The 115343-nt window shown below is 43.0% G+C and carries 113 protein-coding genes, 1 tRNA gene and 3 pseudogenes (2 of these 117 only partly in view); 30 read left to right on the top strand and 87 right to left on the bottom strand.

Translation table 11 applies throughout. The annotated features are described in order from the left end of the window. The 7 genes from MHB64_RS12355 to aroA all read right to left on the bottom strand — a co-directional run. Window positions 1–852 carry the 5' portion of a DUF4179 domain-containing protein gene (locus MHB64_RS12355; protein ID WP_341134525.1) on the bottom strand. 549 nt of this gene lie to the left of the window's left edge, so only the first 852 of its 1401 coding nucleotides appear in the window; the start codon lies at window positions 850–852; its stop codon lies off the left edge, out of view. Further along, window positions 845–1375 (bottom strand): sigma-70 family RNA polymerase sigma factor, encoded by a 531-nt coding sequence (locus tag MHB64_RS12350; RefSeq protein WP_341134524.1) that lies wholly within the window; start codon window positions 1373–1375, stop codon window positions 845–847. The genes MHB64_RS12355 and MHB64_RS12350 overlap by 8 nt, the downstream gene beginning before the upstream one ends. A gap of 181 nt (window positions 1376–1556) precedes the next feature. Continuing rightward, window positions 1557–3326 (bottom strand): phosphoenolpyruvate--protein phosphotransferase, encoded by a 1770-nt coding sequence (gene ptsP, locus MHB64_RS12345; RefSeq protein WP_094868510.1) that lies wholly within the window; start codon window positions 3324–3326, stop codon window positions 1557–1559. Further along, window positions 3323–5209, bottom strand: a complete 1887-nt coding sequence (locus MHB64_RS12340) for a glucose PTS transporter subunit IIA (RefSeq protein ID WP_094868509.1) — start codon at window positions 5207–5209, stop codon at window positions 3323–3325. The genes ptsP and MHB64_RS12340 overlap by 4 nt, the downstream gene beginning before the upstream one ends. 519 nt (window positions 5210–5728) lie before the next feature. Beyond that, window positions 5729–6397, bottom strand: a complete 669-nt coding sequence (locus MHB64_RS12335) for a hypothetical protein (RefSeq protein WP_341134523.1) — start codon at window positions 6395–6397, stop codon at window positions 5729–5731. Between the two features lie 153 nt (window positions 6398–6550). Beyond that, complete coding sequence (locus MHB64_RS12330; RefSeq protein WP_094868507.1) at window positions 6551–6979, bottom strand: CoA-binding protein; 429 nt, start codon at window positions 6977–6979, stop codon at window positions 6551–6553. Between the two features lie 75 nt (window positions 6980–7054). Further along, entirely contained in the window at window positions 7055–8347 is a 1293-nt protein-coding gene (gene aroA / locus MHB64_RS12325; protein ID WP_341134522.1) for a 3-phosphoshikimate 1-carboxyvinyltransferase, read from the bottom strand. Window positions 8348–8456: 109 nt separating this feature from the next. Here aroA and MHB64_RS12320 point away from each other — a divergent pair, with 109 nt between their 5' ends. Next, window positions 8457–8762 (top strand): rhodanese-like domain-containing protein, encoded by a 306-nt coding sequence (locus MHB64_RS12320; RefSeq protein ID WP_094868505.1) that lies wholly within the window; start codon window positions 8457–8459, stop codon window positions 8760–8762. Window positions 8763–8766: 4 nt separating this feature from the next. Here the strand turns inward: MHB64_RS12320 and MHB64_RS12315 are convergent, their stop codons facing one another. The 4 genes from MHB64_RS12315 to MHB64_RS12300 form a co-directional block, all read right to left on the bottom strand. Continuing rightward, window positions 8767–9315: a shikimate kinase gene (locus MHB64_RS12315; RefSeq protein WP_341134521.1), complete on the bottom strand. Its 549-nt coding sequence runs from the start codon at window positions 9313–9315 to the stop codon at window positions 8767–8769. 269 nt (window positions 9316–9584) lie between these two features. Further along, a complete protein-coding gene (gene gndA / locus MHB64_RS12310) occupies window positions 9585–11000 on the bottom strand; it encodes an NADP-dependent phosphogluconate dehydrogenase (protein ID WP_341134520.1) in 1416 nt (471 codons plus the stop codon). A gap of 266 nt (window positions 11001–11266) precedes the next feature. Next, complete coding sequence (locus MHB64_RS12305; RefSeq protein WP_094871404.1) at window positions 11267–11863, bottom strand: hypothetical protein; 597 nt, start codon at window positions 11861–11863, stop codon at window positions 11267–11269. A 299-nt stretch (window positions 11864–12162) separates the two neighbouring features. Next, window positions 12163–13452 carry an MFS transporter gene (locus tag MHB64_RS12300; RefSeq protein WP_094871403.1) on the bottom strand — a complete coding sequence of 430 codons (1290 nt, stop codon included), beginning with the start codon at window positions 13450–13452 and terminating at the stop codon, window positions 12163–12165. 96 nt (window positions 13453–13548) lie between these two features. Between MHB64_RS12300 and MHB64_RS12295 the strand changes: the two genes are divergently transcribed. Then, on the top strand, window positions 13549–15024 hold the full coding sequence (locus tag MHB64_RS12295; RefSeq protein WP_094871400.1) for an aminotransferase class I/II-fold pyridoxal phosphate-dependent enzyme: 1476 nt from the start codon (window positions 13549–13551) through the stop codon (window positions 15022–15024). Between the two features lie 130 nt (window positions 15025–15154). On the opposite strand, the gene MHB64_RS12290 is transcribed toward MHB64_RS12295, so the two are convergent. Beyond that, entirely contained in the window at window positions 15155–15466 is a 312-nt protein-coding gene (locus MHB64_RS12290) for a DUF1292 domain-containing protein (RefSeq protein ID WP_042187300.1), read from the bottom strand. 80 nt (window positions 15467–15546) lie between these two features. Then, window positions 15547–16101, bottom strand: coding sequence for a copper amine oxidase (locus MHB64_RS12285; RefSeq protein WP_042187298.1), 555 nt, complete (start codon window positions 16099–16101; stop codon window positions 15547–15549). Between the two features lie 163 nt (window positions 16102–16264). Here MHB64_RS12285 and MHB64_RS12280 point away from each other — a divergent pair, with 163 nt between their 5' ends. Beyond that, window positions 16265–17002, top strand: a complete 738-nt coding sequence (locus MHB64_RS12280) for an MBL fold metallo-hydrolase (protein ID WP_341134519.1) — start codon at window positions 16265–16267, stop codon at window positions 17000–17002. Window positions 17003–17066: 64 nt separating this feature from the next. Here MHB64_RS12280 and MHB64_RS12275 read toward each other — a convergent pair whose 3' ends face one another. From MHB64_RS12275 to MHB64_RS12260, 4 genes are all read right to left on the bottom strand, one after another. Further along, window positions 17067–17306, bottom strand: a complete 240-nt coding sequence (locus tag MHB64_RS12275) for a DUF3892 domain-containing protein (protein WP_042187294.1) — start codon at window positions 17304–17306, stop codon at window positions 17067–17069. Window positions 17307–17391: 85 nt separating this feature from the next. Further along, window positions 17392–17835 (bottom strand): GNAT family N-acetyltransferase, encoded by a 444-nt coding sequence (locus MHB64_RS12270; protein ID WP_094871397.1) that lies wholly within the window; start codon window positions 17833–17835, stop codon window positions 17392–17394. Window positions 17836–17944: 109 nt separating this feature from the next. Next, window positions 17945–18157: a hypothetical protein gene (locus MHB64_RS12265; protein ID WP_094878151.1), complete on the bottom strand. Its 213-nt coding sequence runs from the start codon at window positions 18155–18157 to the stop codon at window positions 17945–17947. Window positions 18158–18261: 104 nt separating this feature from the next. Beyond that, window positions 18262–19338 (bottom strand): site-2 protease family protein, encoded by a 1077-nt coding sequence (locus MHB64_RS12260; RefSeq protein WP_341134518.1) that lies wholly within the window; start codon window positions 19336–19338, stop codon window positions 18262–18264. 307 nt (window positions 19339–19645) lie between these two features. On the opposite strand from MHB64_RS12260, the gene MHB64_RS12255 reads away from it, so the two are divergent. Continuing rightward, window positions 19646–19948, top strand: coding sequence for a phosphatidylinositol kinase (locus tag MHB64_RS12255; protein WP_094871392.1), 303 nt, complete (start codon window positions 19646–19648; stop codon window positions 19946–19948). Between the two features lie 133 nt (window positions 19949–20081). Then, window positions 20082–20153, top strand: a tRNA-Val gene (locus MHB64_RS12250). A 106-nt stretch (window positions 20154–20259) separates the two neighbouring features. Here the strand turns inward: MHB64_RS12250 and MHB64_RS12245 are convergent. After that, window positions 20260–20490 (bottom strand): hypothetical protein, encoded by a 231-nt coding sequence (locus MHB64_RS12245; RefSeq protein ID WP_094871390.1) that lies wholly within the window; start codon window positions 20488–20490, stop codon window positions 20260–20262. 657 nt (window positions 20491–21147) lie between these two features. Here MHB64_RS12245 and MHB64_RS12240 point away from each other — a divergent pair. Further along, the gene (locus MHB64_RS12240; RefSeq protein ID WP_094871388.1) at window positions 21148–21603 is read left to right on the top strand and encodes a GNAT family N-acetyltransferase; all 456 of its coding nucleotides are present in this window, start codon (window positions 21148–21150) and stop codon (window positions 21601–21603) included. Between the two features lie 318 nt (window positions 21604–21921). Continuing rightward, window positions 21922–22587: a cyanophycinase gene (locus MHB64_RS12235; RefSeq protein WP_094878154.1), complete on the top strand. Its 666-nt coding sequence runs from the start codon at window positions 21922–21924 to the stop codon at window positions 22585–22587. A 271-nt stretch (window positions 22588–22858) separates the two neighbouring features. On the opposite strand, the gene MHB64_RS12230 is transcribed toward MHB64_RS12235, so the two are convergent. Genes MHB64_RS12230 through MHB64_RS12220 form a run of 3 tightly spaced genes read right to left on the bottom strand, consistent with a single transcriptional unit; the run spans window position 22859 to window position 26884 of the window. After that, a complete protein-coding gene (locus tag MHB64_RS12230) occupies window positions 22859–23866 on the bottom strand; it encodes a FecCD family ABC transporter permease (protein ID WP_094878155.1) in 1008 nt (335 codons plus the stop codon). Continuing rightward, a complete protein-coding gene (locus tag MHB64_RS12225) occupies window positions 23863–24912 on the bottom strand; it encodes a FecCD family ABC transporter permease (protein WP_341134517.1) in 1050 nt (349 codons plus the stop codon). Before MHB64_RS12225 ends, MHB64_RS12230 begins: the two co-directional genes overlap by 4 nt. Further along, window positions 24899–26884, bottom strand: coding sequence for an AraC family transcriptional regulator (locus tag MHB64_RS12220; RefSeq protein WP_341134516.1), 1986 nt, complete (start codon window positions 26882–26884; stop codon window positions 24899–24901). Before MHB64_RS12220 ends, MHB64_RS12225 begins: the two co-directional genes overlap by 14 nt. 311 nt (window positions 26885–27195) lie before the next feature. Between MHB64_RS12220 and MHB64_RS12215 the strand changes: the two genes are divergently transcribed. Next, window positions 27196–27336 (top strand): hypothetical protein, encoded by a 141-nt coding sequence (locus MHB64_RS12215; RefSeq protein ID WP_156113100.1) that lies wholly within the window; start codon window positions 27196–27198, stop codon window positions 27334–27336. Window positions 27337–27428: 92 nt separating this feature from the next. Here the strand turns inward: MHB64_RS12215 and MHB64_RS12210 are convergent, their stop codons facing one another. After that, window positions 27429–27668 (bottom strand): hypothetical protein, encoded by a 240-nt coding sequence (locus MHB64_RS12210; RefSeq protein ID WP_341134515.1) that lies wholly within the window; start codon window positions 27666–27668, stop codon window positions 27429–27431. A gap of 442 nt (window positions 27669–28110) precedes the next feature. On the opposite strand from MHB64_RS12210, the gene MHB64_RS12205 reads away from it, so the two are divergent. Then, on the top strand, window positions 28111–28554 hold the full coding sequence (locus tag MHB64_RS12205; RefSeq protein ID WP_341134514.1) for a hypothetical protein: 444 nt from the start codon (window positions 28111–28113) through the stop codon (window positions 28552–28554). A 338-nt stretch (window positions 28555–28892) separates the two neighbouring features. Here the strand turns inward: MHB64_RS12205 and MHB64_RS12200 are convergent, their stop codons facing one another. The 3 genes from MHB64_RS12200 to MHB64_RS12190 all read right to left on the bottom strand — a co-directional run bounded on the left by MHB64_RS12200 (window position 28893) and on the right by MHB64_RS12190 (window position 30032). Continuing rightward, entirely contained in the window at window positions 28893–29171 is a 279-nt protein-coding gene (locus MHB64_RS12200) for a hypothetical protein (RefSeq protein ID WP_341134513.1), read from the bottom strand. Between the two features lie 77 nt (window positions 29172–29248). Next, complete coding sequence (locus tag MHB64_RS12195) at window positions 29249–29524, bottom strand: hypothetical protein (protein ID WP_341134512.1); 276 nt, start codon at window positions 29522–29524, stop codon at window positions 29249–29251. Window positions 29525–29573: 49 nt separating this feature from the next. After that, window positions 29574–30032 (bottom strand): NUDIX domain-containing protein, encoded by a 459-nt coding sequence (locus tag MHB64_RS12190; protein ID WP_341134511.1) that lies wholly within the window; start codon window positions 30030–30032, stop codon window positions 29574–29576. 307 nt (window positions 30033–30339) lie between these two features. Here MHB64_RS12190 and MHB64_RS12185 point away from each other — a divergent pair, with 307 nt between their 5' ends. Further along, window positions 30340–30588: a hypothetical protein gene (locus MHB64_RS12185; protein ID WP_094871366.1), complete on the top strand. Its 249-nt coding sequence runs from the start codon at window positions 30340–30342 to the stop codon at window positions 30586–30588. Between the two features lie 80 nt (window positions 30589–30668). After that, a complete protein-coding gene (locus MHB64_RS12180; protein ID WP_094871364.1) occupies window positions 30669–31346 on the top strand; it encodes a DUF1796 family putative cysteine peptidase in 678 nt (225 codons plus the stop codon). Between the two features lie 37 nt (window positions 31347–31383). On the opposite strand, the gene MHB64_RS12175 is transcribed toward MHB64_RS12180, so the two are convergent. Beyond that, on the bottom strand, window positions 31384–31698 hold the full coding sequence (locus MHB64_RS12175) for a hypothetical protein (protein ID WP_341134510.1): 315 nt from the start codon (window positions 31696–31698) through the stop codon (window positions 31384–31386). Between the two features lie 276 nt (window positions 31699–31974). Beyond that, a complete protein-coding gene (locus tag MHB64_RS12170) occupies window positions 31975–32871 on the bottom strand; it encodes an SDR family oxidoreductase (RefSeq protein ID WP_094871361.1) in 897 nt (298 codons plus the stop codon). A 547-nt stretch (window positions 32872–33418) separates the two neighbouring features. Between MHB64_RS12170 and MHB64_RS12165 the strand changes: the two genes are divergently transcribed. Further along, the gene (locus MHB64_RS12165) at window positions 33419–33610 is read left to right on the top strand and encodes a DUF6199 family natural product biosynthesis protein (RefSeq protein ID WP_341134509.1); all 192 of its coding nucleotides are present in this window, start codon (window positions 33419–33421) and stop codon (window positions 33608–33610) included. A 1-nt stretch (window position 33611) separates the two neighbouring features. Here MHB64_RS12165 and MHB64_RS12160 read toward each other — a convergent pair whose 3' ends face one another. Further along, complete coding sequence (locus MHB64_RS12160) at window positions 33612–35207, bottom strand: helix-turn-helix domain-containing protein (protein WP_341134508.1); 1596 nt, start codon at window positions 35205–35207, stop codon at window positions 33612–33614. A gap of 115 nt (window positions 35208–35322) precedes the next feature. Further along, the gene (locus MHB64_RS12155; protein WP_341134507.1) at window positions 35323–36342 is read right to left on the bottom strand and encodes an ABC transporter substrate-binding protein; all 1020 of its coding nucleotides are present in this window, start codon (window positions 36340–36342) and stop codon (window positions 35323–35325) included. Between the two features lie 232 nt (window positions 36343–36574). On the opposite strand from MHB64_RS12155, the gene MHB64_RS12150 reads away from it, so the two are divergent. Beyond that, on the top strand, window positions 36575–37630 hold the full coding sequence (locus MHB64_RS12150; RefSeq protein ID WP_341134506.1) for a LacI family DNA-binding transcriptional regulator: 1056 nt from the start codon (window positions 36575–36577) through the stop codon (window positions 37628–37630). A 188-nt stretch (window positions 37631–37818) separates the two neighbouring features. Further along, window positions 37819–40254 carry a GH36-type glycosyl hydrolase domain-containing protein gene (locus MHB64_RS12145; protein WP_341134505.1) on the top strand — a complete coding sequence of 812 codons (2436 nt, stop codon included), beginning with the start codon at window positions 37819–37821 and terminating at the stop codon, window positions 40252–40254. Between the two features lie 101 nt (window positions 40255–40355). Here the strand turns inward: MHB64_RS12145 and MHB64_RS12140 are convergent, their stop codons facing one another. Then, window positions 40356–40664, bottom strand: a complete 309-nt coding sequence (locus MHB64_RS12140) for a hypothetical protein (protein ID WP_094871350.1) — start codon at window positions 40662–40664, stop codon at window positions 40356–40358. 286 nt (window positions 40665–40950) lie between these two features. Beyond that, on the bottom strand, window positions 40951–42915 hold the full coding sequence (locus MHB64_RS12135) for a glycoside hydrolase family 127 protein (RefSeq protein ID WP_341134504.1): 1965 nt from the start codon (window positions 42913–42915) through the stop codon (window positions 40951–40953). Between the two features lie 133 nt (window positions 42916–43048). On the opposite strand from MHB64_RS12135, the gene MHB64_RS12130 reads away from it, so the two are divergent. The 5 genes from MHB64_RS12130 (at window position 43049) to MHB64_RS12110 (ending at window position 47559) form a co-directional block, all read left to right on the top strand. Beyond that, window positions 43049–43915 (top strand): helix-turn-helix transcriptional regulator, encoded by an 867-nt coding sequence (locus MHB64_RS12130; protein WP_341134503.1) that lies wholly within the window; start codon window positions 43049–43051, stop codon window positions 43913–43915. A 347-nt stretch (window positions 43916–44262) separates the two neighbouring features. Then, entirely contained in the window at window positions 44263–44871 is a 609-nt protein-coding gene (locus tag MHB64_RS12125; RefSeq protein WP_094871412.1) for a YitT family protein, read from the top strand. 80 nt (window positions 44872–44951) lie between these two features. Continuing rightward, window positions 44952–46214 carry a DNA polymerase IV gene (locus MHB64_RS12120; RefSeq protein WP_341134502.1) on the top strand — a complete coding sequence of 421 codons (1263 nt, stop codon included), beginning with the start codon at window positions 44952–44954 and terminating at the stop codon, window positions 46212–46214. Window positions 46215–46341: 127 nt separating this feature from the next. Continuing rightward, window positions 46342–47106, top strand: coding sequence for a threonine/serine exporter family protein (locus tag MHB64_RS12115; protein WP_042187254.1), 765 nt, complete (start codon window positions 46342–46344; stop codon window positions 47104–47106). A gap of 27 nt (window positions 47107–47133) precedes the next feature. Next, window positions 47134–47559, top strand: coding sequence for a threonine/serine exporter family protein (locus MHB64_RS12110; RefSeq protein ID WP_094871344.1), 426 nt, complete (start codon window positions 47134–47136; stop codon window positions 47557–47559). Window positions 47560–47648: 89 nt separating this feature from the next. On the opposite strand, the gene MHB64_RS12105 is transcribed toward MHB64_RS12110, so the two are convergent. The 4 genes from MHB64_RS12105 to MHB64_RS12090 form a co-directional block, all read right to left on the bottom strand. Beyond that, entirely contained in the window at window positions 47649–48542 is an 894-nt protein-coding gene (locus tag MHB64_RS12105) for a DegV family protein (RefSeq protein ID WP_094871411.1), read from the bottom strand. Between the two features lie 521 nt (window positions 48543–49063). Further along, entirely contained in the window at window positions 49064–49525 is a 462-nt protein-coding gene (locus MHB64_RS12100; RefSeq protein ID WP_341134501.1) for a DIP1984 family protein, read from the bottom strand. Next, entirely contained in the window at window positions 49522–50052 is a 531-nt protein-coding gene (locus MHB64_RS12095; RefSeq protein ID WP_256989874.1) for a GNAT family N-acetyltransferase, read from the bottom strand. The genes MHB64_RS12100 and MHB64_RS12095 overlap by 4 nt, the downstream gene beginning before the upstream one ends. Before the next feature lie 2 nt (window positions 50053–50054). Beyond that, window positions 50055–52073 (bottom strand): Na+/H+ antiporter, encoded by a 2019-nt coding sequence (locus tag MHB64_RS12090; RefSeq protein ID WP_094871340.1) that lies wholly within the window; start codon window positions 52071–52073, stop codon window positions 50055–50057. A gap of 250 nt (window positions 52074–52323) precedes the next feature. Here MHB64_RS12090 and MHB64_RS12085 point away from each other — a divergent pair, with 250 nt between their 5' ends. Then, window positions 52324–53079 (top strand): MBL fold metallo-hydrolase, encoded by a 756-nt coding sequence (locus MHB64_RS12085; protein WP_341134500.1) that lies wholly within the window; start codon window positions 52324–52326, stop codon window positions 53077–53079. Window positions 53080–53153: 74 nt separating this feature from the next. Here MHB64_RS12085 and MHB64_RS12080 read toward each other — a convergent pair whose 3' ends face one another. The 19 genes from MHB64_RS12080 to MHB64_RS11985 all read right to left on the bottom strand — a co-directional run bounded on the left by MHB64_RS12080 (window position 53154) and on the right by MHB64_RS11985 (window position 70584). After that, window positions 53154–53789, bottom strand: a complete 636-nt coding sequence (locus MHB64_RS12080; RefSeq protein ID WP_341134499.1) for an NAD(P)-dependent oxidoreductase — start codon at window positions 53787–53789, stop codon at window positions 53154–53156. 230 nt (window positions 53790–54019) lie between these two features. Next, window positions 54020–54895, bottom strand: a complete 876-nt coding sequence (locus MHB64_RS12075) for a VOC family protein (protein ID WP_094871335.1) — start codon at window positions 54893–54895, stop codon at window positions 54020–54022. A gap of 432 nt (window positions 54896–55327) precedes the next feature. Then, a complete protein-coding gene (locus MHB64_RS12065; RefSeq protein ID WP_094871333.1) occupies window positions 55328–55702 on the bottom strand; it encodes a hypothetical protein in 375 nt (124 codons plus the stop codon). Further along, a complete protein-coding gene (locus MHB64_RS12060; RefSeq protein WP_341134498.1) occupies window positions 55699–56445 on the bottom strand; it encodes a Type 1 glutamine amidotransferase-like domain-containing protein in 747 nt (248 codons plus the stop codon). The genes MHB64_RS12065 and MHB64_RS12060 overlap by 4 nt, the downstream gene beginning before the upstream one ends. 17 nt (window positions 56446–56462) lie before the next feature. Beyond that, window positions 56463–57047 (bottom strand): GNAT family N-acetyltransferase, encoded by a 585-nt coding sequence (locus MHB64_RS12055; protein ID WP_094878304.1) that lies wholly within the window; start codon window positions 57045–57047, stop codon window positions 56463–56465. Window positions 57048–57096: 49 nt separating this feature from the next. Beyond that, window positions 57097–57831 carry a metallophosphoesterase family protein gene (locus tag MHB64_RS12050; protein WP_094878303.1) on the bottom strand — a complete coding sequence of 245 codons (735 nt, stop codon included), beginning with the start codon at window positions 57829–57831 and terminating at the stop codon, window positions 57097–57099. A gap of 232 nt (window positions 57832–58063) precedes the next feature. Then, window positions 58064–58486 carry an Rrf2 family transcriptional regulator gene (locus MHB64_RS12045; RefSeq protein ID WP_094871326.1) on the bottom strand — a complete coding sequence of 141 codons (423 nt, stop codon included), beginning with the start codon at window positions 58484–58486 and terminating at the stop codon, window positions 58064–58066. 122 nt (window positions 58487–58608) lie between these two features. Continuing rightward, window positions 58609–59484: a YitT family protein gene (locus MHB64_RS12040; RefSeq protein ID WP_179283763.1), complete on the bottom strand. Its 876-nt coding sequence runs from the start codon at window positions 59482–59484 to the stop codon at window positions 58609–58611. Window positions 59485–59719: 235 nt separating this feature from the next. Beyond that, on the bottom strand, window positions 59720–60802 hold the full coding sequence (locus MHB64_RS12035; protein ID WP_341134497.1) for a nucleotidyltransferase domain-containing protein: 1083 nt from the start codon (window positions 60800–60802) through the stop codon (window positions 59720–59722). A gap of 84 nt (window positions 60803–60886) precedes the next feature. Then, complete coding sequence (locus MHB64_RS12030; RefSeq protein ID WP_094871322.1) at window positions 60887–62191, bottom strand: alkaline phosphatase family protein; 1305 nt, start codon at window positions 62189–62191, stop codon at window positions 60887–60889. Beyond that, on the bottom strand, window positions 62188–63447 hold the full coding sequence (locus MHB64_RS12025) for an MFS transporter (protein ID WP_094871320.1): 1260 nt from the start codon (window positions 63445–63447) through the stop codon (window positions 62188–62190). Before MHB64_RS12025 ends, MHB64_RS12030 begins: the two co-directional genes overlap by 4 nt. A gap of 108 nt (window positions 63448–63555) precedes the next feature. Beyond that, window positions 63556–64380 carry a hypothetical protein gene (locus MHB64_RS12020; protein ID WP_094871318.1) on the bottom strand — a complete coding sequence of 275 codons (825 nt, stop codon included), beginning with the start codon at window positions 64378–64380 and terminating at the stop codon, window positions 63556–63558. A gap of 24 nt (window positions 64381–64404) precedes the next feature. Further along, complete coding sequence (locus MHB64_RS12015; protein WP_094871317.1) at window positions 64405–64986, bottom strand: DJ-1/PfpI family protein; 582 nt, start codon at window positions 64984–64986, stop codon at window positions 64405–64407. Window positions 64987–65002: 16 nt separating this feature from the next. Further along, window positions 65003–65749: a type I methionyl aminopeptidase gene (gene map / locus MHB64_RS12010; protein ID WP_094871315.1), complete on the bottom strand. Its 747-nt coding sequence runs from the start codon at window positions 65747–65749 to the stop codon at window positions 65003–65005. A gap of 32 nt (window positions 65750–65781) precedes the next feature. Continuing rightward, window positions 65782–66702: a hypothetical protein gene (locus MHB64_RS12005; RefSeq protein WP_341134496.1), complete on the bottom strand. Its 921-nt coding sequence runs from the start codon at window positions 66700–66702 to the stop codon at window positions 65782–65784. Between the two features lie 365 nt (window positions 66703–67067). After that, a complete protein-coding gene (locus MHB64_RS12000; RefSeq protein WP_094878295.1) occupies window positions 67068–67700 on the bottom strand; it encodes an SGNH/GDSL hydrolase family protein in 633 nt (210 codons plus the stop codon). 159 nt (window positions 67701–67859) lie between these two features. Beyond that, a complete protein-coding gene (locus MHB64_RS11995) occupies window positions 67860–69038 on the bottom strand; it encodes an NAD(P)/FAD-dependent oxidoreductase (protein WP_042126690.1) in 1179 nt (392 codons plus the stop codon). A 39-nt stretch (window positions 69039–69077) separates the two neighbouring features. After that, window positions 69078–69521: a DUF1641 domain-containing protein gene (locus MHB64_RS11990; RefSeq protein WP_094871310.1), complete on the bottom strand. Its 444-nt coding sequence runs from the start codon at window positions 69519–69521 to the stop codon at window positions 69078–69080. Between the two features lie 223 nt (window positions 69522–69744). Beyond that, window positions 69745–70584 carry a DUF2785 domain-containing protein gene (locus MHB64_RS11985; protein WP_341134495.1) on the bottom strand — a complete coding sequence of 280 codons (840 nt, stop codon included), beginning with the start codon at window positions 70582–70584 and terminating at the stop codon, window positions 69745–69747. A gap of 263 nt (window positions 70585–70847) precedes the next feature. On the opposite strand from MHB64_RS11985, the gene MHB64_RS11980 reads away from it, so the two are divergent. Beyond that, the gene (locus MHB64_RS11980; protein ID WP_094878781.1) at window positions 70848–71465 is read left to right on the top strand and encodes a nitroreductase family protein; all 618 of its coding nucleotides are present in this window, start codon (window positions 70848–70850) and stop codon (window positions 71463–71465) included. A 108-nt stretch (window positions 71466–71573) separates the two neighbouring features. Here the strand turns inward: MHB64_RS11980 and MHB64_RS11975 are convergent, their stop codons facing one another. From MHB64_RS11975 to MHB64_RS11950, 6 genes are all read right to left on the bottom strand, one after another. After that, window positions 71574–72194, bottom strand: coding sequence for a hypothetical protein (locus MHB64_RS11975; RefSeq protein ID WP_094871307.1), 621 nt, complete (start codon window positions 72192–72194; stop codon window positions 71574–71576). A gap of 171 nt (window positions 72195–72365) precedes the next feature. After that, on the bottom strand, window positions 72366–73412 hold the full coding sequence (gene dnaN, locus MHB64_RS11970; protein WP_341134494.1) for a DNA polymerase III subunit beta: 1047 nt from the start codon (window positions 73410–73412) through the stop codon (window positions 72366–72368). Beyond that, complete coding sequence (locus MHB64_RS11965; RefSeq protein ID WP_341134493.1) at window positions 73413–73748, bottom strand: hypothetical protein; 336 nt, start codon at window positions 73746–73748, stop codon at window positions 73413–73415. Window positions 73749–73924: 176 nt separating this feature from the next. Beyond that, window positions 73925–74410: a DUF3888 domain-containing protein gene (locus MHB64_RS11960; RefSeq protein ID WP_341134492.1), complete on the bottom strand. Its 486-nt coding sequence runs from the start codon at window positions 74408–74410 to the stop codon at window positions 73925–73927. Window positions 74411–74470: 60 nt separating this feature from the next. Then, window positions 74471–75433, bottom strand: coding sequence for a phosphotransferase enzyme family protein (locus MHB64_RS11955; RefSeq protein WP_341134491.1), 963 nt, complete (start codon window positions 75431–75433; stop codon window positions 74471–74473). Further along, entirely contained in the window at window positions 75430–75714 is a 285-nt protein-coding gene (locus tag MHB64_RS11950; protein WP_341134490.1) for a hypothetical protein, read from the bottom strand. The genes MHB64_RS11955 and MHB64_RS11950 overlap by 4 nt, the downstream gene beginning before the upstream one ends. 173 nt (window positions 75715–75887) lie before the next feature. Between MHB64_RS11950 and MHB64_RS11945 the strand changes: the two genes are divergently transcribed. Next, window positions 75888–77102 carry an MFS transporter gene (locus MHB64_RS11945; RefSeq protein WP_094871297.1) on the top strand — a complete coding sequence of 405 codons (1215 nt, stop codon included), beginning with the start codon at window positions 75888–75890 and terminating at the stop codon, window positions 77100–77102. Window positions 77103–77204: 102 nt separating this feature from the next. On the opposite strand, the gene MHB64_RS11940 is transcribed toward MHB64_RS11945, so the two are convergent. The 3 genes from MHB64_RS11940 to MHB64_RS11930 are packed head-to-tail and all read right to left on the bottom strand — an operon-like array spanning window position 77205 to window position 79194. After that, on the bottom strand, window positions 77205–77909 hold the full coding sequence (locus MHB64_RS11940; protein ID WP_341134489.1) for an SAM-dependent methyltransferase: 705 nt from the start codon (window positions 77907–77909) through the stop codon (window positions 77205–77207). 41 nt (window positions 77910–77950) lie between these two features. After that, window positions 77951–78250: a hypothetical protein gene (locus tag MHB64_RS11935; RefSeq protein ID WP_341134488.1), complete on the bottom strand. Its 300-nt coding sequence runs from the start codon at window positions 78248–78250 to the stop codon at window positions 77951–77953. Between the two features lie 50 nt (window positions 78251–78300). Then, window positions 78301–79194 (bottom strand): LysR family transcriptional regulator, encoded by an 894-nt coding sequence (locus tag MHB64_RS11930; RefSeq protein ID WP_341134487.1) that lies wholly within the window; start codon window positions 79192–79194, stop codon window positions 78301–78303. Between the two features lie 131 nt (window positions 79195–79325). Between MHB64_RS11930 and MHB64_RS11925 the strand changes: the two genes are divergently transcribed. Next, entirely contained in the window at window positions 79326–80066 is a 741-nt protein-coding gene (locus MHB64_RS11925) for an SDR family NAD(P)-dependent oxidoreductase (RefSeq protein WP_094878776.1), read from the top strand. Between the two features lie 346 nt (window positions 80067–80412). Here the strand turns inward: MHB64_RS11925 and MHB64_RS11920 are convergent, their stop codons facing one another. The 4 genes and pseudogenes from MHB64_RS11920 to MHB64_RS11905 form a co-directional block, all read right to left on the bottom strand. Continuing rightward, window positions 80413–80850 carry a cellulose binding domain-containing protein gene (locus MHB64_RS11920; RefSeq protein ID WP_341136070.1) on the bottom strand — a complete coding sequence of 146 codons (438 nt, stop codon included), beginning with the start codon at window positions 80848–80850 and terminating at the stop codon, window positions 80413–80415. 60 nt (window positions 80851–80910) lie between these two features. Beyond that, window positions 80911–81135, bottom strand: a pseudogene (locus MHB64_RS33900) (X2-like carbohydrate binding domain-containing protein); the annotation flags it as partial. A 63-nt stretch (window positions 81136–81198) separates the two neighbouring features. Further along, a pseudogene (locus MHB64_RS11910) lies at window positions 81199–84321 on the bottom strand (X2-like carbohydrate binding domain-containing protein); the annotation flags it as partial. A 351-nt stretch (window positions 84322–84672) separates the two neighbouring features. After that, the gene (locus MHB64_RS11905) at window positions 84673–85914 is read right to left on the bottom strand and encodes a purple acid phosphatase family protein (RefSeq protein ID WP_341134486.1); all 1242 of its coding nucleotides are present in this window, start codon (window positions 85912–85914) and stop codon (window positions 84673–84675) included. 219 nt (window positions 85915–86133) lie between these two features. Here MHB64_RS11905 and MHB64_RS11900 point away from each other — a divergent pair, with 219 nt between their 5' ends. The 3 genes from MHB64_RS11900 to MHB64_RS11890 are packed head-to-tail and all read left to right on the top strand — an operon-like array spanning window position 86134 to window position 89494. Beyond that, the gene (locus MHB64_RS11900; RefSeq protein WP_341134485.1) at window positions 86134–86847 is read left to right on the top strand and encodes a polyphosphate polymerase domain-containing protein; all 714 of its coding nucleotides are present in this window, start codon (window positions 86134–86136) and stop codon (window positions 86845–86847) included. Window positions 86848–86849: 2 nt separating this feature from the next. Beyond that, window positions 86850–87578, top strand: coding sequence for a DUF4956 domain-containing protein (locus tag MHB64_RS11895; RefSeq protein WP_094874550.1), 729 nt, complete (start codon window positions 86850–86852; stop codon window positions 87576–87578). Between the two features lie 32 nt (window positions 87579–87610). Beyond that, window positions 87611–89494, top strand: coding sequence for a CotH kinase family protein (locus MHB64_RS11890; protein WP_341134484.1), 1884 nt, complete (start codon window positions 87611–87613; stop codon window positions 89492–89494). 209 nt (window positions 89495–89703) lie between these two features. On the opposite strand, the gene MHB64_RS11885 is transcribed toward MHB64_RS11890, so the two are convergent. From MHB64_RS11885 to MHB64_RS11840, 10 genes are all read right to left on the bottom strand, one after another. After that, window positions 89704–90345, bottom strand: coding sequence for a DUF1775 domain-containing protein (locus MHB64_RS11885; RefSeq protein ID WP_094874552.1), 642 nt, complete (start codon window positions 90343–90345; stop codon window positions 89704–89706). Window positions 90346–90395: 50 nt separating this feature from the next. Further along, on the bottom strand, window positions 90396–91061 hold the full coding sequence (locus MHB64_RS11880) for a response regulator (protein WP_094874553.1): 666 nt from the start codon (window positions 91059–91061) through the stop codon (window positions 90396–90398). Then, window positions 91058–91876, bottom strand: coding sequence for a sensor histidine kinase (locus MHB64_RS11875; protein ID WP_094874554.1), 819 nt, complete (start codon window positions 91874–91876; stop codon window positions 91058–91060). The genes MHB64_RS11880 and MHB64_RS11875 overlap by 4 nt, the downstream gene beginning before the upstream one ends. 245 nt (window positions 91877–92121) lie before the next feature. Beyond that, entirely contained in the window at window positions 92122–93075 is a 954-nt protein-coding gene (locus tag MHB64_RS11870) for a hypothetical protein (RefSeq protein ID WP_341134483.1), read from the bottom strand. A 20-nt stretch (window positions 93076–93095) separates the two neighbouring features. Next, complete coding sequence (gene cysK / locus MHB64_RS11865; protein WP_341134482.1) at window positions 93096–94016, bottom strand: cysteine synthase A; 921 nt, start codon at window positions 94014–94016, stop codon at window positions 93096–93098. 153 nt (window positions 94017–94169) lie between these two features. After that, window positions 94170–98066, bottom strand: a complete 3897-nt coding sequence (locus MHB64_RS11860) for a discoidin domain-containing protein (protein ID WP_341134481.1) — start codon at window positions 98064–98066, stop codon at window positions 94170–94172. Between the two features lie 366 nt (window positions 98067–98432). Next, window positions 98433–100127 carry a methyl-accepting chemotaxis protein gene (locus MHB64_RS11855; RefSeq protein WP_341134480.1) on the bottom strand — a complete coding sequence of 565 codons (1695 nt, stop codon included), beginning with the start codon at window positions 100125–100127 and terminating at the stop codon, window positions 98433–98435. A 161-nt stretch (window positions 100128–100288) separates the two neighbouring features. Next, a complete protein-coding gene (locus MHB64_RS11850) occupies window positions 100289–100987 on the bottom strand; it encodes a Crp/Fnr family transcriptional regulator (protein ID WP_094874559.1) in 699 nt (232 codons plus the stop codon). A gap of 97 nt (window positions 100988–101084) precedes the next feature. Further along, on the bottom strand, window positions 101085–101609 hold the full coding sequence (locus MHB64_RS11845) for a hypothetical protein (RefSeq protein ID WP_341134479.1): 525 nt from the start codon (window positions 101607–101609) through the stop codon (window positions 101085–101087). Window positions 101610–101633: 24 nt separating this feature from the next. Further along, entirely contained in the window at window positions 101634–103145 is a 1512-nt protein-coding gene (locus MHB64_RS11840) for a DUF4153 domain-containing protein (RefSeq protein WP_341134478.1), read from the bottom strand. Between the two features lie 111 nt (window positions 103146–103256). Between MHB64_RS11840 and MHB64_RS11835 the strand changes: the two genes are divergently transcribed. Further along, window positions 103257–104951 carry an ABC transporter substrate-binding protein gene (locus MHB64_RS11835; protein WP_341134477.1) on the top strand — a complete coding sequence of 565 codons (1695 nt, stop codon included), beginning with the start codon at window positions 103257–103259 and terminating at the stop codon, window positions 104949–104951. Window positions 104952–104979: 28 nt separating this feature from the next. Here the strand turns inward: MHB64_RS11835 and MHB64_RS11830 are convergent, their stop codons facing one another. The 6 genes from MHB64_RS11830 to MHB64_RS11805 form a co-directional block, all read right to left on the bottom strand. Further along, entirely contained in the window at window positions 104980–105450 is a 471-nt protein-coding gene (locus MHB64_RS11830) for a DinB family protein (RefSeq protein WP_341134476.1), read from the bottom strand. Window positions 105451–105464: 14 nt separating this feature from the next. Further along, window positions 105465–105908: a GNAT family N-acetyltransferase gene (locus MHB64_RS11825; RefSeq protein WP_094874564.1), complete on the bottom strand. Its 444-nt coding sequence runs from the start codon at window positions 105906–105908 to the stop codon at window positions 105465–105467. A 51-nt stretch (window positions 105909–105959) separates the two neighbouring features. Continuing rightward, complete coding sequence (locus MHB64_RS11820) at window positions 105960–106406, bottom strand: hypothetical protein (protein ID WP_094874565.1); 447 nt, start codon at window positions 106404–106406, stop codon at window positions 105960–105962. Next, window positions 106399–107628, bottom strand: coding sequence for a sensor histidine kinase (locus tag MHB64_RS11815; protein ID WP_094874566.1), 1230 nt, complete (start codon window positions 107626–107628; stop codon window positions 106399–106401). The genes MHB64_RS11820 and MHB64_RS11815 overlap by 8 nt, the downstream gene beginning before the upstream one ends. A 255-nt stretch (window positions 107629–107883) precedes the next feature. Further along, window positions 107884–109302 (bottom strand): NAD-dependent malic enzyme, encoded by a 1419-nt coding sequence (locus tag MHB64_RS11810; RefSeq protein ID WP_076298432.1) that lies wholly within the window; start codon window positions 109300–109302, stop codon window positions 107884–107886. An 84-nt stretch (window positions 109303–109386) separates the two neighbouring features. Beyond that, window positions 109387–109887 carry a GNAT family N-acetyltransferase gene (locus MHB64_RS11805; protein WP_341134475.1) on the bottom strand — a complete coding sequence of 167 codons (501 nt, stop codon included), beginning with the start codon at window positions 109885–109887 and terminating at the stop codon, window positions 109387–109389. Between the two features lie 224 nt (window positions 109888–110111). On the opposite strand from MHB64_RS11805, the gene MHB64_RS11800 reads away from it, so the two are divergent. Next, a complete protein-coding gene (locus tag MHB64_RS11800; protein ID WP_341134474.1) occupies window positions 110112–111107 on the top strand; it encodes an acrylyl-CoA reductase family protein in 996 nt (331 codons plus the stop codon). 318 nt (window positions 111108–111425) lie between these two features. Here the strand turns inward: MHB64_RS11800 and MHB64_RS11795 are convergent. Next, window positions 111426–112013, bottom strand: a pseudogene (locus MHB64_RS11795) (cupin domain-containing protein); the annotation flags it as partial. A 172-nt stretch (window positions 112014–112185) separates the two neighbouring features. Between MHB64_RS11795 and MHB64_RS11790 the strand changes: the two are divergent. Beyond that, the gene (locus MHB64_RS11790) at window positions 112186–113043 is read left to right on the top strand and encodes an alpha/beta hydrolase (protein ID WP_280788987.1); all 858 of its coding nucleotides are present in this window, start codon (window positions 112186–112188) and stop codon (window positions 113041–113043) included. Window positions 113044–113323: 280 nt separating this feature from the next. Here MHB64_RS11790 and MHB64_RS11785 read toward each other — a convergent pair whose 3' ends face one another. Beyond that, window positions 113324–113821 carry a hypothetical protein gene (locus MHB64_RS11785; RefSeq protein ID WP_094875136.1) on the bottom strand — a complete coding sequence of 166 codons (498 nt, stop codon included), beginning with the start codon at window positions 113819–113821 and terminating at the stop codon, window positions 113324–113326. A 180-nt stretch (window positions 113822–114001) separates the two neighbouring features. On the opposite strand from MHB64_RS11785, the gene MHB64_RS11780 reads away from it, so the two are divergent. Next, on the top strand, window positions 114002–114271 hold the full coding sequence (locus tag MHB64_RS11780; RefSeq protein WP_341134473.1) for an excalibur calcium-binding domain-containing protein: 270 nt from the start codon (window positions 114002–114004) through the stop codon (window positions 114269–114271). A 25-nt stretch (window positions 114272–114296) separates the two neighbouring features. On the opposite strand, the gene MHB64_RS11775 is transcribed toward MHB64_RS11780, so the two are convergent. Next, complete coding sequence (locus MHB64_RS11775) at window positions 114297–115043, bottom strand: ABC transporter permease (protein WP_094870119.1); 747 nt, start codon at window positions 115041–115043, stop codon at window positions 114297–114299. Then, window positions 115040–115343, bottom strand: the final stretch of a protein-coding gene (locus tag MHB64_RS11770; RefSeq protein WP_094870120.1) for an ABC transporter ATP-binding protein. It continues 446 nt past the right edge of the window; only the last 304 of its 750 coding nucleotides appear in the window; its start codon lies beyond the right edge, outside the window; its stop codon occupies window positions 115040–115042. Before MHB64_RS11770 ends, MHB64_RS11775 begins: the two co-directional genes overlap by 4 nt.

The following is a 115343-nucleotide window of genomic DNA, read 5'->3' as shown; positions in this document are numbered from 1 at the left end:
TGTATTCTTTTGGTCATATCTTTCCCGCATATAAATACCCGTAGGTCCAATATAGATATTCTCCATGTTAATTTGCTGTCCGGCGATGGACAGATTATCCTTTAGATCAACTCTTTTTCCTTGAATATAAACCTTGTTGGTATCCATTGGAATCTGAATGTTTAAAGATTTAAGCTCACCGCTTGATAAAGCTGGATCATCAGGTGCTGGAAGCAACCTTAGAGAAATATTCAACGGGTCTTCCAACTCATCCTGATATTCATCCCATACGATTTGCTCGTACATACGAGTTGTCCCAGGAGATCCAACCTCTTGTGCGTTAATAGTGCTAAACCCGCTGTATCCTGTGCGATAAATATTACTTTCAGGAGTCTTTTTCAAGGATAGTCCAAACAGTTGCATTTTCCGATCTGTATTGTTTTCAATTGTATACAGAACCGCAATTCCTCTTCGATCGGCCATAATTCCGTTAACCGTCCACTTTATTCCGTCCACCTCAGCTGAAGAAATATTTACTTCCTTCATTATTCCCGCATCAAGTGCTGATGTTATAGTCAGATTATTAGCGATAATGGGTCTAAATACCTCAAGCTTCCCCCAGCTTTTTGGTGGTAACTGCGCACGAACAGGATTGGCCATCTGATGTACCCATGGGACAATAATCAATAAGGCGATAGTTAGGACAGCCAACGCAACAACAGCGTATCTTTTTCTAAAAGCCAACCTTTTACGGTTACCTTGTAACATCCCCTTACGGATCGCCATGTCCAGTTTAACTTCCGGGATTTCCTCAGCCTCAATATTGATTTTCTGAAAATAATCGTTCAGCAGCTGTTCTTCCGACTCAGCCATAAAATAGCTCCCCCTTCCGTTTCATTTTGTCACGCAGTTGTTTTAGTCCCTTGTTCAGCCAAGTCTTCACGGTACCCTCCGGTTTATCGAGAACCTCTGCTATTTCTGAAAGAGTCATATCCTTGTAATATTTGAGTATAAGCACCTGCCGATACTTCGGCTTAACCCCATCCAGCGCTTGTTCCATATCCAACCTGCGGTCACTCTTCATCTCCATAACCCCTACATCACTTCGAGCAACTTCTGTGACAGCGTTCCTATTTCTGCGCTTCAACTCATCATTACAGCAATTGATCAGAATACGAGTTAACCAAGGAGCAAACTTCTCGGAGTCCTTTAAGCTTTTACGTTTAATCCATGCGCGGCAGGTTGCCTCCTGCAAAACTTCTAAAGAATCCGCTTCGTTTCGCAAATAGCTGTAAGCAATGCTGTATAGCTTTTTTTTCTGTTCAGCTACCAGCTCGTAGAATGTATCTTCTTCCGTAGCAACTATTTCCATTTCGTCTTTAATAATGTGTTCCATGCTTGTTTTGTCCTCCCCCCTTGCTTTCACGCATAAATCATTCCTGTACAACATGCTCTATGTATAGACTGCGCCGAAGCGCAAACGGTTTTGTTTTTTTATAACAATCTAGTACAAAAGAAAAAGGCCCGGCAAGAATGCCGAACCTTGATGTGGGCTTGATGATGTAGCGCTTGATAACCTATGAAGAAGCTTTCTCCTTTGTTTCCACGCTTGATCCAAGTGTAATACCGCTTTTTTGAGCATAAGCACTTAGGATTTCTTCCGTCTCCGAGCTTGTACGATGATGGAAGCAAGCTTTGGCAACCCTTGTAGCGTCTATAGCCAGTGTATTCAGGGTACGGTGTTTAACCTTAAGCAGTGCCTGCGGCGACATGCTAAGATCACTAATCCCTAGCTCCAGCCAAAGTGGCAAAGAACGTTCATCTGCTGCCATTTCACCACATACACTTATATCTATTTTTGCATTACGCGCTGCTTCTACAGTCATACGGATCATTCGCAGAACCGCTGGATGATATGGATGATACATATGCGCAATTTGTTCATTCATACGGTCTACGGCTAGTACATATTGCACCAAATCGTTCGTACCAATACTGAAAAAATCTACTTCCTCAGCCAGTAAATCCGCAATCATAACCGCAGCTGGAACTTCAATCATAATACCGACTGGAATATTCCGATTAAAAGGTATGCCCCTAAGCTCCAGTTCAGCCTTCACTTCTTCCAATACAGCTTTTGCCGCTTGTACTTCTTCTACGGAAGATATCATAGGGAACATTAGCTTTACATTCCCATATGCACTCGCCCGCAAAATGGCGGTTAGCTGAGTTTTGAACATATCTTGTCGATTCAAGCTGATTCGAATGGCACGATAGCCAAGGAACGGATTCTGCTCTTCTGGCAGCTGGAAGTAATCCAGATGCTTGTCCCCGCCTATATCCAGCGAACGGATCACAACCATATTGCTGCCTACCTTCTCGACAACCTGTTTATACACTTCGAATTGTTCATCCTCCGTCGGAAAAGAACTGCGATCCATATAAAGAAACTCTGTACGGAATAGACCTACACCCTCAGCTCCATACTTGAGCGCTAAATTCAGTTCTTTGACGGAGCTGATATTACCGGCCAATCGCAGGTTAACGCCATCTTTAGTGACGGCATCGACTGTAGCAAGCAATTCCAGTTGTTCTTTCTTTTTATGCTGCTTATTTCGAAGAGACACATATTCATTGATCGTTACCTCATCAGGATGAATTTGCACAGATCCGGTGTCTCCGTCTATCACGAGCATGTCTCCGGTCTGAATTGGGTTAGACAAATTATTCTCCAAGCCTGCTACGAGCGGAATGCCCAGCGCACGAGCCATAATGGAGGAATGTGAGGTTTTACCGCCCATCATAGTAACAATACCTAGAACATAAGTTGGGTTCAAGTGAGCTAACTGGGAAGGAGACAACTCCTTCGCGACGAGAATATATGGCTGTGTATCCGATGGCAGCGTGACTTCAGGAGCACCTAAAAGATGCTTTAACAGACGGTTACCGACATCCTTGATATCAACCGCCCGCTCCTTCATGTATTCATCATCCAGCAGATCAAACATCGCTACAAAATGATCAATCGCTTCCTTAACAGCTACTTCCGCCGCCTTATACTGGCGTTCAATAATCCCCCGGATTTCACTCATAAACACCGGATCATCCAAAATCGCCAGATGAGCATCAAAAATGCTGGATTCCTCTGGACCGACTACTTCTCTGAATTCTTTTTTGATGAATTCAATCTCGTCCTTAGAGGTACGGATACCTTCGTATAAACGCTCAAACTCCTTAGCTAGATCCACTGGGTTCACTTGTGTGTCTGGTAAGCTCCACTCCCAGTTCGGTAAGACAAAGGCCTTCCCGATAGCTACACCTGCTGCTGCGCCTATGCCTTGTATCATCCTTCTATCCCTCCAACGTTACTTTCATGTAAGACTACGGACATTACTGAAGATTGCCCCTTTTTAACATTTTTAAATGGAGCATAGCTCCATGATTTTACTCGATCAGGATTCGTAATCACCATTGGTGTAGCCAGTGAAGCTGCATGCTCACGCAAATAAGCGAGGTCGAATTTAACAAGCAATTGACCTGGTTCCACACTGTCGCCTTCTTTTACAACCGCCTCAAATGGCCCTTTAAGCTGCGAAGTGTCGATCCCTATATGCATAAGTACCTCCAGCCCTTCCGGTGTAGCAATACCAACGGCATGCATTGTAGGGTAGACGTGCATAACTTTCCCGAATACAGGTGATGTAAGCTCCCCTTTTTCCGGCAAAAATGCAACTCCATCACCCACTAGCTTCGCTGCAAAGATGTGATCCGGTACTTCCTCAATGGGCATCATTCTACCCTGCATCGGAGAACTGAACAACACCTGCGGCAAATCACGAAGCATTAGCTTATTAATCTCCTCGCGGATAAGCTCTGAATACGTACCAAATACTACCTGAACATTCCCGCCACCGAGCTTGATAATCCCAGCAGAGCCAAGACCTTTTAGCGCCCCCGTATCTATATATCGATCATTATGGACGGTTAGCCTCAAACGAGTGATACAGGATTGTACTTGTACGATATTCTCCTTGCCACCAAGCGCCTCCAAGATCAGTGGTGCCTGATATGGGATATTGCCTGCCCAATCACCAAGTTCGGAACCTTCTTCACGCCCTGGTGTCGGGATCTGAAAACGGCGAATCGCCCAGCGGAATAAATTATAATATACAATTCCATAACCAATACCGATCGGAATCAAAAGCCAAGCCCTCTGCGACAGATGCATATTCAAAAAGAAGTCAATCGCTCCTGCCGAATAAGAGAACCCGTGATGAATTCCCAGCATATAGGTCAGTACCATAGCAAGACCAGACATTACAGTATGTATCGCGAATAAATACGGAGAAGCAAACAAAAACGCGAATTCAATCTGCTCTGAAACCCCGGTCAGAAAACAAACCAAAGCCGCTCGCATGAAAGTCTTTTTAATTTTAGGCTTCAAGTCCTCGCGCGCTTCCTGAATAATTGCAAAAGCAATGGCTGGCAGTGCGAACATCATAATCGGAAACAAACCCGCCATAAAAATGCCCGCCGTAGGATCGCCTGCAAAAAAACGTGGCAAATCCCCCTGAACGACAGTGCTACCATCAGGAGTTGTAAAGTTTCCAAACTGAAACCAAAACACATTGTTGAGAATATGGTGAAGACCGAAGGCTGTTAGTACTCTATATAGCACTCCATAAATAAAAACGCCAAATCCGCCTGTCTGCAATATTCCTTGAAAAAGATCATCCAATCCTCTTTGCAGCAGTGGAGAGATCCCTAACATCACCCATGCAAAGCCAGCCGAAAACAATCCCATGAACAGCAAAACAAAACGCGACCCTCCAAAGAACTGTATCGCCTCTGGAAGCTTGATATTTTTGAACCGGTTTTGAGCAATACCGGCAACTATACCCAGCAAAATTCCGATAAGTGTTGCAGGTTGTACAAGCCCGTCTCCCATATGGGTAACAATCCGGTCGTAAGTGAACATTCCAGCCAATGCGGCAAGACCCGCCGTTCCAGCTTGATTGGATAATCCCCATGCTACACCCACAGCGAATAAATAAGGCATAAAATAAAAGATTCCCTGCCCAGCGTATGTAGCCACTTCGGATACCGAAGAAAGTCCCCATGCAGACCAAGGTAAGCTGCCCAAACTAAGCAAAATGGCTGCCGCCGGCAGTACCATGGTAGGAAGCATTATGGCTCTGCCCAATTGCTGCAATGATCCGAGCCAATTCAAGGCTACCCTCTCCTTTCTTTCTATATTGAATGGTAAGCGCTGCGGGGGTTTTTGTCAAAATAAACTGAAGGAAAAGTTCCGGGTATATTTAAAACAAATACACACTCACTCCTCAATAAAATCACCTAGAAACACCATTCTCTGGGCTCGGGATTCCAAAGCACTAAAGCAAACAATGCTAAAGTTGGTTAAAACCGATAAAAAGTTGCTCTAAATGAATGTGCGTCTCTAATAATGCTTCAAGTGTATAGTTATATTTATTGAATGAAGTTTTGTATGCTGACTGAGTCTCTTTCTTTTGCTGCCGATGATTATAAAAGAAATTAATTGTACTTTGTGCAACTATTTATATCCTAGAAGCACTGAAATCCATATAAGTGTACTTTGTGCAATTATTTTTAATAATTTCGCCCTTTTTCTTACCTTTGGTGTGTAATAAGTGTACAAAGTACAACTAAACCACAATAGAATAGAGGTATTTCCGATATAGTTGTATATAGTGCAATTAATCTACCTCTCCTACCATATTTGATCTGGCCGCATAGTTTTCACCTCGTATTGTCGAACCCGTTCTCCCGTAATTACAGGCTTTATTAGTCCCTTCTCACTCAACGAGTGCAACAATCTGCGCGCCGTTCGAAAGTTAATGCTGAAATGGGTGGTCACATCCTTTGGACGGATCGCCCTACCCAGTCGCCAAGCCAACCGCAGAACCTCCTTCTCCTCAGACAAAATATCCACGCCTGCAGATTTGCGCGCTAAATGAGGTGCCAGCACCAATTGCAAAAGCATCCGGCACACCTCGGGGCGGTGCTGAAGATCATCAACAGAAAAATGAACCATCTTCCACCCCATTCCGGTCAGAAAAGTGTCCCGATTAGCTGCATAGTTGAATCTCTCTCGGTCCATGTCCTTCACATGGCTTTGAAACCCATCGCACTCAATCCCGAGACTACCGCCGCTCTGCGGAAGAAAAGCGAAATCCAGAAATTGAGATTTACGGTTCCAGTCGTACACTTCGTATTCTGGATGCAAATCATCAAGGCTCTCAAACAATGGCCACCATACATTCTGCAAGAACAACTTCTCCGCATAATTATGACCTCTAACCAGCCTCCCCTTTCTTTCTCCTGATCTTTCCTTCAAGTGCTTGTTAATGAACAAACCATGTGCTTCTTCAAATTCCATAATAGTATCCTCCCCGTAAAAATAAAAAAACGCCCTTCACCGCAAATCATGCGGATAAAGGACGTTCTTCGTCTAACTTCAGTATATCAAGTTTAAATGGTGATTTGCATTAGAAATTGTATAGGCTGTACAGCCGTCGTAATCAAACAACGCTTATTTACGCCCATGCATCGTGATTGCTTCCTCGACCTTGATACAGCGGTCCATAATTGCCGTCATACCGTGCTCAGCAGCGATTTCAGCGGCTTCCTGGCTAATGATACCCTGCTGGAGCCAGAGCACACGTGCGCCGATGTCAGCGGCCTCCTGTGCTACCTTTGCGCAGTATTCGCTTCGACGGAACACATTGACAATGTCCACCGGCTCTGGAATTTCCGCTAACGTATGATAGCACTTTTCTCCCAATATTTCACCATCAACCAATGGGTTTACAGGGATAATCCGATATCCCCGACTTTGCATAGCACCCGCAACCATATAGGAGGTACGATCTGTTTTGTCAGACAGGCCAACAACTGCAATATTACCTGCAGAAGCAAGGATATCTCCGATCTGTTCCCGACTTGGATTCTCAAAGCTCATACATAGTGCCCCTTTCCATAGTTACACTTTATGATCGTTATATAACTGAAGCTAAATTCACTAGCTCCCTTACTTCTATTGTACCCACTCCACATTCGCACCAAGCGCACGCAGATGATCAAAGTATTGTGGATACGACTTAGCGACATGGTGAGCATCCTTGATCAAAAGTGGTTTTCGCGCTCGTAAACCTACTACGGACAACGCCATAATTACACGGTGGTCGTAATGCGCGTTAATGGTCACACCACCTTCAACGCCTTCAGGCATGCCGTGAACGATAATTTCATCGCGGCGTTCCTCAACATTGGCTCCAGCACGAGTCAATTCTGCCAAGTAATCAGTTATACGGTCACATTCCTTATACCGAAGGTTCTCAACATTATAGAATCGTGAAGTGCCTTCAGCAAATACTGCAGCAGCTACCATAGCCAGCACTGCATCGGTGGCAGCATCTCCGTCGAATTCAACAGCTTTTAGAACGCCGTTCCCTTGTACGTGAACTGTTCCATCTTTATGAGTAAGTGGTACTTCCATCATTCGCAACACATCAACAATGGCTCTTTCTCCCTGCTTACTCTGTTCCACAAGTCGATGTACCTTAACATCTGATTTGGTAACAGCAGCAGCCGCAAGAATAGCCGCAGAGCCAGGATAGTCACCTTGAACAGTATATGTCTTTGCCGCATAGGCTTGACGACCTGGTACTTTAAAGGTCATATAATCATCCGCCGCATGAACCACAATTCCAGCCTGCTCCAATACTTCTAACGTCTGACCTACGACAACCTTTGATTTCAAATCATCAAGGACAATAATTTCACTATCTTCTTCAAGCAATGGTGTCAAGAATAGTAGAGCGCTTAGGAACTGGGAGCTGACAGCACCTGAAACTGTAATTCTCCCCCCAACAGGTTTGCCACCGCGGATCGTGATCGGCAGCTTACCTTCATTATGCTCTACCTTCACACCAAGCTGTTCTAGAGACACGATCAGATCGTCATGTGGACGTTTGCCCAAAGAGTCAGGATACGTATTTACGAATGTGACCTCAGGGCTTAAAGCAGCTACAGCCATTAGAAAACGTAATACGGCTCCAGCATTCCCCACATTAAGTTCCTTAACATCCTTAGGTTTACGTCCAAAGCCCTGAATCACAATCTTCTCATCATCTTCTGTGAGTACAGCTCCCAAATCTGCAATACAACGACGGATGGCATCGCTATCTTCACTATGTGCCGGATGATAGATCGTACTTACGCCTTCTGACAATGCAGCAACCAGCAAATAACGAGTGGTATAGTTTTTGGAAGAGAGGGCCCCAAATTCTCCTTGCAGGGATGGCGTTGGCCTAACAATAACGTCCATAATATAAACTCTCCTTAGTAGATATAGTTGTATGTAGTGCTTGTTTGACAGGGTATTCTATGCTTGTGTTATCATTAAACCATTCTTCTGATGAAAAGAGGTCACAACCATGCATAATGTTCCACAAATCACACCGCAAGAATTGCGGCAGTGTCTAGAGACAGGGGAAGACCTTGTACTCATCGACGTTCGTGAAGACGAAGAGGTCGCCTTCGGGATGATTCCCGGTGCACAGCATATCCCCATGGGAGAAATTCCACACCGCACTGAGGATATTCCAAGTGATGCCAAAGTGATCTTCATCTGCCGTTCCGGTGCTCGAAGCCAACGTGTCTGCGAATATCTACAGCAGTTTGGCATTCATGCTACAAATTTAAACGGTGGTATGATTGAATGGAATGAAACACTCTCTTAAAAGCTCAGCCGCGGTAATGCATTAAAATATGTTGCGACACTTCTGCCGCTGTCAGTCCCGTTGTATCGACCGTGTAATGCGCGAACAGGTAAGCTTCTCGACGGTCTTCCATGATACGTCTAACCCGTTCTTCTGCATTGCCGGCGAGCAGCGGACGATTCTGATCTCCGCTAACGCGGGCAATAATCTCTTCTTCTGTTGCCGTTAGCGCAACCACATGCCCTTTACTCAGCATTAAATCTGTATTCCCCGGCGCCAATACCGCGCCACCACCCGTAGATATTAATTTATTCTCAGATTCTAGCATACGCTTTAGTACTGCTGTTTCCACGCTTCGAAAGTAATGCTCTCCATCTTCCGCGAAAATTTCTGCAATGCTTCGGCCTTCAGTTTCAACAATGACATGATCCAAATCAACCAGCTCATAGCCCAGTTCCTCGGCCAAAATAGCACCTACCGTTGACTTTCCCGTTGCCATCATCCCTACTAAAATAATGTTCTTATTTCTTTGCTCTTCATTCAACTTTTTAAATTGTTCTGTATCCCCAGCCATGTCTATCCTCCAACCGCGATATTTGTCATATCATAACACAGGGTCAAAACATTAGACAATCTGCTTCACATAGTAAATACACATCAAAATTTCAACAAAAAAGGCCCGAAAGCCTCCCCATTTCTGGTGAAGCAATTCGGGCCACTTTTCTAACATATAAGAAAGTATAAGTTTCACGTTATACATTATCCTTATATTTCTCGCATAAACACTTACCCGTCTTTTAGGGACGCGGAAGGCGTTTTTGCTTATAACCGTAACGAACTAAATTATTCAGCTGACATCCAGTTGTGGTGGAAGACGCCTTCTTTGTCTACACGTTTGAATGTGTGTGCGCCGAAGTAATCGCGTTGTGCTTGAAGCAGGTTCGCAGGCAGTCTTTCAGTACGATAGCTATCATAGTAAGCCAATGCGCTGGAGAATCCAGGTACTGGAACACCCATCGTTACAGCTGAAGCGATAACTTTACGCCATGCGGACTGGTACTTGTCCATAACATCCTTGAAGAAAGGATCAAGCAACAGGTTCTTAAGATCTGCATTGTTCTCGTAAGCATCCGTGATGTTTTGTAGGAAACGGGAACGGATAATGCAACCGCCGCGCCAAATTTTAGCCAACTCACCATATTTCAGATCCCAGCCGTATTCGTCAGAAGCTACGCGAAGTTGAGCGAAGCCTTGAGCATAGGATACGATTTTACTTGCGAACAATGCTTTACGCACGTTCTCGATGAATTCAGCTTTGTCACCATCAAATGGTGTAGCTTCTGGTCCGTTAAGCACTTTGCTTGCTTCTACGCGCTCATCCTTCATTGCAGACAGGAAGCGTGAGAATACGGATTCGGTAATCATGGACAAAGGTACACCAAGATCCAGTGAGCTTTGGCTTGTCCATTTACCAGTTCCCTTTTGTCCAGCGGAATCAAGGATCACGTCAACCATTGGTTTACCAGTTTCTTCATCATACTGAGCAAAAATGTCTGTAGTAATTTCGATCAGATAGCTGTCGAGCTCACCGCTATTCCACTCTTTGAAAATGTTGTGAAGTTCTTTTGCATCCAGACCCAGAACGTCTTTCAACAACTGGTAAGCTTCACAGATTAATTGCATATCACCATATTCGATACCGTTGTGCACCATTTTAACATAGTGTCCCGCACCGTCTGGTCCGATATATGTACAGCAAGGCTCACCGTCAACTTTAGCTGAGATTGCCGTTAGGATTGGTTCTACTAGCTTATATGCGCTTTCTTGACCGCCAGGCATAATGGAAGGACCTTTTAGTGCTCCTTCTTCTCCGCCAGAAACGCCAGTTCCGACAAAGCGGAAACCTTTTTCTTCCAGATATTTACTGCGACGAACCGTATCAGGGAAATAAGCATTTCCTCCGTCGATGATAATGTCGCCTTGATCAAGATGCGGCAACAGTTGCTCGATGGTAGCATCAGTAGCTTTACCAGCTTGAACCATGATCAGAATTTTGCGCGGTGCTTCAAGCGAAGCTACAAATTCCTCTACAGAAAATGTGCCTACGAGGTTCTTACCTTCCGCTTCAGCTAGAAGATCATGTGTCTTCTCCGGTGAGCGGTTAAACACGGATACGGAAAAACCTTTGCTTTCGATATTTAGAGCCAAATTCTTGCCCATTACCGCCAAGCCAATAACGCCGATTTGTTGTTTTGCCATCTGGTCCTCCACCCTTTGCACCCTATATTTTTGGGAAATCCATTTCTCGCAGTATAAGAATACCACCCTTTATCAGAGACAGCAAAGCCTGCCCTGCGAATAAAGATCAAATTCATCAACAAAACCATTGCCAATATGAAAATGATCACAATGACTATTTTAACGTTTTTAGTGCCAGAAGTGAACCCCTGTCTGCAAGTTCTCAAACAAATCTAAGGCACCCCGAAATTCGGGGTGCCCCTAAACAGCTTATTTCAGCACCTTGTTTACCATTCTAACATATACAATTCCTTCGTCAAAAAGGTAAGCTGAGCTCGGCATTTCTCCGCACGAATCATATCCTCAGCCTTAAGTGCATCATATAATCGATCCAGCTGCTCATCCACTTCAATCCTACGCTGGCGAATTCGTTCCTCTCCTTCAACAGAATAATAGAGCTTGGTCAGCTCCTCATCTGTGAGCATAGGACCCTTCTGGTATAAGACTCGCTGCTGATAACCCGAGATTTCGACAAGACGGATCACTTCGCCGAACAAAATATTTTCAATAATAATCTGACGGTCCCGGAAGCGCTTTACTATGGCATGGCCCCGCATGTCCCCAATTAACTTCTCCATCCATTCTGACAAGCGAGCATCACGAATCATATAGTCTCCCACGAGTTTATAGCCATCTTTGATCCTTTGAAACCGTAATTTCACCAGTTTACGACCCGTACGGACCGAAATTACAAAGACCTGTTCGTTCTCGCTCCAATATAGGGAATAACCTTTTTGAATCAAATCCTTGATCAGGTCCTGGATATGCTGTCTGTCGAAACGTAACTCCAGGTTACAATACTCCACCTCGTCGTTTTTGTTCACGGCACTCCCCCCTAACTGCTTCACATCTGCAAAGCCAACACAATTGTTCAATTCCCGAGTATTTATGGCTGCCGGACCTCTTCAAGTAGTAGTTACTAATGCGTTCGTCTTAGTCTTATTTTATACTTCAGTTTATGTAGCGGTAACTTGGTTTATTGACTATTTTTACCCGCAACAGACTTTCTCCAAACGCTGATTGAATTTTTTATTTCTTTTAGTCCTTTTTGAGCCGAATCCTTCCTAAAAAAAGCCGCTGACAATCTAATTCTCAGATTGTCAGCGGCTTTTCACTTCTAAGGTCAACTAGGTTTAAATTTCAGCTTCGTTCTGTGTACAATTAGTAAATGCAACCCAAAGAGCATCAACATTACAATTGCACTCATCAGAAACGGTACACCGTGACCTACATGGTCCCATAGTCTACCTGATATCACCGGCCCTGCCACCATCCCTGAGCCTTGCAAGGTCAAGAATAGCCCCCACACAGTCCCTCGTTCCCCCTTAGGCACTTGCTTAGCCAGAAAGGCATTCCATGCCGGGAGAATAAGCGCGTAGCTTATACCGACCAATGCCACCGCGATAAAAGCAAGCGGGAGCCAGCGCACCTGTGAGAACAGGGCAAGGGAAAAGGCGGCGAGCAAAAAGCCAATGTTCAGAAACACAGTTGTTCCGATTCGGTCCACCAGCTTGCCTGCTGGAATTAGAGCAAGCACCGTAATTCCCCCACCTGCAATCAGAAGTAGACTAAACTGATTTGGACTAACATGAAGCTCCGTACGTGCAAACAAGGTAACTACAGGCGTCATCAAACCAATGGCAAAAGCCTGAAGAAATAAGGCTGGATATAGTAGGCGACTGACTTTAAGCGTCGTTCTGACCTGATGTAGTGTTCTTTTTATACTTTCTAATGGACTGATTTTTTTACGCTCAATAGCTCCGCCGAGCCCCTGCATGTCCCTTACAACTGCATGAGTTCCACTTGTCGAGATTCTCTTAGGTAGAAATAGGGCAACCACAACTACAACAGCAGCACACCCTAGCAGGACCAAAAAGGCTACACGATAGCTTTGTCCCCCCTGATCCATCAAAAAATTCACTACGATCGGACCGATTCCCGTTCCTGCGAGCGATGCCATCTCTACAGCACCCATAGCTGCACCACTGCTGCCGCTTTTAGTAGATCCCGCCAATTCCGTTATTCCGGTCATCACACAAGGCCAAAGCGGGGATGTCCCGATCCCAAGAATAAGACAGGCAATCGAAAGCGTAACTGCAGTTTTGGCATATATTATCATTCCAACAGCTACTAGGATCAACAACAAGGCACTTGTCATGGTCCAGCGAAATCCTATGCGCTCCATAACCCAGCCAGAAGGACTGCGGAATAGATTATCCCCCAAATACTGGAGCGCAAAGGCAAAGCCTACTACCGTAACAGATAGACCCAAAATATTCTCCATATATACGGGTAACAGAGCGACAAGTAGCGACCCTTTAACAAACTCAACTAAAAAAATAATTACCCACATCTCCATGATAAATGGCGACGTCAAACTGATATGTGTACGTTGTGCAGCTTTTGTGGACATTCTATCACATCCAAATCCTAGTATTCTGTAGATTGTTTTGTTATACTGATGCTTGCCTTAAATTTTAATATTCGCGAAAGGTTGTGACAGCATTAAATGAATCAACACCGTACTCCCCTCTTCACAGCTTTAAAAAAGCATGCCGCCGGCAATCCCGTTCAATTTCATATTCCGGGGCATAAGAAGGGGCTAGGAACCGATGCCGAATTCCGTGAGTTTATCGGCGATAACGCTCTATCCATCGATCTAATCAACATCGCACCGCTTGATGATCTACATCAGCCAACTGGAGTAATTCAGGAAGCTCAGAAGCTGGCTGCGAAGGCTTTCGGCGCCGACTATACGTATTTTAGCGTACAGGGCACGAGCAATGCCATCATGACGATGATCCTCTCTGTCTGCTCACCGGGTGATAAAATAATTGTGCCGCGTAACATTCATAAATCTGTGATGTCGGCCATTATCTTCTCCGGAGCCAAGCCTGTGTTTGTCTCGCCTGTTCAGGATGAGAATCTCGGGATAGATCACGGCATAACGACCAGTTCGCTGGAACGAGCGTTAAGGCGTCATCCAGACGCCAAAGGAGTTCTAGTAATCAATCCCACGTACTTCGGTGTATGCGCCGACCTGCGTTCGATTGTCGACCTGGCTCACCGTTACGGTGTACCCGTATTGGTGGACGAGGCACATGGAGTACTGATTCATTTTCATGAGGATCTGCCGGTATCGGCCATGCAGGCCGGAGCGGACATAGCTGCCACTAGTGTGCATAAACTTGGCGGCTCCATGACGCAAAGCTCGGTACTGAATCTTAATGCTAAGACGGGTCTGATTAACCCGCAACGGGTACAGACCATTATGAGCATGCTGACTACAACATCTACCTCATATATTTTATTAGCGTCTTTGGATACATCAAGACGTAATCTCGCGCTGAACGGTCATGAAATGGCGGAAAGAACCATCAGACTGTCCAACTACGCACGCGAAACGATCAATAAGATCGAAGGCCTGTACAGCTTTGGAAAAGAGATCCTTGGGACAGAAGCAACATTTGATCATGACCCAACCAAGCTCAACATTCATGTGCGCCATTTAGGGATCACAGGATACGAAACCGAAAACTGGCTGCGCGAGAAATACAACATCGAAGTAGAACTAAGTGACATGTATAATATTCTTTGCCTTATTACCCCAGGTGATACCCAAGAATCAGTAGATAAATTATTAGCTGCACTTCGGGTGTTGTCCGCCATTCATTATAGCAAGGGTGAAATCTACGAACTTAAGGTTCAGGTTCCAGAAATTCCACAGCTTGCTTTGATTCCAAGGGACGCTTTTTATGCGGATACGCAGTTAGTTCCATTCCGTGAATCTGCTGGCTACATTATTGCAGAGTTTATATATGTATATCCGCCTGGAATACCTATTCTTCTCCCTGGCGAAGTTATCACTCAGGATAACATCGATTATATTATCGACCATGTGGAGATTGGACTTCCGGTTAAGGGTCCTGAAGACCGCAGCATCACTAACATAAAAGTGATTGTAGAAGCCGATCCTATTTCCTAAGACCCATCATTTCCCTAAAAAAATTCATTCATTTATACAAAAACCCGATACCATAATAAGTATCGGGTTTCTGTATATAAACATCAACTGTCATATACACAATAGAACAGCTTAATTTAGTCGCTAAAATCTATTCTTGCTGAGCAAGCAGATTGTTGTAAGCTTCTTCAACAGCTTTCCATTCTTCTTCATCTTCGATATTGTACAATACCATTTCTTCGTCTTCTTCTTCCATACGAAGAATAATGCCATCCGCTTCAGGATTTTCCTTTTCTAACAGCAGCGCGTATAGTTTCTCACCGATGTCGAAAGTTTCAACCAATACCATTTCAACATCTTCGCCCTGCTCGTTCGTCAAGGTCAGCACAAACTCCTCGTGCTCATGGTCGTGATCATGCCCGCAACCGCATGCTTCACCATGCTCATGTTTGTGATCGCTCATTGTAATACCTCACTTTGAATTGTATTATCCTACATCTGGTATACTACCACGTTAGTTTAGTTCAGGTCAATTTAGAACCCTTAATTAAGAGCTGTAATTACCTTTTCTGACACAAGAACGTAATCCGCATTTTTGGAAGCTTTCATATAGAAGCCTACCCGATATTTGCCGGTTTCTTTAAAATCATAAGTAAACTCCGAGGTCGGAAACCAGAAATTATCCTTCTGCGAGCCTTCAAGCTCCTGCGACTGAATATCCTTAACATTACCAGAAGGGTCTGTTATGGCTACTTTCACAGCTGAAACCTCTTCTGTTAAGCTATCTACTTGGGTTAATATCTTAATCTTAAGCTTGCCTACGTTTACGTTACCAAAGACCGTATTATCTTTAAAAAGAACAATATGAACATTAGGCTTAAGAATCGTCACTTTTCCAGATCCGTCCCAATTCACTACCCCGCCCGCTTCTCTAGCGGGAATATATGTTTTTCCATCAATCAAATAACCGCCGTCTACAATTTCCGTCCCGTTGTTCCATACCCTGATTTTCTTACTCACAGAATCGGCGAACAATAAGGAGCCACCCATCAAGGAAAAAGCAAACACACATAAAGTGACTTTTTTCCATCTATTCATTTGAAACCCTCCAAATAATTCATGCTATTAATGTATACTTACTTTGTCTCAGCAAGTTGCGCTAATTGTAGGTAAATATTTCATTCATCTCCCTTAAAATGATATTATGTACTTGTTCAAAGTTGATATATTAGCTAACAGCGATTTCAGGAGGTACTTTCTTATGAGTCTGAGCCTACAAATGCTAGGAACTGGCAATGCTTTTGCAAAAAACTATTTTAACAATAATGGCCTGCTACTAGCTGATGATTATACCCTACTGATTGATTGCGGGATTACAGCTCCGCTTGCCATGCATGCCATCGGGAAATCCTTCCGTGACGTAAACGCTACTCTAATTACGCATATTCATGCGGACCATGTTGGAGGTCTGGAAGAGCTAGCACTTACGCTAAAGCACGTATACGGGAAAACTATGAGATTACATTTACCTGAGACGCTTGTTGAGCCACTTTGGACCAACACCTTAAAGGGTGGATTATATCAAAAAGATGCAGTAGCCTCCCTAACCGATATCTTCGAGGTTACACCTATGAAACCCGGAATTACGTACAAGCTCGCTCCTTCTCTTTCGCTCGAAATCATACATACGCCGCATATTCCTGGCAAAGATAGCTATTCCCTTCTAATAAATAACGAGATTTTCTATAGCGCGGATATGACTTTTCAGCCGGAGCTACTTATAAGCCTTGTCCGAGAGCGCGGCGTCCGAATGATTCTGCATGACTGTCAGCTTGGCGGATCAGGGGTTGTTCACACCACGCTGGAGGAGTTAATGACTTTACCTGAAGATGTTCGGCATATCATCAAGCTCATGCATTACAGCGATGAACAACCTCAATTCGTCGGGCTTACTGGAGAGATGGAGTTTATTGAGCAGCATGTAATTTATAAACTCTGATTATGATTAAAAAAAGACCGTACATTGACGTCCGATGACGTATGTACGGTCTTTATCTTTAGAACTATGAGAAACTCGGAAGATTGTCCAAATTGTTGGTTGGGTCCCCATCCGCGTCGCCGCGAATATAAGTTCCTCCGTCTTTACCTTTAAAAGCATTCACTCCGGCAATATTTCCGGCTTGTACTTCTTGAAGCGCTTGGTCATACGCCAGGACACGTCCTGTAGAGGTCTGGAAACTGGTTAAATCTCCGTCTCCATTTTTCTGTACAGCTACGAAACTTTCGCGTTCGTTATTTGGCACTTCAGCTCGCCCCTTGCACTTGGATTTGCCATCATATGGCACATCCTAGCTTGCTTCATGGAACGGTAAATTATGTGCACTATTTTTAAAGAGTTTTCTGCATCCGTACATGTAAAATACCTGCGTCATAAAAAGGTTCCGTAGAAATCACTTCATATCCCAGCTTCTTGTAGAAATTCTCAGCTTGGCACTGTGCATCAAGAATCGAAGCATCCAGTCCAAGTTCCCGAGCAAGCTCTTCCATCGCAAGCAACAGAACACGTCCGTATCCTTTGACTCGATAATCTTTCAGTACGGCGATACGCTGCATTTTGGCTGTACCTGCTTTGTAATAAATCAATCTTCCCGTAGCCACAGGTACACCTTCATCTATAATTAGAATATGGTGCACATTCGGACCGATAACATCGTATTCATCAATTTCTTCCTCAGCCGGTACCATTTGTTCCTCTACAAATACTTTGGTACGAATATCCAGCCCCATCTGAAGCTGTTCCTCTGTAGTTACCCGTAAGATTTCTGCCGCCATGTTAGTCCCAAACTCCTCTCTCTCTATGTATCCAACGATAGTTGTCTATTATATAAAAATTCGACTAGAAAGAAAAGCCTGAGCATGAGAAATCGTCTTCTACGCTGCACTAATCTGCAGAATATACTTCTTCAGGAATCGAACGATTGTATGTGTCTTGCATCACTGGTGACAATGGAGGATACTGACCTTTCGGCTTTCCATCCAGGTTAGTCATTTCTTTGATTTCTATGACTTTTGTTGGCTTCGCCTCGGAACATCCTCCCAAAACCATCAGTAACAGCAGACAAACACCGACTTCCCATTTCAAAAATTTAGACATGGTTTTACTCCTTTCACCGCTCAACTGCAGTTATTCTCTTTACAGCTTTGACGTTTCAGGAGTTTTATAAACCATTGAATCACTTCATTGCCCGATCCTATCCCTTATAAATTCACATTTCCAACAGCATGGACCATGTACATCATTCCTGCCAGAAAGCCAGCTAATACAAAATAAGCGATACCGTATTTCCAACGTAAGCTAGCCGGCACATCGTAATACTTATCGTTCTCATAGACCGAATAGCTGATATCACAATTCATCTTAAGATGAAGCCCATTCTCTAAGGTCACAGGCTCTAGCTGCGAGATACGTACCTTTTCAATGATGCATTGCTGCGGAAGCGTAGCTCTACCAATGTAGTTCAGCTGATCCCATCTCACCCCTACATACTGCTGTCTTTCCAAATCACTGTAAGTAGTAAAAGGTAAATCTCTTCTATGCTCTGGTCCTGGAATCATGTAGCCTGCATCTCTAAGTGGCACTACTGGAATTAAGAAACTCTTCGTTACAGAATAAAGGCGCTTGTTAGTGCGTCTCTTGACATATTTGTTATACAGATCGTAAGCAAATAATGCCCAAATAATAAAGAATAAGATCGAACGCATATAGATGATGATAGCTAAACCACCCACGAGCCCCACAAGCCACAGCCAGCGCGTCACCGCGGTTGCAATACGGCCACCGTCAAGCGGGTGAATCGGCAGCAGATTGATCAGATTAAGTAAAAAACCTATGTAAGCCAAGGAATAGAGAAGTGGACTATCCATGTAATAAGCCGCCCCAAAAACGGCTGTAGCCCCAATGGTTCCTAAGATCGGACCTCCAAAAGCAATATAAGCTTCTGTCTGGGCATCCAACGGCTGTTTCTTCATTGTAATTAAAGCTCCCAAAAACGGTATAAATAGCGGAGCGCTGACTGGAAGCCCGATCCGTTTCGCTGCTATTACATGTCCTAATTCATGGACTAGCAAGAGCAGGACAAAGCCCACGGCAAACCCCCACGGGTAAATCAAAGCATAAGCCCCTATTGAAATCATCATTGATATTAACGGCCCGGCAATTTTACCTATTTTCAGAAGAGACAAAATCGCCTTTCCTTTAAACAGGAGCATCGCCGCCCCGCCTCCCAACCATTTCCATGGCGTGGAAGAATTCTTTTTCTGCTCATTTTGCGGCAAGATCTCAAGCCCCTTTATCTTTCAATTTTTATCTAACTTCTGTACATTACCATCCATTTTATCATAAGCGCTGCAGGAGTATTTCCATAAAAAAGCACTTGGCTAAGTATACGACGCAACTTTAAAGATGGAATGGGACAAGTATGGCCAACGCGCCCGGTTCAAAATTAGGGGGTGAGGAAGATGCTTGCACTTCAAAGTTTTTCCTCCTCGATTTTAATGATCACCTTCTAGGCAAACGCCGTGAACATTGTAGGCTAAGGGCCATAGACTGTTATCAGGATTTAAACAATTGAGGAGGTTCTCCATGGAATCAAATACAAATTTTCATCAACAGGTCTGTTGGAATTGTATGAACAAATACGTTGGTGTTACAATGACTGACGGTCAATCATTTGACGGCTTTATTGCTCATGTAGATCAAAATTATGTTACCCTTGCGGTTCCAAGCAATGAAATGGTTGAACACATGAACGGAATGCCTACAAAAGAATCGGCGTACAGACAATTTGGCTTCCGCCCAGGTTTTTACCCAAGACGTCGCTTCTATCCACGACGCATTCCTTTTTACGGCATAAGCGATTTGTTTTTACTTCCGTTCTTTATCTGAGATAGTGTAAAGGGGATGTTAGAGTCATCCTCTTTTTTTATTATTTTAAAGACTATGTAAACTATCCTCCCTATAGATTGTAAAAAAAGAATTGCCATCCTACTCTATCGTATGGTATTATGAAATTCGTCGCAGGACGGTAGCTCAGCGGGAGAGCACTATCTTGACAGGGTAGGGGTCATGGGTTCGAACCCCATCCGTCCTATAGAAAAAAGCCTTGAATTTCAAGGCTTTTTGTTTTTATTCACTTATATTCTATTAAAAAACCCCTGTGATACGAATTTGATAGGAATCGCGATTTACTTTTCGTATCAGTTCATCTGATCCTCTGGGAAAATATCGCTTCTACCCTCCAACCAATTTCCAAATTCCGCTTTAATGATATATAATTCCCTTCCTGCTTTTGCAGCATAAAAAGGTGTATCTCTTAAGAATTCGTACAGCTTGGCTTGACTCATTTTCATTATCTTTATGTGTTTCGGGCGGAGTGTCATAGGTAAGCTGTCCCAATTAAGATTTTGTTTCTCGGTTATTTCTTGCAAATATCCTTGCCCTCCTTATTGAGTTCTTTTTCTTATACGAGTTTCAGCTCTAAAGCCAACTTGTAAAATGCTCTCCACCTAAATTTTAGTATAAGTAGGTGCGTTTAGTAACCGCATCGCACATCTCCATATCCTTTTGTCAGTCCCTTTGTGTCATTGGGCTTCCTCCCCCTCAAACCAGGTGAAATTGTCTCCGATCTGTTCCCAAACTCAATCTACATAAGCCTCTTGGATGTCTTTTTCTGTAGCTTCATCGTTAAACTCTTGAACTTCCGTGTATCTACTCTGTTCGCCCCAACCTCTGTTGTTTACGAAAGTTATTTTCCTCATTTCTTATATCCTTCTTGTGGAAGAGGAGGACTATTCCCCTCTCTGTCCCTGTATCTTCGGTAACTTACTTCAAATAAATCAAGTTGCATATCAATCAACATCCTCTTTTCTTTGCTCCTTCACGATCTGTGTCATACTGGTTCATATCTTCGTGCAGTGCAACAATTAATATGACTTTCGATGAAGATGCTTCTTTATGCTAACTGGCAGTATAGTTTAACTTAAAATAAACTTTCCGTTCCCCGCAGTTAACTTAAGATGTAATCTGAAAGCACCTTTTTTGAAAGTGATACTCATCAAGAAACATATTTATAAAGGAGTGGCTTAATGCAAGTTATTAAATCTATAATAGAGTGTCCAGAGCGTCATATAGAGTTTGCTGAATATGTTAAAGAAAAATGGCCAAATGTAAAGAAGGTAGTCCTCCCTAAAATTGACGAAAGTTTATCGGCTAAAGATGGTTTGCCATTTACATTTCTGCTATTGAAAAACGACAAAATAATTGGATTTTATCAATTGATTGTGCAGGAGTATATAATTCGTAAAGATTTATCGCCATGGATTGCACCTTTGTTCATTGACGAGAATGAGCGAGGGCAAGGTTTAGGTTCAGTATTGTTGGAGCATGCCAGAAAAATGGTGGGGCAATTAGGATATACGAAGGTTTATATAACGACCGACCATATTCGTTATTATGAGAAATATGGATTCAGAGAAGTCGGTTTAGATAATTTCGAATGGGGACGACCCACCAAAATTTATGAGCACGACACTATAAAGTAATTTATCGCAACATGGTTTGTTTTGGACTTAACTAACGAGGAACGTTAGTTAAGTCCTGTCACTTCTGGTGCGCTACATGCGTCTGCTTTGTCATAACCTTTATGAGAGAAGGGATACGCCTACTCCCTTAATGATCTGTACCTTCGTACTGTGCATCATCTAGCGGGCAGGATAACGTGGAAACATAATTCTCATACTTAAATTGCATGTTATAGTAATCTAGTGTTCGATTTAGAACTGTTCTCTTTCTAGCGTGTATAATATGTTTTCTCGTTAAGAATGGATGAATGTTAATAATACATATGGAGGTAATTAAGTTTGAGTACTCACTACTATTTCAGTTGGTTTAATAATTTTTTTCCAGAGAAGCTGGTCCATTATTTGCATGAGGATATACAAGACAGAAAATCGCTTGTTATGATTAGCGCTGATCCGTCTGGTTATACAGGTGAGCAAATTAACTTTGATGATGTTTCTGAATGGACATGGTTGAATCAGGCTAATATTATTTTTGAAGAATATCATTTCATTGATTACCGCATGCAGAAGGAAGATGCCCGGCGATTAATTCAAAACGCTTCTGTCATTTTTTTATGCGGTGGGTATCCTGTTTTGCAGAACGATTTTTTGGCGGATTATGAATTATCGGATGTTATTAAGAACAGCAATGCCGTTATAATGGGTGCCAGCGCCGGTGCGTTAAACATGGCTGCAAAATGGTTAAGCTTGAATAACACTGATGAAGCTGAAACAAGTACTATTTATGATGGTATTGGCTTTGATTATTTTGCCTATGAATCTCATTCTCAACGTGACTACGCCACGTTTGTTCAAGGCTATCTGTTCCCCTTATCTGAAGAGATTGATGTTTACGCGGCAGAACAGGAGAGCGCTATACGTGTAAAGGACGGCAAAATAGAAATAATGGGTCCTTTATATTTAATTTCCCGCTCAAAGATTCAGAAATTGGTTGAGACGCTCTAATTAGGATTGTCGGGCAGAAATGATGAATTTTTTAGACCGCCTTCAATGGCGGTCTTTCTATTTCCGGCAGATGCTAGTTGCTCATTTTATTGAACTAACGGGACAAGATAGTTCAATTAACCACTCAGTCGTAATTCTACTTGGTACACCAAGCATCAGGGTTGCATGATAGCTGAAGATAAGTCCAAGAAGAGGAATTTAGAAACATCATAAGAGTTCGCGGAAAAACCCAAAATGAAGTCTTTTTTATACATTGGAAAGAACTCCGATATTATTTTGAACGCATCAATAGATATAGAAAGTAAGGCACACTCAGCATTGTTACAATAATCCCTGCTGGAATATCCGACTTAAAGCTGACCGTCCGAGCAATCGTATCCGCTACAAGCAGCAATAGCGCACCAATAAGTGCTGAAGCTGGCAGAAGTACTTTGTAGTCGTGACCTACCAGCTTGCGAGCCACATGCGGACTAATCAATCCAATAAAGAAGATCGAGCCCCCGAGCGCTACACAACCAGAAGCAATGCCTACAGCCGCAATCGCCAGACGCAAAAATTTCTTCTTTACAGCGACTCCTAAGCCTATCGAAATTTCATTGCCTAACACCAAGACGTTCAATGTCCTGAAATTGGAAATAATATATGCGAATAGCAGCAATACCCAAGGTGCTAATAAGCTGATATAAGACCACTTGTCCCCCCATAAATATCCTGCTTGCCAACGCTGCGCAAAATCATACTTCTGGTCATCCAGCTTTAAAGTCAGGAATAACGACAGAGCACTTAACCCCATATTAATCGCAACACCAGTCAAGACAAGTCGTGTAGAAGAAATCAAACGACGTTTTCTATAGGCTAGAACATATATCAGAGCTGCTGCCAGCAAACCACCCAAGAATGCCATAGCTGGTAGTAATAATGTTATAGCGGTGCCTTGAATACCTACTGTTGAGATAATCAGCAACACCATAAGACCTGAACCTGAGCTAATACCAAGCATGCCGGGATCAGCCAGATCATTGCGCAGCAAAGCCTGCATAACAGCACCTGCCAGTGCCATCCCAAATCCAACAAGTATCGCTAATACGATCCGAGGAAGACGAAACTTATAAACAACGAGATTATGCTCTTCTGGACCTTGTCCAAGCAATACTTGAAATACTTCAAGTGGATTAAGAGACACCTTTCCCATATTAAGACTAAGAATAGCTCCTGCAATGAGCAGTATTATGAGAGATAGAATCCATATTGTAGCCTTATGCGATTTAACAACATTCATTTGAAGGCTCTCCTCTCTTTGCTCGCAATTAACAAGAAGAAAGGAACACCGATCATTGCAAAAATAATCCCGAGTGCTGTCTCTGCCGGACGATTAATCAGCCTTCCTGCGATATCCGCTACAACCATAAGTGCGCCGCCGTAAATGGCTGATGCCGGTATAATATAACGATAATCTACACCTACAAAAAAACGCATGATATGCGGTATAATCAACCCTACAAAGCCGATTGGCCCAACAAGTGCAACAGCTACACCCGCTAGTAAAAGGACCGCAAGCGTAGCTATCATCTTAACGAGAACGATCCGTTGCCCGAATCCTTTCGCGATCTCTTCCCCCAAGTTTAAAACAGTGATAGAGCGTGCAATGAATAATGATAAAGCCAGCCCACCTAAGAACCAAGGAATAACTAGCTTAATTTCCATCCATGTTGCTCCAGCCACACTTCCCGAGGTCCAATAAGCAAGGGCACGACCAATTCCATAGTTTAATGAGATAAATGATCCCACAGCTCCAAATAGCATTGTAATGGATATTCCAGCTAGCACCAATCGTTGAGGTGTCATTCCTGAACGATTCATTGAAGCAGCAAGATACGTTAATCCTGCACCAAGTCCTGCGCCAATAAAGCTAACTAGCAAGGTTGTCGTCTGCAATTGCCCTGGAAGGAAAACTAATGTAACGGCCATTGCAAGAGCAGCTCCAGCATTTACTCCCATTAATCCCGAATCGGCTAAGGGATTTCGCGTATAGCCTTGCATAACTGCTCCTGCTACCGCGAGACACATGCCCGCAATAATATCAGCCGCCGTACGTGGAATACGAAGGGCATGGATAATCTGATGCTCGGTCAGTTCAGGATCAAAATTAAAAATCGCTGTCCATGCCATCTTCAGGCTCATGGAAGCAGAGCCAAAAGAGATAGAAGCCGCTACTGAAAGTAGCAGCAGCAATATCCCTAGGAGTAAAAACAGACCGAAATACGATTTCCCTCTTAAATTAGGAATAACAGCTGTTCTATCATCTAGCTTTCTATTTTTTTTCATACGCTGATACTAGCTTCTCAACTACAAAATCTAGCTGCTTATCAAGAGAGTAGATATCTGAATAATATGAAAAATCAAACCCAATTTCGATCAATCTACCTTCTTTGATTGCTGGAATGCTGTTCCAAATGGGGTTGTCCGACAAATCATCAGCCCCATCCCATACAGAACGGAACACGAAGTCTCCTATATACTCAGGTAACACTTCTAAGGAAACAAACCCTCCAGTAGCCTTCTCCCTGCCATCAATCTTCTTCTGAAGAATCTCTGGTGCTTTTAGTCCTAAGTATTCGTAAATAATCTGAGAACCTCTTCCGTAAAGCTTGCTATCGATTACCGCCATCTCTTTTTTGCCGCCCTCGATAATGGTTACTGTCTTATCTAAAATTCCAAGTTCATCAAGCTTCTGCTTACTTTTCTCCAACTTCTCGTGGAAATTATCTAATAAAGCTTGTGCCTCCTGCTCCTTGCCAAATACCTCACCAATCTTCATTATACGTTCGTCTGTCGCCATTTTTTCATAAGGAATTGGAATGGTCGGTGCAATATCGTTAAGGATTTCGTAAGTTTCTTCAGAAGCAGCTATGATCAAGTCCGGCTTTACTGCCATAATAGCCTCTGGATTAGGTTCATACCATGAACCAAGATCTTCAATACCCCCCAGCTCTTCGGCAAAGGCCGCTCCTTCAAAGACACTCGAAGTACCTACTGGCTTAATGCCGAGGGCAACAAGATCCCCTTGAAGGTATAACACGACAACTCTCTCTGGATTAGCTGGAACGACAATATCTCCCTTTACCGTAGAGATAGTTCTTGTCTGAGCCTCTTTATTGTTATTGTCAGTTGCAATTGAATTATTAGCTGATGATGATGTAACTTCAGAAGCTTTGGATCCCTTAGAATTCGTGGCATTAGAACCAACGTTTGCAGATCCGCATGCACTTAAAAGCAAGGTAAAGCTAAGCAGCATCGCTACAATAAAACTTGATGTCTTTGTTATTCGCATAGGTGAAGACCCTCCGGTTATTTTATTATGATAACAGCAGTGATAATGATTATCATATTCAACAACATTATATCGGGAGGATATGTTCTCGCCAATGGAGAATCTGGCGGTGGTAAATGGACGATTCTCCGATAAGCTCACCTGCCTGCTTTCCTTGCGGAATCGGATGGGAGATTGACCATTGTATTTACTAAACATACGACTGAAATAATACACATCGCTATATCCAACTTCTTCTGCAATATCGCGAAGTGGAGCATCGGTACATCGTAATAGCTCTTCTGCATGTTCAAGCCGGTATCGTATCAAATATTCGATCAAGCTGAACCCCGTCTCTCCTTTAAAACGCGTTGATAAATGACGAGGGCTATAATTAAATTGCTCCGCTATAGATTCTAGTGATAAATTGTGACGATAATGCACCTCAATATAACGGACAACCTGCCCAATAACATCCGGTTGCCTGAGGTTAATTCCATCCTTTGTAAACTGCTTTAATAATTCATGTATAAACTGATAGAACAAGCCTTTAACTTGAATTCTTTCCAATAAGCTTCCTTGTGCCCAGAGTTGTTCCATTGCCATTAGTTGATAGTGCAGTGGCAATGGCTCCAAAGACTCGAAGCCATACTGCATCCGAAATGGGTTGCTTCGTTCCAAAAGTCTTGCTAAATCCTTTCTTCCTGGTAAGGAGGCTCTATAGAATAATAAATAGTATTCAAAAATCTTCCCTGCCTCTATGCTTAGTCTCATACCCTTGCCACCATGCACAATAAAATGACGGTCTGCTTCGTAATCTATACCGTTGAGATTCAAGCTGGCCGCACCCCGCACACAGTAGATAAATCCACATGCAGGTAATATATAGCCTTGCAGCTTGTCCCCAGGCTCCATCACAGCATGTCGAATATCCAGCACTTTAACGGCTGCATAATTCCATGCGGCAATATGATCTTCCAACTTCATCTTGCATTTCACTCCGATCCGTTACACAATCTATTTAAATTAATTACATCTTAAACATTGATAATGATTATCAATTAGTATTAGGCAGCTCTTCTATTTTGTCAATCGCTGTTTAGTGATTTCTTTTATAAATGTATTTGAACTAAACAGGAACAATCTCTCAATATTGCATCCCCTATAATTTAGCATTAATATAAAATAATGAGACTTACTGAAAATAGTTAATGAGTATCGTATTGAGGACTATTGCATTTTCGCAAACTCACTAAGGAGTAGGAGTGTTTTTTATATGTTATAGGGGGAAACGAATATTGGGACCAATGACTGAAGCTGATGCTCTACGTGAATGGTTTACTCTTTCCGGTACAGTGAAAGACATTTATATTATCGAGGTTGATGAGAACAATAAAGTAAGGCGCCAGATCGGACCCACAAAGAAGAAAAAGAAATAAGCTTAGCCTGCAGCAACCTACTATAACTTGATTGAAAAAGAAATAAAACGTAAAAAAGCCCCACCGACCTTATAGGTTGATGGGGTATTTTATTAAAAAGGAAATTGAGTAAGCGAGAATATTAAGAGTGCTATCCCAACAATCGAAGACAGAGCAGCCATTTTATCTTTAGTTTTAAAATAGGTAGCTCCGCCATTAAAAATCAGAGCTCCGCACATCCCCATCATTGTCCAAGACATAATCACTTGATCCTGATCACGGAAAAAAAATATTGCCAGAATGATTGTTGCTGCACTAAATAGAATACCGAACAGCCTTAGTGCTTTCAGCAAAAAATCCCCTCCCGAAATATTATGGGCTAATGAATTTGCAGCTTACTCGATATTACAAGAAAAAATGTAGCCAATGGGCCACAAAGCAAAGAAATTAAAAACCAGTTTAAACCACTTCTATTTTTACCTTGCGCTAACCCGGCATTTATTAATGCTAACGTGCCCCAACCCACAAAATACCCGTTATCCATCACGCACACGACCTTTCAACATCATTTTATAGAAATACGAATATCCAATATAATGGTTTCATCATACATAGATTACCATTCCTATAATAGAATCAGCTGATTATACAGACAAAGATGGTGGAAAAGATAAAATCGTCCTAATTCAAGGTGAAAAGTCGTCCTCCAGTAGTGAACTTATAATTTTTATTAAGGATGATAAAATTGGTTGGGGATATTCGTCTAATGACAAGAATAAAGAACCCTTTAACGAAATGAGAAAATTCTTCAAAAAGCCTGTAAATAACACATCTGATTCAGGTACAACTGAACAGTCTCCTGAAGCGACACTTAAAGAAATTAGTAATTTTGTCATTTCAGATATTTGGAATGTTGGATTTGTTGATATCAGTTGGTATGCAAGTTCAGGAACTAGCTCTACAGGTGAAGCCATAGATATAGATTTTACAATTGAACAATTAGGAAAAGCGATGAGTACAAAATTAGAATACGATAATTACATCAACAACCTGGGTGCAAAATACGATTCAATTAAAAACATCTGGTCTAAGCTCTCTGGTGAGATTGATCGTATGTACAAGCAAATCCAAGATACTCCTCCTATAGCAAATGATGCTACCACTAAATTAGATACAGGAATATTCAATCAGTACCAGGATGCTTTTAGTGATGAGGTAGATAAATTATCCAATTCTTAGATAAAAATAAATCCCTGCCAACCCCTCAGGTTGCAGGGATTTGTTATACATGCTGAAATTTCAACAACTACTTTATTCTTGTGGCGATAAGCTGGATCGTTTCATCAGAGTCTTTTACAAGACATTTCAAAGTAATGCCCAGTACAAGTGAAAATAAAGAGATCATAAAACAAATGACTGTGATCAGTGCTCCTCTTAAGTCATTTGTGAAATTATAACGCAAGATTTCTGAGAAGCTGCTAGTAGAAAAGAAAATTATAATCAAAATAAAAAACAATCCAAAAACACAAAATAAAATGTTTGATATTTTATTAACTCTTTCAAAATAACTCATTTATTCAACTCCTCTGATCAAGATAATAATCCACCAAGACATAAATGGTACCGGCAATACCAAAGGATTTGTGAACAACCCAAGAGAAAGGAAAAATTATAATTGGGTAAAGAAGGGCTGAAAAAAGAAATGCTAAGAAAATAAAAACAAACCCTATATTTTGAACCCCATAGTATTCAGTCGTGTTGATTTTATTTCCTTCCCATAGCTCTAATCCAAAAGTGGCCAAGGTGAATAAAATCGTCGAAACAAACCATAACATAATATGCTTAACTACACGCAAAGTAATCCCACCAATTTCAAGCTTTATATATCAGCCGTTTCATTCATAAGTTCTATTGTTAAATCTGCTTCCAATAATCATTTAGCACTTGGTTCTATTGAAGTTAAAAAAGGTTTTTGCCCTATTCTACTATTATAGGAAACATAGTACTCCTCATTTATATTAATCAACTTAAATATTCCTTTTGGGATTGTGATTGTAGTTTGATCACTGCTCATATTTTGTACTACTATTTCTCTTTTATCTACTGACACTACATTAACAACAGCAGATGTACCTGCCATCAAAAGGTACCATATTATAAATAAAAATATGATCAAAGGAAGAAAAGAGAAGATTTTACGATTATTCATATCTATCACCTCAGAGTAAGGATCATATAATGGACATGATAGTTACCTCCTATCCATTCCCGAACAATTCTTGTATATATTTTTCCGACATATATTCTCTAAACTCTTTATCTAATAAGTATATTTCATCTTGTTTTATCCACTGGTAGTTAAAAACAGTTCCACAGTCTTCTCCTTCACCCTCTCCAGTGAATCTCCACTTTTCAGGTAATCTTGTTTCTGGAATCAGAAGATAGTCATGTCTTTCAACATTTGCTTCTATATAATCCTTATAATGATATTGTGTTCCTATTTTCTTTACTAATTTAAATTGTTTAAGTCCACTTTCTTCTTGAATTTCCCTGAATAAGGCTTCTTCTTCTGTTTCCCCGGCATCGACATTACCACCTACTAATCTAAAGGGTACTTCTGGTACATTCAGATAAACTAATAAGGTTTTTACTCCAACTTCATTGTCTTGCAAAATAAAACCGTATACTTTCTTTCTAATCGGTTTCCCTATCTTCATTCATCATGTCCCCCTATTTAGCTTCTTATTAACGATAATAAAAAAGTATTTGATCATTGATCAAATACTCCTCGCGTACGGTATTATGAAATATATACTCCCTTGAGGTCATCAAGTTATACTAGTCGAACATACCATAAATTTACTTTATTGTATTCTGAAAACCTAAATTAAACAAGAGTAACTCTTGTTTTTAGTCCATACACTTGACAGAATACTTCCTCACACTCACTCCGCTTCTGTTTAGCACATTACAATCTATTGTGCATTTTATATAGAGAAGCTTAATAGAAAGGGGTGAATCAGAATGGCAACTCGTCAACCTGATTTAGTGTTGATCACTTGGAGCAAAAATCCTTTGGTTCGTGGCTCTGCGCGTAGGATTATTTCTGTCCGCATCATTGGAAATGCTGAGCCTTGTCGACCTAGCTTAAGACCCAACGGGCTACTTGACACCGCCTTAGCTTGTTTATTAGATAATGACGTTGGTTTTAAAGTGGTATTTCGTAAAAAAACTTCAAGGATTAGCGGCTATTTGCTGCTACAACGCCATTAATATTTTTAAGGGGCAGTTAAGTTGCTGCTCTTTTTTTAGCGTTAAATAGAATCTGAATCTGATTGAAATTAGGTGAGTCCATGAACTTACAAGATGTAAAAAAGAGCTATGATTTAATTGTAAGCTTAGGTATGTCTTGTGCTCCTGCTATAAATATGCAAAGAAATAACCTGAGAACATTCTCCATGCCTCTCGACTGGATGATTTCTTATTCATTAACTGATGTAAACAGACTTTATAAAAATAGATTTCAGAATTTCATGGAGTTAACAAATCTGCAAATGCTCGAGGAGACACATTTTTTTCTAGAGGATGGCGTACCTGCTTATCCTAATGGGAACAAAAATGCTTTAGTGAAATCATATTTTATTCAGGATACCTTTTATAACATTATCTCGGTACATGATTTTCCAATCACCTTGGGTAAGCATTGGTCTACGACCTATCCATCTTATAAAGCAAAGCTGGATCTACGAATTAAGAGATTTTGGGACAAATTACTATGCAGTAAAAAAATTCTATTCATTAGATGGTTCGCCACATACGAACAGGCTGTAGAGCTACAAGCGATTTTGTCTGATATATTAAAGCCGAACGAATTCACTGTCCTTATCCTTTATCCCGTTCGTGAATTAACATCAGTACGAGAAATCCATTGGAATATTAATCATATTTGTGTGTTAGAATTTCCTGATGATATGAACGATTATGCTAGCTGGGATTATATTTTGAAAGATATACAAGTAACGAGCGATTAATTTATCTCTTATTAAAAAATGACCCTCTCATGGGTCATTAATGTTGACGGCTTCGGTCCATCAAATGATTAATCATTTCTTGCGCAGCAAAAACATATGGGTTCAGATATAACCTACTGATACTTACAAATATAGCAATAGGGTTACTGACTCCAAAATCACTTTGGCTCCAAAGTGATTTTGGATTTATAAGTTCAGGCTCTGCAAGATCATACTTTTCCATCAGCCTTTCCTTTGTTCCACTATCCATTACAGCTCCGTTTTCTTTATCCGCAAAAACTGCTCCTGATGAAAAACACGCCATGATCATTACAAAGGAAATGATGAGTATTGCTATTTTCTTTTTACGCATAATACAGCTCCTAATTCTTTCTATGTTCTATACTAAACTCTAAACCTTATACCAACTCAAATATTTCTCGGGTAATCGCAGGAAATCTATGTATTCGACAATCTTGATCATATGTAGATAATATTCTATGCATTAAATGGAATAAATAGGTTCAAAATCTATAATACACCTTACTCCATATAAAAACAAAAGCACCCCACAGCTAAAATTAGTAGGGTACTTTGTATTTGTATGATTCGCTGATATTTTACTATATCCATATTCGGCAGAGTATTTTTATGGGGTTGGAGTTCCTCCGTTGGCATTTAGCGTTTCGCCACTGATATAGCTTGATTCCTGGCTAGCAAGAAATACATATGCCGGAGCCATCTCTGCAGGCTGTCCCGGACGACCTAGTGGTGTGTTCGCACCGAACTCCTTCAGCACCTCTTCCGGTTGTCCACCCACCACTTGAAGAGGTGTCCATACAGGACCTGGAGCCACTACATTAACTCGAATCCCCTTATCAGCGACTTGCTGGGCGAGAGATTTACTGAATGTATTGATAGCAGCCTTGGTCGTCGCGTAGTCCAATAGAATCGGCGAGGGGTTATAGGCTTGGATGGAAGAAGTGTTGATGATGGTGCTGCCTGGTTGCATATGCTTCACTGCCGCTTTGCACAGCCAGAACATGGCATACACATTCGTCTTAAAGGTATCGTCAAAATGCTTGGTAGTAAGATCAGCAATATCGGGGACGAATTGCTGCTTGCCCGCGATATTGGCTAAAATATCAATTCCTCCTAGCTGCTTAACCGCAGTATCGACGAGCTGTTCACAGTATTCCTCATCTTTTAGATCACCTGGAATGGCGATTGCGGTACGTCCTGCTTCCTGCACCAGCTTGAGAACCTCTTTAGCATCTTCTTCTTCCTCCGGCATGTAGGATAAAACAATATCTGCGCCTTCACGAGCAAAAGCAATCGCAACGGCACGACCTATCCCGCTGTCCGCCCCTGTAACAATCGCTTTTCGACCTGTCAGACGTCCGGTGCCTTGATAGGTATCTTCACCTGTATCAGGTACGGGATTCATCTTCTTCTGGAGCCCCGGCTCTTGTTGCTGCTGTTGAAATTCAGGTCCTGCCTTGATGTACTGAGTGGTAGGATCTTGCATCGTATATTGGTTAGACATCGATCAATTCCTCCTTTATTTTTAGAAAACCATTTTTATTTAACGAACTCTTTGTTATGTAAACACAACAGTACACCGCTAAACATACCTCATCGATAGCACAGTCCTGAATATTTCCACAAAAATACCCCAACAACCTGATAAGGTGCTAGGGTATCTCATACTCTAAGTATCATTGATCATTTAATGGCCTTAAATTTCCTCAGACCTGTCTGGAACCGACTCATAACGAGTACGTATTTCATGATTTTTAGCGTAGATATATAAATCTAAAGCCACTATTCCTCTACGTGTCAATTTTACAAGCAGGACGAAAAAGTAGATTCCCAAGCCAATGGATATCATCCAAATTAAAAAGAACAAAACACCTACTCCCCCTCCGAAAAAAAGACCTGTGTGTTCCATACGATTTATCCGCTCCTTAGGAAATTCCATTTTTTATCAGTCTATATTACATAAGATTAAATAAATATATGGAAACTCACACATGAATCGGGACACCCTCCACACAGTTTCGCGTATACATTACATAAAGGAGTGATAAATCATGGGCTTTTTTATTTTCCTCTTTGTTCTGTTAGCGCTACTTAACATCTTGTTCCCACGATTCGGATGGTACATGAGATACGGTTGGATGATCAAAGGCGACGTTGAGCCGAGTGAGGCTTATTTATTAATGACCCGCGTCAGCAGTATAGTGGCACTTATTGTCCTCTTTTTTATCTGGTCTAGCTTCTGACTTATCCTAACGCTCTTAATACATCCTCAATCTTGCGCTGATGCGACAATACGCCGTAATTCATCCAGGCCATAAAATCCACCTCATATACGCAACCGTTACGCACAGCAGGCAAGCTGCACCAGAGTTGTGTATCCAGCAGTTCCCGTCCTCCCCCTTCAAGCTGATCAAAGGTAATAAACAAATGGTCCGCCGTCAGATTGGCAAGCTCTTCTTTTGTCAGGTTCACCCGATTCTTTCCACGGGTCAACTTCCGAACCAAGCTGTGGGGCTGCAAGCCCAAATCATGATGAAGCACGCTACCTGTATACCCCAAATGCTCACATCCATAGAGAGTGATTCCGTAGACTGAGATTCTTAAACAAGCGATGGTCTGACTATGGACGGAACGGGTAAGCAGCTGCTTGGCTTGCTGTGCCCGATGCTCATAATTGCCAATCACTTCCTGGACACGCTCCGTTCTGCCAAAGACCGCTGCTGCAGAATATAATGTGGCACGCCAATCCTCTTGATGAACAGGCAGCTTGAACAACGGAGCGATCCGGCTGCACTCCTCCAGATGCCAGCGATGAAAGCCATTATCCAGCAAGATCAATTCGGGCGTATACCGGGAGAGCTCCTGCCAATTACGAGTCGAAATATCTACCGCAGGCACATCATGGAGAGCCAGGTACTCTTGCTTCCCCCACTCAGCGTGAGAATATTGCGCCACAGGAGTAATATCTAGAGCCAGCAGATAATCTTCCAAAAAAGGAGCGAACACCCTCATTCCATCCTGATGGAAGCTTCTGTATTGGCCGGGCGTAACACCAACCGATCTTTTAAAACGCCGATTAAAATAATACTCATTGCTGTACCCGACGGATAACGCGATTTCATGTAAGCGGTCATTCGTGAGCAGCAACTGCTGCTGCGCCCTTTCGATACGAAGCCCGTTCAAATGCTCCAAGGGAATCCGCCCTGTCACTTCTTTAAAGGTTTGTGTGTAGCGCGCACGTGTAATGCCTGCAACTTCAGCCAGTTGATCGACGGTTACAGCTTGATTATAATGTTCCTCCATATAGTGAATGGAACGCTGGATTGCCTCATGATCACCTGTGATCTGAACGACAGAGGAATTTGCACGCATGATTAACAGCAGCAGCTCCTGAAAGCGCGTATGGCCTGCGAACCATTCGATCTCATCTGTGCTTCTACGGCTATTGTAGATAGCCTCTAGCAATAATTTACATTGTGAAAAGGGTCTACAGCTTAACAACCCAGATCGAAGGATGTCCTCTTTAGTCCTTCTTTCTATTTCACTCTGCCTGTTTTCCCCGGTTTCGATGATTTCAAAAGTAAGCCGATAAAAGCTAAGCCCCCGCTCCTCGGCATTGATTTTGCTTAATAACCCAGGTTCGAACAAGAACCCAGTACCTTTTTCCAGTGGAAACTGCCTCGACTCAGCCTCAACGTACCCCTGTCCTTCCGATACAATGAGTAGCGTATGATCCTGAAATACTTCACTCTGTCCGCTTACTGACAGGGATTGGGTCTCTATATTTATCAAGCTATAGAATAGCTTCCTTCTATTGCTGTCTTGCAAATCTTTTGCCATTCTTCCGCCCCCAATTGAGAATCATTTTCATTCACTTCAGTGTAAAACAAAAAAGAAGGTCTATCAAGGGTGCTGATAGACCTTCTTTTTGCTATTCCTTCAAGGCGGCTGCCGTTTATTTCACCATAGCTTCCAGCAGTTCATCAAGCTTCATCGAATTGGCTGTGATGGCACCAGTCTGCCAATGGGAACGTTCCATTCTATAAACATTCCCGTTCTTCACTGCGGGCAGGCTCTTCCACAGCGGCCCATCAAGAATTTGGATCGCTTCCTGATTCCCTTCAGTATCCCAGCCCCCGTTGTCAGGGAATACGATGATATGATCCGCTTCGAGCTGAGGAATAAGCTCTTCGGAAATAATAGATTGATATTCGGTCATTTCTGCAGCCATAGGCACGGGTGTCAGGCCAAATTGAGAATAAATCACACCGATAAAACGGTTTTTAACACCGAACAAAGCAAAGGTCTTATCCGCTACGTTGAGCCGGATCACTGCTACTTTTTCTTGCCCCAGAGCTTGTTGCAGTTTAGCTTTTCCATCTGCCACTTTCTGATCATACTCGGCGAGTACAGTCTCAGCCTTCTCCGGAATACCGAGCGCATCTGCAATCGCTGTAAGCACTTGTCTTGAGTCCTGCAGCGCCGCCTCAGGGAGACGATACGTTGGTGCTATCTTGGAATATTGTTCATACCTCGCCGCATCCGCGCCTCCGTCCGCAATAATCAAGTCAGGGTCTTTCTCCAATAACGCTTCCAAGCTTCCGGTAATATCAAATTCTGGCACATCAAGATTTAAGTAATCCTGTTTGCCCCAGCTTGGATGATACCACTGAACCACCGGGGTAATCCCCAATGCCTTCAAATAATCTTCAAGGTAAATCCCGGCCACCCGTTTAGGGTTGACTGGAATCTCAACATCTCCGAATTCCCCTGTAATCGTCCGAGTTGCAACCTCTTCCGAAGCATTTGCACTTCCTTCGCTCGGTGTGCTGCTAGCTGAGGTTGATTCCTCTGCATTCTCTGTTTTAGCAACATTATCTTTCGTAGTATTGCTATTCGTTCCGCATGCCGCCAGCGCGGTCAATGCCATAATAAGTACTGCTGACCATAAAAACTTCCGACCCCATCTTACCATTATCCCTTCACTCCAATGCTATATTTTCATTGATTATCATTCTCAATAATCATTATCACAATAGTAGCATGACTTTTATAGCTTTCAATGCACTTTCTCCGCAAAAATCTTATACAAACTATTAACTAGTTTCTTCCCTTCCTCACAAATTTCTTTTTATTTACGATTGATTTATACCATGCTTTCGCTTACAATAAACTCATAAACGCGCGTTTATGAAAAGAGGGGAAACATGCGCAGCGAAGACATAGCTAAGTTGGCCGGGGTTTCCCGAAGTACGGTATCCCGCGTGATCAACAATTATTCTAACGTCCCTGAAGAGACCCGGGCCAAAGTGCTGCGGGTGATTGAGCAACATCAGTACGAACCGAACAGCTTTGCAAGGGCTTTAGCCGGTAAGAAGACCGATACGATCGGACTCTTCGCCATCAGTATGAACGAGAAGGAGAATACTACCCGAATTTATCAAAACAATTACTTTGCTCCATTCGTTGATGCCGTAGTCGACACCTCGAATGCCCGCGGATGTTATGTACTGATTCATACGGTGTACTCTCCCGACGATTTCATCAAGGTAAAGCAAGCTTTTCTCCAAAAACGGATTGACGGCGGTATCATTGTCGGCACTCAAAAGGATATTAATATCGTCCGAGAAATGGTAGGGCTCGACTCTCCTCTCGTATTAATTGATTATGATATTTCTGAGATTATGTCGGAGCATCTGGACCGCAATCATCTGGCCATTGTGAACTCCAAAGATTACGAGGGCACCACAGAAGCAATTGAATATTTGATCTCTCAGGGTCATCAAGAGATTGGCATCATCTGTGGGCAAATGAATACGTACTCTGGACGAGAGCGTTATACGGCTTATGAAGATACGCTGAAGAAACATGGCCTGCCTGTAAATGAGAGATTTATTCTGAAAGGTGATTTTCTGAAAGAGACTGCTTATGAAGAGGTCAAGAAGCTTCTTGCTTCTGGAGAATCTTTGCCAACGGCCTTCTTCTCCTCCAACGATGATATGGCTATATCAGCGATGGAAGCGTTCTCCGAGCACGGAATCATTATCCCTGAGGATATCTCCATTGCCGGATTTGATGACATTCAGCTAGCATCCCGTATCCAGCCTAAGCTGACCTCTGTACGCTTGCCGATCTATGAAATGTCTAAGGCTGCAGTTGAAAAAGTAATCGAGCTGTGTGATTCACAGCAACCTACGTTCAGCACGATCAGCTTTCCAGCTCGTTTAGTGGAGAGAGATTCCTGTCAACCGCCGAAGAAATAGCTTAGGATCAATTCTTCACTGAAGAAATCTACATATTTTTTCGTGAAGCTGCTATGATTCGGTACCGATGATTGAAGTTACTGTTTAATTATCCTGCTTGAAGCCAATGAAAAAAACTCCCTTCCCTCGAGGGAATTTTTTCTGAAACTTATAAACGCGCGTTCACAATCGAAAGGAGACTTTCTCACATGAAATTCGGTACCTTTGACGACACTCGTAAAGAGTATGTAATTAACACACCTAAAACCCCTTACCCTTGGATTAACTATCTTGGTAATGAGCAATTTTTCGGACTTATTTCTAATACAGCTGGTGGTTACACCTTTTATAGAGACGCTCGTCTCAGAAGATTGACCCGCTACCGTTACAACAATATCCCACTGGATACTGGCGGCCGCTACTACTATCTTTATGACGATGGTGATTTCTGGACCCCAGGCTGGATGCCCGTAAAACGCGATCTCGACTTCTACGAATGCCGTCACGGTCTTGGTTACACTTCCATTACTGGCGAACGGAACGGAATTTCTGTGAACCAGCTTGCTTTTGTACCTATGGGTCATAATGCTGAAGTTCATCGTCTTGTCGTGAAGAACACTGGCTCCGCTAAAAAGTCCGTGAAACTGTTCTCTTTTGCCGAATTCTGTCTCTGGAATGCACAAGATGATATGACCAACTTCCAACGCAATCTCAGCACTGGTGAGGTTGAAGTGAAGGATTCCGTTATCTATCACAAAACAGAATATCGTGAGCGCAGAAATCACTATGCTTTTTACTCCGTAAATAAAGAAATCGCTGGTTTCGATACGGATCGTGAAGCTTTCGTAGGGATGTACAACGGTCTGGAAAGCCCGCAAGCTGTAGTTGCAGGTGAACCTACTAACTCCGTAGCTAGCGGCTGGTCCCCTATCGGATCACATGCACTGAACATTACGCTTGAACCAGGCGAAGAACAAAGCTTCATCTTTGTGCTCGGCTACATCGAGAACCCTGAAGAAGATAAATGGGAATCCCTGAACGTAATCAACAAAAAACCAGCAGAAGCTATGATCGCGCAATTTGCTACAGATGCTCAAGTAGACGCTGCACTCGCTGCACTTGCTGCTCACTGGGATAATCTGCTGTCTAAGTATCAAATCCAAAGCGGCGACGAGAAACTGGATCGCATGGTTAACATCTGGAATCCATATCAATGTATGGTTACCTTCAACATGTCCCGTTCGGCTTCCTACTTTGAGTCTGGTATTGGCCGTGGTATGGGCTTCCGCGACTCCAACCAAGACTTGCTCGGATTTGTGCACCAAATCCCTGAACGTGCTAAAGAACGTATTCTTGATATTGCAGCTACTCAATTTGAAGATGGCAGTGCCTATCACCAATACCAACCGCTCACTAAAAAAGGTAACAACGAAGTCGGCACCGGCTTTAACGATGATCCGCTTTGGTTGATCCTAGGAACGGCTGCTTACATTAAAGAAACTGGCGACACTTCGATTCTTGATGAGCAGGTTCCTTTTGACAGCGATCCGGATAACACCGCTACTCTGTTTGAGCACTTGAAACGTTCCTTTGAGCATGTAACTAACAATCTCGGACCTCACGGCTTGCCACTGATCGGGCGCGCAGACTGGAACGACTGCTTGAACCTCAACTGCTTCTCTACTGAGCCGGGTGAATCTTTCCAAACTACTGCCAACATCGAAGGCCGCGTTGCGGAATCCGTATTTATCGCAGGCTTGTTCGTCTTCGTTGGACCGGACTATACTGAAATCTGCCGGATGCGCGGACTTAACGATGTAGCTGTGGATGCTGAAGCTAAGATTGACAACATGCGTGAAATCACACTGACGCACGGCTTCGATGGCGATTGGTTCCTGCGCGCTTATGATCACTATGGCGACAAGATTGGTTCCAAAGAAAACGAAGAAGGTAAAATCTTCATCGAACCACAAGGGATCTGTGTTATGGCTGGTATCGGTGTGGAAGATGGCCAAGCCGAAAAAGCGCTGTCTTCTGTTCAAGAGCATTTGGATACTAAATACGGTATCGTATTGCAACAGCCACCCTATTCCAAGTACTATCTGAACCTCGGTGAAATTTCTACGTACCCTCCGGGCTACAAAGAAAATGCCGGTATTTTCTGCCACAATAACCCTTGGATCATGATCGCTGAAACTGTCCTTGGACATGGCGACAGAGCGTTTGAAATTTACGCAAAAATTGCTCCTGCTTACCTGGAGGATATCAGCGAAATTCACCGCACAGAGCCTTATGTCTACTCCCAAATGATCGCAGGGAAAGATGCCGTTCGTCACGGGGAAGCTAAAAACTCCTGGTTGACTGGTACTGCTGCATGGAACTATGTAGCCATCACTCAATCGATCCTTGGTATTCAAGCCGATTTCAATGGTCTGAAGATCGATCCTTGTATTCCTACAGAGTGGGACAGCTTTGAAATCACACGTGTCTTCCGTGGAGATACTTACGTGATTCAAATCCAGAACCCGAACCATGTCTCCAAAGGTGTAGCTAGTCTTACCCTGGATGGCGTAGCTGTAGAAGGTAACATCATCGCTCCTGTTGGAGATGGCGCTGTTCACCAAGTAGTTGTACAACTGGGTTAATGCTTTTATTTAAAAAATCCGCTCAACCGTTCGTTTGAACGATTAAGCGGATCTAAACTAAACACTAGATGACTCCTGAGCTCTTCAGGGGTCATCTTTTTTTACCCTTCCACAACATCTGCTCTTAACTCACTCGCAACCTCAAGCATTCTCGGGATTACAGCTTCATTGCTGCCAGACACGTAAATATCCCCTTGATAATGTCTAAATGGGATTGTAGCATCACCAAAGCTCCACATAAAGAAATCTCCTTCAATGGTCATCGTAGTGGCGCCTGCTACTGTAAAAACGGATGTATAGGTGAAATCAGGTTTGGACGCGAAATACTGCTTGCACTCTTCTAAAGATATCGTTTGTGCCGAATCTCCATCATTCTGCATAGCTCTCGTAATTCGATAACGTTTGCTCATTGTGATGCCTCCAATATGTTCTGTAAAATAATCAACTACCTTGTCCCGATCAAATATAGCATACAATAAAGCTTACAATAAAGCGTAAATTCCAGCTATCCGAAACCATCCGATATGGCGAAAAAACCTGCAAAAGTACATTATTCTAGGATGAACATGCGCAGGGGGCGTAACGTGTCTACCTACCTCTTCATCAAAAAAAGGGACAGGCTGTAAAATACGGCCGCCCCGATCAGTGAATACTGTTAAACAGTAACCAGTCTCGCTATCTTTGCCTACCTATCTCTTACAGATTATCTTCCGGAATCCATACCTTCATTTCGCCACTGCCACGATTTCCCCATAAGTAATATGGAATAGCCTTAACCTTAACAGGTTGAAGGGGTGCTTTCTTTCTGCTGTAAAGTCCACCACTCCAGCCCTCTTGATCTACACGTAGTCCATCTGCCTCGACAACAACAGTACCACCAAGCAAAGTGTCATCAAAAACCGCAGTGAGTTTACTGTCTTCTATTAAAGAAATAGAGCTTAAAGGCTCACCATTATCGATACTTTCAAGGCAATACACAAGCGGTCCGCGTTGAATCGTTACTTTTTGTGCATCTGCACGCAAATTGGGATGAGCGTAAATGCGATGTGCCTCCATTGGGTCATTCACTTCGATTATGTCTCCTGCTCTCCACATTCTCCGAATAACGAGGTATCCCTGCTCCATGTTCTCAGCAGTATTCAGCGCTTCCCCATTGACTCTGATCTCCATTCCCAGACTCCACGATGGAATCCGCAAAGCAATCCCGAACTCCGCATCTACTTCAGGATTAATCTTCATTGACACTGTGCCTACCCATGGATAGTTGCTCTCTTGATGAATCGTAACATCCGTTCCACTCAGCTTAGTGTTTAGCTCACTTCCAATATACAAATTCGTATAAAGTGTATCGCCATGAACCGTGTAAATATATTGATTGAGCGAAGTCAGTAGACGTGCCACATTCGGAGGGCAGCAGGCGCAGCCAAACCAGCCTTGACGCTCAGACTTCACATGATGTTTCTCGGGGTTGCAACTGCATGCCTGAGGCCACACTTCCAGTGGGTTCACATAAAAATAGTGCTTGCCATCCTGTGCCATCGAGCCCAACACATTGTTGTAAAGCGCCCGCTCCATGACATCGGCATAACGTGCATCCGGTGACATTCTCAGCATACGCTGTGCAAAAAAGATCAGCCCAATAGAAGCACAAGTCTCTGCGTACACCGAATCGTTTGGCAGATCATAATCAAAGGTGAACGCCTCACCTCTATGTGTAGAGCCGATCCCGCCTGTAATGTACATTTGCTTGTTCGTAATGTTATTCCACAGTCTCTCGCATGCTTCACGGAGTGATTCATCTCCCGTAATAGCGGCAAGATCAGCCATAGCAGTATACATATAAACCGCACGTACAGCATGGCCTACAGCCACCTCCTGCTCTCTTACTGGAAGATGACTCTGGTAATATTTCAAATCAAGAACTTCCTTCCGACCTGTGAAAAAATTGATGCCACCCAAATTATCCCATTGTTCCTTTAAGAAATTGGGTTGTTGACCCCGCTCATTAATAAAAAAGCTGCTGAGCTTCAAATATCGTTCCTCACCTGTCAATTGATACAGCTTAACGAGCGCGAGTTCAATCTCCTGATGGCCATCATATCCCCGCAATTTGCCTTCTTCCGGTCCAAATATAGAATCGATATGATCGACCATCCGGCACATGATGTCGAGCAGTTTTCTTTTGCCAGTAGCTTCATAGTAAGAAACGGCAGCCTCAATGAAATGTCCAGCACAGTACAGCTCATGACAATCGTTCAGATTGGTCCAGCGTTTACCCGGTTCTTTTATCGTAAAATAAGTATTTAAGTATCCATCTTCCTGCTGGGCCTCGCCAATGAGGTCAATCACTTCATCCGCTTGACACTCTAGCTCAGGATCACGTGTGATGCTTAAGGAATAACCAACGGCCTCCAGCCACTTAGCCACATCACTATCTTGAAATACCCAGCCGTAAAACTCGCCTGTCTTCCGGCCCGCAGCAATCTCAAAATTAGCAATGGCATGACTGGGTTCAGCTCCTGGTGCTCTATCATGCAATGCTTCATATTGATAGGGGATAACAACGTCCTGGACCAGCCTAATGTATCTGCCCCAGAAATCATCTTGAATGGTAACAGTTTGATCTTTTACAACTTCTTGATCTTGTATATTTTTGTTCATCATCATCTTCCCCTCAGCCTTATTTCATACTCGCTAATTGTAATTATAGGGGGTAGAATAGATTAAAAATACAATCAGAAGCAACCCCTTTTTTGTACTATTTCACACTTTAGAAAGGAGGGATAATTACAAAATGGACCCTTCATGTATACATTTCGCTGCGCCGCCATTTCCTTATTTTCTAGAATGCAATCGCACGGTTTATCAACCAGGAGATCAGCATCCTAGTAGAAGCCATATTGGGGTATTTGATCTACTTATTGTAGAACAAGGCTGTCTATTTATCGGTGAAGAACATAATCAATGGGAGGTTTCCGCGGGACATACTCTACTTCTGCTACCTGATCGCTATCATTATTCCGTTAAGGCATGCGAAGAGACCACTTCATTCATATGGATTCATTTTCATACCCTCGCAGTTTGGTCCATTTCTGAGGGTGAACCCGTGTATATTAACCGTGAGACACATTTTCGGCAGTTTCTTACTCATCCGTATACCATTCGAGTGTCACAGTTCGGCCCCCTCCCTGACCCTTTTGAACGGAGCGGACAAGCCGAGATGCTATTACAGCTGTCTACGGGTCGGCGTTCCAGCGCAGTTTGGCAGCAGCAACGGATATTTGAAGAAATGCTGCGGATGATGGATCTAGCACAGCATGATACATCAGAAAGTCATGCGGTGGAAATCGCAGAGCAGACAGAGACTTATATCCGTAATCATTATACGGAGCCTCTCTCCAATGCCTCACTCGCGGACGCACTGCATTTTCACTATAACTACCTTACCCGCTGCATGAAACGAGTATATGGGCTGACTCCAATGGAATATTTGACGGATTACCGCTTGGTGCAAGCCAAGCTATTGCTTCTTAAGACAGAGCTCTCTATAGCCGGAATCGCAGAACGTACCGGCTTCGAGAGCGCCGCCTACTTCTCGCGTCGATTTGCTCAGCAGATTGGAATTTCTCCGCTTCGCTTCCGTAAGCGTTACTCCCGTTAAAAACACAGCCGCATGTCTCAAATTATTGGAAATGTGCGGCTTGTGTTTCATGAGATGCGTTTGCTAATGTGATTGGACAACACTCCGCTTGCTCACGCTTACCTATAACTCAATGTAGATCACTTTGCTCGATCCTCCGAATGTATAAGTAGCTTGATTAAAATGAAATTAACTACGGTGGTCCGATGAGTTGGCTAAGCGTAAACGGACAATCGCTACGTAAGGAAGGATGTTGTTGTTTGTTTGGTTTGATGGTTTGGAAGCCGGATTCATAATCAGGTTTTTTTGTTCAACTGCAATTTTTTGGAAGTGACAAGCATATTTATAGACATGCCTTTAATGTGGAGATGTTAAATATGCGGCCATTAAGATACCTTATCATTCTTTTAGGAAGCTTACTCGTTGCTGCGGGAACTAATTTTTTTCTCGTACCATATAAAATCCTGGATGGGGGAATAATAGGGATAGCCCTCATTATTAATTATTTATCCGACGCTAAAATTGGCGTAGCTATAATTCTCTGCAGCTTCCCTATCTTTCTGCTCGCTTGGTTAAAGGAACGCGATATCTTTTACAACAGTGTACTCGGCCTATTGATTTCATCCTTTCTGATCGAGCTTCTCGGTCCTTTCCAATATCACTTTCTGTATTATTTTGAGTTTGGTTCCATTTCTAGCGCCATTATTGGCGGTTTTTTGATGGGAACGGGACTTGGGATTATGCTGCGGTTTAAAGCAAGTACGGGTGGCACCGATCTGCTCGCACAATTTATAAAAAGGTATGTCCCGCTAAATCTTGGACTCATCATTTTTTTGACGGACTTCATTATTATCGGGGCTGGAGGTATTCTGATTTCCAAGGAAACCTTCTTCCACTCCATCCTCACGATTATCTCTGGGGGTGTGGCTACAGGTCTGTGCACCCTTGAAACTAAAAATAAATGGAAGAAAATATGAATATACACGATCATATGTTCGTATTATAATAATGAGATAAAATATAAGGTACCTCTACCTCACCTGGAGCGTGTGAACCTATGAATAAAGAGCGTGTCGTTATGCTATCTGATTGTCAAAGCTTCTATGCCTCCGTAGAAAAAGCCTCTAATCCGCTGTACAGCAATAAGCCGCTGATCGTTGCTGGAGACCCAGCTAGACGGAGCGGTATTGTGCTGGCTGCCTGCCCTATAGCCAAATCCTATGGCATTACTACCGCCGAGACGTTGAAGGAAGCGCTGGCAAAATGCCCCGAAGTCATCGTGGTCAGACCACATATGCAGCAATATATCGATGTCTCCTCTCAAATCACAGATATTCTACGTAAGTTTAGCGACCAGGTAGAGCCCTATTCTATCGATGAACAGTTTATTGATGTCAGCGGTAGCCTCAGCTTATTTGGCAGTCCAAGGGAAATCGCTGCCGCCATTCAGGATCTAATTCGTAGAAACACAGGTGTGCGTGCGCGCATCGGCATAGGATATTCCAAGGTTACCGCCAAAATGGCTTGCGACCTGTGGGCCAAGAAGAACGCGGATGGTATATTCACCCTCGCTCACGAGGAGCTTTCGAATATGCTCTGGCCCCTCCCTATTAGCGAGCTGTTCATGGTAGGTCGCCGTATGTCCGCCCACTTCCAGAGTATGGGTATTTCAACCATTGGCCATTTAGCGCAGATGCCGCTAAGCGAGCTAAAATGGCGCATGCGGGAGAAATTCCACAAAAAATGCGATATCGACGCCGAGCTATATTGGCGGATAGCCAATGGCATCGATGACAGCCCTGTGAGCCCAAGCACCTATGAAGTCGCACCCAAAAGTGTCGGGCACCAAATGACGCTTCCACGGGATTACAATAAGCTGCAAGATATTAAGACCATCATTCTTGAGCTATCTGAGCTTGTATGTAGACGTTGCCGCAAATTGAAAATGCATGGTGCAGTCGTGTCTATTGGCTGCCAAGGTGCCAGCTTTGATGACCCAATAGGCTTCTCAAGACAGACTACAATGAGCGATCCTACAAATGCCACCCTGCTGGTATATGAGGCAGCTCTTTCTCTCTTCAAACTCCACTGGGACGGTCAGCCTGTGCGTAGAATCCACTTAAGCCTGTCCAGTCTATCTGACGAAAGCCAGTACCAGCTGACCCTATTTGAGTCTCGCCCTCGCTATCGAGAACTCGAACGTGCGACCGATGCCCTCAAGAATAAATACGGGGAGACGATTATTGGGCGAGCAGCTTCTTTTACAGATACCGGGCAGCTTAAGGACAGATCTGGAAAGATCGGCGGACACTATAAATAAAAACTATATTAAAATACACACCATATCGTTTATAATGCTATATTGGGATTGTTATTTTCACGTAGATGAAGCGACAATCGAAATATGTAAACATAGATAATTACATTCCAGAGGAGGACCGGAGAAGTTGGATAGCACGAGCAACACTAACACTACGTATTATGAAATCGTTGATCTCTGTCTTCTTGCTGGCAAGATCATGCTGCAGAATGGTGCAGAAACATCCAGAGTGGAAGATACGATGACACGAATGGCAGGATCTCTCGGGTTCCCAGGAGCACATAGCTATGTGACGCCAACCGTTATTATGTTCACCACAAATAGAATAGAACCTGTTAAGTTATACAGAATTGCGGAGCGGACAACAGATCTGCAGAAGGTATCGGAGGTCAATGACATTTCTCGGCGTCTAAGCGAACGTCAGATTACAGCTGAGGAAGCTCGTGCAAAATTAGGAGAAGTCGATGAAGCCTCACCTGTCTATCCCGTATGGCTGCAGATCTTAGCAGCCGCTCTTACTGGTGCTTGCTTCACCGTTATGTTTAAAGGCAGTTTGTGGGATGCTCTCCCCGCCTTGCCGATTTCCGGACTAGGCTTCGCTGCGGTCATCTATTTGCATCGTTTAGTGCAGACTAAATTCTTTGCAGAGTTTTCTGCTTCCTTCCTGATCGGACTTCTAGCCTTCTGTTCTGTAAAGCTGGGGATAGGTCAAGAGATGGACAAAATCATTATCGGCTCCGTTATGCCTCTAGTACCCGGGCTACTCATTACCAATGCCGTTCGTGATCTGATGGCCGGCCATCTGGTCTCAGGCATATCTAAGGGAGCCGATGCCTTTCTAACTGCATTTGCGATCGGTACAGGTATCGGGCTTGTACTATCACTATTTTAATATCCATGTGAAAGAGGTTAGCCCTTCATGATTTTGCAACTTATAACCAGTTTTATCGCCGCGGCAACCTTCTGTATTCTATTTAATGCGCCTAAGCGCTCACTACTACAGTGTGGTTTTGCCGGAATGGTGGGCTGGATGGTGTATGTGCTTCTTAATGTAGATTTCGGGCCTGTCGTTGCTACGTTTGCAGCTAGTGTAATAGTGGGCATCGTCAGCCAATTTTTCGCGCGATCCTTCAAAATGCCGGTTATTATTTTTAGTGTAGGTGGTATTATCCCGCTTGTTCCGGGTGGTCTCGCTTACGATGCTATGCGTAAATTTGTGGAAGAGGACTATACCCTGGCTGTAGAAATCGCTGTTCGGGCATTAATGCTCTCTGGAGCCATTGCAGCTGGACTCGTACTAAGTGATGTAATTGGACAAATGTTCCGTCGTCGTGCGATCAAATAACAGCATACTTCTTCAAAAAAAAGAAATCGCCTGTTGGTACAATGGTGGTCACCCATCCATCTCCCAAGGAGCGATTTCTTTGTTCATCTCTATGCAAATACTGCTTCAGGGAAGGCTAAAGGCGCACTCGGATGAATACTATTGATGCTAGTGTTCTTGATCCAGGACAGCCCTACAGTACCCTCACCCGCATGAACAGCCACAGCAGGAATATAGGTCATAATCTCAGTTCGTAAGTCAGGCGCCATTGCTTTTATGTCCTCTTCTAGCTTGAGTGCCATCTCTAAATTATTAGAATGCATGATACATACATCACTAACAAGCCCTACATCCTGTTTAAATATCTCCAAAAGCGCCTGTTGCGTCTTCTTCATTGTACGGATTTTCTCCACAACAACGACCTTTCCTTCGTCAAAACGAAGCAGCAAGTTTATGCGCAGCAATTGGCTAAGTACAAATTGTGTTCCAGAAACACGTCCACTGCGATGAAGCTGTGTCAAGCTTGCAGGAATTAAGTAAAAGGACATATTCTCAATAATATTTTCAATCTTCGCTTTAATTTCTAATCCAGTAAAGCCCTTCTTCTGCCAATGTATACCGCGCATGATCATTTCCCGGATCGGATAAGCGCCAACCTTGGCATCAATTCCAATCACATTGGCCTCCGCTATTTCGGCGCCTTGCATCGAAGCATTGTAGGTGCCGCTAAGCTCTGACGATAGATGTACAGCGATAATTTCATCGTATTCTTCCTTCAGCCGTTCATATAGCTCAATAAACTCACCGATTGGAGGCTGTGAGCTGCCTACCTTTTCATGCTGGCGCATTTTCTCATAGAAGTCATCAATCGTAATATCTATATTTTCTTTATAACATTCGTTGTTGATAATAATCCGTAACGGAATAATATATACATGATTATTCTTAGCGAACTCCGGATCTATGATACTTGTACTGTCGGTTACCCAGGCAATTGATTTCATGGTCATTTGTCACTTCTCTCTCTCATAAAAAGGAATAGTAGAATGAATGAGGAGACAAGGGCCAAAAATTTCAGACCATTGAATCACACGCTCACCCTGAATAATCAACTTAAGAATTGAACAGCGGTTAAGGACTCCGCGTATTCGTAAATTATACAGGATAACAAGTGTGAATATAGGCAAAACAGGCCGTTCATGCAAATTTTAATCCATTTAATTCAACATTATTCGACATTTTTTCACATTATATATGACGAATATACCTATCCTAATAGCGCCACTTCATGTTATGAAAAAGCTAAACCACAGCAAAAATATCCCCGTCCCCTCCCTCACCGTTCTTCCATAAATCAACGCGCGGTAGTTACATTAATAGGTACACTTTACATTTGTAACAGTACGGGGCTAAATTATAATTTGGTCAGATATGGCCCGGCATCTGTCGATGGTCCAACTTTCCCTGTTGGCGGGCTGCGTTCACCTTTATGAAGATCAGTTACCTTCTGCTGTGGTAAATCTTTTTACGGTGTTGTCAAGGATACCGTCCAGTTCTTCTCCTGAATCTTAAAATCCAACTCGCGGTAAGCTTTGGACAGCTCATCCATCTGCTTCTGAATTTGAGCGACATCCACCGTTCTCTGAAAACGAACCTCCGTGCGGCTGTAACGATCCTGAGTAATAGAAGCCTGTTCGAGCAAATCGCTAAACAGCTTCCGTAGCTGTAACATTTTGTCCCGTTCCGCTAGCGCATCGGCGATACTCCAAATCTCATTGAAGGCTACGGATGAATTCGTTCGATTGATCGCTCGGATCAGAATTGTCTGTTCATTCACAGCTCTTTCTATCTCCTGCAAAAGAACTTCAGGTTGTTCAGCCGGCTCCTCACCCTCTTGAACTTTAACGACTCGCTCCAGCCGCTGCTTTAGCTGCGCGATTTTACGGGTTAGATCACTTCGATTCACTAACGCTTCCGCAAGTTTCATATCTGGATTCCCCCTAAAATTTTTTGATAGCTGGCGATATCCAGCCTCCGGCCAAATTTAGAGCCAATCTCCTTAAAGTAAGCACATTGTTCATATCCATTTTTCAGAAAAAGTTGGCAACTGCGCTCATTCTCTGAGCATACAGTAGCCACTAACACATGAAAATCCATCTCGACAGCCTTTTTTTCAATAAAGCGTAAGGCATGCCCTCCTATTCTTTTACCCACACAAGCTGGTTTCAAATACACACTGATCTCCCCAGAGCTATCATAAGCCGGTTTACTCTTATGTCTAGCAATCAGCACATAACCCTGAATGATATTATCCCAGGATAAAATCACGTACGATTTGAATCGCGGATCATCATTCATTACGGATTGACGCATTTCGTCCAAACTTAAGGGCTCCGTGTGAAACGATACCGTGGTGTTCAGCACATAGTAGTTATAAATATCAAGGACATCCGCCAAATGCTCTTCCCGAATTTCAGTGAATAACAAGCTTTCTCCCACTACTTTGTTCAACACAGCTAATCCTCCCAAATCGATGTCTCTAAATGATCTACGAACTTGCGTAATTTACCGGCTAGCTTGCGGTTAATGGTTCCATCCTGATACATCTGCTGCACCTTATCCCGCTGCTCTTGAATGGCTTTTAGCTTCATTTCAAGCTTTTGATCATCAACCAGACCATCCTTTGTCCAGCCTTTCCCTTGCTCAAGACGAGAAATTAGCTGCTCATAACTGCTGGCAACCTTCTCGGCTGCACTTCGGTTGTTCTCGTTCTTACTGACATCAATAGCAGCTATAGCAGCATGGGCCATGGCAATTTTCGCTTCTTTAGCACACTCAGTCCGTTCCAGCATTTGTTGACTAGCTTCCCCTTCATTCTGTCCTGAGAACATTCCCGCAAACAGCCGTCTAATCTCGGTAATCGATATTCTAATTTGTGAATTTAGACTTCTGGCTAAAAAGACCTCACTATGATCCAAGAATTCTCCCAGCTTCTGAGCCACTGAGGCGGGAATCTCATTGTTCTCCAGCAATCGGTTCAGTTCTTTACGTTCAGCTTGCAGACCTACAATCCTCGCTTCAACACCCAGTCGGCGGAAGTCCTCAAGTACTGGATCATTCGCTTGGTCCTCACGGTTTAGACTATAAACCTTTTCTCTAAATTCACTCAAAGCCGGTTGTGCGGATTCCTTACTTTCTTCTGTCATCATACTTTGCAGCATGGTTAAACCGGCAGCAATAACTTTAGACTTGGCCGCCTGCTCGGCTCCTGTCTCACCTGATTCGGCAACTGGCTCTTCTTTACCTGCTAGGATTGGCAAAAAGATACTGGCGATCAGAAGCGACATTAGAATAACACCTGCGGCGATAAAGATGATTAAGTCACGCTCAGGAAATGGCGATCCATCCCCAAGAAAAAAGGGAATCGAGAATGCACCTGCTAAGGTAACCGCTCCACGCACTCCTGAAATCGTGAGGATTACTAGTGACTTAACAGACGATTCCTCCATTTTTCGCATGCGAGATCCTACTAAAGAGAACACGTACACCCATACAAACCGTAGTACAAACAGCAGCACAGTAATGGCTAATACATAACCTACAACTATAAGATTATCCACGGCCGTATCACGGTAGATCACTTCAATAACGTCTGGAATAGATAATCCAAGAATAAGGAAGACCAGACCATTCAATATATAGAGCAGAACAGACCATGTACTAGCAGATACCAGTTGTAGCTTATACTGCGGAGATACGGCACGGTCCTTCTCAACCGCATGAATAATCCCTCCTGCAACCACTGCCAAAATGCCAGATACCCCTATCTCTTCACTGATCAAATAAATAATAAAAGGAGTTAGGATTTGCAGCAGCACATGCACTGTGATATCCTCCATCCCCAATCTGCGAATAATTACGCTTAGCCGAATCAGAAGAAAAGCCAATAATGCCCCAACGATCAACCCGCCTACAGCTATAACTACAAAGCTAATGGAGGCTTTTGGTAAAGAAAACAAACCCGTAACTGCTGCAGCAATGGCAAAGTTAAAGGCAACAAGTCCGGAGGCATCATTCATTAATGATTCGCCCTCTAGAATGCGATGAATACTCTTAGGAAGATGCACCCTTCCAGCGATTGCGCTGACCGCGACCGCATCTGTAGGTGATAAGATCGCTGCCAGCGCAAATGCAGCTGCTAGCGGTATCGTTGGAATCATCCAGTTTATCGAATATCCAGCAATAAGCACCGTAGCAAAAACCAATCCCAGCGCTAGCATTAATATCGGACCCCGTAAGTTCCATAATTCATTTCTTGGTGTCCGTTTCCCATCATTGAACAAAAGCGGAGCAATGAATAATACGAAAAACAGCTCTGGTTCCAAGGTCATATGTATTCCCAAAGGCATTAACACAACCATTACTCCCAGACCAATTTGAATTAACGGTATTGGCACAAAGGGAATGAATCGGTTTATGATGTTCGATATTGCGATAAGCCCCAGTAGGACGAGTACAACTAGAAATGTCTCCAAACCACATCAGCTCCCATTTTTTATTTGATTATTATACCGTAAAGCTTTGGGCAAGGGAAAAATTTAGAAATAGAAGTTCTCATAATAATGTCCCCTAGAAATTACACAAAAAATACATCAGATGAATATTGACAAAAATATTTATTTATGTTATAATTATAAATTACACTATTGAAATTATATTTTATTTTAAGTATTATATGCATTAGCCTAACGGCATCGCTCTTATCATCAATCACGGAGGGATCTTATGCATATTGCTAGTGGAATAGAAATGTTAGAGATTACAGCACAGGTTATGGGCGGGAGTGACACGATTTACCCCACACTGCTCTGGGATCACAATTCTGCTGTACTCGTAGACACTGGATTTCCGGGCCTGCTCCCAAAATTCAAAGAAGCTCTAAAAAAAAACCATGTATCTTGGGAACAACTACGCACCGTAATCATCACACATCAAGATCTAGATCACATCGGGAGCTTACCTGATCTACTGTCAGAAGAATGTCTTGAACTGACAGTTCTGGCTCACGAAATCGAGAAGCCTTATATTGAAGGAGAGCGAATGCTCCTTAAACACACCCCTGAAGCTTTAGCTGCGGCAGAAGCCATGATCCCCCCTCATGTACCAGAAAAATGGCGCCGCGCATTCCTATCCGTGTTATCTCATCCCCCTAAAGGAAAAGTAGATCGAACCATAGTAGACGGGGAAATACTACCTCTTGCCGGTGGAATTACGATTATCCATACACCAGGACATAGCCCTGGACATCTGAGTCTATACCATCATGATAGCCGTACGCTAATTGCAGCGGATGCTCTTACCGTACAAAGCGGTGAGCTGCACGGCCCCACGCCTTCGGCAACGCCTGACATGAAGCAAGCTTTATCCTCTCTGACGAAGTTCGCCGAGTATGAAATTGAAACGGTCATTTGCTATCATGGCGGAATTTATCGCGGAAACGCAAACAAACGGATTGCTGAAATTGCGGAAGCAAGAGAATAAACTGATACAAGAAAGCAGAGCCCTGATCTGGCTCTGCTTTCTTTTTATACATAGTCCCTACTCGTTATACTCACTTATGATTCCGAAACCACTGTAAACCGTTCACGAATATGCTGCGGCTGTTCAATTTCATCTACAATAGCAATCGCATAATCTTCATAGCTGACATAGCTCTCACCCTTGGAATTCACAAGCAGATGATCTTTGCCTTTCACATAAGAACCCGTTCTAGTCCCAATTGCAAAATTAGCGGATGGACTAACGAAAGTCCAAGACAGCGAATCTGTACCTTGCAGGATTTCCAGGTTCTTCCCTTGATTCATAGCCGTTGGCTTGATAAAGTCAGGGAAATCAGGAGTATCTACCACTTTAAGCGTCTTAGCCTCATCTACATATAGACTTCCCGCACCTCCAACTACAATTAATCTTATATTAGGGGCATCCTTTAATGCTTCAATAAGCACATTTCCGGCATCCACATGCAGATGCTCTTGTCCGAACGGTGCTCCAAAAGCATTCACAACAACATCAAAACCCTTCAAATCTTCAGCGGTAAGTGCAAATACATCCTTTTCGATGACCTTTGCCTTACTAGTTGCAACTTTCGATGCATCCCGTACAAAGGCTGTAACTTCATGGCCTCTATCTAACGCTTCCTGAGTGATTCGACTTCCGGCTTTACCACTTGCTCCAACAACTGCGATCTTCATAAGCTTGTCCTCCTGTATATGTTTACGATTTTTTTACTGTAGTATTTATATTAAGGAGCTCCTGAACGATGCTTCGGTCGATATCCAGATCTAACTTTCTCCCCAGTTCGTACATTATTCTTAAACGCACTATTCAAAATGATCGTATGGAAGAAGATTTCATCTCCACATAATGTGTTCTCATAGGCCCTTTTGAATGATTCCAACAACCCTTATCCATTGGTGATTAGTTATTTGGTATGACTTTTCACTATAAGTCTGATTCCAATATTCCACGGATCTTTGAATGTAGGGATTCCATTCTCTTCTACAACGGTGTAACCCGCCTGCTTAACACGCTCCACTACAGACGTACGCTCCGCTTCATTCGGAAGAAGTAAGGTGAAATAATCAATTCCTACTGCATCTGCAGGTGCCACAGGTGCGCCTTGCCCCGCCCATATATTCAATCCAATGTGGTGGTGATACCCACCTGCAGAGATAAACATTGCCGCACTGCCATAATTAGCCACTAGATCAAAACCAAGCAAACCAACGTAGAACTCCTTCGCCTTAGTTAAATTACCCACATGAAAGTGTACATGTCCGATCACCGTTCCAGCTGGAAGCCCGTTCCATTTCAACCCTTCAGAAGCCGCCAACAAACCATCTACATCCACTGGGTCCGTTGTCATCATTACATGCCCTTCCGCATCATACTTCCATGTATCCCTAGGACGATCTCGATAAATTTCGATTCCGTTGTTATCCGGGTCCTGAATATACAGCGCTTCACTCACCAAATGATCTCCCTGGCCCACTTCAATTCCCAAAGCGATCAAATTGCGCACAACGAGTCCCAAGCTAGGACGATCCGGAACAAGAATAGCAAAATGATACAGTCCAGCTACGGAGTTTGGACGAAGCACCCTTGCATTCTCAATCTCCCGCAGAATCAATAACACATTCTGACCATCAGCAGTCATTTCCACCTCACGGCCAGATTGCCGCAGAACACTTAACCCCACTACGTTCTGATAAAAGGTGAGCGAACGCTCTAAATTACTTACTCTAATTTGCACCAGACCAATCTCTACGTCCGGATGAAGTGTTGTTTTAGTTGTCATTATGTTTCCTCCCACTATTCCTGTAACTTAATCAGTTACAAATTAACTATCTTTAGTATAGTTACCTTCTATATGTTTGTCAATTACCAACAAAAAAATCATGCTGACTGATTCACAGCCAAACATGATTCATAAGAACACTTCATCCATTTACTAATAATCATCTGTTATATTCAAACAAATTATTCTTTTGCCGATTACACCCTCTCTGAATTTATATTGAATTCTTCGAACATGCTTCTTCTCCATCACAAAAATAACATCCGCCCAGCCCACATGCCCCTCAGAAAGTTTGATTCTCTGTTCCAGCAGATCTCACATCATGACCATCGATTCCTTGAAATATCTTCTCTGCAGTTAGACTTGCCAGCGATTCTGACTGCACACAAACAGTAGTTTAATTGAGAGCACCTTCCTTATCCGAGTAAAACCTTATTTCGTTTGTCCGTTTAGATAAACCCTCCTATTTAAGGAGGCATCCGAAACCCAGGTTGTTAATAAGTCTTTGTTAAAAAGATATTCATTACCAACTCTGATGTAAGGAAACATAGTTCCTTGAAAAATGCCCGATCTGCTTAAATTCTCATGCTCCGTTTTAATAATATTCATCACTTGATCTTCAGTCATATTTAAGTATAAGGCCGTCTCTTTAATATCGATCAAAAGCTTATCTGCCGTTACTATGGATGGCGTCTGGTCTTGATCAACTTCCAACTCTTTATCGCCATTAGTTATTAAACATCCAATAATAAATGAAACTCCTAGAATAAGACTCGCCACGATCATTGAGATTTGATTAGACTTCATTGATCACCTCCACCATACACTTCTTGAAGTGGTCTGTAGCTTGGGTGTTCTTCGATTTGCGTAACGACAACACCTTGCTCCGAGTCCATCACGCGGTAGGCCTTAGCTTCTTCTCTGGACGACATCACCTTATATTCATAATCCTTGTAGATGATGGCACAGCTATTATCCACTGCGATTCCGAGCAAACCTCCGTCTTTTACCATACGCGAAAAATCCTCAACCCGAATATCCTCATTATAATGTGGACAATGAATACCTGGCAGAATCCCCATCGCTTCAAGCTTAATATATTGCCAGTTTCCTTGGTCGTCGAACGCTTCAGAGTCACTATGCCCATAGTCAAACCAGCAAATGGAACCTGCACTCAGCCCTGCTAATATGGTCCCAGCGGTGTATGCTTCTTTTAGAAGCACATCCACGCCGGTATTTTTCCAAATTTCAAGCATCTTTCGGGTATTGCCTCCACCAACATAAATCAGATCAGCGGATATAATTAACTCTGCGATTTCTTCATGGGTATTGGTTTGGCTCACAAGCAATAAATGACTTGTTTCACATCCTAGAATCTCGCCATACACTTTGTTGAACGTATCACAATAACCTGGTGCATCACTGCTAGCTGTTGGTATGAATAACGCTTTCGGATTAGCTTTCTGGGTTAACTTCACAACTTCACGATCCATTTCAAGCGTTTCTAGATCGATTAACTCCCCCCCGCCGATTACCACGATAGTCCCCATAATTCCCCCTACTTTCACTAGGATCTGTTTTTTCCCTTTCCGTATTCCTCTGCTAAAATACTGTAAATCTCCAAATCAATGAGCCCTTTACCTGACCATACATGGGCTTGTCTTAACGTCCCCTCTTTCATAAAGCCACTTTTCAAAAGGACCCGCTTGGACCGCTCATTAAAAGGCATGACTTCAGCTTGAATTCGATTGACCTCTGCCGTCTCAAATAAATATTTTTTCACCGTTTCAACGGCCTGAGTTGCAATCCCTTTTCCCCAATAAGACTCCGCCAAAAAATAACCAATCGTGACCATATCCACTTTTTGATTAAAATCCATAGCTTCGATAATACCTAGCAGTATGTATGGATTATTTTTACGGAAAATTCCCCACTTCACTCTTAACCCTTTATTAAAATCACGCTCGAAATGTCCGATCATATTCTTTACTGTATCTTTATTATGTTTCGGAATGATTCCGCAGTACTCAAACACTTGATCATTGCTATAAATACCAAATACCTCTTCAAGGTTACTAACTTCAATTTTTTTGAGGATCAGTTGCTCTGTTTCTAAAATAGGGAATTGCTCAAACACCTGACTAAGCTTCAATACGTTCCCTCCGTTACTTTTTGATGGCATGAATTAAGGTTGCCTTAAATTATCCCCGACCATTCCCTCTGTACTGCGCAGTTCTAAGCTCTCGAATATAGGGCTCTGTGGCTGGCATAACCGCATCTATGGCTTGTTGAATGGCTAACTCAATATCATAAGGAACTCTTACAAATTGTATATTCAAAGATGCTGTTGTCAGGCCCCCATACTCCCCCTCCAAAATCACATATGATGCCTGAGTGACATCAAGAGGATTCCCCACACTGCCCACATTAAATAAAGTCTTCCCTTCTAAATGTTGAATAAAAGCATTGTGAATATCCCCATAGCCTACGATATCCGCTTGTCGTTTCTCCTGACAGAGATCGGAATAACCAAACATAGACAATCGCTTTTCGTAATCATCCCAAGGCTGAATCCGTTCATAGTAACTTCTTGGCGAAGCATGAAATAATCGGATAAACTTACCACTCATCATAAACTCAATCGAGAACGGTAATGTGCCTAAATAAGCCAAACGGTCCTTCCCTAACAATTCCCGGCACCACCGGGCCATCTCAAAATCAACATCCTGATTCATTAGATCATCCCAGTTTCCCATAACACTGATTTCACAATTGTTCTTAATGATATCAACGGCTAGATCTGAATTCGGCCCTTTTCCAACAATATCCCCTAGGCACAATATCCTGCTAATTCCACGCTGCTTAATATCCTCTAATACGGCTGTCAAAGCCGGGACATTCCCATGAATATCTGAGATTAATGCGATCTGTTCCACTGTAAATCCTCCGTTCATTTTTCCACTTCACCATCTTAGAGTTTCCCTATATGAAGTATTATCTGTTTTCTGCCTTCTAAATACAGATTCTATGATTACGCCCTACTTCCCTTCTTTGAGTCACTACTCTCAATCCCCGAAATGGCATGAAAGATATATTTCTAATAAAAAAAAGACCACAAGCATGTTAGCACATGTTGTGGTCTTCATTCTAAGTTGCGATATGAGATGGTTATATTTCAGGCATTTCATTCACAATCTGCTCCAAAGTAACCTCTTGAAGGACATTCTCCATTGCCTTTTGCGCGAGAGAGAATACGGGTACAATGGCGCTGGCTATATTTTTGCCGACTGGACATTCAGGGTTAGGGTGCTCATGAACTGAGAACAACGAATCCTCCTCCACCGCGTTTACTGCCTTATAAATCTGAAGCAGTGTAATCTCAGCGGCACTACGTGACAGCGAGGCTCCTGCGACTCCAGGGCGGGCTGTTACCAGTCCTGCTTTTTGCAGCATACTCGTTAGCCGGCGGATAACTACAGGGTTCGTGTTCACACTACCAGCTATCCACTCCGAGGTACTTTTGCCCTCTTTATTACTGTCGATTAACGTTAATATATGAATGGCTACCGCAAATCGGGTGCTAATGTTCACTATAAATCTCTCCTTCTGCCTTACTGTCGTACAATTAACAAGTGCATTAATCAGATGCAACAATAATAGTTACATTTTATGCATTTGTCAAACACGGAGGAGATGTCACTTCAGGATCGTAATTAATGAATATTATGCTTTTTGAAATTACCGCCCTTAACTTCTGCAACATCATATACTACGACAAAAGCGTTAGGGTCAATTTCATGAATGATTTCTTTGATTTTGCTTTCTTCCAGACGGTTAATTACACAGGTGATTTCTTTGAATTGTTCATTCGAGTAACCACCGTAAGCATCTGTATAGGTTGCCCCGCGACCCAATCGGTCACGAATCGTTTCTACCATGATTTCCGGCTGAACGGTGATGATTTTAAACGTTTTAGAACCGCTCAGTCCTTCTTCAACAATATGAATCACTTTAGAAGCAATAAAATAAGCAAGTGCGGATAGAATCGCCCCTTGTAGACCAAATGCAGTTGAAACAACAATAAAGACAAACATGTTTAGGAATAAGATTAGATCACTTGTCCCAAAAGGTATTTTTCGTGAAAGCAATACAGCCAACATGTCGATCCCATCTAACGCCCCACCATTACGTAACGCTAAACCCATACCAAAACCGATGATAATCCCGCCTACAACAGTAATTAATAATGTATCCCCTTCAATAATCGTTGGCACATGGTGCATAAGACTGGTACCAATAGCTAGTGAAGCAATACCAATAATGGAATAAATAGCAAAGCTTTTACCAATTTGCTTATATCCCAGCCAAACAAAAGGGATGTTAATTATAACAATTAGCAGCCCTAACGGTAATCCAAACAGCTGTGAGCCCACGATACTTAGGCCTGTCACACCACCATCTGAAACATTGTTAGGGATTAATACGGACTCCAGACCATATGAAGTAATAAGTGCCCCTATAATAATTAATATGACTTTTGAAAATATCTTCAGTTTATTTGATTTTTGATGCTGTCTTATACTATGCATTCCATTTCCCCGCTTCAAATTAGTTTTTTATATCACTGCAAGTGAATAACATCCACTGGACAAAAGCCGATAAAAAATAGTCTATAATAAATGTCACCACTTTTGCAAATCAGTCGCCGCTAGTATACTATCGATTATTTTACCCAGATGACTTAAAATAATTTTATCGTTCCATAAAAAATGAAAAAACCAGACTACGAAAATTCGTAATCTGGTAATCTGGTATTCTTATCTATCATACCTTCATATATTCGTTATATAATTCCTCAAAATTATCGTATCGCTCAACTTTCCTTCCTACCTTATTGTATTCTTCCAAATATTCATCCATGACCTGCAGGAACTGCTCTTTAAATAAATGCAGATGATCTGAATCAAAATACTGCATAAGATCAAACTTTTTTGTTCCCCTTGATTCTGTCATTTCATCAAGAAAATTTTGTGTGCCCATGGCTGCATAATAAGCATAAGATTTATCATTTGATTCCACACTGGCTATAACCTTATTACGACTGTTACACCATAATTCCTCATAGCTGCCACCAAGATTATCATAGGTTGGAATAGGCTGAATCACAAAAGTCTTATACATTTTATTATATAAATTATTAACGCTTTCTAAAAATCTATAGGATGCACTTCTGATTTCAACGATTGTCTTCGCATCAATCACAGCTAAATATCTATTTTCAAAATCATCAGGAATATACCGATACGTAGCTATTTCCTCCGGATATCTCTTAAGTCCCCTTTTAAAATAGGTATTGTTCAAATGTGTTAGCGCATTCACCAAGTTGTATACAACTTCGCTTGAAGCATATCTCACTGCTCCGATATCTTCAAAAAGTAATGTATTTGTATATTCTTGCTTTGCTATGTCTATACTCTTTTTCGCTCTACTAATACATTCACTCCCTATAGGCTTTGCCAAAGCATCGAGTGCTCTTTGTCTATATAAATTTAGCTTTTCCAGATATTCAGGTTTCGCACAATATAACAGCTCTAGATCTATTAGACACGAAATCATCGGACTCTCAAGATTCGCTTGTTCTTCTATCCTTGTTTCCCATGGCGTACAGTATATGTCGTAGCCAACATCCTCCAAAATAAAACATGAAGATATCCCCCAGCCTTGGGCCGTGTTATTAATTATGATTAGATCAAGATCGCTTTTTTCATGAAAATCTCCGGTACTGAAAGAACCTGTAAGCCCAATGATTGCAATGTCATCAGGAAAATCTCTCTTAGCACGTTCAATAACCATATGAATAAGTCTGTCATTTTTATTTAAAATTTTTTGTCTAATACCAGCATCCATATCCAATTCACCTCTAAATTCAATTTAATTCCATTGTATATGGATATGGCTCAAGTAAATATTCCGACTTTATATATATTCAATCTATACCAAGAAAATTTCATCTAAAACTCTTCCGTCACAAGGCTTAAAATCAATCCCTAAAATCTTTGCCATCGTAGGAGCTATATCTACCATTTCCAGATCCCCTATAGGAAAATCACTTTTCACCTTATTCCCTGAGATCACCAAGTTGCATCTATAATCCTCTTTATTGGGAGAGTAGCCATGCGTAGCATATTTAATCCCTTGTTTGTTCAAATCAACAATCGTAGGTTCGTCCATGCTCTCATCAAAACAATAGCCTCTCCTAGCTTCAAGCATATATTTAGCAGATGGGCCCACATGAAGTTGATTCAGCTGCTCTCTAGTATACATTTCCTCTATACCTGAAGCGTCATCATTCATATATTCCTGAATAACAGCTAACGCTAATTGTTCAGCTTCTTCATCACCTTCTTTAATATGCAGATAAGCGGCTCCGCCCCCACACTGAAAGTAAGCCCTCCACTTCATTTCGCCGTTATCTTCATAGATCAACCCTTTTTCCTGCAAAAGGTTGTTCAGATGCACTTTATACCTAACATTGAACTGGCCATGGTCACCCAATACCAAAAAAATCGTATCCTCCTTTATTCCGGCATCATCCACTGCTTGCATAATATCACCTAACCGTTTATCCATACGTGTGATTACCTGCATCACTTCATCGCTGTCAGTGCCGTAGACATGCTTGGCGTCATCCAGATCAATCAAATGCATCATAAGAAGATTTGGCTTTTTGCGCTTAATCGTTTCTATCGCACACTTTGTCGTGAAGTCATCCAGATAGGGCTGCTCAATCCCTTTTCGAAGCCGGCCGTATTTCAGCTCCATTTCGATACAATATAAGGGGCTCCCGCTTTTCAACACCTTCAGTGCCTGGTTTTCGTTATTGATGGCTCTGATTTCAGGGATATTGTATTGGATGGAGGATTTCCCTGATACCGGCCAGAGGATTCCAGAGGTACTCAAGTTATGCTCGCGCGCAGCATCATAAATCGTAGGCACCTTTATCGCATTTCTAAACCAGAACCAGCTTTGCTCCTTTTCCTTCACAAACGGCTGAAACGGATTGTTATGATGGATACCATGCTTATCTGGATATACACCGGTTGCTATCGTAGTGTGCACCACATAAGTGAGCGTAGGATATACACTTTTTAATTGATTACTATGTGCTCCGCTCTTTATCAATTTCGATAAGTTTGGAAGACGGCTGGCCATTTCCCATTGATCTTCTGAAAAGGCATCGTAAGAGATGACAATCAGATATTTGGCCATTGCCGTTTGTTCTACGCTTGACTTCATAGGATAAGTCCCTTCGGTTCATCTTGTTCAAGCTGCTCTTTAGGTAAAGTTATAAATACGAAGAATCCAATAATGAATAGTGGAATAATCGCTAAAATACTAAATTTAGCGTTGCCTGTCAGGGTAGTCGTTAAAGACATTACAGCAGGACCAACAATCGCCGCAAACTTGCCAAAGATATTGTAAAACCCAAAGAATTCATTGGATTTTTCCTTAGGAATAATCTTAGCATAATAAGATCTGCTGAGCGCTTGAATCCCTCCCTGGGCAGAACCAATTAGCGCTCCCAAAATAAATATATGCCACACTGAAGTAATAAAGTAAGCCGCGATACAGGAAATGATATATGTAAAAATCCCCACAATGATCATCGTTCTAGCGGAGTATTTTTTAGCGAGATTACCGTACAGGATAGCACATGGAAATGCGATAATCTGGATCACTAATAAGATTCCCAGTAGAGTAAAGGTATCAAAAGCATCCGCACCCAGAACCGATGTCGCATAGGGTACTACCATTTTAATAATGGTATCTACTCCATCAATATAGAGAAAGTAGGCGATCAAGAATACAAATACTACTTTATGCTGTCTGACATTTTTAAACGTGTCTCCTAGTCTTTTAAAGCTATTAATGATCGGTTTTGGTTCAGGTTCTATGTAATATCTTTGCTGCACATCCTTGATCATAGGCATGGTCAGCAGTCCCCACCAAAGGGCGGTGATTATAAATCCAATCTGATAGCCAATCGATTTATCCATTCCCATAAACAGAATCAGCAGTAGGCTAATACCGAATGGAATGACGCTGGCGATATATCCAAAAGCAAACCCTTTTGAGGATACCTTATCCATTCTTTCATCCGTGGTTACATCCACCAGAAAAGAGTCATAAAAAATATTGGCCCCGGCAAAACCTATGACTGACAAAATATAAAAAACAATCAATAACTGCCACTGCCCACTCGCGGGTGCAACGAAAGCCAGCGAAGCAGTAGCTATTACGCCGATCAATGAGAAAAATATGAAGAAGCGTTTTTTCTTATCCTTATAATCTGCCATCGTCCCTAAAATCGGGCTAAGGATAGCCACCAGAATACTCGCTATGGAATTAAAATACCCCAAATCCATGCTGCTGTTAACATTCGAAAACATCCCAAAAACAATGGGCAGTAAAGCCGTTGTAACTGCCATCGAATAAGCCGAATTTCCACAGTCATATAAAATCCATGATTTTTCCTCTTTACTTAGTTTCATCTAACAGCCACCTTTTCACCTAGTTCCTTCAGTTATATCACTTAAGCATATGTGGCATGTTAAATGTATGTAAAACTACACTTCATAATTCCAATGGAGATCCGATCCTCATGTTCTCTCCTGTATTGTCAAACTCTTGAGGATCTCAGCAACTTGTAGAGCATACTTTTTACTCAAACGTGACTTACCAAGATTACTCTTCACAATCTTAATAATCCGGTGATCAGGGCTCTTAGCGAATTTCTCCAGCATGGCAAAACCCGCTTCAGGTTCACTCGCCACAAATACACTTAAGCTGTATTCAAGTCCCTTAGATAATACACGAAAATGCTCAGCTTTCTCATATTGCACTTCCCCACTCCCCATACTCTCGATGATTCGAGTAGCCAACTGAAGACAATAAAGCGTATTCTCTTTCTTTTTTAAAAGAGGAGGATGAGCTAACGCTGCTACAAAAGCTCGTTGTTCAAACCCATTCGCACCCTCCTCCCACATGTCGATCAGCTGCCTGACAAGGGCAAAATCATCCTCCCCTATACTTTGCAGCGCCATAGCAGACGCTTCACGCATCCTCCACCTGGAGTCGTTCATAGCTGTCTTAATGATGCTCTGAATCATAATTTGCTGATCTTCTTTAGCGTAGCTGTAATAAGCACCCAGCGCTCTAACCGCACAAAACGGCAGAAACTCACGGGGATCATTCACCCCAGCTTCTGCCTCTGTAAGATTAGCCCATGAATTAAGAAACTCCCAGTCTGTTTCTGTTAGTTTAGGATGAGCGAAATATTCGGAAAAATTTCCTGAGAGCTCCAAATTCACTCGCGGCCCGGGAAGATTGCTCTCCTTCATCAGCAAATCTCTAAGTTGTACCCACTGTTCTGTATCGCTTACCCATTGCTGAAACAGCATAACCATCATTTTTTGTCCAGCCATCTCTGATCCCTCCGGTATTTAACTTCAGATTCGAACAATCCCCTGCATCTCGTATGGATAATCAATCTGCTTTTTTACCGAATTCTTTGCTGCTTCTCCAGCCAAGTGTGAAATCAGATATAACCCCAGATCAATGGAAGTGGAAACTCCACCACCTGTAATCACATTACCATCATGCACAATACGGGTCTCTAAGACTTCTTCACAGTAAGGTTTTAGTAATTCATAGGCAGATGGATGGGTAGTAGCTTTTTTTCCTTTTAGCAGCCCCGCAGCCCCAAGCAGCAGTGAGCCTGTGCAGACGGATACCTTATAAGGAACATTGTGAGCACCTGCAATCCACGATACAAAAGCTTCATCATACTGGAGTTTACGTGTCCCCATTCCTCCAGGTACAAATACCATGTCATACTCCGAAAGCACTGGCAGCACTTTTCCAGCTTTAACTGTGAAACCTAACTCATCCGTCACTTCCTCCGACGCTGCACATATATCCCAAGACAAATTTTTGCCGATTTCAAATTGCCCCAATCGATAAATAACATCATAGAACCCCGCAAAATCTAAGAACGTAATCCCGTCAAAAAGTATAAAGGCGATTTTCAATTTCGCACTCTCCTCTTTATGGATTGGTTAGGATAATAGGCTCACCTTTAGTCACAATAATCGTATGTTCAAACTGTGCTACCCGGCCATTGTCTACGACACTCAGTGTCCATCCATCCGACTGCTGCTCCACGTAATCTGCTCCAGTAGAAAGGAAGGGCTCAACCGTAATCACCTGTCCCTCTTTTAACACTGTAGTCACTCTTGGATTGTAGAAAGGTAAGATTTCAAATGGCTTCTCATGGAGTGATTTGCCAATCCCGTGGCTGCACAGATTACGTACCACTCTATAGCCGCGTTTTCGAGCTTCGAGTTCCATCATTCTGCCAATCTCATTGACCTTCATCCCTGCTCTCAGATGATTGATCACGCTCATCATAGTTTCCTCTGCACTCTGGCATAGACGAAGAATGTCATCATTATAAGGTGGTAATTGAAAAGAAACTCCGGCATCCCCATAATATCCATTTAGCTCAGCAGATACATCTATATTGATCAAATCACCAGCATTAATCACTCTAGGACCAGGAATCCCATGTGCAACCTCTTCATTCACACTGATGCAGGTGCTGCCTGGAAAATTATACGTTTTCATCGGGGCTGAAGATGCTCCGAATTCCGCTAGAATTTTAGCTCCAATGCTATCAAGCTCCGCTGTTGTCATACCTGGAGTTACTTTCTTTTTCATCTCGGCGATGGTATGTCCTACTACTTTCCCTATGGCTTTTAGCCCTTCTAAATCTTGTATGGTATCACTCGTCATCTATCACACATTCCTCTCACTTCTGGTATGAATCACTTGTCTAACTTCTGAAATGCACTTCCATTCCACTGAAAAATATCTTCCATCTGTTTACCCGCTACATTATCGTAATAACTTCTCTTGAAGCTATGATCATCCACTTTATCAAGCTTTATCGAATACCCCTTAGGACTGCTGATAAACAAATCAGAGTCTGGTTTGGTCTCTAATTCCTCTATACTGTTATTTTTCCTAAGCGTAAACAGCTTATAGAAGTAACCGTTACTGGATCCGTACTGACCAATCGTAAAATCCGGATCACCGTCGCCATTATAATCCTCAAATTGAATTTGAAAAAAATCATTAAATATTAAGGGGTCCTCAAAATGTTCGCTGAGCGGAAAACGATACAAAGTTCTTCCTTGATCATCGATAAGCGCAAGCCCAAATCGGCCACTCCAATTCCTTCCCATCAACGGACCTGGTATTGTCCAATCCTCACTGTAGGTTCCATCTAAAAGCTGCAGATCCAAGAATTCGGCTCTAGTAGTGACCGAAGAGAGGTCATTATGTGATATTGTTACTGGCCCTTTAACCTTGACCGGAGACTCCAACGACTCCGTCTGTTCAATGTTCGCCTTATCTGCTGCCCCAAAAATGAGTTTCCTTAATCGGTCCGAATTCTTCACCGGAATAGAGTAGCCCTGACCACCATTCTCGGCTGTAGTAAATACTCCTCTATAGCCGGGTTCATCACCTATTGCTATGTAATAATCCTTCGAGTAGCCATCACCGTAAACAAGCTTCATTTTAAATTCAGGAGCCCAATCCAGCTCTCCCAACAATTTATTGCTCTTGTTCATAGCTTCCGCAAGTGTCTTAATCAGAGTGGAGTCCTTCAGCATCAGGGTCTCAGAATATTCTGATTGGTCAGCTTGATTCTGATCACTGGTTGTTACTGAGGTTAATGACACTCCGGTGATCCACCTGGCATTTATGAAGCCCACATCATTCTTACATCCACTTAACAACGTAACCACTACCAACGATACAACACACAGTAAATGCCTAATGCGGACCGCCTCCAAGAAAAGAAACATAATCCAATTATAACAGCGTCCATAAATATAAAGAAATCGGCTTTCCGAACCGTTACAAGCATAAACGCTTTCGCATCCCTATAGGGGCGACAAGTGTTTATGCGAGAAATATAAGGATAATTTATAACATGGAACATATAAATTCTTATATTTTTAAAAAAAAGACTATAACCTGCTCCTTTAATGAGTGGTTCTAGTCTTATAGAATCAAGTAAATATGTAGTGATACGATCAGACGATTAAGCTTGAATTGCGCCTACCGTCTTAAGCCAAGCCTCTGCAATAAGCGCATGACCCGCAGGTGATGGATGTACTCCATCCGGAGCCCAATAAGCAGGTTCTGCTTTCACGGATGCCGCAGCAAACAGGCCATCCAGCGGAACAAGCAATGCACCATATTCACGTGCCAGTTCACGAACAATGTGAATTTTAGGGTCCAGATCCTGGCGCCAGGTTTTACGATCTTCTGGGACAGGCAACACGAATGGCTCGATTAAGACTAATTTAGCAGCCAGCGAATGCTGCGTGCGTTCGATCAGGTCACGATAGGCAGCTTCAAATTGTTCAGGCGTTGTTTCCTGACCAGAATCAAAGCGGCGCCAAGTGTCGTTAATCCCAATATATAAGGATACCCAAGTCGGCTTCAGATTCAGGCAATCCTTCTCCCAGCGTTCCTGCAAATCTACTGCACGGTTTCCGCTAATTCCACGATTATAAAACGTAAGATTCTTCTCAGGATATAAATGCCCCAGACGAGCGGCGATCATCAATGCATAGCCTACACCAAGCGATGACGCATCTTCATAATTGCGACCCCAATCCGTTATACTGTCGCCTTGAAACAGAATGACATCGTTTTGTCGGAATAACATCACGTAATCCTCCCCTATTTCCACTGTTAATATTAGCCAATATAGTATATCAAAAATGATTACTACGTACCAGGACAATCATTAACAATTCATGGTAGAAACCACTAGAGATCAACAAAAAAACCTGCTCTATTTAGAGCAGGTTTTCCAATAATACAATTAATAAGCTAAGCTAAACAATCCTTTAATGTGAGACAAGTAACGAATATTACTTGCTTCCTTCATCAAGGTTGCAGGCAAGCCTTTTAGCGGTGTTGAGCTAGCACCAACAATGGCTACACCGTCTTTACGACCCAAGCTGGCAAGCGTACCTGAGTTGATCGGACTAAAGGATTCAAATGATTTATCCTTCAAGTATGCATAAAGATTGTACCCGATCAATTCACCCATTTGCCAAGCGATTTGTGCAGTTGGTGGATATGGACGACCATCTTCGGCAAAGACAACAGCGCTGTCGCCAGCAACGAATACATCCTTGTGAGATGTGGATTGCAAGAATTCATTTACCGTTGCACGACCACGGTTCACTTCAAGACCGGATTCACCAATCAGTGGATTTCCTTGTACGCCGCCAGTCCATACGAAGGTGTTAGCAACAATTTTTTGACCATCTTTCAAGTCAATGACATTATCCGCTACATTCGTAACAGGTAGACCTGTCAAGAATTGAACACCACGTTTTTCTAAGCTAGCCACTGCACGTTCGATCAGTGCATCTGGCAATACTGGAAGAATCTTAGGACCTGCTTCAACGAGCATCAGTTTAATTTCTTTAGGATCTACGCCATATTTCTTAGTGAGTGTTGGCAACACATCAGCGATTTCACCAACAAGTTCAACACCTGTTAAGCCACCGCCGCCGATTAGGATGCTTGCATCTGCTGGATTCTTAGACTTCGCATATTCACGGATACGCTCATCAATATGACGATGAATTCTGTTAGCATCCGCTGCCGATTTCAATACCATACTGTATTGCTCAAGACCTGGAATGCCGAAATAAGCCGTAGTGCTTCCAAGACCCACAACTAGAGCATCATAGGACAATGTCACACCATCAGATAGTGTAATTTGTTTGTTCTCAACAGAAAAAGAGTTAACCTTTGCGATTTTCAGGTCGATATCTTTGCCGGCAAAAAGCTTAGCCAGTGGCATAGCAACAGCACCCTCTGCAACACTACCCGCTGCAAGACGATGTAATTCTGTAATAATTTGATGTGTAGGATATTGGTTAACGACTGTAATTTTAGCTTCGTCTTTCTTCAGGTACTTGCGTACAGTTAAGGCGCTTAGTAGACCACCATAACCTGCTCCTAGAATGACAATATGTTTAGACATGATGTTTCCTCCGTCCTTACGAATGAGATATAAAAAATATTATTTCTGCTGACTGCGTTCGCCGGCGACTTGAAGATAAGCATTTACAAAACGGAAAAGCTTCTGTGCTTGTGGATCTTTAAGCATCTTCATTAGACCAAATACACCGATCACTTCTTTGCTTTCATTCGCACGATCTTGCGCTTCGATCACTGTAGCTGCCATATTCTTCGCCGAATGCACCACAGGTTCAGCAAGTTCTTTAATTGCACTTACCGTATCACTTTTCAAGACTTCATCCGCAGCGACAGTTTGAACAAAGTCATATGACTTTGTGAGCACGCCGGCAAGCTCTGTTAATTTTGGCAACTGTTCCACTAGAACCGTTAACGATTCCTGAACTTCAGGTTTCAATAGCTGCTCCAGAACATTCATTTGTTCTTGAGTGACAGCTAATTTTGGTGATTCTTGTTCAGGGGTTGTTTGAGTGATTGTTTCTGACATATCCGAATCTCCTCTGCAAATAAGCTTTGCTGCTTAGTAGTAATAAAAAAATAATAACTTGTGACGCCATATTTCTATTATAGCACTTATCAAGTTATAAATGTCACAAAGTTTTTGAATTTCTCTAAAGTTTTGTGATTTTTATTACATTAAAACGGGATAGTTAAAATTCTTGATATCATTTATACACATTTGATTGAGTAAATGCTTATTGAGTAAATGCTTATTCAGTAAATTCATTCAGATTCATTTCCGCCTTCAATATAACGGATACCAAATCCGGATTCTTCTTCGGAAGCAACCTAAAATAAAGTGAACGAAGGAAATTCTTTGTATTCACACGAGCCACATACTTGTTACGACTTCGCGGCCACCCTCCGCATTGTTCCAAACTTCCGATCCAATCCACTATAGACAGCTCTGCAAGTAAATGATGATCTATCATTGTAGCTACAATCGTAGCGATCCGTTCATCCTCTTCGTCGCTAAATATGTACTGATCGTTGTAAAGCATCCTTTGGATGACTGCCAGAACCTCTTCCCGGATCGTTGCATCACTCTCTGAGCACAGTACCAGTTCATCCAAAGCATCTGCGCCATGGGCCGCAGCGTGTGCCCAGCCTGCTTCAGGTGTAAATCCTCGTAAATCTTGTTCTTCCTCATAATATCTAATTAAGGATTCCTTCACATTTGTAAACGCAGCGCTATCTAACAACCCCTGTTCCCTATGCCGCTGAAGAATAAGCGCAACGACCAGTACAGAAAATGTTCTGGTGAACACAGCCGGATCGTCCTTACTGCCAATGTGATAGAACAAATGCTGCTCATCAAGAAGAATCAGGAGCAGCTCACGAAGCTCCGCATCACTAAACCATTGTTTCTCGTTAATCCATTTGTAGAAGGTGGAATAGATCAAGTCATCACGTAGTTCCGGCTGTGGATCTCCTATATACTCAAGCATCAACTTCACATAATCCCTTAATTGCTCCCCACTTCTAAGCTCGTAATCGTTCTCTTCAATTCTTTGCAGGTCTATTATCAACTGCGCTCTAATATCGTTCAACATTCTCACCCTTTCATTAATAAAAGCAATTTAAATTTTTCATATCCTAATATCCTAATTTACATCCCAATATTTTACAACGTAGTATTTATTCTTCGACACTCCAAAGTACTTCGATAGCTGAATGTAAATGAAGTGAATTTAATCATTGACGAATATAATTAACTGTGCTATTTTGAGTTAGTAACTAATAGTTAGTTCATTTATAAATATCACCTATTTATAATTAACAAGCAAATACATAACATATGGAGGAATAACTCATGAGCACTTTTACAGATTTAATTGAATCCCGCAGGTCTGCTATGAATTTTGTTGAAGGGGTGAAGATCCCTCAGAATGAATTAGAGGAAATGTTCTCTTACGCTAGATTGGCACCATCGGCTTATAATCTTCAACATACCAATTACAAAGTGGTTTCTGATGAGAATTTAAAAGAGGAGATTCGTAAGGCGGCTTACGGTCAATATAAAATACATTCCGCCTCAGCGGTAATTGTAGTACTCGGAGATAAACAAGCTTATTTGAAAGCTCCAGAAATCTACGGTGGACTTAAAGCTTTAGGGGCGATGAGTCCAGAGGATTATGATGCAGAGATTGAAACGATTAACAATGCTTACGCAGGAAAGGATGCTTTTCAAAGAGATGAAGCGATACGAAATGCCTCCCTGTCTGCCATGCACTTTATGCTGATTGCCAAAGATAAAGGCTGGGATACCTGCCCGATGATCGGCTTTGATCCGGAAGCCATTCAATCCACTTTAAATCTACCCGATCATATGGTACCGGTTATGCTGATTACAATTGGCAAAGACAAGAAACATAAAATCAGACCACGTGGCTATCGTAAGCCGGTCAATGAATTCGTTGAATTTATCTAAGGGTTACAGGAAGATATCGATAGATATAACAAAAGCGTTTCATCCGATATTGAAGTTCGGACGGAACGCTTTTTTTACTAAGGATGAGGAGCTTAAACCTCTTCTCCACTACTTAGCATACTGAAGAATTGCAATCGCTGCTCGTTCCCGTCGTTCGGCGCTCTCACTAACAAGAGCTTCCTTCAAAATATCGAGCGCCATTGATAATGTCTCTTCATCCACATGCACTCGATTAATCACCGCTTGCTCTGAATCAGAAGAACCTGTAATCCACAGATCCACACGAGCACTAGGCATCGGCCCCTTATACTGTTTAACTATCCCACTATCGCTAAGAAATTCTTTTACCTCTACGTTTAGATCGGTTATAGGAAGACTTTTCAGCCAAGTTACACCACGTCGATGGCATGTACCGAGGTCTGGCGCGTCAAATAATTCATTGTAAAAATAATCGCCAAGATCACCTAGATGTACCCAATCTCCATCACACACCAGCACATAATCACCATCCTGCATCGTATGTACGAACAGATGAATGGCTTGTAAATGTTCTGTAAGCTCCAACTCACTGTATCGGTATGTATGAATCATCCGATCGCGGAGCTCCACTTTACTGATGTTCTCCAAATCCCCTATTCCGGGATATCCGATACTCACATAATTATCCTCTAAAAATGTCGTGATTCTTTCGGTCCCAAGCGGCTTTGATCCCATCTGAAACAGATTCACAGATCATCCCTCCAAGTAATTAATATAATATTTTTCAACGAAAAGAACTCTTCTTAGCAAGCTCATATGACTATCCTCCATCCTGCGTCCTCATTGGTGTAATTAAAAAAAGTGTGGATGAAGTCATGTCTACAGGCTGTATCACCAGTGGTCTTTCTTTTCCAGCAAACCTTATGATAAGCGTCTCACTATCAATCGCCCGAAGGATGTCTCTGAAATATTTCCCGTAAAAGCTGCTCGAAAATATTCACCTTCTAGATACTCCAATGGAATCTCCTCTTTTGCCTCACCTACGTCGGCGGTCCAGGATATTAAATGAAGTATACCGGAGGGAAGTACACCGAGCGTTACACTTTCACCAGCCAATATAGCAATACGTTCAACGACAAGCAACAAACGCTCTGTATTAACAATCACTTCGGAGAGGTACACCTGCGGAATTAAATGATCGACAAAGGGATATGTGCCCTCTAATAGCGCAGACTGAACCCTCAAGCCATCAGAAATAAATCTGATTTGTTTCTGACCTATCTCGATTTGGGTGCTGCTGCCCTCATTATCGTTTATCATTTTTAAAAGATCCTGAAGAGTGCTGCCCGGTATAATGACATTTAAAGGACTTGCTTCGTAATCTTCTACGTTTTCCACAACAAGCTGAGCCAGGCGGATGCCATCAGTGGCGACTACGCGAATATTGTGATTATCTATTTGAAGTAAAACTCCTGTGAGTACAGGTCTAGTTTCCAACGAAGAAACCGCAAAAACCACATGTTTAAATATTCGCTTCAAAAGTGTGTTCTTCATGCGTATCTTTTGGATGTTTGGATGATCCATGTAATGGATTCTTGGAAATTCTGCAGTGTCCATCCCGCATAAACGAAACTGGGTATTGCCCGATTGGATATTTAGAATCAATGTCTCTGCGATTTCCAGGCTAATTAATCCAGGGTCAAGCTTGCGGATGATCTCATAAAAATAACGTGCGGGCACTACGATCTCACCTGATTTGTGTACAATCATCGAATCCATCTTCACAGGAAGCTTATATTCAATGGTCATTCTTATATTGCTGGCTGTTAAAGTCAGACCCTCCGCTTGCGCCTGAATATGTATTCCGGTAAGAGCACGTGAGGAACTATTCGCGGTTATAGCTTTTAAGGCTGCTTGTAGTGCAGTGCTGAGAGAATCTTTTGACACATGGATTAGCAAAGATTTCACCTAACTCTCCTTAGATTCCTTTGCAAAATGCGCCTCAATAATGTTCCGAAATACCTGGGAGCGAGATACGTTCTGTTCCTCACAAGCCTGCTCTATCTCCTGCCAGATGTTTTCTGGAAGCGTCAAAGAGACCTTTTTAGTTATACCGGTGCTTTTTCTGCCAGCCCCTTCCCGAAGACCTCCCCTCGTAAAAAGAAACCCTAACTGCCCGTCTTTAGTAGCTACGCCTACCTTAACTTTATCCTTAGAGCTACTTGTGATATCGCTTGTGATTTTAGATTTGAATTCACTTAAAATTTCATCGCTGTGTTCGTCTTCGAATTTATGATCAATCAATCCTTACACCTCACACTTTGAATTTAGTAACTAAAATCAATATAACTACTATTTTCATAATACCATACATGGCAATAATCCACCACCGCTCTAGACACAAAAAAACACCCCATAGATCGGAGTGTGGTTAGCTGGGTAAGCGTTCGAAATTGTGATTGTAAGAGTTAATTACCGCCCTACCTCAAGATATTCTGGTAATTTGGTGAAAGATCAGACTTTCTCGGGTCTCTCAAATGCTTGAATGATTCTAACTTCACCTTAGGACCAGGAGTGATTCTAAAAGTCATAGTATCCTCTCCGACGGAAAGATGTGGACCCACTGTAGGGTGTATGTTGAGTGTAATTAAGAAATCGAACCGACGAAACCCATTCACTCGCTTCATATCAGTAACGTCCACTAAATAAGGATAGACAGTCGGAGTTATCGTTAGAAGTGGCGCATAAATCTCAGCCATTTTTTTCTCAATATAGGGTAAAAGAAAGAGCATCATTGTGTCTTTATACATGAGCTCGCGGGAATCCTGATCTGGAAGCTTCGGTTCCGAATCAGATCTGGACGGAGCCTCGGCTGGCGGTTGAACAAACCCATTAGCGGAGCAAGGTTGTTGCCCCAGCAAGAACATCACTGCGATAAGAAGAGGAGCAATCCAGTTTTTTTTCATCAAAACAGCCTCCTTAGGGAACTTTTAATAAATTCCCCAATGAGGCCCTATTTTTATACGCTAAATCTCAATGGTGTTAAAAAGGAAGGGAGCTCCCCTAAGATAATTCCTTAGAATCGCTTGCGCATAAGGCTGTTCTGCTTTCAGTCCCTCGGTTTCTCTAGGGTCGGGTGCGTGATGGCAATAATTTTCGATCATAACCATGACCATAAAATTCTCTAAAGTCTGAAACCACTCCCCATCAAGCTTGGCCACACTTTCGTAACCCCTAATGACCAGTTCTCTTTGTAAAGGATACAGCCCTAGAATGGTATGTGCCACATCATAAAGATAATATCCCCAGCCACATCTTCCGAAATCAATCGGTCGAGGTTCACCCTCTTTAAATATGATGTTCCCTTGATGTAAATCACCATGGATAACCCCATATGTCCTTCTGTTCTTATTTTTGTGCTGCTTGCTTAACCAGCCGTATAATTTCTCAGCCGCAGACTGATACCTAACGAACTCATCATCCGAAAGAAAACTAGGGTAGTGCAGCTTTAATCGGAGCATTGCTTTTCTAAAGCTATGTTCATCCCACACGGGACGATTAAAACCTGGAGGTAACTCAAGCTCCTGTGCCGCTTTATGTAGCTCGGCTAATAGAACGCCTTCTTTGTAAATTTGTTCTTCGGTAAGTCTTTCGTTCGCATGTTCACCTTCAACCCAGCGCATTAACGATGCATATATACCATCCCCATTACCTTTCTCCACTTTGAACGTAACAGAACCTGTTCGATCATGAACCCCTTTCGGCAGGGGGACATCCATTTTGCTCGTCAAAAGCTCCAGCCAAGCGATTTCAGAGTTAATTTCCTCTTTAGATCTCCCCGAGTGAAGACGCAGCAAAAAAGTCCCCTCTTTATTGGTCTCTATTACAAAAGTGAAAGTGTCCGATCGTTGGTTGAAACGAATCTGTGTCCAATCGAGGTCAAAGTGCTGGAGCGCCATTAAAGCTGCTTGCTTATAATTATTTCTCATCGCAATGGAATGTACACATCAACCTCATCAGGCCATGTAGGATTAGCAAACTGATAAACTTCAATCGCCAGTGCACGATCATTACTTTGCAAATCGTTTTCCCTTACATAACTATGAAGAACCTCATAGGAATCACCTTTGGATTTTACATGAACATACTGCTCTCGCTTCATCGCTTCTACTCTTTCCGTCTCGTCCCCTACAAAAGAAGAAGTAATACTCAAGCCTATTAGCTTCATCTCCGGTAATTCGAGCACTTGAACTACACCTTCATCCATCATGAATAATTCATCCCTTCTATGATTACTTAAAATGAAAATATCTGAAATAAATATTTCTCTTGAAAATAATTTCAGAAAACTAAATAATATAAAGCAGTACTACATGTCGGATCTATCATCTCAATAAGGGTGGAGCTTCATTACAGACAGAAGAAAGGTTGAACATCGGCACCATGAACGCAATTCCAAGCCTCAACAAGGAACCAGCCCGTGTGGAAAAAACACGCAAAGAACCTTTCCCCATCTCTATTCTTTCGCTTACGGTAGGCGCTTTTGCCATTGGAATGACTGAATTTGTCATCATGGGTATTTTACCAAATGTAGCCAAGGATTTACAGGTTAGTATTTCAACGGCAGGCCAGCTCATTACGATGTATGCCCTTGGGGTAGCCGTCGGCGCTCCTATCCTAACCATCCTTACACAACGAATTCCGCAAAAGAAACTGTTATGCCTGCTCATGGTATTATTTATTCTAGGTAACGGAATCTCAGTATTTGCTCCAAACTATGCCGTTCTTATGATAGCTCGGATCATCACAGCTTTAACACACGGAACTTTCTTTGGCGTGGGCGCAGTGATCGCTTCTAATCTGGTCAAGCCCAATAGGAGGGCCGGAGCCGTATCTATTATGATGGCGGGTTTAACGATAGCCAATATTGTTGGCGTTCCTTTAGGAACATTTATTGGACAAAGCATGGGCTGGCGCGCCTCATTTGCTGCGATAGCAGTCATGGGAGTCGTTGCACTAATCGGCATTCTTATTTTCATTCCAAAGCTTAAACAAGACAAACCTGCTAGTGTAATCCAGCAAATTTCTGCGCTAGCTAATCCTAAATTGCTTCTATTCTTACTGATCGGTGCGCTTGGTAACGCCAGCTTGTTCACGGTGTTCACTTATATTGCGCCCCTGCTTCAGCAGGTGACCGGATTTGCCGAGCATAGCGTGACATGGATTCTAGTCCTCTTTGGCTGTGGTGTAACCATCGGAAATATCATTGGTGGGAAGCTAGCGGATTGGAAGCTGATGCCTTCTATCGTGGGACTTTATTTTGCAGTTAGTGTCATTCTTACGATTTTTTCCTTTACAATGCACAGTCCAATTGCTGCGGTCATTACAATCTTCTTCTGGGGTTTGGTGTCCTTTGCGGTTATGCCAGGACTACAAATACGGATCATGAGTCTGGCTCAGGCCGCTCCCGCACTCGCTTCAACGACTAGCCACTCCGCAGGGAATCTAGGGAATGCAACGGGTGCCTTCATCGGTGGATGGGTCATTTCTCATCTTGCGATTACTTCGCTGCCATGGGTCGGTGCCGTTCTGGTAGGACTCGGTCTGGTACTTGGGATAGCTTGTTATATAGCAGAACGTAAAGAGAAAGTAGCGTAATTTTTTATAGGGCAATATTAAAAAAACAAGGGTGTCTCCAAAGCGATAAAAATAGCTTAGAGACCCTCGTTTTTATTTTACAAACTATAGCTATCTACTATCTTATGGCTTCATTCTTCTAATGCTTAGCATCTGATTTGCCCCTTTTTGAAATTCATAAGGAACCTCCATCTCCGCCACAGCAAAGCCTTGTTGAACCATCTCATCTATTAGGCGATCTAGATGCTCATATCTTTTGCAAGACAGATCAACTAAAGGGAAAATACGAAGCTCTCCTCTAGTCACCCGCATAAGTTCATTAACAGTCCTTAGATGAAAATCATAGTCCAGCCGATCATTATACGTAAATAGGAAATGCGCAGACAATGTCAGATCAAAATCCTCATCATTGAACGACAGATTAGGTAAAATCACAGGAACATATCGCTTCGGGGTTTGTCTCTGATCCTTGATGTTATCGTTTAAAGCCTTACTTCTCGCTTGTGTTAAATCCTCTATAGACTTGAAGTAGTCCCATACAAAATTGCCCTGTACCTTATCCAACTCAGACATAGCATGCTCAATATCCTGAACCCCTTTATCTCCAAGCTCTTCCGCAGAGTAGTAATAAGCGATATCCGCAGCAGTCACGTCACTCCCTAACTGATTCGATATCGCTGTAAAAGAGCAGGCACCTGCAGGACAATCTAAAATCCGCCGGCCTACAAGATCCGCTTCTTGCAATTTGAACATCTGCAAATACTCTTCAAAGGTCCTTCCAATAAAAACAATCCTCTCTAACTCAAGCTTTCCCTCTGCTCCGCTCATCTCATCTCACCTTTCCTCATCTCGGCTAATAGGCTCGCTTTTCACTTCTGTTTAAATATATGTATAAGATAATCTATAAGAAGTCCTAAAATTAGGAACGTCCCAAAATGAATTACATACGTGGGGAATTTGACGCTGATTAGTATACTGCTTGCAGCCCATTCCGTATTATTAACATCAACCATCCAGTTTGCAAAGGGCTGCATAAAGATCAGCGTATCTATAATTGGATTAAGTCGCACAAGAATGATGTTTGCAATCTCAATCCCCAAATAATCACCCAGACAGATGATGATACTAATAATCGAAAGCCAGAAACTGAATTTCCTCCTAAAAAACATCAAACACCGCCCTCTCTATTTTTTCTATTTCTTAACAATTCGTTTAAAATTCAAAATATCCTTGTTGAGATTAGTTCCTGCTTTAAAAAATGATACAATCTGGAGCTCGCTAGCTTGAACGGATAATCCGAAAGTTTGCATAGGATTCCGCAAGTCATATCAATCATTTCTCCCTCCAGCTTCCGCAATACCGTTCCTGCAGGCGCTGGATTCAGCATAATCTCAGGGACAAGAGCGACACCTAAACCACTTTCCACAAAATATTTTAGAGCTGTCATGCTTCCAATCTCCATAGTATCTACTGGTGCTCCACCTGATTCCTGCAGCACATTTTCTAGTTTTTTGCGATAAGGACAGTTCACTGCCGTTATAAGTAACCGATGAGCCCGTAAATCCTCTGGTGTGATATTCTCTTTGGAAGCTAACGGATGCTCTTCTGGCATAAGTAATACAAATTCCTCCGTAAATAAGGGTTCAAAATAAAGCTCTTTCCCCAGCTCTGGCGCTGAACAAACAGCCATATCAATTTCGCCTCGCAAAAGTAGTTCACTGAGTGCAGCGGTTCCCGCGATCTCCACGGAGACCCTCACTTTCGGAAACTGCGTCATAAAACTACTTAACAACTGCGGCAAACGATAGCTCGCCGTCGGATCCGTTACCCCTATGCGGACGCTGCCAGCCTCGCCTATCTTCAAATCGGCCAAACGGCTCTGTAGCCGCTCCATATCCTTAACAATATGTAAGCTCTCTTCATAAAACAATCTACCAGCTTCTGTTAAGCTGATTTGTTTTCCCCGCTCAAGCAATTGACATCCTAAGTCGGATTCAAGCCTCTGCATTTGCATCGTGACCGTTGATTGAGCATAATTCAATGCCTCTGCTGCACGGTTAAAGCTTCCTGAAATCACAATGGCTTGAAAGGTTTTTATTGTTTTTTGATCCATTCCTGAGCCCTCCACTACTTAGTTCAATTAAATTGAACCAAATCTTCAATTAATTCAATTATACGAAATCCGATAATCATTATAGAATACTCTCTATCAACAACATATGCCAACCAAAGGAGTGAATGAGGATGAATCTAAACCATAAAGTAGCCTTAGTAACTGGTGGTGGTACTGGAATTGGCATGGCTGTAAGTCTGGAATTAGCCCGACGTGGAGCCTTTGTTGCAGTGAACTATTCCAGATCCGAGGCAGAAGCTAATGAAACCGTGAATACGATTATAAATCAAGGTGGGCAAGCGATAGCAGTACAAGCCGATGTTTCTAAGGATCAGGAAGTGCGAAGTATGGTTCATTCGATTATTCAGCATTTTGGGACGGTTGATCTGCTGGTGAATAACGCCAGTATTACTAAACATATTTCGCTGGGTGATCTGGAAAAAGCAACGGAGGAAGTCTGGGATGAACTATATGCTGTAAATGTGAAAGGAATGTTTTTTTGCGCCAGAGCAGTTGCACCGTATATGCATAAAAGTGCCTCAGGAGCCATCGTCAATCTCGGCAGTATCGCCGGAAACACGGGATTAGGCTCCTCCCTTCCTTATGCCGTCTCCAAAGCTGCTGTTCATGGCCTTACGAAGTCTCTAGCTCATGCGCTAGCTCCAACGATTAGAGTGAACTGTGTCGCACCGGGTGCTGTTGCTACTCGATGGTGGTCTGGTCGAGAAGAACAGATGCATCAATTAGCCCCTAATCTGCTGCTCCAGCGTATTTCATCCACTGAGGATATTGCTCAATTCGTCTGCGCAACTCTGGAACAGGAAGCCATAACCGGGCAGATCATTACTGTAGACAGTGGACAAACATTGTAACAACAAAAACAGCTAATCGTATGTCAAAGTGAAGCATCGAATAATTAGGGAATTTCTCCCTGAAATTCTGAGATCTTCGATCATCCAACTAACAATTAGGGAAAACCTCCCTGTAATTTGGCTGATTTGGTGAAAAATTAAGAAATCGCCCCGATTTTTAGGGAGGAATTCCCTATTTTTGCTCATTTATAGCGAATAACGGCTATTTTCAGGGAGTTTTTCCCTAATTATTCTCTAGCCTACACCTGGCCATGGTTTGGCCTATTCTATAAAAAAGAAGCCGCCCCAAAAGTAGAAATCTCTACTTTTAGGACAGCATTTTCAATGTAATGCTTGGTGAAGATTCTTAGTTAGGTTCACTACCCCAAATCAGATTCCCTGAGACGTACACGGGTGTTTTGGTCCAGTCCACATAATTGGTATCCATCGCATTGAAGGAATAATCTCCAGTTTGCGTGTAATTCGTCCAGTCCTCTTTAGACACACGCACCTGGATATCGATGCTGCCACCCGCAGCAAGTGAACCTGCTGCACTTGTGAATCCGATCTCAAAATAATAATCCGCATCCGCTTTAGCGGTTGGCAGCTTCACAAACGCTCCAGTTACATTCGCACTTCCCACCTGTGACCAATCGCAGAAGAAGCTTTGCGGCTTCTCCCCATCAATCGTGTAATAGTATCTTAATTTCACATCAGAGAAAGTAACTGCACTTGTACTCGTATTCACCAGTTTAAACTTTGGATTCAGTGTATTTCCAGAAGCAGATAATGTACCGTTATACATCTGTACCTTCAGTGCTGCTGTAGGAGCTACTGTCGTATCTGCAATGGTGATCGCCAAGGATTGCGCAGCTCCTGCACTAAACTCAAAAGATAACGTTGTTGTTCCTAACGCTTGTGTCGCTAGATACGATTTTTTAATCGTCACCGTCGATCCGCTGACTGTGTAATCCGTTCCAGCTACGAGCGTTGCTGTTCCGTTCTTGATCGTGCTGAGTGTGTTTCCATTCAGCGTCATAGTTACTGCTACGTCTGCTTGATTCGCTATTTTCTTATCGAAGCCTGCAGTTGTTGGTGTTATCGCGGAGTTGGATATAGGTGTTGTCGTATCTGTCACCGCAACCGCTAAGGATTGCGTAGCTCCTGCGCTAAAGCTGAACGTCAGTGTAGTCGTTCCTAACGTTTGTGTCGCCAGATACGATTTTTTAATCGTCACCGTCGATCCGCTGACTGTATAATCCGTTCCAGCTACGAGCGTTGCTGTTCCGTTCTTGATCGTGCTGAGCGTATTGCCATTGAGCGTCATAGTTACTGCTATATCTGCTTGATTCGCAGTTTTCTTATCAAAGCTTGCTGTTGTTGGCGTTATCGTGGAGTTGGATACTGGTGTTGTCGTATCCGTCACCGCAACCGCTAAGGATTGCGTAGCTCCTGCGCTAAAGCTGAACGTCAGTGTAGTCGTTCCTAACGTTTGTGTCGCCAGATACGATTTTTTAATCGTCACCGTCGATCCGCTGACTGTATAATCCGTTCCAGCTACGAGGGTGGCTGTTCCGTTCTTGATCGTGCTGAGTGTGTTTCCGTTCAGCGTCATGGTTAGTGCTACATCTGCTTGATTCACTGTTTTCTTATCAAAGCTTGCGGTTGTTGGCGTTATCGTGGAGTTGGATACTGGTGTTGTCGTATCCTTCACCGTAACTGCCAGGGATTGCGCAGCTCCCGCGCTAAAGCTAAACGTCAACGTGGTTGTTCCTACCGCTTGTGTCGCCAGATATGATTTCTTAATCGTCACCGTCGATCCGCTGACTGTGTAATCCGTTCCAGCTACGAGGGTGGCTGTTCCGTTCTTGATCGTGCTGAGTGTGTTTCCGTTCAGCGTCATGGTTAGTACTACATCTGCTTGATTCACTGTTTTCTTATCAAAGCTTGCGGTTGTTGGAGTAATGGTTGAGCCTGTAGCTGGTGGATTGACAGGGTCAGCATACAAAGTGCCTCGGCCATTCGTTCCAAGATATACACGTCCGTAAATTCTTGGGTCACCAGTAATCGCCATATTAATCTTGGCGTATTGGTGGGCATCGTCATTAATACGAACCCAAGTTGCGCCAACATCATCAGAACGGAAGACACCCCGCACGCCATCAATCTTCGCTACCGTGTACAGTGCCATGTAAGTTTGACCCGGCGCAGGCATTCCATAACCAATGAGATCAGCTTCTTGTACGTTGCTTAACTTTGTGAAGCTCGCACCAGAGTTCGTGGAGTGCCACAAACCATACTTATTCTCAGTCGTATTTCCTCCAGCAAACCAGAGGTCACCTTCAATACCGGGAACGGCCTTCATACTGATCTGAGCTTCATTCGGCTGTAATCCAGCTACATTATTCGTTGGGAATCCTGAAGCTGAAGTGGCAGTAAATGTAGCTCCGCCATCCACACTAACATAGAAGACCCCAGCAAAAAATCCATAAAATTTGCTAGCATTCACTCGGTCAGATGCTACTTTTGCTCCTGCAGGTAATCCTGTGCTAGCTGTCCAAGAATTCCCTGAAGTTTTGGAGTAGTACACACCAATATCCGAGGTGCTCCACAGTATGGAGTTCCCAGTTGCAGACACTGCAACTTGTCCATGCCCTACTGTTGTTTTGGTCCCATTTGAAGGTTCGGAATTTGGCATGTACCAGTTCACTCCACCATCGTTAGAGATACCAATGGATTTCATACTTGGTGTCTTCTCTTTATCTGCGCTGCCTACCCGTACCATATAAGACGGACTCAACTCAGCATAATCAATGCTCATTGTTGTTGCCCATGAAGGACTGGTCTGGAATTTAGTTGGAGCTACCGACAAATCCTCATGACGGAAACCAGAAACGTCACCAAGTGCAGTGATTAAATGGGAGGTTCCTGTTGGCGGGCTTATCAGTCCGAGCACAGCCGTTTCCTCCACACCCTTTGCCATAACAGAGATATTCACCTTGCCTCCGGTATCCCATGAGGTCAAATTGTTCGAGCCATAAATGGTAGCCCCCGTACCATACATCATCCGGTTAGAGTTGAATGGGTCAATCTCCAGATCGCCCATCATCCAGCCGAGCTTCGGTGAAGGATCAAGCGAGGTCGAAGTCGTTCCATGATCGAGCCAAGGTGCTGCTGTGATATCCATACTGAACTTATAAGTTCGTTCTGGATAATTGCCCCAGTCCCAAATCCGGCTCCATGTTGCACCACCGTTCGTACTGCGGAAAATCACTTCATCAGGCCACCAAGCGTTTAAACTGGATACCATAACTGTGTTAGGATTTTGAGCATCCAAAGCTAAACCACCGAAGCCATACCAATTATCCGTTCCGGTTGAAGGACTGATATTCGTCCAAGCACCGCTTGTTTTATTGTATTTCCAAACCTCACCTTTACTTCCGTCATAAGGACCTACACCGTTGCTATAAGTAATATACAGATCGCCTGTAGATGAAAGCACGCCATGATGTGGCAAATAGCCCGTAGGTTGTCCTGCCAGAGCTGTCCAAGTCACGCCTCCATCTGTACTGCGATAAACACTGCTTGCTGTGTCGGCAACCCCTACATATATCGTTTGAGTCGCATTGCCAAGTGTTCCTGTGCTTTTATCAAACGTAATCCAGGATAAGCCCACGAGATCATTTCCATAATCCAGTGTCGGATTCTGAATATATGTTCCTACATTCGTAAAAGAGGTTACCTTCGCCCAAGTCACACCGGAGTCCGTACTTTTCCATAGTCCATTACCACTTCTGGCTCCGAAGAATAAAATATTATTCTTATTCGGGTCGATGACGAGGCGTTCACCCGCAGAGCGGCCCGGCATATTGCCACCTACCTTAAAAGGCAGTGGAGTGGTTTGCCAAGTGTTTCCCCGGTCACTAGAGCGCATGATCTGACCGTTATTATCCCAGGAGTTAGTATAAGTGCCTGTTGCCATATAGACTTTGTTTGGATCAATAGGATCTGTAGCAAGGGCATCCACGCCATTCTTATTCCAATCCACCCAGCCTACGGAGTCACTAATTGAAGTCCAACTAGAGGTAGCCTGATTCCAGCGATAGGCACCCCCGATATCTGTTCTGGCATAAATTAAATTGGGTTCAGACTGATTAAAAATAATACCGGGCACAAAGCCCCCGCCTGCTCCCGTTACAACACTTTTCCAGGTATACGGTTCACTTGAAGCTGCATGGGTAGTAGCTGGGAATGCAGAGAATAAAGAGCCTACCATCGCGCCAAGCAGGACTAATAGTCCTGTTTTTCGGATACGGTTACGAATCACGTTTTACGCCTCCTACAATTTTATTGGTTTGCTTTTTCTTTTCTCCTACTCTTAATCCCCCGCTTCATCCCTCCCCCAAAACATGAATTTCTAAATATACTGATAACGCTTTCATTATAATGTCAATCTTTTTCATTATCGAGAGAAAATGGTTATCTCTTTATGAAGTTTGTCACTAAAAATCGTACCATTTTCACACCATAGCTTACATTTCACAAAAAAACAGACGCCACCTTATAAGATGACATCTGTTTCTCGATGGTTTACTTTATTGATTTGTTGCGCAAAAGCTATTACTACTTAATGCGTAAGCACAAATTCATCCAGCATTTTTCCATCCACATCATAAGCTTGATAAGTTAAACTATCCTTGGTAACACTAATCCCTGCGAACATTTGCTTGTAGTTTTGAAAATGTACCGCATGATAGAACTGATCCTCTTTTTTCTCGTTAAATTTCCTTCCGGAGGCATTGGTCACCACATATACAGTCCCTCGGTAAGCCCCTTTAGGAATCTCGCCTTCTGGAACGATTGTTCCGCCTCGCAACGGGTAGGATCTGGAGTACTCATGATTATGACCCTGCAGTACCAAATCAACCTCATATTTATCAAAAATACCTGTCCAATCTTCTACTTTCTTATACGAATTCCCCCCGTAAGCCGGTCGGTGCATAGCGACTATCTTCCACTTCTTATCTGTTTTCTTTAAATCTTCTTTGAGCCACTCTGTTTGTTTTTTAATATTACTCTCTGTATTCAATACTGTGATATGCACAGGTCCGTAATCGAACGAATACGAGGTGCCTGCAATGGAGCCTTTTGCCCCGTTATCTGGCAGGTTGAAATGTGAAATATAATACTTCGCGTCATCATCCACCTCATCATGATTGCCTGTGACTGGCATTAACGGGATCCCTGAAATCCAGCCCTGAATATTGCTAAAAAACTCATCCCAGCCCGCCGAATCTTCCGGGTTCTCCGTCAGATCCCCGTTATGTACAATAAACTTGGCTTCTGGAAATGTCTGAAAAGCCTTATTCATTGTCTTCCCCCACAGTTTAAAATCCTCCGCAGACTCTCCTTGGGAATCTGTAACGTTGATAAACGTAACACTATCGAGTCCTGTCTCTTCTGTGGTGAATTCTGCAACTGTACTCCATTCCCCCTCAATACCACTGCCCACCCTGTAAGAATATAACGTCCCAGGCTCAAGTCCGGTTACCTCAGCTTTATGAACACCTCTGGTACCCTTATCTGTTTTTATAGAACTGCTATCTGCTTCTACCCTTAATACATCCGAATTTGCAAAAGAGACGACCTGTCCCTTTACGAACTCCAAAATTCCTGCGGCATTGGAATCATTAGTATACCAAGTAAACGCACGGCTCGTGCCCGCATCTCCCTTAAAGGTGGTGATCAGATCAAACGGGGTTGATGATTTCGCGGAACTCCCGGATTTGGACCACTCCATCCCAACAGCCACCAAGAGTAATACAATCACTAAGATCCCTAGGATGATGGCGAATTTATAGTCTTTCATCACGGTTCCTCCTTAAGTCCACTCTCTAGTCTTCTAACTAAGATAGCCTTCCAGAAAGTCAGAAGTCAAATTCATAGATCCATACTTTTGTTAACGCAGTGTAAAACATTCAGCTAACATTCAGTCTATTTTAAGTTAAACATAAGGTCTGTCTCCTAGAATTAGTTGTGCAAGAAGGTTAGCCAACAACAGAGATAGAGATAGAAACGAGGTGGGAAAATGAGTAACAAGCTGCAATTCCGGCATGAGCTAAAGTTCTTTATTAACTATCATCAATACCTTATATTGCGCCAGCGATTACAGAGCTTGATTGATACAGACCAACACGCCAATGAGAGTGGCGAATATCATATTCGCAGTTTGTATTTTGACGACATCAACAATACAGCACTTGCCGACAAACTTGGTGGTCTCAGAGAACGCGCCAAATATCGGATTAGAATTTACAACATTCAGGACCATATCATTCACTTTGAGAAAAAAATAAAAATGGACGATTACATCGCTAAAATCAAAGAGCCGCTGACCCGTCAAATGTACGATGAGATCATGGCAGGCAACTATGAGGTCCTAAATGTCCCGGACAGTCCACTGTTCATGGAATTATACAATCAAATGCGCCACAACCTGCTTCGGCCGAAGGTCATCGTGGATTATGTTCGCGAGCCCTATGTTTGCCACAACGGCAATGTGCGGATCACGTTCGATAAGGATTTACGTACTGGTCTGCATTCGACGGATATTTTTGATAAGGATTTGCATCCGATTCGGGCGATTGATGAGAACTTCATTATTTTTGAAGTGAAATTCGATGAGTACATTCCGGAATATATTAAAATTGCGCTGCAGTTAGAAGGGCTGAACAGACAGTCCGCTTCAAAATATGTGATCTGCCGCAAATTTCTAAAAACCAACACTTGGGAGGATTATTGATTATGAATGCATCACTTGCATCGCTAGCAGCAACTGCAACCTCAGATACAACCACAAATACTTTTTCAGATATTATTAAAAATTCGGTGATGGACAACTTTGTATCCGATATTAGCATCTCGAAAATGCTCATCACGCTGGGTGTAGCTTTTCTGATCGGCTACTTCATCTATCTGCTCTACAAACGTGTATTTAGCGGAGTATTGTACTCTAAAAGCTTCAATGTCTCCCTAATGGGCATGACCATGATTACAGCCACTGTTATCATTGCCATCAACTCTAACCTTGTGCTGTCCCTCGGTATGGTCGGTGCCTTGTCCATCGTTCGTTTCAGAACGCCGATCAAAGATCCGACAGATCTGATCTTCTTATTCTGGGCCGCTGTCGCAGGGATCGTAACTGGCGCAGGATTCTTCACTTTAGCTATTGTTGGTTCGATCATCATCGGTCTAATTCTATTTCTGTTCATCAAACATTCTGCTATCGAAACACCCTACTTACTGGTCATTAACTGTGATAGTGATGAAAGTGAACGTGAAGTTCACAGCCATATCACCAAATCTGTGAAACGTTATAATGTGAAGCAAAAAACCGTATCCGCAAACAATATTGAATTGACACTGGAGCTTCGGCTGGATGATAAAGTAGGCGGCTTTGTCAACACTGTCTCCGATCTTAAAGGTGTCAAAAATGCACTCCTGATCAGCTATAGCGGCGACTATGTATCTTAATTATTACAACAAGATGAAGGGCGGTGCCACAGATGAAAGCCAGAGGTAAATCAATCCTGCTGAGTTTTTGCTGCCTGCTGCTGGTCATCGCCGTAGTTGGTTGCCAGAACACAAGTCCATCTGCAACAAATAACAATGCGTCAGATACGCAGGAGAAGGTGATTTCAAGCGATGAGAAAAGTTTAGACGATCAGGTTTTCCCAAAAGACAAGGTCGTCGATGTCAAAATCACTCTGGACCCGGATGATTTTCAGGATATGCTGGATAATGCCAGCGCGGAAGAATATAAAGCCGCATCCGTGGAGTACAATGGCATTAAATTTGATAACGTGGCCGTACGGACCAAAGGAAATCTTAGTCTCAGAAGTGTAGTACAAATGACAGACTCTGATCGCTACAGCTTCAAAATATCTTTTGATGAGTATGTGAACCAGAATCTGTTTGGCATTACAAAGATCAACCTGAATAATAATTACAGCGATGCTTCTTATATGCGTGAGTTTCTAACCTATGAGCTCGCTGAAAGTGTCGGACTCCCAACACCGAAATATTCCTTCGTCAATGTATATGTCAACGATGAACTAAAGGGCTTCTATCTCGCGGTGGAACAGATCGGTGATGCTTATCTGGAACGCAATTTTGGCAACGCTTATGGAGCACTTTATAAAGGCGTTATGACTGGCCAGGGCAGTGATTTGACTTGGCTTGGCGATGATCCATCGCTATATACCGGACTAGAAATGAAATCGGATAAATCCAACGATGATATTCTCATCGACATGCTGGATGAGCTTAATAACGGGAATGATTATGAAAAATACATCGACGTAGAGGAATCCTTGAAGTATATCGCTCTAAATGCGGTAACGGCTAATATGGACAGCTATTTAGGTGGTAATAAGCAAAATTATTACCTGTATGAAGATGATGGAGTCTTCTCCATACTGCCATGGGATTATAATATGGCCTTTGGGGGTATGGGTAGTGCAGATGTGCTGATTGACGAGCCCACTCAAGGCACATTGTCAGAACGTCCGCTGATTGCGAAGCTGCTTGCTAACGACGAATACAAAGCGAAATATCACGAGATTGTCAGCGAGATGATTAATGGCTATCTAGCAGGCGAAACTTTCCAAACTCGGATGGATCAGCTGGACATGATGATTTCCAGCTATGTCAAAGCGGATCCATCTGCTTTCTATACCTTTGAGCAATATGAAGAAGGGATTAAGTCTGTTAAGACCTTCATGTCGAACATGGCAAAAAATATCCAACAGCAGCTCGACGGCACCATCCCTTCCTCCGGTGACGGATCGGGAAGCGGTATGAGTGGTGGTATGGGCGGCGGTGGCTTTGGTGGCGGTGCTAGGAATGGCGCAGCACCGGGAGCCGCTGGTACTAACGGCGACAGTGCTGCTGCTGGAATCGACGCTACTGCACAGAGTGCCGAAAGTGGGCAAGCACCTACGGATGGGCAGGCTCCCCAAGGTGGCACAGGTGGCGAACCTGGTGCCATGGGCGGACCTGCTATCCCTGAAGGCGGCAATGGTCCTGGCAGTAATTCACAAGCAGCGGCTGGTGGGCAGACCAATCAAGCTGACCAAACCGCTACTAACGGGCAGGCTCCCCAAGGTGGACAAGACAACACCAATGGGCAAGCTGTCCAAGGTGAATTTAACGGAGGTGCAGGCGGTGAGCCCGGTGCCATGGGTGGACCTGGATTCCCTGAAGGCGGCATGGGCGGTGGCGGCTTTGGTGGCGGCATACCTGGAGGTATGGGCGGTGGTGACTTTGGTGGCGGTGGTGCTGTCCAGCAAAAAGGCAGTACGAGTGAAGCCATCACAACTGGCGTCGCAATCCTTCTCTTGCTGCTGACCGCAGTTTTTGTAACCTTTTATAAGCGGAAACGTCTGTAGTTCAGTAAAGTTATCCTTATTATCCAATCATTCATACAAGAAGCCTCCGTCGTTTAATCGCGGAGGCTTCTTGTATGATCCCATATCATTTGTGAGCTCCACACAAAAAAACCGTGAACCGTTTCATACTTCACTACGAAACGGTTCACAGTTATAAGTTCAATCTTCTTTTTCATCCTACTCTGATCACGGAATACAACGATTCCACCTTACTCTTTCCGACCACGCAAAATGCTTATGGCCGCTATCAAAAAGGCAAGTAAAGATATCCCGACTGCGATATAGACCATTGGATTGACACTGGTTGAGTTGTTCTCATTTTCCATGATGGCATTATGCTCTTCCATGCTCATACCGTTGTCACTGGAACCATGAGAATGCTCACTACCACCGGAGGCTTGTACAATCGTAGTAATAGAATGCGGATTCTCTGTTCCAGCCTCACCGGACCATTGAACCAAGCTTCCATCGGCATAGTGCTGATAAGCATTCCATGCGATGTCGCCAGCGGCATCAGGGTTCTTAGCCGTGAAGTAGAATCGTTGGAATTGTCCTGCTTTAATTCCTTCTCCGTTAGCGATCCAGCTAACTTTGTTCCCGTCAATAGTAACATCCCAGCCTGGTGTAGCTTCATATTGCTTAAACTCGGCACCTGCCGGAATTCGTAGATCCACTTGTACAGTTGCCACTTCTTTTTCTGAAGGGACTTTAAGTGTGTAAGTCTCCCAAGCTCCAGTACTGGATTGTGCTGGGGCCACGGTTACGTGTGCGCTAGCTACAGCTGCAAACAATAGTAGCGTTGCAGCCGCTGGTGCGAATAGTGTCATTATTTTACGAGATAATCTGTTCATGGTTAGCCTCTTCTCATCCATAATTATATAACTTCATCCTTAACTTCTTGCTATACATCTTTAGAAAAATCCCGTTTACGTGAAGCAAGCCCTTGCTCCAAGGCATAGCGCGTTAGCTGTGTACGGTTTTGTAGTTGAAGCTTTTGGAGAATGTTCTTCAGATGATTTTTTACGGTATGCTCCGAAATCCCCAAGCTTAAGGCAATCTCCTTGTTCTTCGATCCAGAAGACACACAGCTCAAAATTTCTTTCTCCCTTGCCGTCAATGACTCCCCTTCATCCGTTACAGCAGGTACGGTGAACTCTTTCAAGATTTGAAAAGCCAGCTCCCGACTTAGGGGCGCTTCTTCATTAACAATGGCCTGCAAATATTGAATCCAGGTGGAAGGTGCCAGATTCTTTAGCAAATACCCCTGTGCACCTTGCTTCAGCGCTTCGAGGAGATGGGAAATTTCGTCCGATACCGTAACGATAACGATTTTGACATAGGGATATTCCTGCTTGATCCGGCGAGTAGTCTCCAAACCGTCCATCACAGGCATCTGAATGTCGATTAGAATGAGATCAGGCATCCATTGTGCTGTAAAAGCGATTGCCTCAGCGCCACTCTCCACTACACCAATGACCTCAAAACTGTCATCCATGGACAAAATCTCACACATAGCCTCACGTGCATGCGCATGATCATCCACAACTAAAACCCGGTATCGGCTCATAGACTGACTTCCCCTTTCATAATTTCAACCTGGGTGCCTGTGTCACCAGAAGTCAGCCTAAGCTTCCAGCCCATCCCCTCAACACGTTCCTTCATGATCTGAAGTCCATAGCTGCCACTCACTTCAAATGGATCATGCTCAAATCCCTCTCCATTGTCTGCAACAACTACTCTCCAGCGCTTCTCATCGCCAGCTCCAGTAATTGAAACCAGCCCCGCTCGTGTATGCTTGCGAACATTAATGATCGCTTCGCGGATACAGGATAACAATTCTGATTTTTCTGAAGGGAAGAGCGCATCATCTTGCAGGCTCCAATCGAGAGAGGCTTCGATCATAATCTCATTTGCCATCTGGGCTAACTGATCTTTTACCGACTGTTCCAATGAAAAAGAACTCTGTTCAGAGACCGGTATCTTCAGATTAGCGATGGCCTGCCGCACATAACGATTCACCTCATGGACCGTCTTTTTGATCTGATCCACACTTTCCTCACTGACTCCACCATTCTTGCGGCTTGCTTCTAGCCGGTCGATTTTGACAGATAAGAGGAATAAAGATTGCGCCATCCCATCATGCAGTTCCTTGGCTAGTCCTTCCCGAGCCTTCATTGCGTCTTTTAGCGCACGTTCCTGCTCCAGCTCCCGCTGATTTCGCTCCATAAGAGAAAACAAAGGAAGTAGCAATACAAGACTGACCAAAAACACAAGAACCGGCGTCAAATAGTTCCCCAAGTCCATTGAAATATAAGGCATTAGAAACTGATGGCGTACGACTTCCCAGATCCCTACCATTAGCGTTGGCAGTAACAGGATCATGTACTTTATTCGTGTATACGTTGCCGTCCCCTCCTGCACATCTTATGAATAACATTATCACCGTCTTATCTTAGCCACATGACTCGATCGGGCTATATTGACCTATTAATGTTACAAATTTAAGTATTTTAAAAGATGAATGCCGACATTTATACTATCATAAGCAAGCTTTCTTATATTGTAGCAAAAAAAAGATACATCTTACGATGCACCTAACCATTTCTACGTTTACAGTGAATTCCTATCTATATCGGCGAAGTATACCGTCCATATTGGATGTCCATTTCCTTAAATGAATCTCCTTCTTTGTGCAAGAAAAATGTATTGACTCCCTCTGCCCCCCACCAGTTCATACCGACTAGCGGACCCTCAGAGGTTTCAGCTACAAAAAGAATAGAGAACATTTCAGGCCTGACCTCTCCGCCATCATCCACCCGCCAAACTGAATATTCATCGCCTTGAATCACCGCCGGATAGTCCATGAAGGTAAATTCATCTTTTTCTTTCCAGACAAGACTAAATAACATCTCCTGATCCAACCTTACAAATTGAACGAGATACAGCTGCCGATTTGCAGATAGGTCTGCCAGCTTCCATATTTTCTGAATTTCACGTTTTTTCGTATCTACAATACGCTCTCGAACACTTACTTCCACAGTAGACAAAGCTTCTTGACCCTCTAAAGTTTCAACCGGCAAAAGCGCATCAACCTTAAAGTCTATTTGATCCGTCAAATAGTAGGTTTCATCCGGGGTCGCACTTTCCTCTTCCACCGTATAAAGATAACCCGCCAGATTCTCAAAATTATGCGCCATCTCCCGGCCATTACTGTTCTCTGTTCCATCCTGCCATTTATTAAATTTAACCTTTAATACATTCCCCTGATCACCAATAGCCTCATTTAATTGTGTCATCTCCTTGTCCAGCCCTTTTTCGTGCCCGGTGACTAGAATATTCCGCCCCTCTGCATCCGCAAAGCCAAAATTCCCTCTCAGCTTCTTGGTATCTAGATAAGCTTCTGTCTGCTGTATGCTTGGCGTTGGCTCTTCGCTAGGAGGAAGCGCTGGAGAAGGCGATACAGTTTCCGCACTTTGTTCCGGTGTAGAGTCTAAATGATCCTCATTACTCGTCAACGAGCTGTTTCCAGAACAACCCACCAACATAAGAACAATTAAGAAACTTATCATGACCTTATTCATTCTTATTCCTCCAAACGAAGTTAGAATATTCCCATGCTCAGGTAACGTTCCCCTGCATCAGGCGCAATACATAGCACTCGCTTGCCGGGTCCGAGGCGCCGTGCTTCCTGCAATGCAGTCCATACTGCGGCACCACCTGATGGACCGAGCAGAATCCCTTCCAGTGCAGCCAGCGTTCTCAACGTTTGCAATGCATCTTCATCCGAAACTTGAACGATTTCATCGTAGATCTTCGTATTCAGAATGGCGGGTACAAAGCCCGGACTGGTTCCAACCAGTTTATGCGGTCCGGGCTTTCCCCCGGATAACACTGGCGAGCCTTGCGGCTCAACAACAAGAATACGAATATCAGGAAGCTGCTCACGCAATACTTCTCCAGTTCCTGTAATCGTGCCTCCTGTCCCTGACGAAGCAACGAACACGTCCAGCTTTCCTTCCATTTGCTCCATAATTTCAAGCGCTGTCGTTGTCCGGTGAATGTCAGGGTTCGCTTTATTCTCGAATTGCTGTGGAATAAAGCTGTTCGCCACTACTTTCCCCAGCTCGATTGCTTTCGCTATAGCCCCCGGCATCCGCTCCGCTGCAGGTGTCAGGACCACTTCAGCACCATAAGCCTTTAGAATATTGATTCGTTCCTTCGTCATATTATCAGGCATGACAAGAATCGCTTTATAACCTTTTGCAGCGGCATTCATAGCCAATCCAATGCCTGTATTTCCACTTGTCGGCTCTATAATAGTCCCTCCGGGTTTCAGTAGCCCAGCTAGTTCTGCTTGCAGAATCAGATTATAAGCGGCTCTGTCCTTTACACTGCCACTGGGATTGAAGCGTTCCAGCTTTACATATAGTTCTGCATCTTGGGGTGTGGTCAACCGATTTAGTCGCACAACCGGTGTATTCCCAATCAGCTCAGTGATATTGTTAACAACAAGGGATGTCATTCCTAGAGCCTCCTTCAATTCTTTTCCTTCCATTATTGTAACTTGAGCGGCACCTCCTGTCGATTCAGACCTCCCGTTCCTCTAACCTGAAACAGCCGCCTCCGCATTATAAGCGGAGACGGCTGTTCATTACTGGCATGGTATCAATGATTGTTAAGGATTCACGTTAATCGTAAAAGTAGATGTATTATTCTTAATATTCGTTACCGTGTTCGTAATCTTCAGATTGTTGAAGGTTGCTGAGCCTCTGGCTGGACCTTGACCTGCCTCAGCTGCTTCATTCACCCAGATGCCCACCCCGGATTTACTATCAAAAGCATCGCCGCTCTTCTGCGCACCGGTAATTGTAACATTATTAAAGATGGTATCTGTTACTGGGAATTGTGGAGTGGAACCTACATAGTTGGTCTGGAACATGATGCCATGATAGGTTGGATCAATGATATCCACATCATTGACTCGGATACCTTGGAACACCTTGGATGCCGAGAATACCCAGATCGCCGGGAAAGTCTGCGCGCCCCAGAAATGCCCACCTGCACGAACAATAGAAATATTCTCAAAATTCGTAGTAGGTGAAGCTCCGAACCCATTCATCGGATATCCAAAGTCTAACGAGCTGATCGTAATTCCAGAGTAGCAAAGTGTATCTGCAATATAAATGTTACGGAAGGTATTTGCGTATCCACCATAGACAGCTACACCAGCAGCACGCCAAGTCAAAATGGAAGTGAGGTTCTCATAGATATTGTCTTTCATATCTGCACCGCCGGAATCAATCGCCGAGAACAACGCAAAGCTATCATCACCTGTTGCCCGTGCTTCAATATTAGATACAAGGTTGTTCGTGCTTCCATTCGTCATATTAATGCCGTCCGCGAAGGTGTTACGGATACGCGAGTTTTTAATCACCATGTTATCCGTATTGGCACCCCAGTACATACATACCTGATGTTCAGTCCAGATGTTATCGATCGTAATGTTCGCCACATTGGAGAAATCAAATACTTTACCAGGACCGTCGATACGTGAAGTATAGTTCCCGAAATAAGCGAAATTTGCAAAGGTAGACCCATTTGCTGTATCACTGGCTCGGAATCCGACATCAGTATTCTCTTGGGTGGTTGGAGCTATAAATCTTGTATACCAAGGGCCAGCACCGATTACCTTCACTGCCTTGCCGTAGACCTGAAACTTGCTAGAGGTCTGATAGTTGCCGGCTGGCAAATACACCCCAACGAGATTTCCTGTGGTATCCATGCGTACTTTATCTAGCGCATTTTGGACATCCTGATGCGTAAAACCTGCAGGAACAGTATATTTAGCCGGATCTGGATTAGCAATCGGTGAAACCTGCTCTAGACTGATGAAGTCAATGGCGTATTGAGAAGTGTTCGCTGTATCTTTTTGTAACCGGATCGTACTTCCTGCCGGAATCGTGCTATCAAACATAATGTTTGCTTCATCATAAATATGCCGCGGTGAACCTGCGCTTGGCGAATTACCAGGACTTGTCTCAGAACCGTACAACCATGCATATTTAGAGGTTAAGTTAATTGCCTTGTTAAAGACACCATTCACATAGATGTTAAGCGTAGCATTTGTGCCATCACCACTCGCTGAATCAGGAATCGAGAAACGAGTAACCAGCGTGTTCGTGCTGGCTTTTGTCGTGAATTCAACATAGCTACCTGTGGTGTTCAGAGTAACTGCTCTTCTGCCTGAAGCCTCACCTGCCAGATCACCAATGGTCCGATTAGCTGAAAGCTTCACGGCCCCACCACCAATAACACCATCCTCAGCCTCATACATGTCGTAAGGCATGTTCGCACCTCGACCGATGAATAGAGACTGCGTCTGAATATTATTAGCCCGTTTTACAGGCAGCTCATTAGCATCTACTGCAATTTCACTCTTCACAGTATATTTTCCATTTCCTGCTGTCCAATTGCCAAGAGCGACAGGCGCTGTGGTTACGCCACTTGCGATCACACCGCTATAGGTGCCTGTAAGAGTCTTAACTACCGCATTAGTTGTAGCATCTAAAACCGTCAGAGTTATGTTATGCGCCCCGCTCGCGGAAGCTGCTGTACCTTGATTCTTAATGGCAACTGAGAAGCTTACAACGTTGCCGGCTGCTGGATTTCCAGGTGTCCAGCTGACGGAGGAAGCCACCAGATCAGAACTGGATACAGGTGCAATAATAAGGGAAGTCGGGCTAGTGAAGCTATTATTTCCCTCATTTGATTCAATCACTGTATTATTCTCATCGACCTTTGCACTTAAGGAGTAGGTAGCTGCGTCTTTTGCGCCCATATTCAGAGACACATTCGTTGATGCACCAGCTGCTAACGCCCCCACGGGGCTAGTGCCTACAAGTGTTGTGCCCAAGTAAAAATTCACATTAGTTGCGGTAGAAGCAAGGGTGCCGATATTCTTAACTGTTGCGTTTAGAATAATGGCATCCGTCTCTACTGGAGCTGCTGGTGTCCATGTAAGAGCTGTGACCGTTAAATCTGGATTTGCAGATGGTGTACCCATCACTTGAAATTCAGCAATTTGTCCAGCACTTGAACCAGAGTTAGTGGTGATCTTCAGCTGCAATTCACTAGCCGTAGCCGTTACCGGAATCGTCACTGTATTGCCGGTTGCTGGGTTAAAGGTATACACGGTCGCAGGTACAAGGCTAGTAAAAGCCGTTGTATTCTGATTATGCCCAAGCACTTGAATGGTCTGGGTACGTGTCGACCAGGCTGATGCAGGATTCAGCTTGAGTACAACCGATGTAATATCGGCATTGCTGCCCAAATTAACCGTTAAGGTATTCGGATAACTTCCCCCTGCCCCTTCCCAATAAGTGGTCACATCACCGTCATTCGCATTGGTCTGCACAAAGGTAAAGACAGAGGAAGAAGCTGTTATCCCTTTGTTCAACGCCAGATTAGAGCCCGCCCCAGGTGTTGGGGTTGCTGATGGCGTTGCCGTCGGTGTTGGGGTTGGTGTTGCTGTTGGGGTTGGTGTTGCCGTTGGCGTCGGTGTTGATGTCGGTGTCGGTGTCGGTGTCGGTGTCGGTGTTGGTGTCGGTGTCGGTGTCGGTGCTGTTGTTGGGGCTGCTGTCGGTGCTGAAGATGGAGTAAGGATCAGGTTGTCCAGATTCACATTTCCAGTATCACCAGCATCATATTTATAAGTAATTGTGTTAGCGCCAGCATTCAAGGCCAGCGTTTCAATCTTTGTGGACCATGTGTTCCAGTTGGATAGATTAATAAGCGAAATTTGCTTTATTTTCGTCCCATTTACATAAATGCTAATTGTTTTTGTGCTGCCTGAAGCATTTGCATATTTCAATGCAGCATCATAGTTTCCAGCAGAGACCACATTGACACTAAATGCAGTCGTCGCTCCTTGCGCTAGATAACCATCTACAAAACCGGTTCCGGTATAACCAGTATGGTCTGTATTAACTTTTGCTCCCCCGGATAAAGAGGCGTTTTCTGCTTCATATCCTGTCGTTGGAAGTGTTGTAGTGCTGCCATAAATCTCAAATTCCGATAACTGGGCTGCTGACCATCCTGTATTTGCGGTGAACTCCAATTTAACATATCTGGCGCTTGCAGCCGTAAAGTTAATGGTTACAGTATTAGATCCGCTTGCAGGATTAAATGTATAATTGGCTGAGGTAGCTAAGGTAGTGTACGTTGAGTCATCTGAGCTCCCTTGCACCGACAAGGTTTGGGTTCTTGCTTCCCAGTTCGTCGGTAGTTTTAGAACGACCTGATTGACGCTGTTTACGTCACCTAAGTCCACTTTAATCCATTGCGGGAATGCGTTGCTTGCACTTTCCCAATACGTTCCTTGGTTTCCATCATTAGCATTAGCTGCTACGTATACATCACCAAATGAGCTTGAAGTAATCGTCTTCCCTTGGGCTAAATTCCCCGCCGCTAAACTCACCGAGGGATATAACGCTAATTGACCTACAAATAAAATGACAATTAAAAAATACATCACTGCTGACTTACCCATAATTTTTTTAGAAGCTGCTATCATTAGAGAACCACCTCCCAAAGATTTTGTGAAGCTATGCAGCTATTAAGAATACGCTTTCAAAATAGTATTGTTATAGACATTCGCCTCCTAAAACTGATCTGATAGTGTTCCGACGAAACTTAACAATCACTCTCTATTATTAGCTGCCAGTCATCCTCCTGTATCCTTGACTCTCACTTTAACAAGTCTCTGAGATGTATCAAGTGATTGACCATAACTAACTAATAATGGTAATAATATAAGTTATAGGTAGATATCCGTCGATGGCGATTTCTATGCTTTCTATGTGGGATATTACGTTCAACAAAACAAAAGCCTCAGAGAAAACAGCGGGGATGAAATCCCTTAGCTCTCTGAAGCTTCGTGTTATACATTAAATCTAGCTACCAAACCCTGCAGTCCACGCGCCATCGTACTTAAATTATTTGCTGAAGAAGCAATTTGTTCGACCGAAGCCATTTGCTCTTGCGAGGCTGCTGATACATGCTGTGTACTCGCTGCAGTTGTTTCTGAGATCTGCGTGACGCTGCGAATCGATTCCACGATCTCATCCGATGCCGCCGTAATCTCCTCCACCGCACCAGATACGTCCTGAACCTGTTCAGCTAGTGAATCTATAGATACGCGAATCTCACTAAAGGAACGACCCGCTTCCTCAATAATTTCCGTACCTCCCTTTACTTCACTCATACTGCTCCTCATGACTTTCATGGCATCATCTGCTTCACTTTGAATCCCACTCGCCATTTCTGCAATTTGATTGGCGGATTCTGCGGATTGCTCCGCAAGCTTTCGAACCTGGTCAGCAACTACAGCGAAACCTCTACCCTGCTCACCAGCGCGCGCCGCCTCAATGGTCGCGTTTAAGGCCAGCATATTCGTCTGCGATGCGATTCCTTTTATGACGCCTACAATAGTGCTGATCTGCTGAGATCGATTCACAAAGCCTTGGACTTGCTGGGATAAGGACTGAATGGAACAATTAATCGATTCCATCTGCTGTCCTGCAGCCTGAATGGATTCATCTCCAGCGATGGCAAACGCTGCGGAACGATGGGAGGCTTCGGATATATCCTGTACGCTGGCAGCAATTTGTCCGATTCCTAGCGATATTTCCGAGATTGTAATCGTATTAGTCTGTAAATCATTCATCTGTTTAGCGGTTCCCGAGGCCACTTCACCCATAATATCCGATATTCGTTCTGTAGCACCTGCCGTCACTCCACTATCTGAAGTAAGCTTAGAAGAGGAATCTGCTAAACGATTGGCTGATAGCCTGACCTGTTCAATCATCGTGCTCAGATTATCTGTCATTTTATTAAAATTAGAAGCCAGCTCACCAATCTCATCCTTAGAACGGACGCTCAGCTTACGAGTAAGATCGGCATCCCCATCGGCAATCTCCTTTAGCTGTGTGTTCACATCACGAAGCGGTTTAATAATTCTCCCAGAGATTAAGAGGGCAAGGATGACGGCGAGAATGACTGACAAACCGGTCACACCCAGGCTAGTAATCAAGGCGTTGTTGCGATGCGAATCTGCTTGACTCTGCCCATTCTGAATTTCCTCCATGAGCATATTCTGAAACACAATCTGAGATTCGACCATAGCATCTAGAGATAGATTCGTGAACTTCTTCTGCGCTTCAGGGAAATTACCCTCCTTGGCTAAGGCAAACGCTTCCTTCAATACTAGTAAATAATCATTCCATTTAGTCTTTAGTTCTGTTACACCTGTTAGTTCAGCTTCGCTTAATTTCGCACTCTCCAGCGCTGTAATCGCATTCTCAATCAATGGAAGCATTTCTTCATACTGAGACAAATAGGACTTTCGTTCCTCCTCTGTGTTGCTCATCACATAACGGGCACCCAGTTCGTCTGCTGTACGAATCTTATCCGTTAAGTCTTGAACTAATGACAGCTTGTCCCAGTTATGATTGACCTGATCTGTCAGTAAGGTAACCTTACCTTGAAACAAAGTGTTTCCCGCTATAGCGACTAAAAAGACTACAATTACCGCAGCAAAGCCTAGGACTATTTTTCCACGAATACTTTTCGTCATCGTATTTCCTCATCTCTATGTATGTATATCTACTTGGTACTTTTATCCTACTATCATTTTCTTAAGGCACTCTGAATTTGAACTGAATATTTGCTTAAAAAAAACAAAAAGACCCCTACTTCCGGCCCAGGCAGGAACTAATGGTCTTCAGAGATCTTTTTTTATTCGTATAAATTTCCATTTGCCAGCTCAGCGAGCTTGGATTCATCAAGCACACTTAAGCGTCCTCGATTTCTTGTAATAATTCCTTCATCAATAAAACGACGTACGATTCGATTCAAATGCCGATAGCTTGTACCAAGCAGTTCTGCTGTTTCTATAAGGCTGGAGGTTCTAATCTCCTCCACTCGTCGGTCTCCGTTTTTATCAGCGAATAAAGACATCAAATAACTGGCAAAGCGATTCTCCACCGGATACAACAGGTTAAGTGCGGAGGCTTGGCCGAGCGTATGCAATTTATGACTAAGTTCTCCTACTAGAAAACGGAGCAACGCTGTATTTTCCTCAAGCTCTCTCAGCAGTAATCTTCTCCCCGCAAAAAGAATCAAGCTCTCACCCACAGACTCCACTTGATTCTTAACAGGAAAGCGATGAAGCAGCTCCACATCCCCTATGACTGATATAGGATTTGTAAACCGCACCAGCATAGACTTGCCGTTTGGCAGCAGCGTCTGAATTTTGAGCTTGCCCTCGACTAATATGAACATTCCATCCAATTGATCTCCAACCAAACATAGCTTTTCTTCATCCGTATAACGTCTCAATTCCATTTTGTAAGTTACTAGCGGACTAAATATTCCATCCAGACCGTTCTTCACTGCCAAGGCACGGACTGCCTCACGGTCATTTATCGTCTGCATGTTGTGCCCCCTCAAGTGTTTGCTCAAATAAGTGTAATTTAGAATACCCCACAAAAAAAGGACATATGTCCTTTTTAAAGAGATATCCTAAAACACCTCACATCACAACAGAGTCCACACTATATCGGATCATATTCACTTTGTGATCTTGTAACCAAAATTCTAAACTCCGATAATTGATTTTATCCACATACCCGATAATATCAGCCCCTTGTTCCCCTCTTTTATAATAAGAAAAGCCGTAAGCTTCAATCACAGCATCAGCAGAAGATCCCACATGAATCCCTCTGCTAGTGCTCATCTTCTGATCGGAATAGACGCTGATTAGAATGATTTGGTGATCACCACGCGCAGTAGCTACTGTTGTCTCGTTATCCAAATTATAATATTGATACCGTTCAATGTCATCACGTGGTTTAGGCACCTGATTGAGTGATTCGAGGCTCTGAAGCAGCTGAATATCTCCCAGTCCCTCCTGTTCTAGATTAGTGCTGGATACACGAGAGTAATGACTTTGCCTTGGTGCATTATATAAATAGATATGATAAATCCCATAACTTAAACCTACCACAATAAAAATGATAATAAATGACCAACCTTTACTAAATGGCTTCTGCCTCATTGTCCTCACACCTTTTTCTAACCTTTACTGTGCAAAATATTTCTCCAGCTCGCGCTGTGCCCGATATTCTGGAAAATTAAAAGACTGCCAATTGCGCTCTCGTTGTGCTCCGTTCCACCATTCGTTTTTCAAAAATTGATCCAGCATCCCGTCTTCCTTCCGGCTGAACTTAATCAGAGAAGGGATGACCTCCGGTGATAGACCGACCAAATAATCTGCGTCCAGCTTACCACTTACCTCATAACGCTCCATATTCTTATTAGCAATAATGGCATCCATCCCGATATAGTTCATTACCATATAAGAGGCCAGACCTAGCACAATATAACATTTAGCCAGCGGCAAACGTGGAACGGCTATCCGTACAGCGGCAAGAATCAACAGCAATCCCATAAAAATCATAAATGCATGAACCAGGAATCGAATCGTAGTATAACCATACGCCTCTTCATACAGCGTTAATCTACTAAAAGCGGAATACAACATGACTGTGGAACAGCCGACCAAGATATACAGCAGAATATTAATGACTTTTTGGAGCAGCCCGCCCCGCTTTCCTTCCGATCCCACAGCCAGCAATAAAATCACAAAATTAATCGTGGTCACCATCATTAGTTCGAAAAATCCACTGCGAGCGTAATCAGCATAGGAACTCCCCTCTGGCACCATCCCTTCCCAAGCTCCAAACAAGTAAGAAAATTGGACGATTACGAACAGTACATATACCGTGTTAATGGCTATAAGAATTGTCGTCATAATTACTGGATCAACCTTAAAGGCGACAGGTGCCAGCGCAGGACCATACTCCTTTGGCTGCACATTCCAGTCATAGATCTTCGAGTCCACAAAACCCCACACTAAACCGAAAAAACCCATAGCCAACAGCAGTATCCACAGCGTCCGCACAATAATTTCACCAAATGAAATTCGATCCAACATATTTGGCAGCCAAATGAGCACATGATGAAACACACCATCGGCCGAGGCCAGCAGGGTAATCACAACAAGCAATATCGGTAAAGAGATCGCAAGTCCTGTGAACACTTTCCCCAGCACTTGCTTGCGTTCATCCTTCACCTTACTATCACTGTTACTTTTAATGTCCTTGAACACCGTACCCCAGTGACGAAAATTCTGTGGAAGCAAATGCTCGAGCGTATCCCAAAGTATTTTGAACTGACTCCAAGAGGGGCGTTTATCACTTAGTAAATAAGTCATATGTAATAAAATGAGCACTGGAATTACTAAAAGGTTGAGCCCAAAGTAGAATAGATTATGAAATAACACATAGGTCAACGAGAGTAGGAAAATCGCTCCGAACCAGAAGTAACTTATTTTAGTGAGTTTACGCAGCTTAGCCTTAGCGTAATAAAGCATATACGCATAAAATAGACACACAAAGATAGGATAAGAAACACCCGGCAAATTTCCATAGAACAACAACTGATGAACAATCGCCAGAAAGAAGGCAACAATTAAAGCGGCAAGTGATCGATTAAGATTAGGCTTAGGCTTAAGCTCCGTTTCATCGGTCATGGTAAACACCCCCATATTTTTACTTTCTTATCCTTATTTTAAATGATAAAATAAGAAAAAAAAGAGAAAGAATTTTTTAATAATTTCCTATTTTACGAAGGGATCTAAACCATGAAGCTGCATAGCCAATATTTAAAACTACACTCTCAGTTTGGGGGAGCGACAGAAATCTCAGTTACGATGGATGAACTAGCATTGACCTTCGGATGTACACATCGTAATGCCATGCACATTGTAAATAAAATGATACAGCTCGAATGGGTGCAATGGATACCAAAGCGTGGGCGCGGAAGTCGTTCTTTGTTACAGTTCCTTGTCCCTTCTGAAGAAATTGCACTTCAATCTATGATGCAGGCCATCAGCCGTAAAGATGTTCACAAAGCCATTGAAGGCATCAAAACCCATGCCAGCTCTTCCTCGCTGCAGGATACCTTACAAGGTTGGCTGCTGACCTATTTTGGTCATCATTCCGAAATCCGTAGTGACAAACAGATTGATACCTTGCGGCTTCCCATCACCCAGCAGCTACATACCTTCGACCCGCTTCATATGAATCTATTGGCAGAGTCCTTTGTTTCCAGTCATGTCTTCGACGGATTAGTGAGACGCAGCGGAGAGCGGGATAAGATTGTACCAAGTCTTGCTCATGCCTGGGAAGTGGATGAGAGCCGTACGATTTGGACTTTTTTTCTACGCAAAGAAGTGTTGTTCCATCATGGAAAAGTACTGACTGCAAAAGATGTAGTCTATTCCTTGGGACGGCTGATGCAAACCTCAAAGCGGACACTCTATAGTTATATTTTCAAAGAAATCCAGCAAGTTACCGCGCTAAATCCATCCACCGTTCAAATTACGCTTAAACAGCCCAATGAGCTATTTCTCCCTTTCTTGTGTACGAGTAGAGCGGCAATTGTTCCGCGTGATTTAGAAGGCATGGACGAACCTAGTTTTGGCCGTAGACCGGTGGGGACAGGACCATTTAAGGTTGTGGACATGAATGAGGACACTTGTGTACTGGAGGTTTTTCCTTATTACTTTCAAGGACGAGCTCATTTAGATCGAGTCGAAATAATGTATGTTCCGTGGGATACTGAGTCTGGTTCCTCCGATACTAGCTCAGCTTTTCATGTGATTCAGAATCCTTCATCCACCAATTCTTCTTCTTGGAGCCGGATTCATTCAGAGTCCTACATTCGTAAATTTGTTACCTGCAACACGCAAAAAAAAGGACCGCTTAGCGACCCCCTTCTTCGGGCAAAGATCGTATCCTGTTTAAAAGATGATTCAGTGTCTGTATCGCATAAGTCGATGGAAGACCATGAGGTCACCTTGCAAATAACTACCATTCCGCAATATGCTAACGATGCTGATTGTATTGCTACTAAACTAGAGCATCAAGGTTATCACTGTACGGTTGTTTCCGTGTCTCCAGAAGAGTTTAAAGGCCCGATTCGGCTGGAATCTGACCTGATTGTTTTCTCTTTATTTCGTGATGAGGATGAACAGCTTCGTTTATTTGATTTATACCTCACGCTCTCTCAACATATAGAACCACATACCCGTGCAGATATTGAAGGCTGGCTCTATACCATTGCAAGAGAACCCAATCCTGAAGCTAGATCTGAGAGCTTTAGGATTATCGAGAACCGTCTTCTTGAGGAGCATCATCTACACATCTTGTATGAAAAACCCACCCAAACTGCTTATCTCCCCTCTGTCCGAGGCGTAAGCTTTAATAGTCAGGGCTGGGTTGATCTTCGACATGTATGGTTCCCGCCGCTGCTCTCCAGCTGCAGCACTACATGATATACGCCATATTCCTTTAATTCCCGAATCATCGGAGCCCTTTTCCAATCAAATTAGCAGAAATTGGCTCCCTCCCGATTTCTCTTGCCCAGACGGACAACTGTCCGACATGATGAATCTCATGAGCGATCACATGACGCATCACTTCACCCCAAGTATCAGTCACGACCCGGCCATCCGCCAAATGATCCTCAAAAATATTTTGCTCCAAGCCCGCATGCCAAGAAAGTACAAAGGGTTCTACATCGGCCCGAAATTTCGCATCCAGTTCTCTTACCTGCTGCAAAGACTTGTAATGCTCGAATTCCTCCTGAAAATCCGGTTTACCTTGCAATACTTGAATCCAGCTCCACTCTACATCAATAATGTGAAAGAGAGTCTTCAATATGCTGCCTACGCCACCCGTACGTGCCCCAAGTAGCTCTTCCTCAGAAATACTCTCACACCACTCGTACCATTGTTCACGAACCATCCAGTTATATTTAAAGAATGTTTGCAAATCAAGACCTCCTTTTAATGAGAGCTTAGATGTTTCCGGTAACCTTCCACCTTCTCATCTCTATATCCTAACGACTCATAAAAAATATGCGCTTCCTTACGCTTCTCTCCAGAAACTAAAATGATATAGAAACAATCTTTCCCACGGGCCATTTCTTCAATGGCGATCATCAATTTTTTACCAACACCTTGACGACGAGCCCGCGAGGAAACGACCACATTTTCAATCACCATAAACGGTTTACAATCCCCTATTAGGTCATGACAGAGAATCCCCATCACAGACCCCATCAACTCCCCATCCACAAAAGCGCCCAACAATATGTATCGATGATCTGCCTTAATCACTTTAAATACTTCTTCGAATTTGTTATGATCCGATGGTTGATCCATCAGCTCCTGATATAAATCACCAAGTTCATGAAGAGACTCCACTTCTATTTCTTTAATAACGACCATGAATGTTCAACCTGCTTTCTTTAATTCAAGAAATTTTTCATATATGCACCACTATTTACGAACCTTCAGTTCAAATTCATCCTTCTGCCCATCCCACTCTACAACAACCCTAATAATCGAGTCCTCGTGTTCAAACGCCCCGCTTCCAGCTCTTTCGGACTTCAACTCACTTTTTCTTACTCCCTTAACATCTTCTAAGGTTTTACTTCCTCCACCTGATGTTCCCTTGAAGCTATATTTAAAAGAACTGATCTTATCGAGATCGGTAAGTTCACCTTTATACTTAAGCTCGAAGGTTGAATCAAACCAGGTTTCATACTCTGACCTTACGCCCTTTTTATCGATGAACTTCTCAGTCGCCTTTTGAACATATTCTGCCGACCAAACGTCTCCTTCACCTGAGAAGGTATAATTATGCTTATAGGTAGTTGTATTGCAGGCAGCAAGAAGAACTATGATTATTCCAGACAGCATCAGTGCGGATAGCTTCTTAATCATTAAAGATCCCTCCCGGTTCTGATAAAAAGCGAATCGTAACGGTTGTCCCCTTACCTTTAGAGCTATTATAATAAATTTCCCCGCCATATTTTTCCACAATATTAAAGCAAATCATTAACCCTAAACCGGTTCCATTACTTTTTAAGGAATAAAAAGGTGTGCCCAGCGACTTAACCTCAGCCTCGGACATCCCACTACCTTCATCTGTGATCATGATCTCGATAAAATTATTATTTCTATTTGCTATGACGGAGACTGATTTCCCTACATCCGAGGCTTCCAGCGCATTTTTTATAATATTAATGAGCAACTGCTTAAACTCAATTTTATTAATGGAAATATAACAGCCTTCCTCTACCTTTATATCGATTTGGTTATCAGATAACATGGCATAGGAATGAAGCAGACCCGTAACACTTTGAAGGACATCCTTCACATCTACTTTCTCTAGTCTTTGATCTCCATTTGGTTTGGATAGGGTTAGAAATTGAGAGATAATCTGTTCTACTGTGTTTAATTCATCAATCATTAAGTTGAACTTACTTTTTTTAGAACCATCAAATGAATCGTCCTCTTTGAACAATTGCAAAAAACCTCTAACCACGGTTATTGGATTTCGAATTTCATGTGCAACAGCAGCTGTTAATTGTCCTACCATCTTTAACCGCTCGGATTGCTGTAATTGTTCATAATACAGTTGCTGCTTTTTCATCCGTTTAAATGATAAATGGAAAATGAAAAATAATAATGCTTGAACAGCTATTATATTTATAATGTTGCCAATTATGTCATGATGTAAATAAGTATATAATTCACCTTTGTCAATAAAAATGACATAACTAAAAGTAATTACCATCAATATTCCATTTATAATAAAGGAAAAGTAAAACAATTTTAAATCGAAAAATAGAATAGAAAGTGCAGGAATAAGGCAAATCAAAATATAGGTGGTCCAAGTTTGTGGATATAAAAAGAAAAGCGTATAGAAGTAAGCAAATCCAAAAAGAATGATGATCTTTCTAAAAGTATATGTCTCATACTTAGGATAGATCCATAAACTAATGGATAGAATCATCACGCACAAAAAATGTACAATGTATCCAAAATTAATTCCATTCAACTCTGTTGTAGACAGTATTAATCCAGATATCATAAGGGTAATGTTTAATAACATTACAATGTAATAGATTTTTCGATTCACCTGACTGTAAAACTCTTTCATGAATTCACCACTTCTATATTAATTTAACCCTTTTTTAGATACTACCCTCTCTAGAGGCAAAATTTAAGGGCACCCAATTGGATGCCCTTTCTACATCTCATACATTATTGTAATTATATCAGCCACTTTACTAAAATGGGAATAAATACTTTTAGCCCTAATTATGATACGCCACAGCCTCTCAGTTATGTGTCAATCTATAAAAAAATAGACTGCTCTCTCACTAAGCAAAGCAGTCCATTTATAGTATCGCTTTTATTCCATATCCTTATCAATATCCTTAGGGATCCGGCGGGCTACATCCGTTGCAATAGCTGCATGGATCACTGCCAGACGCACTAACTCTACCACTTTTTCGTTAAAAATACTTGGGATTACATATTGCTCATTAACCTCATCCGGATGAACGACTGAAGCAATCGCTTTTGCCGCGGCTAGCTTCATTTCAAGGTTCACTGTTTTTGCTCTGCAATCCAGTGCGCCACGGAAGATCCCCGGAAAACACAGCACATTGTTGATCTGATTCGGATAGTCACTTCTACCTGTCGCTAATACGCGAACAAAAGGCTCGGCCAATTCTGGTTCAATCTCCGGTGTCGGATTAGCCATTGCAAACACAATGTTATCGCTGGCCATACTCTTGAGATGATCGACCGATAGAATCCCGCCACGCGACACCCCAATAAAGACATCTGCTCCCTGCATAACCTCCGTAAGTCCACCTTCAATACCTTCCGGGTTAGTTGCATCAGCAAGCTTCCGCCATTCCTGATTATCATACTGAAGATCTTTTCTAAGAACACCTTCACGATCTACCGCGTAGATTTTGCGAGCACCTGCCGCCAGAAGCATATTACAGATGGACACACCAGCCGCACCTATACCCACAACGACAATTCTAACATCTTCGATAGATTTATTTACTACTTTAAGCGCATTCAAAAGACCTGCCAAAACTACAACAGATGTACCGTGCTGATCATCATGAAATACCGGAATATCCAGCTCTTCGGCAAGCCGACGTTCAATCTCGAAACAACGCGGAGAACTGATATCTTCTAAGTTGATACCCCCAAATCCAGGAGATACTGCTTTAACGATATTAATGATTTCATCTGAATCTTTAGTATTTAAGCAGAGTGGAAAAGCATCGATGTTCGCCAATTGCTTAAACAGCATAGCCTTACCTTCCATAACAGGCATAGCCGCCTCCGGTCCGATATCTCCTAGTCCAAGTACAGCCGTTCCGTCTGTAACAACGGCTACAGTATTCCGCTTCATCGTCAACGAATAGGCTTTGTTTGGATCTTCGGCAATCGCCGTACACACTCGGGCAACTCCCGGAGTATACACCAGCGATAAATCCTCCCGATTTTTGATAGGCATTTTTGGTGTGATTTCAATTTTTCCGCCAAGATGAGCAAGAAAAGTTCGATCTGATACATTAATTACTTTGACTCCTGGCATCTTCGATAGTATAGACATCATTTCTCCATTCGAGGCATCTTGCACGTTTATTGTTATATCTCGAGTTGTTACATCCTTACCTGCACGAATCACGTCAATAGCGACGATATCTCCGCCTGCAGTGGCAATTCCTGAAGCAACATCACCAAAAGAAGCAACCGATTTCCGAATTTCGAGCCTGACAATCATCGTTGTTGCAATAGCCATGAATTAGCCTCTCTTTCTTCAACCCTAAGATTTCAAATACACTATACTATACCATTTAAACAAACTTTCTTCCTATTGAATAGATCACCTTAGTATTTTTCTTAATATAGTATTTCCTTCGGCACCAGGACCAAATACATCAGGGATCGTAGCAACGGGCACAAAGCCATTTTTACCGTAAAAAGCAATCACATCAAAATCTTCTGCATAGGTCAGCATAAGTAAACAGTAAGCTCCTCTACTCTTAACAACCTTTTCTACATGCTGAAGTAAAATACCTCCTATTCCTTTTCTACGATGTTCTTTACTTACTCCAATGTCTAAAACTTCAGCTCTTGCGCCAAGCGCGGGAATACCAATCGGTGCCTCCTCATGCAGAACGGCAACAATACCAAAAGCATCGCATTGTTCATTCTCATGATAGCCATAAAACAACGCCCCTCGCTGAAAATGTGATTGTATGCGACGTCTCAACCACTGCTCATGGTTACGATTGTTTCTATCCAGATGGATATGTTCAACCTCTGCTAAGAGATCCAAGTACGGCTCGATCTCATGTTCACGAATTAATTTTATAATAGACATTCAACAATTCTCCCTCAAAAACAAGTTATGTATCAGCAGTCTGAACTTAACATGTCCACTGCACAAATAACATGGAGAGTTTGATTATAATGTTGCAATACACATTTAAAAAGTCCTTCACGGAGTCTCACTTGCGTTATATCATAGACAATGACAAGTTAATTGGGCAGAATAAATATTATATAAATGCCTCACCTATAACGTAGTTGAAGGAGCTTACACTTATGACAGAATCATTTCAAGCATTAGTTGTCGACAAAACAGAATCATCGTTCTCCGTCGCTGTTAAGCCAGTTACCTTAGAAGAGCTACCCGCAGGAGAAGTTGTAATTAAAGTTGCATACTCCAGTGTGAATTATAAAGACGGATTAGCCAGTATCCCTAACGGGAAAATTGTAAGATCCTACCCTTTTATTCCAGGCATCGACTTATCCGGTATTGTGGTCTCTTCCACAGACGATCGGTTCCATGAAGGACAGCAAGTCATTGCAACAGGGTATGGTATGGGTGTATCTCATTTTGGAGGATTTAGCGAATATACACGAATTCCTGCTGCTTGGATCACCCCAATTCCGGTAGGACTTACACTAAGAGAAGCTATGATTTATGGTACAGCTGGACTAACTGCAGCCTTGTCCATTCAAGCTCTGGAAGACAATGACTTAGCACCAGACAAAGGCAAAGTACTGGTAACGGGAGCGACCGGTGGTGTGGGTGGATCGGCTATCGCTATGCTTAGCACAAAAGGCTATAGCGTAGTGGCCAGCACTGGTAATAAAGAAGCTAACGAATATTTGAAAACTCTTGGCGCGGAAGAAGTCATTTCACGCGAAGATGTTACAGGCGGATCTAGCAAACCATTAGAGAAGCAACTATGGCAAGGTGCTGTAGATTCCGTTGGCGGAAACTCACTTGCGTCGATTTTGAGTAAAATCTCCTACAGAGGTTCTGTTGCTGCAAGCGGCCTGACCGGTGGCACTTCTGTTCCAACTACCGTCCTTCCCTTTATTCTTCGGGGGGTTAACCTGCTCGGTATTGATTCCGTAGAGTGTCCTGCTGAGCTACGCGAAAAGGTGTGGACACGGATGGCGACTGATTTGAAGCCTGCACAGCTTGAGAACCTTGTAGATCGTGAAGTAACCTTGAATGAACTGCCACAAGCATTGGAAGATATTCTGCAAGGAAACACACGCGGCAGAGTGCTTGTCCGTTTATCTTAAACCCTAACAAGTAAACCTCCCGGGAGATTTAATCTCGGGAGGTTTTTGTAGTTACTCTTGATTATTTGAATATTGATAATTCGGCTGTTGTTGTACATAAGGCTGTTGGCGATAGTGCTGTTCATAGCCTTGAGTGTAGTATCCTTGCATTGGATAAGGCTGATACGTGAACGCTTGTGTAGCTTGGGGCATTTGTGAAGCTATAGGGATCGGTTGAGCTTGCATTTGAGCGTATGGTTGCATGTTTGGATGCATGTTAGGTTGCATGTTAGGTTTCATATTTGCATGCATATTCATACTTGGTGCCATATTTGGTTTCATATTTGGAGCCATATTTGGAGTCATATTACTTACTCCCTTTACTTTATCTTCCTCACAGCAGTCGGCAGGTGGGCCGATAAAGGTTCCAGGTTTAATAGGCGCTAAGGCTTCCTTTACCAAGGCTTCATTCAAACAGTAAGTATGAGCTAATACATTCGCAGGTGTTTTGCTCAGGATATCCGAGCCTAAGATGACCTCTGGAATAGGCGCATCAAAAATCGCAAGCAAATGTGTATTATCGACGGTTGCCACCTCATAATGCCACCAGCCTTGCGGCACGTTCGCCACTTGACCTGGACATATTGGGAAATGAAGAAGTTCATTTGTAAACGGATTGAGTATAGACACTACTGCTGACCCACAGATACAATAGACAAGCTCTGCCGCATTTTGATGATAATGAGGCTCTACCACATTCGATTTACTGAGGAAAATATCAAGGAGTGAAATATTCTCCAATGTGTTTAGTTGTTTAATCGACAGCATGTTAATGAAATTGTTGGCATCCTTTTTAAAGAGAGTATTAGTGTTCACATCGAAAGTAAATTGTGTATCAGGGGACGTATAATCCATGTATGAAGTCACTGTTTATTCCTACCCTTCTGTTCCCGTAAATTTTTGATTTCCTAGAACAACATATGCGTTAGCCTATGCCTAGGTGCCGGAGATTCAGTGACTCCAATAAAAATTCATCTTTCCCTGTTAAACGGGGCATCCTCTATAATGTTAAATTCTCACACTATACAGGAGGCAAAGTATGAAATCGATTCACACTAAAATAGTATTAGCGTTATGTATCTCTATCTTCACTATTATGGGGTTGCAGCCTTTGAATCAGCACTCCACGGTTGCGGCCGCTAACCACAAATCCTCTACCAAACAGACTCCATTAACCTTTGTTCTGATTCATGGGTCTTGGGCTACAGCAGGTTTTTGGGATGAAACAGCCGCCGAGCTTCGTAAGTTAGGGCATACCGTCTACACACCGGAATATGCGGGACATGGCGCGGATAAGAATAATAATGTAACACATGAGCAAATCACAAAGTCCGTTGTCGACTATATCAAACAAAAAGACTTGAAGGATTTTATTCTGCTTGGACATAGCTTTGGTGGATCAGTCATTCAAACAGTTTCCCAGCAAGTACCTGATCGGATCAAACGGATCGTGTTCTTTGATGCCTTCGCGCCGCTTGACGGGCAAAGTGTGGCAGATCAATTTCCTGCTGAGTCACTTAAATCCTTTGAACAGCTAAGAGACGCTTCCGGTAATAATACCATCACGCTCCCTTTCCCGCTTTTCCGGGATACCTTCGTCAACACTGCCAGTCTTGCAGAGGCACATGCCTTTTATAAACAAGCTCCGCCTGAACCAGCTACTCCACTATTTGAAAAGCTGGATCTCAAGAAATTCTACAGTCTCCAAATCCCTAAAAGTTATCTTTATCTGACGGAAGACACGGCTATCCCACAAGGCCCATATGGGTTTCACCCGACTCAGTCCAGTCATTTGGGCGTTTTCCGCTTCATCGAAGGCAAAGGTGATCATATGACCACTGTCCGAACCGAGCCAAAAATGATGGCGGAATTGATGGTCAAGGCGGGTAGAGACTAGAGACATTATGGTGAGCAAATTAGCGAAGCTATCGGACTCAGATGCAGCTATTCACCCAAAACTGCTCCAATAATGCGGAATTGAAGGGGAATAAGAGCTATACGGTCCGCAATGTTCGAGTGAAGAGATACTTTTTGAGTTGGCCGTCAGCGTACGCTGATTTCTTATGATGAGACATGCGTGCAGTTGATCGCTAGTGCTACAAATCTTATAAAAAAGAGCAAGCGTAAGGGAATCTTCCCTACTACGCTTGCTCTTTTTACAATTCTCCGCATGACATTTAAGGATTCGGCTTCACTCCGGTAATCACCCAGCTATTATGATCTTTAACAAGTGAGATCGTCAGTAGCATGGATGGTTCTGGACCATTTGAGGTTGCGGTATCTATACGCATTTCTATAACCTCTGAATTTGGGTTAATTACTGTTTCTTTAGTAACCTCGTACTTTGTAATCCACGGACTGGATACGCCCGTTACCCAATTCAGTTCAACAAACTGCGGATACATAACCTTTTTGAGCTCCTTGGAAAAGATCGAATATTGAATTGACGCATTCCGGTGCTGCAAACCGAACCCGTAGAGCTCAGCAGCTTGAAATGCAGAAGGCAATATAATTCGTTTAGACTCCGGGGCTGGCAAAGGCATGGCTGAGAGCAGCTTTCCATTAGACTGGATCACCGTTCCGTTGTTATCAGGCGCACCTATCGCGATTCCCGGCAGAAGCAACAGCCCTGCGATTAGGGTGGCTGCCAATTTCTTTGTGCTAATTAGAATCACCTCATAGAAAGCTTTTTCACCTCATGTAAATTGAATTCTAATTATTCCCCGTCGTCGCTGATAATTATGTATGTTAGGACTACCTGTCTAGATTTTTCATAATATCCCCCCCTGTGCAATAAACTGGTAATATAAAAAGAGAGGTTATTTTAATAACTAAACTTTAGAGGAGATGTCCCCATGAAAAAATACTTAAGGCTCTGTCTATCGGCAGGTCTGCTGCTCGCTCTAGCCGTCGGTACCGTAAGTACAGCAAGTGCTGAATCCAAGGTCAAAACTTATAAAAACTGTACAGAGCTAAACAAAGTTTACAAAGGTGGAGTCGCCATTTCCAGCTCAACCAAGAACAAAGGTGGAAAAACGAAATATAAACCTTTTGTATCTAAGGCGCTCTATGAAGCCAACAAAAAAAGCGACCGTGACAAAGACGGAATCGCTTGTGAGAAATAAGATTTACCCCTGACTCCTGCTTCATCTATTGTCTAAGCCGTTGATCAGGCGTGAAAAAGAGTCGGTAGCTCAGTACACTTAGCAGTATACTTGTTATGGCCGCAGAGGCGGTGAATGAGAACACAATCAGAATTTGATAGCGAACAGCGATTACTGGATCAGCGCCTGCTATAATCATACCCGTCATCATGCCTGGAAGCTGAACAAGTCCTACAGTCTTCATTCCGTCGATGGTAGGGATCATGCTGAATTTCACAGATCTTTTTCTAACTTCATGGATCGCTTGTGGAACCGTTGCACCGAGTGACAGCAGGGTCTCGATTTCCCCTTTGCTCTGCTGTATTTCGTGCTTGATATGGTTAATGAACAAACCGGAGACAACCATAGCGCTACCAATGGTCATGCCACTAATGGGAATGATATATTGCGGAGTTGCTTCAATAATATGTAAGCCGAGTAGAATCCCCATCATTAGGAGCTCCATAGTAGCGATCGCAAGTCCAATTCTCCAGACTAATCCATGCAGTCCTTTGCCTCTTTTCGCTGCATTCCATGCGGCTACACATATCATAAAGATTATTATCAAAACAACATAGATCATCTGATCGGTTTTAAAAATAAATTGCAGTACATATCCGACCGCAAGCAGTTGAATCGCCGATCTTATAGTGCCTACAATAATATCTTTTTCTAGTCCGAGCTTTTGCCATACCGAGAGCAGCATCGTCCCTAACACAAACAGCAGGGTAAAACTCAGCGCAGTATAACTCATATGAATGACGCTCCTTCTAACGGTCGGATAAACCTTTTCGCTAAAGCTTCCGCAGATTCAGCAAAAAAAGCTTCACTCAAGTGTTGTTCCAGCTTCCCTTTCCCCATAAACCATGTAGTTGTGCTTATTCGGCTAGCCTGCTTAAGGTCATGGGTCACCCAAATCATTGAAGTCCCTTCTTCTGTATGCCATTGTTCTAACAGATCCTCAACCCTTTGAGTGCTGTCAATGTCTAGTGAAGCAGTGATTTCATCAAGCAGTAGCACATTAGGACGCAATAGCAATGACCGAATCAGGGAT

This window comes from Paenibacillus sp. FSL K6-2859 (genome assembly GCF_038008265.1).
Lineage (GTDB): Bacteria > Bacillota > Bacilli > Paenibacillales > Paenibacillaceae > Paenibacillus_AQ > Paenibacillus_AQ nitricinens.
This window is presented reverse-complemented; position numbering and strand designations above follow the sequence as displayed.

Bases quoted from the DNA above. Each gene is read 5' to 3' on its own strand.
- MHB64_RS12240 (WP_094871388.1), top strand. From the start codon at position 21,148: ATGCAAGTTATTAAATCTATAATAGAGTGTCCAGAGCGTCATATAGAG.
- MHB64_RS12035 (WP_341134497.1), bottom strand. From the start codon at position 60,802: ATGGATGCTGGTATTAGACAAAAAATTTTAAATAAAAATGACAGACTT.
- MHB64_RS11880 (WP_094874553.1), bottom strand. From the start codon at position 91,061: ATGAGCCGATACCGGGTTTTAGTTGTGGATGATCATGCGCATGCACGT.
- MHB64_RS12295 (WP_094871400.1), top strand. From the start codon at position 13,549: ATGAATCAACACCGTACTCCCCTCTTCACAGCTTTAAAAAAGCATGCC.
- MHB64_RS11995 (WP_042126690.1), bottom strand. From the start codon at position 69,038: ATGTCTAAACATATTGTCATTCTAGGAGCAGGTTATGGTGGTCTACTA.
- MHB64_RS12230 (WP_094878155.1), bottom strand. From the start codon at position 23,866: ATGAATGTTGTTAAATCGCATAAGGCTACAATATGGATTCTATCTCTC.
- MHB64_RS12065 (WP_094871333.1), bottom strand. From the start codon at position 55,702: ATGAAGTCTAATCAAATCTCAATGATCGTGGCGAGTCTTATTCTAGGA.
- MHB64_RS12170 (WP_094871361.1), bottom strand. From the start codon at position 32,871: ATGTCTAACCAATATACGATGCAAGATCCTACCACTCAGTACATCAAG.
- MHB64_RS11885 (WP_094874552.1), bottom strand. From the start codon at position 90,345: ATGAACAGATTATCTCGTAAAATAATGACACTATTCGCACCAGCGGCT.
- MHB64_RS12350 (WP_341134524.1), bottom strand. From the start codon at position 1,375: ATGGAACACATTATTAAAGACGAAATGGAAATAGTTGCTACGGAAGAA.
- MHB64_RS12220 (WP_341134516.1), bottom strand. From the start codon at position 26,884: ATGAAGTTGGAAGATCATATTGCCGCATGGAATTATGCAGCCGTTAAA.
- MHB64_RS11920 (WP_341136070.1), bottom strand. From the start codon at position 80,850: ATGTATAACGGTACATTATCTGCTTCTGGAAATACACTGAATCCAAAG.
- MHB64_RS11870 (WP_341134483.1), bottom strand. From the start codon at position 93,075: ATGAATAAGGTCATGATAAGTTTCTTAATTGTTCTTATGTTGGTGGGT.
- MHB64_RS11850 (WP_094874559.1), bottom strand. From the start codon at position 100,987: ATGCAGACGATAAATGACCGTGAGGCAGTCCGTGCCTTGGCAGTGAAG.
- MHB64_RS11845 (WP_341134479.1), bottom strand. From the start codon at position 101,609: ATGAGGCAGAAGCCATTTAGTAAAGGTTGGTCATTTATTATCATTTTT.
- MHB64_RS11950 (WP_341134490.1), bottom strand. From the start codon at position 75,714: ATGATGGATGAAGGTGTAGTTCAAGTGCTCGAATTACCGGAGATGAAG.
- MHB64_RS11900 (WP_341134485.1), top strand. From the start codon at position 86,134: ATGAGTAACAAGCTGCAATTCCGGCATGAGCTAAAGTTCTTTATTAAC.
- MHB64_RS12150 (WP_341134506.1), top strand. From the start codon at position 36,575: ATGCGCAGCGAAGACATAGCTAAGTTGGCCGGGGTTTCCCGAAGTACG.
- MHB64_RS12285 (WP_042187298.1), bottom strand. From the start codon at position 16,101: ATGAATAGATGGAAAAAAGTCACTTTATGTGTGTTTGCTTTTTCCTTG.
- MHB64_RS12330 (WP_094868507.1), bottom strand. From the start codon at position 6,979: ATGAGCTTTGAGAATCCAAGTCGGGAACAGATCGGAGATATCCTTGCT.
- MHB64_RS12120 (WP_341134502.1), top strand. From the start codon at position 44,952: ATGAATAAAGAGCGTGTCGTTATGCTATCTGATTGTCAAAGCTTCTAT.
- MHB64_RS11905 (WP_341134486.1), bottom strand. From the start codon at position 85,914: ATGAAAGACTATAAATTCGCCATCATCCTAGGGATCTTAGTGATTGTA.
- MHB64_RS12290 (WP_042187300.1), bottom strand. From the start codon at position 15,466: ATGAGCGATCACAAACATGAGCATGGTGAAGCATGCGGTTGCGGGCAT.
- MHB64_RS11815 (WP_094874566.1), bottom strand. From the start codon at position 107,628: ATGAAAGAGTTTTACAGTCAGGTGAATCGAAAAATCTATTACATTGTA.
- MHB64_RS12190 (WP_341134511.1), bottom strand. From the start codon at position 30,032: ATGAAGATAGGGAAACCGATTAGAAAGAAAGTATACGGTTTTATTTTG.
- MHB64_RS12335 (WP_341134523.1), bottom strand. From the start codon at position 6,397: ATGGAATTTGAAGAAGCACATGGTTTGTTCATTAACAAGCACTTGAAG.
- MHB64_RS12185 (WP_094871366.1), top strand. From the start codon at position 30,340: ATGGCAACTCGTCAACCTGATTTAGTGTTGATCACTTGGAGCAAAAAT.
- MHB64_RS11855 (WP_341134480.1), bottom strand. From the start codon at position 100,127: ATGACGAAAAGTATTCGTGGAAAAATAGTCCTAGGCTTTGCTGCGGTA.
- MHB64_RS12060 (WP_341134498.1), bottom strand. From the start codon at position 56,445: ATGGGGACTATCGTGGTAATCGGCGGGGGGGAGTTAATCGATCTAGAA.
- MHB64_RS12320 (WP_094868505.1), top strand. From the start codon at position 8,457: ATGCATAATGTTCCACAAATCACACCGCAAGAATTGCGGCAGTGTCTA.
- MHB64_RS12020 (WP_094871318.1), bottom strand. From the start codon at position 64,380: ATGGCTGGACAAAAAATGATGGTTATGCTGTTTCAGCAATGGGTAAGC.
- MHB64_RS11945 (WP_094871297.1), top strand. From the start codon at position 75,888: ATGAACGCAATTCCAAGCCTCAACAAGGAACCAGCCCGTGTGGAAAAA.
- MHB64_RS11980 (WP_094878781.1), top strand. From the start codon at position 70,848: ATGAGCACTTTTACAGATTTAATTGAATCCCGCAGGTCTGCTATGAAT.
- MHB64_RS11790 (WP_280788987.1), top strand. From the start codon at position 112,186: ATGAAATCGATTCACACTAAAATAGTATTAGCGTTATGTATCTCTATC.
- MHB64_RS12155 (WP_341134507.1), bottom strand. From the start codon at position 36,342: ATGGTAAGATGGGGTCGGAAGTTTTTATGGTCAGCAGTACTTATTATG.
- MHB64_RS12075 (WP_094871335.1), bottom strand. From the start codon at position 54,895: ATGACAACTAAAACAACACTTCATCCGGACGTAGAGATTGGTCTGGTG.
- MHB64_RS12130 (WP_341134503.1), top strand. From the start codon at position 43,049: ATGGACCCTTCATGTATACATTTCGCTGCGCCGCCATTTCCTTATTTT.
- MHB64_RS11800 (WP_341134474.1), top strand. From the start codon at position 110,112: ATGACAGAATCATTTCAAGCATTAGTTGTCGACAAAACAGAATCATCG.
- MHB64_RS11805 (WP_341134475.1), bottom strand. From the start codon at position 109,887: ATGTCTATTATAAAATTAATTCGTGAACATGAGATCGAGCCGTACTTG.
- MHB64_RS12160 (WP_341134508.1), bottom strand. From the start codon at position 35,207: ATGGCAAAAGATTTGCAAGACAGCAATAGAAGGAAGCTATTCTATAGC.
- MHB64_RS11895 (WP_094874550.1), top strand. From the start codon at position 86,850: ATGAATGCATCACTTGCATCGCTAGCAGCAACTGCAACCTCAGATACA.
- MHB64_RS12080 (WP_341134499.1), bottom strand. From the start codon at position 53,789: ATGAAGATCGCAGTTGTTGGAGCAAGTGGTAAAGCCGGAAGTCGAATC.
- MHB64_RS11925 (WP_094878776.1), top strand. From the start codon at position 79,326: ATGAATCTAAACCATAAAGTAGCCTTAGTAACTGGTGGTGGTACTGGA.
- MHB64_RS12255 (WP_094871392.1), top strand. From the start codon at position 19,646: ATGGAATCAAATACAAATTTTCATCAACAGGTCTGTTGGAATTGTATG.
- MHB64_RS12135 (WP_341134504.1), bottom strand. From the start codon at position 42,915: ATGAACAAAAATATACAAGATCAAGAAGTTGTAAAAGATCAAACTGTT.
- MHB64_RS11890 (WP_341134484.1), top strand. From the start codon at position 87,611: ATGAAAGCCAGAGGTAAATCAATCCTGCTGAGTTTTTGCTGCCTGCTG.
- MHB64_RS12280 (WP_341134519.1), top strand. From the start codon at position 16,265: ATGAGTCTGAGCCTACAAATGCTAGGAACTGGCAATGCTTTTGCAAAA.
- MHB64_RS11780 (WP_341134473.1), top strand. From the start codon at position 114,002: ATGAAAAAATACTTAAGGCTCTGTCTATCGGCAGGTCTGCTGCTCGCT.
- MHB64_RS12025 (WP_094871320.1), bottom strand. From the start codon at position 63,447: ATGAAACTAAGTAAAGAGGAAAAATCATGGATTTTATATGACTGTGGA.
- MHB64_RS12105 (WP_094871411.1), bottom strand. From the start codon at position 48,542: ATGAAATCAATTGCCTGGGTAACCGACAGTACAAGTATCATAGATCCG.
- MHB64_RS12125 (WP_094871412.1), top strand. From the start codon at position 44,263: ATGTTAAATATGCGGCCATTAAGATACCTTATCATTCTTTTAGGAAGC.
- map (WP_094871315.1), bottom strand. From the start codon at position 65,749: ATGACGAGTGATACCATACAAGATTTAGAAGGGCTAAAAGCCATAGGG.
- MHB64_RS12315 (WP_341134521.1), bottom strand. From the start codon at position 9,315: ATGGCTGGGGATACAGAACAATTTAAAAAGTTGAATGAAGAGCAAAGA.
- MHB64_RS12040 (WP_179283763.1), bottom strand. From the start codon at position 59,484: ATGCATAGTATAAGACAGCATCAAAAATCAAATAAACTGAAGATATTT.
- MHB64_RS12205 (WP_341134514.1), top strand. From the start codon at position 28,111: ATGAGAAAATTCTTCAAAAAGCCTGTAAATAACACATCTGATTCAGGT.
- MHB64_RS11825 (WP_094874564.1), bottom strand. From the start codon at position 105,908: ATGGTCGTTATTAAAGAAATAGAAGTGGAGTCTCTTCATGAACTTGGT.
- MHB64_RS11960 (WP_341134492.1), bottom strand. From the start codon at position 74,410: ATGAAAAAAAACTGGATTGCTCCTCTTCTTATCGCAGTGATGTTCTTG.
- MHB64_RS12030 (WP_094871322.1), bottom strand. From the start codon at position 62,191: ATGAAGTCAAGCGTAGAACAAACGGCAATGGCCAAATATCTGATTGTC.
- cysK (WP_341134482.1), bottom strand. From the start codon at position 94,016: ATGACATCCCTTGTTGTTAACAATATCACTGAGCTGATTGGGAATACA.
- MHB64_RS12140 (WP_094871350.1), bottom strand. From the start codon at position 40,664: ATGAGCAAACGTTATCGAATTACGAGAGCTATGCAGAATGATGGAGAT.
- MHB64_RS12000 (WP_094878295.1), bottom strand. From the start codon at position 67,700: ATGTTATTCCGACAAAACGATGTCATTCTGTTTCAAGGCGACAGTATA.
- MHB64_RS12225 (WP_341134517.1), bottom strand. From the start codon at position 24,912: ATGAAAAAAAATAGAAAGCTAGATGATAGAACAGCTGTTATTCCTAAT.
- MHB64_RS12085 (WP_341134500.1), top strand. From the start codon at position 52,324: ATGCATATTGCTAGTGGAATAGAAATGTTAGAGATTACAGCACAGGTT.
- gndA (WP_341134520.1), bottom strand. From the start codon at position 11,000: ATGGCAAAACAACAAATCGGCGTTATTGGCTTGGCGGTAATGGGCAAG.
- MHB64_RS12270 (WP_094871397.1), bottom strand. From the start codon at position 17,835: ATGGCGGCAGAAATCTTACGGGTAACTACAGAGGAACAGCTTCAGATG.
- MHB64_RS12180 (WP_094871364.1), top strand. From the start codon at position 30,669: ATGAACTTACAAGATGTAAAAAAGAGCTATGATTTAATTGTAAGCTTA.
- MHB64_RS11775 (WP_094870119.1), bottom strand. From the start codon at position 115,043: ATGAGTTATACTGCGCTGAGTTTTACCCTGCTGTTTGTGTTAGGGACG.
- MHB64_RS11930 (WP_341134487.1), bottom strand. From the start codon at position 79,194: ATGGATCAAAAAACAATAAAAACCTTTCAAGCCATTGTGATTTCAGGA.
- MHB64_RS12145 (WP_341134505.1), top strand. From the start codon at position 37,819: ATGAAATTCGGTACCTTTGACGACACTCGTAAAGAGTATGTAATTAAC.
- MHB64_RS11875 (WP_094874554.1), bottom strand. From the start codon at position 91,876: ATGATCCTGTTACTGCCAACGCTAATGGTAGGGATCTGGGAAGTCGTA.
- MHB64_RS12165 (WP_341134509.1), top strand. From the start codon at position 33,419: ATGGGCTTTTTTATTTTCCTCTTTGTTCTGTTAGCGCTACTTAACATC.
- aroA (WP_341134522.1), bottom strand. From the start codon at position 8,347: ATGGACGTTATTGTTAGGCCAACGCCATCCCTGCAAGGAGAATTTGGG.
- MHB64_RS12300 (WP_094871403.1), bottom strand. From the start codon at position 13,452: ATGTCCACAAAAGCTGCACAACGTACACATATCAGTTTGACGTCGCCA.
- MHB64_RS11860 (WP_341134481.1), bottom strand. From the start codon at position 98,066: ATGATAGCAGCTTCTAAAAAAATTATGGGTAAGTCAGCAGTGATGTAT.
- ptsP (WP_094868510.1), bottom strand. From the start codon at position 3,326: ATGATACAAGGCATAGGCGCAGCAGCAGGTGTAGCTATCGGGAAGGCC.
- MHB64_RS12175 (WP_341134510.1), bottom strand. From the start codon at position 31,698: ATGCGTAAAAAGAAAATAGCAATACTCATCATTTCCTTTGTAATGATC.
- MHB64_RS12110 (WP_094871344.1), top strand. From the start codon at position 47,134: ATGATTTTGCAACTTATAACCAGTTTTATCGCCGCGGCAACCTTCTGT.
- MHB64_RS11810 (WP_076298432.1), bottom strand. From the start codon at position 109,302: ATGGCTATTGCAACAACGATGATTGTCAGGCTCGAAATTCGGAAATCG.
- MHB64_RS12195 (WP_341134512.1), bottom strand. From the start codon at position 29,524: ATGAATAATCGTAAAATCTTCTCTTTTCTTCCTTTGATCATATTTTTA.
- MHB64_RS11820 (WP_094874565.1), bottom strand. From the start codon at position 106,406: ATGATTAAGAAGCTATCCGCACTGATGCTGTCTGGAATAATCATAGTT.
- MHB64_RS11840 (WP_341134478.1), bottom strand. From the start codon at position 103,145: ATGACCGATGAAACGGAGCTTAAGCCTAAGCCTAATCTTAATCGATCA.
- MHB64_RS12265 (WP_094878151.1), bottom strand. From the start codon at position 18,157: ATGTCTAAATTTTTGAAATGGGAAGTCGGTGTTTGTCTGCTGTTACTG.
- MHB64_RS11935 (WP_341134488.1), bottom strand. From the start codon at position 78,250: ATGTTTTTTAGGAGGAAATTCAGTTTCTGGCTTTCGATTATTAGTATC.
- MHB64_RS11990 (WP_094871310.1), bottom strand. From the start codon at position 69,521: ATGTCAGAAACAATCACTCAAACAACCCCTGAACAAGAATCACCAAAA.
- MHB64_RS11940 (WP_341134489.1), bottom strand. From the start codon at position 77,909: ATGAGCGGAGCAGAGGGAAAGCTTGAGTTAGAGAGGATTGTTTTTATT.
- MHB64_RS11835 (WP_341134477.1), top strand. From the start codon at position 103,257: ATGAAGCTGCATAGCCAATATTTAAAACTACACTCTCAGTTTGGGGGA.
- MHB64_RS11955 (WP_341134491.1), bottom strand. From the start codon at position 75,433: ATGAGAAATAATTATAAGCAAGCAGCTTTAATGGCGCTCCAGCACTTT.
- MHB64_RS12100 (WP_341134501.1), bottom strand. From the start codon at position 49,525: ATGAAACTTGCGGAAGCGTTAGTGAATCGAAGTGATCTAACCCGTAAA.